Genomic DNA, 115,343 nt, shown 5'->3' on the forward strand with positions numbered 1-115,343 from the left:
TCACTTCATCAGACATTGAAAATCAAAAATTGTTTTTGATGCTCGATGCTGTGAGTGCCCACACAGATTGCTTGATTCAAATTGTTAAAGAGCTGCGCGACTTTCATCGCTGCGGGAGTGGCATTCTACTCAACCGCCTTCTCGAGTCAAGCCTTATTTTCACAGGCTTTTCGAGGTCATCAACCCGGCTGTCTGCGTTGCCGCTTGCCGTGTCGATGGAGGCGCATTATAGGGAGATTGATCACATTGGCAAGGGTGTTTTCGAACTAAATTCATCTTTTTGAATCGTTCGCTCACCAATCAACCAAATCGCTCATTAATTCCGCTACAGGCTCGGTGTTGGCTGCGAGATATCGTTCGAAAAGGGGGTAGATCAAGCTTGTAGCGATTTACGGTGACCTCCTCTATATCCATGGTGATCAGGCTCACGCCTTCGGGTAACATAGCGCCCCTTTGCGATTCACACACTCTTGGGCTTTGGAGAGTTTAATGCCTTTTGCACTTGGCCAGCGTTGGATTAGTGATACAGAGACGGATCTGGGTTTGGGGACTGTCGTTGCTGTTGAAGGACGCATGGTTACCCTGTTGTTTCCGGCTACCGGTGAAAACCGTATGTATGCCAAAGAAGAGGCGCCGGTTACCCGGGTCAGCTTCAATGTGGGCGATCAGATAACCAGTCACGAAGACTGGACCATGACGGTCGAAGAAGTGCAGGAGAAAGACGGCCTGCTTATATATGTAGGTGTTCGCACCGACAATGATGAGCCCGTTGCCCTCAAAGAGGTGTTTCTCAACAACTTTATCAAGTTCAACAAGCCGCAGGACCGCCTGTTCGCCGGGCAGATCGACCGCATGTCCCGCTTTACCCTGCGCTATGAAGCCCTGGTTAATCAGCACAAGCGCCGCCGCAATCCGACCCGTGGTCTGGCCGGTGGCCGGGTCAGCCTGATCCCGCACCAGCTTTATATTGCACACGAAGTGGGGCACCGCTACGCCCCGCGCGTGCTGCTTGCCGACGAAGTGGGCCTCGGCAAGACCATCGAAGCGGGCATGATCATCCATCAGCAGCTGCTTTCCGGCCGCGCCCATCGCGTGCTGATTCTGCTGCCCGAAACCCTGCAACACCAGTGGCTGGTCGAAATGCTGCGCCGCTTCAACCTGCACTTCTCCCTGTTTGACGAGGAGCGCTGCATCGAGGCTTTCGCTGATGCGGAGAATCCCTTCGAAACCGAACAGCTGGTGATCTGCAGCCTCGACTTCCTGCGCAAGAAGCGTCGTCGCTTCGAACAGATCCTGGAAGCGGAGTGGGATCTGCTGGTCGTCGATGAGGCGCATCACCTAGAGTGGAGCGAGGAAGCCCCGAGCCGCGTCTACCAGATGGTGGAAGCGCTGGCCGAGCAGGTGCCCGGCGTGCTGCTGCTGACCGCAACCCCGGATCAACTGGGTCACCAGAGCCACTTTGCCCGCCTGCGTCTGCTGGATCCCGAGCGCTTCTACGACTACGACACCTTCCTCGCCGAGGAGCAGGCCTACGGTCAAGTCGCGAGCGCCGCCCAGGAGCTGCTTGATGGCGAGAGCCTGAGCGATGAAGCCAAACAGACCTTGGCAGGCCAGCTTGATGGTCTGGATCTCACTGATGCGGCCGCCCGTCAGCAGGCAGTCGCCAAGCTGCTGGATCAGCACGGCACCGGCCGCGTGCTGTTTCGCAACAGTCGCGCCAACATTCAGGGCTTCCCGGAGCGTCATCTCAACGTCTACCCCATGCCGTTGCCGGAGCAGTACAAGACCGCCATCAAGGTGATGGGCATGATGGGTGGCAACGGCGGCGATCTGCAGACCCGCGCCCTGCGCTACCTCTATCCAGAGAAGATTTTCCAGCAGTTCGAGGGCGACAACGCCAGCTGGACCCAGTTTGATCCCCGTGTCGACTGGCTGCTTGAGCTGCTGCTCTCTGCCCGCCAGCAGAAGGTACTGGTGATCTGCTCCGAAGCCGCCACCGCCATAGCCCTGGAAGAGGCGTTGCGTACCCGCGAGGGGATCCGTGGTGCCGTGTTCCACGAGGGGATGTCCATCCTGGAGCGGGACAAGGCCTCCGCCTATTTCGCCCAGGCAGAGGGTGGTGCCCAGGTGCTGCTCTGTTCCGAGATCGGCTCTGAGGGTCGCAACTTCCAGTTTGCCAGCCATCTGGTGCTGTTCGATCTGCCGCTCAATCCGGATCTGCTGGAACAACGCATCGGTCGTCTCGATCGTATCGGCCAGCAGAACACGGTCGAGATCCACGTCCCCTATCTGGAAGGCACTTCCCAGCGCGCCCTGCAACTCTGGTATCACGACGGTCTGGATGCATTCGAGCAAACCTGTCCGACCGCCCGCCCCGTGTTCGAGGCGGTGCGCGATGAGCTGTTCGAACTGCTGGCCGCCAATACCGGCGATCAAGAGGCACTGGAAGCGCTTCTGACCAAGACTCGCGAGCTGCATGAGCCGCTCAAGGCCAGGCTGGAACAGGGCCGCGATCGCCTGCTGGAAATCCACTCCAGCGGTGGCGAAGCCGCCCAGCAGCTGGTCGACAAGTTGGCCGCCGAAGATGACGACACCGGCATGATCTCCTTCGCCCTGAAGATGTTCGACGAGATCGGCATCAATCAGGACGATCGTGGCGAGAATGCCCTGGTGCTAACTCCGGGCGATCACATGCTGGTCTCCAGCTTCCCGGGGCTACCCCAGGATGGCATGACCATCACCTTCGATCGCACCACTGCCCTGTCGCGGGACGACATGTCGTTCCTCTCCTGGGATCACCCCATGATGCGCGGCGGTATCGACCTGATCCTGGGCTCCGAAATCGGCGCCACCTCGGTTGCCCTGCTCAAGAACAAGGCGCTGCCGGTGGGTTCCATCCTGCTGGAGCTGATCTTCGTCGCCGAATCTGCGGCTCATCCCCAGCTCTATCGCTTCATGCCGCCCACCCCAATCCGCCTGCTGATGGACAAGAACGGCAACAATCTGGGCGACAAGGTGGCGTTTGATGCTTTCAATCGCCAGCTGACACCGGTCAACCGCCACCTGGGCAGCAAGCTGGTGACCGCCTCCCAGCCGGTGATCCACGGCCTCATCGGCCAGGGGCAGGCCATTGCCGAAGAGCTGAAGGCGGAGATCGTCGACAAGGCCCGTGCCCAGATGGCACAGACCCTGCAACAGGATCTCGATCGTCTGGAGGCGCTCAAGGCGGTCAATCCGAACGTGCGCGACAGCGAACTGGATTATCTGCGCAATCTGCAGGCAGAATTGCACCACCTGATCGACCAGACCCAGCTCAAGCTGGATGCCATCCGCTTTATCGTGGTCACTCATAACTGATGAAGCTGTGAAGGCATCATCTGGTTGATAACGACCAGACCCAACGCAAGTTGGATGCCATGCACTTTTTATCCTGGTCACCCATAACTGACAGGGCATAGAAGGCATCATCTGATCGATAACGACCAGAATGCCATTCCCTGTTTTCATGTGGTTACCCATAACTGATGGGGGCTTGCCCCCGCTTTGACCAAAGATGCGAGACGCTATGTTTGTATACTCACCGCCCCTGGAACCCTGGCTCGATATCCTGTTCAAGGACAAGGACATCATGGTGGTCAACAAGCCCACTGGCCTGCTGAGCGTACCCGGGCGCGGCCCCGAGAATGAAGACAGCGTGCTCCATCGGGTGAAGCAGCAGCACCCCAAGGCGGCGGCGGCCCATCGTCTCGACATGGCGACCACAGGCGTGCTGGTGATCCCCCTCAACCCCAACTCCCACCGGGAGCTAAGCCGGCAATTTCGCGAGCGGGAGACCGAGAAGCACTATCTCGCCTGGGTGTGGAGCGAGCCCGAGCAGGATGCGGGTGAAGTGGATCTGCCGCTCTGCGTCGACTGGCCCAACCGGCCGAAGCAGAAGGTGGATTTCGAGGAGGGCCGCCATGCCCTGACCCTTTGGCAGAAGCTGAAGGTGGAAAACGGCAACAGCCTGATCAAGCTGACCCCCATTACCGGTCGCTCCCATCAGCTGCGGGTTCACATGCTGGAGCTGGGTCACCCCATCCTCGGCGACAATCTCTACGCCCATCCGGAGGCGCTGGCGGCGGCACCGCACCTTTATCTGCATGCAGCCAGCCTGACCATCAGCCACCCCCGCAGCGGCGAGCGGATGACCTTCGAGGCACCCGCCCCCTTCGCGGTATAAGGCACAAATAAAAAAAGCCCCCATCAGATGATGGGGGCTTTTGTATCAGTGTCAGACACGAATATCGATTTTGCTTCCCAGTGAAGCGTTGGCCGATGTTGGTGCAGCCTGAGCCGGCTGTACCGCGGTCTGGATCAACTCCAGTGCGGCTTGCCCGTTCTGGGTTTGCTGCTTTTTGGCCAGGCTGGCCGCCAGCAAGGCATAACCTTCAGATGTAGATGCAGAACTAGATATATCCATTGAGTACCTCCTGCCTTCAATAGTATCGGCCAGCCCACCCGAAACATGAGCACTGAATATAAAACAATCTGAAAAGCGCGCAGCATCAATCAGATAGGATCATCGTCAACGCTTTACTCCATGACAGACCCGGTTTCTCCTGCCAGCTCCTCGGGCGTCATTGGTCGCAGTACCTTGCAGGGATTACCGGCCGCCACCACGCCCGCCGGCACATCCTTGGTCACCACGGAGCCCGCGCCGATCACGCTGTTGTCCCCTATGGTGACGCCGGGGCAGATGACGACGCTGCCGCCCACCCAGACGTTGTGGCCGATGCGCACCGGCTTGCCAAACTCCACCCCCTTGATGCGCGGCGCCACCGCCACCGGGTGAGCGGCTGTGTAGATCTGCACCCCGGGCGCCAGCAGCACGTTGTCGCCGATGTGCACCTCGCACACGTCGAGGATGGTGCAGCCCACGTTGGCGTAGAAGTTCTCGCCGACGAAGATGTTGGCGCCGTAGTCGCAAAAGAATGGCGGATTGATGGCGCACTCTTTGCCACGGCCGCCCAGCAGTTCATGGAGCAGGGCATCGCGCGCCGGTTTCTCCTGCCAGCTGGTGTTGACGGTGTGATAGAGCCTGCGGCAGCGCTCGCGCGCTGCTTTCAGCTCGGGGTCGCCCGCATCATAGGGCTCCCCCGCCACCATCCTCTGCCACTCGGGGCCGCGCACCGCCACATTCATCATCACCTCGCTCATCGCCTACTCCACCAGCCAGATCAGGGATTCATAAGGGCGCAGCATACAGGATTGCGGCATGGCCGGGCTATCGGGGTAGTTGCCAAGCAGCAGGCGCCCCTTGCCGGTGGCCAGTTCCTCCGGCAGGGTGAAGTCCACCGGCTCGCCGTAGAAGTTGCTCACCACCAGCAGGGTCTGACCGTTGGCGCGGCGGGCATAGGCCCAGATCTGCGGGTGCCCCGCCAGCAGCTCCTGATAATCCCCCTGGGTAAAGATGGGATGGCTCTTGCGCAGGCGGATCAGATCCCGGTAGTGCCAGAACACCGAGTCGGTGTCGGCCAGCGCCGTTTCGGCATTGATCTCGGGGTAGTTGGCGGCAGGTTTGAGCCAGGGCGTGCCGGCGGTGAAGCCCGCCTTGGGGGCAGCACTCCACTGCATGGGCGTGCGCGAGTTGTCACGGGACTTGGCGCCGAGAATGGCCAGGATCTCGGCCTCGCTCATGCCTTCGGCCTGCTTGATGGCGAAGATGTTGCGGCTCTCCACATCCTGATAGTCATCGATGCACTGATAACCGGGGTTGGTCATGCCGATCTCCTCCCCCTGATAGATGTAAGGGGTGCCTTGCAGACCGTGCAAGGTGCTGGCCAGCATCTTGGCGGCCACCACCCTGTGCTCGCCCTCGTCACCGAAGCGAGAGACGATGCGCGGCTGATCGTGGTTGCACCAGAACAGCGCCGACCAGGCCTTGCCGTGCATGCCGCTCTGCCAGTGGTTGAAGATGCGCTTGAGCTCGAGGAAATCGAACGGTGCCTTGGTCCACTTGTCGCCGCCCGGGTAGTCCACCTTGAGGTGGTGGAAGTTGAACACCATGGAGAGTTCCGAGCCATCCAGCGCGCCATAGCGCTGGCAGTGCTCCAGGCTGGTAGAGGACATCTCCCCCACCGTCATGGCGCCCACCGGGGCGAACACGTCACGACTCACGTCCTGCAAAAATTCGTGGATGCGCGGCCCATCGGTGTAGAAGCGGCGGCCATCGCCACTATCGTCGTTGGGGTACGCCTGCTCCTTGGAGATGAGGTTGATGACGTCGAGCCGGAAACCGTCCACCCCCTTCTTCGCCCAGAAGTGGATGATCTTCTTCACCTCGGCGCGCACGGCCGGGTTCTCCCAGTTCAGATCCGCCTGCTCGCGGGCAAACAGGTGCAGGTAGTACTGGCCGGTGGCGCTGTCCAGCTCCCAGGCGCTGCCGCCAAACTTGGACTGCCAGTTGTTGGGTACGCCACCCTCCACCGGGTCTTTCCAGATGTAGTAGTCGCGGTAGGGGCTGTTTTTGTCCCCCAGCGCCGACTTGAACCAGGCGTGCTCGGTGGAGGTGTGGTTCACGACGATGTCCATCACGATGCGAATGTCGCGCGTGTGGGCGGCGACCAAGAGCGCCTCGAAGTCGGCCATGGTGCCGTAGGCGGGATCAATATTCAGGTAGTCGGCGATGTCGTAGCCGTTATCCACCTGCGGGGAAACGTAGACCGGGGTCAGCCAGAGGGCGTCGACGCCAAGGGTCTTGAGGTAGTCGAGGCGGGCCATGATCCCCTTGAGATCACCGGTGCCACGGGCACCACTGTCCTGAAAGCTCTTGGGGTAGATCTGGTAAATCACGGCGCTCTGCCACCAGGGTGTTTGGCTCATGGGTCTTGCTCTTGTCTCGAATGAAAAGGGAGAGGGCGACCCGCGGGTCGCCCTGATGCGTTAGGTCAGGCGCTGGCCAGCTCCAGCTTGCCGGCCGCCTGCTGGCGCTTGTATACCAGCAGGGTCAACACCACAGGCACTATGATGGCCACCAGCATGGCCACGGCGTAAATGGCCCAGTATTGGGGCTGGATGGAGAGGATGCCCGGCAGGCCCCCTACCCCGATGCCGTTGGCCATCACCCCGGCGAAGCCGCAGATAAGGGCTGCCAAGCTCGAACCCACCATGGCGCACAGCATGGGGAACTTGTATTTGAGGTTGATGCCGTACATGGCCGGCTCGGTCACCCCCAGGTAGGCAGAGATGGCGGCGGGCACCGAGATCTCGCGCTCGTTCTCCTTGCGGCTGATCAGGATGATCCCCACCACGGCAGAAGCCTGAGCGATGTTGGAGAGGGCAATCAGCGGCCAGATCGGGGTGCCGCCCATGCTCTGCATCAGCTGCAGATCCACCGCATTGGTGGTGTGGTGGATACCGGTAATGACCAGGGGCGCATAGAGGAAGCCAAACAGGGCGGCACCGATGGGGGCAAACGAGCCGGTCATAGCCGCCTTGGCAGCAAAACCGACCCCGTCACCAATCCAGCGGCCGAACGGACCGATAAAGGCGTGGGCCACGATCACCGCCAGCAACAGGGAGATGAAGGGGACTATGACCAGGTAGAGGTAGGCCGGGATGATGCGCTTCAAGTTAGTCTCGACCCAGGCGAGGAAGACGCCCGCCAGCAGGGCCGGGATGACCTGCGCCTGATAACCCACCTTCTGGATCACGAACAGACCGAAGTCCCACACCTCGGGAGTCTGCTGGCCTATGCCGTAGGCGTTCATCAGCTGGGGCGACACTAGCGTGATACCCAGCACTATCCCCAAAATCTCGGAGCCGCCCATCTTCTTGACCGCCGACCAGCAGACGCCCACCGGCAGGAAGTGGAAGATGGCCTCACCCAGCAGCCAGAGGAAGGCGTGGACCTGGGCCCAGAACTGGCTGATCTCGGTGAGGGTGTGGGTCCCGTCGTCGAACATCTTGATGTCGCCGATAACGTTGCGAAAACCCAGGATCAGACCGCCGGTGATGATGGCCGGCAGCAGGGGCACGAAGATCTCCGCCAGGTGGGAGATGCCGCGCTCGAGCGGGTTCATGTTCTGGCGCGCCGCCTGCTTGGCTGCCTCCTTGCTGCCGCCGCTGACGCCGATCTCTTCGGTCAGCGCCTTGTACCACTGCTCCACCTCGTTGCCGATGACCACCTGGAACTGGCCACCCTGGGTGAAGCTCCCCTTCACCGCCGGGATGGTCTCGATGGCCTTGCTGTCGGCTTTGGCCGGATCGTTCAGGACGAAGCGCAGCCGGGTCAGGCAGTGGCTGACGGTGGCGATATTCTCCTTGCCGCCGATCTTGTCAATCAGCTGAGCCAGATGTTGTGTGTTGATCTTGGACATGAGCCTTCCCTCTGTGACTCCATTGATAGTGATCTGCCTCGCCCTTCTGAGCCAGTCTGCCGGCTCGAGCGTTATTGGTATCGTTCCCAATCAGCATGACGGCAATTTGGCCAGATCAAAATGGGAACGTTCCCATTTCGTGGTCAACGTCACAAAAAGCGCGTTTTTTGTGCAGTGCTAAGTGATGGGGTTCACAGGGTATGACAGGGAGCTATGGTCGCCAGCGGGCAGCACTCCTGCTCGATCTGACCGAGCAACTGACGGGCCGCCTGCTCCCCCGCCCCCTTGTAACCGAGATCCAGGCTGAGTGCGTTGGGGAAGAGGAAGGTAAGCATGGGGTTGTTGCCAAGACCGGTCACCAACACTTCGCTGCGTCCTTGTTCTTGCAGGTATTTTGCCGCACCAATGGCGAGGGTATCACTGGCGCAGACTAGCGCCTGGGTGGTGGGAGTCAGCAGCTCAACCGCCAGCCGGTAGCCACTTTGCAGGCTGAGGTCACCGAGGGCGCTGCGTGCCGCCAGGCCCTGTTCCCGGCAAAAAGCCAGATAGGCGTCGAGCCGGCGCTGACCCGTGGTGAGATCCGAGGCATCCACCCCGAGATAGGCGATATCGCGGATATTGCGCGCCACCAGCTGGCTCAGCATGGTGTGCACCGCTCCCGCATCATCGAAACAGACCGAAGAGAAGCCCGGATGCTCGCGCGCCACCAGCACCAGCTTCTCTTTCAGCGGTGCCATGGCGTCATAATCCAGATCGTTGAAGGCAAAGAGGATGATGCCATCCACCCCGCGCCGCTCCAGCACCGCCAGATGTTCCTGCACCTTGGCCGGGGAGAACTTGCTCTCCATCAGCACGGCGTCATAACCGCGCTGATAGAGAGTCTCCAGCATGCCGCGCACCGCCTGGTTTTCGGAACTTGAATCGAGCCGCGAGACGATGATGCCCACCACCTGCTGGCTCTGGCTGCGCATGGCCCGCGCCGACTTGCTCGGCACAAAGCCATGCTCGGCGATGATCTGCTCCACCCGCTCACGGGTCGCCTGCTTGACCTTGGGATCCTGATTGAGCACCCGGGAAACGGTCGACTTGCCAACACCGGCAAGGCGGGCGATATCGAGGATGGTCAGCTTCTTGTCCATGAGTCAGGCTCGGCAGTGGAAATTGCCCACATTGTTGTTATTAAGCCCTTTGAATACAAGCCCATGGCGTTAGAATGCCCTTTTGGCCCCGGCGAACGCCGTGCCACCCGCCATTGCACAGGACGCGCATCATGGATCTGTTGGCAAGTCTGCACTTCTCCCTCTCCATTACCGGCCCCATCTGCGTGGTGCTGCTGCTCGGCATCTGGCTCAAGCAGCTGGGCCTGCTGCCCGACAGCTTCGTCGAATCGGCCTCGCGTCTGGTGTTCCAGGTCACCCTGCCGGCGCTCCTGTTCCTCAGCATGGTGCGCACTGACTTTTCGACCATGCCGAGCCCCTGGCTCATCCTCTACGGCCTGCTCGGGACGCTCACCGGTTTTCTGGTGCTGGAGCTGCTGGCGGCCCGCTTCATTCCCGAGCGGCGTCAACGGGGCGTCTTCGTGCAGGGCAGCTTTCGCGGCAACATGGGGATCATGGGGCTGGCCTATGTGCAGAACGCCTACGGGCCGGAAGGGATCGGCGCCGCCGCCCTGCTGGTGGGGTCGGTCACCGTGCTCTACAACATCCTCGCCGTCGTCACCCTGACCCGCAGTCTGGGAGGCAACAAGGGGGTCAAACCCATCCTCAAGGGGATCGCCAAAAACCCCCTCATCATCGCCATCCTGTCAGCACTGCCGTTTGGCCTGCTCGGCATAGAGCTACCCCAGCTGGTCACCACCACCGGTAACTACTTTGCCAACATGACGCTGCCGCTGGCGCTCCTGTGCACCGGCGCCAGCCTCAACCTCAAGGCCCTGCGCGGCGGCGCCATGCTGACCGGCTGGGCCACCGCCAACCGGCTGCTGTGCATTCCCGTGCTGCTGGTCGCGGGTGCCTGGGCGCTTGGCTTCAGCCCGCAGGCACTCGGCATCCTGTTTCTCATCAGCTCCACCCCCACTGCCGCCGCCAGTTATGTGATGACCCGCGCCATGGGGGGTGACAGCTCACTGGCCGCGAACATCATCGCCACCACCACGCTGGGCTCCCTTCTCACCACCAGCCTGGGAGCAGCCCTGATGAACTATCTGGGCTTGATGGGCTAGCCCGGTACTCAGGGCAGACCCAACTCTCTGGTCTGCCCTGACCCGTCTCCGACGAACGCCCTTCTCAGTCATTTCCTCCTATTTTGGAAAACGCTTGCCGTCCAATGTGTCGGCAGGCTCCGAGTATTGCCTTCTGTAGCTCATCATCCCCCCTGCTGGCTGCTGGCTGACGTCCTTATCCTCCTGGGCCGTATCATGACACCACGCGTAGCCGTGGCTGCCTGAACGACGCCTGCCGTTGATACGCAGGCGCGCTGGGCAGAGGGTTTCCTCCCTTATGTCGACCTGTCGCCCCCCCCCCCCCTCTTATGGCGTCATTATCTGATGTGGATCACTCCAACAAAGGAAATCGGTTTCCGTTGTTGGAGTGTACTGATACATTCCGGACATCTCCCTTCTACCATCACCATGAGATGTCCATCATGCATTTATCAACAGCATTTCTGATGCGAAACCCGATCCAGGAATATGACTGGGGTAGTCCTGACGCCTTGACACGGCTATTCGGGATCACGAATCCGGAGCGCAAGCCACAGGCCGAGCTCTGGATGGGGGCTCATCCCAACGGCTGTTCACAGGTCGATGTAGCTGGCCTGCCGACGCCTCTGTCCGAGCTGATCGCCGGGCGTGGCGTGGCGATACTGGGCGAATCCACCTACACCCGCTTCGGGGGGCTGCCCTTCCTGTTCAAGGTGCTCTGTGCCGAGAAGGCGCTCTCCATTCAGGTTCACCCCAGCAAGGCCCAGGCCGAGGCCGGGTTTGCTCGCGAGGTGGCGGAGGGTATCGCCATCGATGCTCCCTACCGCAACTATCGCGATGACAACCACAAGCCCGAGTTGGTGTTCGCCCTGACCCCCTATCAGGCGATGAATGGTTTTCGTGACTTTGCCGCCATCCTGGCGCTGTTTGAGCGGGTGGCAGCGGCCAGTCTGGCGCCGCTGGTGGAGGCGTTCGCCGCCGACCAGAGCGAGGACGGACTGGCACGTTTCTTCCGGGTTCTGCTGACTCTGGAGGGGGAGAGTAAAGAGGCGGCACTCGCCGCCCTCAGGGTCTGTGCCGAGCGCGATCGTCAGGACAAGACTTTTGCCCTGGTGCTGGACCTGTTCACCCAGTATCCGGGGGACGTGGGTCTGTTTGCTCCCCTGTTGCTCAATGTGGTGACGCTGCAACCGGGCCAGGCCATGTATCTGGATGCCGGCACCCCCCACGCCTATGTCCATGGGACCGGACTCGAGATCATGGCCAACTCCGACAACGTGCTGCGGGCCGGGCTGACCGCCAAGCATCTGGACGTGGACGAACTGCTCGCCTGCACCAAATGCCAGCCCAAGCCGGTCGAGACGCTCCTGATCTCGCCCCGTGCGGAGGAAGGGGTACAACACTTCGATGTGCCTGTCCCCGACTTCACCTTCAGTGTCTACGGCGCGGGGGAACACAGGCTGGTCACGGCGAGCGCGGAGATCCTGTTTGCCATCAATGGCTCCCTCTCCCTGCACCGTGACGGCCAGTCCCCCCTGGTATTGGATAGGGGGCAGTCAGCCTTCCTGCCAGCCTGCCTCGGCCCTTATGAGGTGCAGGCCCAGGGCAGTTTTGCCCGCGCAGGCAACCGTTGAGTCAGGCCGCCTCGGGGCGGCCTGCTTGATCAGTGGGCCCTGCGCTCCGTCTCCTGGGCCAGCAGCATCCGCTCGTGAGCGATGAAGAAGGGGCGATAGAGCACGTAGCTGTTGAGGATGCAGACCAGCACCATGAGGGCGTTGGCCAGGCTGCCATTGGCGGCCCAGGCTGCCCCCAGGGGAGAGGGCATGGACCAGGGCAACATGGCGACGAAGCGATCCAGGTAGCCCCACTCGGTCAGCAGCCAGGCCAGGGTGGCATTGACCATGGGGACCCCTATGAAGGGCAGGAAGAAGAGCGGGTTCATGATGATGGGAAAACCGAACAGCAGGGGCTCGTTGATGTTGAACAGCGAGGGGATGAGGCCGAGCCGGCCGACCGAGTGCAGGGTTCGGCTGCGGCTGCGCATGGCCATGAAGACCAGGGGCAGGGTGGTGCCTATGCCTCCGATCAGCAGGTAGTAGTCCCAGAACCCCTGCAGGAAGATGTGGGGCAGGGGCTCCCCCGCCATCAGTGCGCCCTGGTTGGCACTCAGACCCGCCATCCAGAACGGGGAGAGCAGGCCGTTGACGATGAGGGCCCCGTGCACCCCCATGAACCAGAGCAGGTGTGCCACCAGCAGGGCGATGAGCAGTGCCGGCAAGGTATCTGCACCGGTGACCAGGGGCTGGAACAGGTACTCCATCAGCTCGGGCAGCGATATCCCGAAATGCTGTTGCAGCCAGAGCCGCAGCAAGCTGAGGGAGAGGGTGATAAACAGCAGGGGAATGATCAGCTGGAATCCCTGCCGGGTCATCAGGGGGACCTCCTCGGGAAACTGGATGATCCAGCCGGCCCGCTGGAACAGACGGATGACCTCCACCGTATAGAAGGCCGCCAGCAGGGCGGTGAAAATCCCGAGTCCTCCCAGGTAGCCGAAGACCCCTCCCTGCGCCGAGCGAAAGTCAATGAGCAGCAGGAAGGCGACGCAGCCGCACAGGCCGGAGAGGCGCTCCGGCATCTCATACGCCTTGGCCAGGCTGGCGGCGGCTCCGAAGGCGATGATGAGGGAGACCAGGCCGGCGGTATGGCTGTAGACAGGATACAGCCAGGGCATCAGCTGCTGGGAGAGGTCCCGCAGGGCGATGGCCAGCGGGTGGGCGTTGTCGCTGGCGACAGGGGGATAGAGGATGGGCACCAGCAGACTGCCGACGATGATGAAGGGCATGGCGAGCTGAAACCCGTCTCTGAGTGCCATCACGTGCCGACTGCGTGTCAGCCAGTTGGCAACCGGTATCATTCTTTGTTCAACAATGCTGGCCAGCATCCCCATCACTTGCATGTTCATTGCGGCATCTTTCCTCTTCTCGCCAGGCGCTATGGCGTGCCTCCATTCTGCTCTCTTTCGGACTCAGCGTCCGTATTCACCAACCGAGTTTCCCTGTTTTTCTAGCTGGCTCACAAAAAAGGCACGCTTCTCCGGGGAATGGTCGACCTGGATCACAAATGAAATGAATCAAAATGGAAACCGGTTTCCATTCATTTCCGAGATCGGCACAATCCCTCCCATACCACCCCAAGGAGATTATCTGATGAAGAAGATCATGTTGTGCTGCTCCTCCGGCATGTCCACCAGCCTGCTGGTCAAGAAGATGAAGGAAGAGGCGGCGAAACGCGGCCTGGAGGCCGAGATCAACGCCTTCGGTGCCAGCGAGTTCGACAACCAGATGCCCCACTACCAGGTCGTGCTGCTCGGCCCCCAGGTCAAGTACATGCAGGCGGAGCTGGCCGGGCGTGCGGCACCGCACGGCGTGCCGGTGGCCACCATCGACATGATCGATTACGGCATGCAGCGGGGCGACAAGGTGCTGGACCATGCGCTGTCGCTGATCGGCTAACCCGGCTCATTTCACAAGGAACAGTCCATGAACACGCTTTACGACCGCTTCGTCTCGGTGATCGAGCAGAAGATAAGCCCACTGGCCGGCCGTCTCGGTCAGCAGAAGTACATCCAGGCCATCCGCGATGGTTTCATCGCCGCGCTGCCTTTCATGATCGTCGGCAGCTTCATGCTGGTGTTCATCTTCCCCCCCTTCTCGCAAGAGACCCAGTGGGGCTTTGCCCGGGCCTGGCTTGACTTCGCCGGCACCTATCAGGCCCAGCTGCTGCTGCCGTTCCAGCTCAGCATGGGGCTGATGACCCTGTTCATCTCGGTGGGCATCGGTGCCAGCCTGGCCCGGCAAAACGGGCTGGATCCGGTCACTACGGGCCTGCTCTGCCTGATGGCCTTCATGCTGGTGGCCGCGCCCGTCAAGGATGGCCAGATCTCGATGCAGTACTTCTCGGGCCAGGGGATCTTCACGGCCCTGATCACCGCCATCTATGCCGCCGAAGTCTATGCCTTCCTCAAGAAGCACAACATCACCATCAAGCTGCCTCCCCAGGTGCCGACCGGGGTGGCGCGCTCGTTCGAGGTGCTGATCCCGGTGTTGCTCATCATCCTGACCCTGCATCCGCTCAATCTGATCCTTGAGAGCAGCACGGGGATGATCCTGCCCGAGGCCATCATGGCCCTGATCAAGCCCCTGGTCGCCGCCTCCGACACCCTGCCCGCCATGCTGCTGGCCGTGCTGCTGTGCCAGATCCTCTGGTTTGCCGGGATCCACGGCGCCCTGATCGTTACCGGCATCATGAACCCCTTCTGGATGGCCAATCTGGCCAACAACCAGGCGGCCATGGCGGCGGGCGAGGCACTGCCCCACATCTTCCTGCAGGGCTTCTGGGATCACTACCTGCTCATCGGCGGCGTCGGCTCCACCTTGCCGCTGGCCTTCCTGCTGCTGCGCAGCAAGGCGGCCCACCTGAGATCCATCGGCAAGATGGGCGTGGTGCCGGGTCTGTTCAACATCAACGAACCCATCCTGTTTGGCGCCCCTATCGTGATGAACCCGGTGTTCTTCCTGCCCTTCATCCTGGTGCCCATGATCAACGCCACCCTGGCCTGGTTCGCGCTGGATCTGGGGCTGGTGGCACGGGTGGCGTCCCTGACCCCCTGGACCACACCAGCCCCCATCGGTGCCTCCTGGGCCGCGAACTGGGCCATCAGCCCGGCGCTGATGTGCATCCTGTGCATGTGCTCGGCCGCCGTCATGTATTACCCCTTCCTGAAAGCCTACGAGCGCAGCCTGCTCAAGCAGGAAGAGGAGAGAGAAGAAGCTGAAAAAGCCTTCACCGGCGACGTCGCCATGGCGACCCGTCAGAACATCCGCTAATCGAACCACCGGCCGCCAGTCCATGGCGGCCTGACAGGAGACACACCATGCAGTTCCGTTTCCCCGACACCTTCTGGTGGGGCAGTGCCTCATCCGCCCCTCAGGCCGAGGGCGCGAGCCTCCTGGGCGGCAAGGCCCCGACCATCTGGGATCACTGGTTTGCCATCGAGCCGAACCGCTTCCACCAGCAGGTGGGACCGGCCGATACCTCCACCTTCTACCAGCATTTTCGGGATGACATCGCCCTGATGCAGGAGATAGGTCACAACAGTTTCCGCACCTCCATCTCCTGGGCGCGCCTCCTGCCCCAGGGGCGTGGCGAACCCAACCCTGAGGCGGTGCACTTCTACCACGCCATGCTCGACGAGCTGCTGGCACGTGGCATCACCCCCTTCATCAACCTGTTCCACTTCGACATGCCGATGTCCATGCAGGAGCAAGGGGGCTGGGAGAGTCGCAAGGTGGTCGACGCCTTCGCCGAGTTTGCCGCCACCTGCTTCCGGCTGTTCGGGGGCAAGGTCAAACACTGGTTCACCTTCAACGAGCCGATCGTGCCGGTCGAGGGGGGCTATCTCTATGACTTCCACTACCCGAACGTGGTGGACTTCCGCCGTGCCGCGACCGTGGCCTACCACACCATGCTGGCCCACGCCAAGGCGGTGCAGGCCTATCGCGCCCAGGGCCAGGATGGCCAGATCGGCATCATCCTGAACCTGACCCCTTCCTATCCGCGTTCCCAGCATCCGGCGGATCTGAAGGCGGCCAACATTGCCGACCTCTTCTTCAACCGCAGCTTCCTCGACCCGGCGGTCAAGGGTGAATACCCGACCGAGCTGGTGGCGCTGCTGCGGGAATATGACCAGTTGCCGGCCAGCGAGCCGGAAGATCGCGTGCTGCTGGCCGCCGGCAAGGTGGACCTGCTCGGTGTCAACTACTACCAGCCGCGCCGGGTCAAGGCCCGCAGCAACGCGGTCAATTCCGCCAGCCCCTTCATGCCGGAGTGGTTCTTCGACTACTACGAGATGCCGGGTCGCAAGATGAACCCGCACCGGGGCTGGGAGATCTACGAGAAAGGCATCTACGACATCCTGGTCAACCTGCGGGACCACTACGGCAACATCCCCTGCTTCATCTCTGAAAACGGCATGGGGGTCGAGGGGGAGGAGAAGTTCCTCGGCGAGCAGGGCCAGATCCAGGACGACTACCGCATCGCCTTCATCCGCGATCACCTGAGCTGGGTGCACAAGGGAATAGGTGAGGGGTGCCAGTGCCTCGGCTATCACCTCTGGACCTTTGTCGACAACTGGTCGTGGAGCAACGCCTACAAGAACCGTTACGGCTTCGTCCGCCTCGATCTGGCGACCGGCGAGCGCCGCATCAAGAAGAGTGGCGAGTGGTTCGCCGACGTATCCCGCAACGGCGGCTTCTGAGCCGGCATCACAGCAACACCAAGGAGTACAAGATGTTTGATCTCGAAGAAACCGTCATGGGCATCATCATTAACGCCGGTCAGTCCCGCAGCCTGTGCTACGAGGCGCTGCGCAGCGCCAAGCAGGGGCAGTTTGCCGAGGCGGACGACCTGCTGCGGCAGGCCACCGAGGCGGCCAACGCCGCCCACGCGGTGCAGACCAGGCTGATCGAGGCGGATCAGGGGGAGGGCAAGATCCCGGTCACCCTGGTGCTGGTGCACGCCCAGGATCACCTGATGACCTCCATGCTGGCCAAGGAGCTGGTGTGCGAGCTCATCGAACTCTACCGCCGTCAGGCCGCCTGAGAGAGGAGCGCGAGATGTTGCGACTGGGACTGGATATCGGTGGCACCAAGATGGAGGGGCTGCTGCTCGACGGCGAGGGCAACGAGCTGTGCCGGCGCCGCATCGCGACGCCGCAGCAGGGTTACCAGACCTTCATCGAGGTGGTGACCGGTTTTATCCGCGGCTTCGCCGAAGAGGCCGGTGCGCCGGTCAGCATCGGCATCGGCTTGCCGGGGGCGGTGCGTGCCGACAACGGCTGCATCAAGAACGCCAACTGCCTGTTCCTCAACGGCCATCCGCTCAAGGCGGATCTGGAGGCCGCCCTCGGCCAGCCGGTCTGGCTGGCCAACGATGCGGACTGCTTCACCCTGTCCGAGGCCGTTGACGGGGCGGGCAGCGGTGCCAACCTGGTGTTCGGGGTCATCCTGGGCACCGGCTGCGGCGGGGGCATAGTGGCGCATCAGCGCCTGCTGGTCGGTCCCAACGCCATCACTGGCGAGTGGGGACACAATCCGTTGCCCGGCTATGACCCGGTGCGCGATGGCCCGGCCCAGCCCTGCTACTGCGGTCGTCGCAACTGCATCGAGCGCTTCGTGTCGGGGACGGGGTTCGCAGGGCGCTTCGTCGAGCGCCATGGCCGCAGTCTGTCGCCGAAAGGGATCCTGACGGCGGCGGCCGAGGGGGACGAGGAGGCCCAGGCTCACTACGAGCACTTCCTCCATGCCCTGGGGCGCAGTCTGGCGAGCGTCATCAACCTGCTGGACCCGGATGTCATCGTCTTCGGTGGTGGCCTCTCCAACATAGCGCGCCTCTATGAGGACTTGCCGGCGGCCATCACCCCCTGGCTGTTCACCGACCGTTGTCTGACCCGGCTGCTGCCGGCGCGGCACGGGGACAGCAGCGGCGTACGCGGCGCGGCCTGGCTGCCCACCCCCTGATCTGACTCTCTCACCACAGTACCCATACACGGTGCCGGCTGCACCGTGGGGCCGCCCCTTGCCTGCGGCGCCCCTCAATGTCGTGGCCGGGGCCTTTTTTACCACGATAGGACGTTACAAAAAGGAAGAGCAAAGATGGAAAAAATGCACAAGGTCATGCCCCTTTCCCTGCTGACCCTGGCCATGTTCAGCGGCCCCGTGTTGGCCGACAAGTATGACTTCGCCATGCACGGCTATGTCCGCTCAGGCATCCTGGCCAATCAGGATGGCAACCGGGTGGACTCCGTCGGCCTGATGCCGGATGGCAAATGGCGCCTGGGCAACGAGGACAACACCAAACTCGAGCTGATCCCCCAGGTGACCCTGACCTCAGATGCCGGCCCGGTCGCCAAGATCCAGGCCAACCTGACCCATGAGACCGACTGCACGTCCGACTGGAACTGTGTGGATGACGACGGCCACGACATTCAGGTACGCGAGGCCTTTGCCCAGCTGACCAGGCTCGACTTCGCACCGGATGTGGTGTTCTGGGCCGGCAAGCGTTACAGCAGCTCGAACACCTCCAGCCACCAGTACGACTGGGAGTACATCCAGTACAACGGCACCGGGGGCGGGGCGGACAACATCGACATCGGTTTCGCCAAGTTTGACGTCGGCGTCTACGCCTTCACCCCGAGCGACGAGGCCAAGGCCTATCCCCACGACGCGAACGAGCAGGGTTATCCGGACGACTACTCCCTCAACCTCTGGTTCAAGAAGATTGGGGGCGGCCCCATCGATCTGCAACTGGTCGCCCACCACATGAACCAGAACGAGAACAACGCCTGGAAGGAGAGTGCCGAGAAGGGCTATGGCGTCACCGGCATCTACAACTTTGACGGCTTCTACGGTCTGACCGGCGGTTACTCCCGCTTCGTGGCCCAGTTCGGCAAGGGCTTGGCGGCGGGCGACTCCCTCGGCAAGAACGGCTGGGGCTGGTCCAACCTGGATGACACCCAGTCCTGGCGCCTGGTGCTCGACGGCCTGGCTTCTCTCGGCAACGGTTGGGATGTCTCCACCTTCGCCTTCTACCAGAAGGACAAGAGCTACCGCTGGTGGACCGGGGATCAGGATGGCTGGGGCCGCTCCATGTGGGTCGCCGGGGTGCGTCCCATGCAGCAGATCACCCGGAACTTCGCCATGCAGTATGAGGTCGGCTACGAGTACCTCGACGATGACAACTACAAGGGCGTGGCGGGTAGCAAGGGCAAGGGGGGCATGACCAAGGCGACCATAGCGCCGACCCTGACCTTCGACTCCGGCTTCTGGAGCCGTCCGCAGCTGCGCCTGTTCGCCACCTACGCCAAGTGGGATGAGGGCGTCTCCGATGCCATCGACGGCAACTACGACTGGGGGAGCGGCACCCTCTCAGCCGGGGCTTACTCCCGCAGTGGCAAGACGGATACCTGGAACTTCGGTGTCCAGGGCGAAGTGTGGTTCTAAGGAGCACGAGCATGAGATCTCTCTTACGCAATACCCTGAGTTTCTGTGTGCTGTCGGTCCTGGCCGGCAGCACACTGGCGGCGCCTTCCCACTTTGAGCACTTTATCACCCGCCAGGGGGCGGCCCTGATGGATGGCAAGCAGGGGTTCCGTTTTGCCGGCATCCACGCCCCCGAGCTGCACCGCATCGAAGACGATGCGCGCGGCGTGTGCAAGGCCGACCCGCGGGGCTGGGGCCAGTACTTCAAGTGGCCGACCGCCGAGGAGCAGGCCAACTGGATCCGCGCCATGGTGCAGACTGGCGCCAAGGCCCAGCGGGTCTATGTCCTCTCGGTGCAGCAGGAGAACGACCAGGCTTGTGAGCGCGAGACCCACATTCTGGCCCCTGCCACGGCAGACGGCATGCCCGTGCTCAATGAAAAGGCCATGGTGGTCTATGACAACATGATTGCCGAGGCCGACAAGCAGGGGCTGCGGCTCATCCTGCCCTTCATCGATCACTGGTGGTGGTGGGGCGGGCGCGAGCAGCTGGCAGCCTTCTACAAGGAGACGGCAGACGACTTCTACGACACCTCGAGCAAGACCTACAAGGCCTATCAGGACATCATCCGCCAGGTGATCACCCGCAAGAACACGATCACCGGCCGTCACTACTATGACGAGAAGGCGATCATGGCCTGGGAGACCGGCAACGAGCTGGAGAACACCAATGAGGCATTCCTGACCCGGACCGCGGCCTGGATCAAGCAGTTCGCTCCGCACCAGCTGGTCATCGACGGCACCTACAAGAAGATCAACGACTTCTCTCTCAAGGATCCGAACGTCGACATCATCAGCAACCACTACTACACCAACGCCGGCAACAACCACCCGGATCAGGTGAAGAAGGATCTGACCGCCATCGCCGGCAAGAAGGTCTATCTGGTGGGCGAGTTCGGCCTGCTCGATCACCGGGATCTGGACAACATCATGCAGTCCATCGTCCATACCGAGGTGGATGGCGCCAAGGCGGTGGGGGGCTTCATCTGGGGTTTCCGTGGCCACCGTCACGACGGGGGCTTCTACTGGCACAAGGAGTACACGGGGCACTACAGCTATCACCTGCCCGGATTCCCGATAGAGGGCAAGGCCAACCAGGAGATGGACGTCGTCGACCTGGTGCGCAAGGCGTCGGCCCAGATGGCGGGTCTGGCGCAGGCGCCTGCCCTGCCGGCACCGGACGCTCCGTTGCTGCGCCAGACCGATTCGCCGTTTGCCATCAACTGGATGGGGGCGCCGGTGGGACGTGCCTATGACATCGAGCGCGCCACTTCCGCCAAGGGTCCCTGGACCCGTGTCGGCAAGGATGTCTCGGATGGCGTCAACGAGTGGGACCCGAGCAGGATGAGCCTGTTCAGCGACGACTACGGCTCGCTCAAGCTGGGTCAGACCTACTACTACAGGGTCATCGCCAAGAATGAGTCGGGTGCCTCCCAACCCTCCAACGTCATTTCGGTCAAACACACCCAGCAGAATCTGCCGCCTGTGGTCGAAGTGGGTGGCGATCTGACCACCTCGGTGGATCAGGGTGTCCTGCTCAGCGCCGTCTGGCGCGACGACCAGCTGCCGACCCCGCAGGTCAAGGTGGGGTGGCGCAGCACCGGGCCCCTCGAGGCCAAGTTCTGCCACGGCGATCAGGCCTCGACCCGTGCCTGGTTCCCTCAGGCGGGCGAGTATGAGCTGACCTTCAGTGCCGATGACGGCCTTGCCCGGAGTGCGAGATCCATCAAGGTGAAGGTGGATCGGGCCAGGGGCGAGCTGCCGGTCAGCTACTGCGAGTTCAGCTCTGCCGAGCTGGTGGCCAAAGAGGGTGAGCTGAACGTGGTCAAGAGTGCCGAGAACCAGCTGGAGGTGGCGGCCGACGGTTTCGCCGGTCCGTTTGCCAGCGAGGGTGACAAGATCACCTGGCACGTCGAGGCCCCCTGGTCCGGCGCCTTCAACCTGCACCTGCACTTCAACGGCAAGTGGGGCGGCAAGAAGAACAGCGTCGTCATCAATGGCACCGATATTCACCCGATCGAATTCCCGCAGACCGACGAGGCCGGTCAGGTGCAGGTCGTCCCGGTGCAGCTCAAGCAGGGCAAGAACCTGGTGAGCTTCGGTAAATTCGCCGGTGACTGGGGGTATATGTTCGTGAAGTCCGTCAAGGTCGTGGCGGAATAACAGTACGGGCCGCATCCCATGGCGCGGCCCGTATTCACTCGTGTTTCATTCACATCGGAGAGCGAGTCGTCGGAGGCCTCTTTTGGCGAGTGTGAAATATAGCCTTGTGCGGTTTATCCCGATACAGGGTGTCTCTTTCACATATTCAAAAATAGTGCGGCACGACCGTCTCCATGAAGGAGATAAAGATGAAGAAACATATTTTTCTCGGTGCTCTCTGGCTGGTGCTACCCGCGTTGTCCCTGTCTGCGATGGCGGCCGACTATCTGGTCGAGCAGTCGGCCGGAGATGGTCAACTGAATGTGGTCACCAGCGCCAAGGACCAGCTGACCCTGGGGGATGACGGTTTTCTCGGTCCCTTTGCCAGCGAGGGGGACAAGGTGACCTGGACGGTTGCGGTGCCCAGTGCCGGTGAGTACCAGCTTCGCCTCTTCTTCAACGCCAAGTGGGGCGGCAAGAAGAACACCCTGGTGGTCAACGGCGGCGAGCCGGTGCAGATCGACTTCCCCCAGACCGGTGAGGCCGGTGAAGAGAAGGTGATCCCGGTGACCCTGCAGGAGGGCAGCAACAGCATCAGCTTCGGCAAGGCGCCCAATGACTGGGGTTATATGTTCGTGAAATGGATCAAGATCGCGGCCAAATAATCGAACACCTGGCTGCCTGTGCGAGCCGGCAGCCACCTTATTCGCCCATCAGAAATAAATAACAAGAAGGGTCCTGATGCTCTGTGGATGATTTTATTGTCCGCCACAGAGAATGCCTCGGTGGTGTATTTCCATCACGACGTGACAATGAATGATGCGGTATCGCTGTCCTGGTTATGGAATAACCGCTTATCCCCTGGATAAATAAAAGGATAGAAAAGTGAAGAGAAAGACGATCATCGCTACCCTGCTGCTCGGCTGCAGCACCGTGCCCGCTCTGCTGCTGAGCCCTTCGGCCCTGGCCGCGACCACCTACCCGACCTGTGCCTCGGCGACCAGCGATCCGGACGGTGACGGTTGGGGCTGGGAGAATGGCCAGAGCTGCCAGGTGGTGGCAGGGTCGGGCGGCGCGACCACTTACCCGACCTGTGCCTCGGCGGCCAGCGATCCGGACGGTGACGGCTGGGGCTGGGAGAATGGCCAGAGCTGCCAGGTGGCCAGCTCCACACCGACACCGGGCACGGGGGACATGTATGTGAAGGATGGCCAGCTTTACTCCGCCAGTGGTCAGCGCTTCATCGCCCGCGGCATCAACCTGCAGTATGGCGACAATCCGGGGGCGGCCTTCGCGGCCATCACGCCGATCGCCAATACCGGCGCCAACATAGTGCGGCTGCAACTGCGCAAGCACACCACGGCCCAGGAGCTGCGCGGTGCCCTCGATGCCATCGTCGCCCGCAACATGGTCGCCATGCCCATGTACTGGGAGAGCGACGTGACCTGCCAGAGCAACCCGCAGCCGCTGCAGACCGCCGTCGACTCGCTCTGGCTCGGCAGCTGGAAGGCCGTGATGCAGGATCCCAAGTACAAGGGCAAGATCCTGCTCAACATCGCCAATGAATGGGGTGAGGATACCAACAATTACGCCGACTTTATCACCACCTACAAGGGGCTCATCAAGGGACTGCGCGATGGCGGCTATACCATGCCGCTGGTGATCGATGCGGCCCACTGCGGCCAGTACGTGCAGAGCTTCCTCTCGGGTCGTGGCAGCGAGTTGCTCAATGCCGATGCCAGCAAGAACCTGCTGTTCTCCCTGCACGCCTACCACTGGCTCTGGGACACGCCTGCCGAGATCGATGCCGCCATTGCCCAGATGAAGGCGCAAAACCTGGCGTTCCTGTTTGGCGAGTTCGGAGACAAGCGCTTCCAGGCCCCCAACAACGTCGATCACTATCATCTGCTTGGCAAGGCGCAGAGCGAGTCGGTAGGGTGGATAGCCTGGTCCTGGAAGGGGAATGGTGCCGGGGAAGAGGAGGTGCTAGACATGTCCTACGACTACGGCAGCATGGATCTCTCCCCAAGGGGAAATGACATCGTGTTCGGTGAGGCCGGCATTCGCCAGACGGCGTCCGCACTGCAATAGCATCTGGCTCACAGGGCGGGAGTCTGGAGGTTCCCGCCCCGTTGGGGGCATGGTAGGATGAAACCAGTTGTAAACCGGTTACCGGAATTGAACCCATGGCCAATATTACCGATGTGTCGCGTCTTGCGAATGTGTCCAAAGCCACTGTTTCCCGCGTTCTGAGCGGCTCGCGCGGCGTGCGGGAAGAGAGTCGCCTGGCCGTGCTGCAGGCTGCCGAGCAGCTGAATTTTCGACCCAATGCCACGGCCCGCTCTCTGGCGACCCAGGCGACGGATTGCGTGGGGATCATCCTCTCTTCCCAGCTTGGCAACCGGCTGGCCAGCATGCTGCCACTGCTGGAAGGGGCACTGACCAAGGCGGGTAAGAGCATGCTGGTGCGCTTCGCCGACGAGGCGGAGCAACAGCAGCGGGCGGTCGATGAGCTGTTGGGGGGGCGTTGTGACGGCGTGCTGGTGCTGGGAGCCAAGCAATCCATGGCGCCGGACGAGCGCCTCATCCAGCTCGATGGGGTGAGCGATTCGGACAACCTCAATCTCTGCTACGACCTGACGTTTGCCACCGAGAGCGCCTGCCGCTTCCTGCTTGGCAAGGGGCATCGCCAGTTGGTGCTGATGCTGGACGACAAGCTGTCGCCGGCGGGCAAGAGTGCCATTACGGGCTATCAGCAGGCACTGCAGCAGCAATCCCTGCCCTACAACGGCCAATTGGTGATCGACGGTGCCGACAACCAGCAGGCGCTGCTCGGCCTGCTCAACCGCTATCTGCCCTTCACCGCCCTGGTGGTGCAGCAGGATGCCCAGGCGGCCGATGCCATGCGACTGCTGCGTGAGTTCAACCTCCACGTTCCCCAGGATGTGTCCGTCATCAGCCTAGAGGGGGCCACCCTGGCAAGCCAGCTGACTCCGCCATTGACCTGCATCGAATACCCGAGTGAACGGCTGGCCCAGGAGAGTGTGCGCGTGCTGCTGGCACAGCTGGCACAAGGCCTGCGTCCGGCCGACGAACCGCAGAAGTTCCAGGGGCGTCTGGTGGTGCGTGAGTCGGTACTGGCCCGCTAGGGCTTGACCTTGCTGCGGGCGTCAGCTTTAGGCTGGGGGGACATTCAGAGAGGAGATATCCCATGACCATCGAACTCACCGTTTCCGGCATGTCCTGTGGTGGCTGCGCCGCCAGCTTGCAAAAAGCGTTGCTGGCCCAGCCTGCCGTCAGCGCAGCCAGCGTCGATTTCGCCAGCAGCAAGGCGATCATCGAGAGCGAATTGAACAAGGCGGAGCTGATCGCCCTGATTGAAGCCAAGGGCTTCTCGGCAAGTTAATTTATCTCTATAGAGGTATAAAACAGGTTAAAAATCTGTACTCACCTGTCTTTTGGTGAGTTTTATCACAGACGTCGATTATTAAATGGGCAAACTTGCTGCGATTATTCCAACCAGAAGGATTTGCAGCATGACCCTACCGATCCGCAAGACCCTGCTCGCCGCCGTGCTCGGCCTGACCCTCTCCCCCATGGCCATGGCCCTGCCCAATGTGCATATTCTGGCCACCGGCGGCACCATCGCCGGCGCCGGCCAGTCTGCCACCCAGTCCAATTATGAAGCTGGCAAGGTAGCCATCGAGACCCTGATCGCCGCCGTACCCGAAATGAAGAACGTGGCCGACGTGCAGGGAGAGCAAGTAGTCAAGATTGGCTCCCAGGATATGAACGACGAGGTGTGGCTGAAGCTTGCCAAGCGGGTCAACGAACTGCTGGCCAAGGATGATGTTGATGGCATCGTCATCACCCACGGCACCGACACCATGGAAGAGACCGCCTACTTCCTGAACCTCACCGTCAAGAGCGACAAGCCGGTGGTACTGGTCGGCGCCATGCGCCCCTCCACTGCCATGAGCGCTGACGGCCCGATGAACCTCTACAACGCCGTGGTCACCGCCTCCGATCCCGCCTCCAAAGGCCGTGGCGTCATGGTCGCCATGAACGATACCGTGCTGGATGCCCGCGACGTCACCAAGACCAACACCACTGGCGTGCAGACCTTTGCCGCTCCCAACTTCGGTCCGCTCGGCTACATCCACAACGGCAAGATCGACTATCAGCGCAGCCCGGCTCGCCTGCACACCAGCAAGACCCCGTTCGATGTGAGCAAACTCGACAAGCTGCCCCAGGTCGGTATCGTCTATAGCTATGCCAACGCCACCGAACTGCCGGCCAAGGCCATGGTGGATGCCAAGTTTGATGGCATCGTCAGCGCCGGGGTAGGCAACGGCAACCTCTACCACAGCCTGTTCGACACCCTGGCTCAGGCGAGCAAGGACGGCATTCGCGTGGTGCGCTCCGCCCGCGTGCCGACCGGCGCCACCACCCTGGATGCCGAGATCGACGACGCCAAGTACGGCTTCGTAGCCGCCGGCACCCTGAACCCGCAGAAGGCGCGCATCCTGCTGATGCTCTCCCTGACCCAGAGCAAGGATCCGGCCCAGATCCAGCGCTGGTTCCAGCAGTTCTGATCGAATCAATTCAGGCAATAACAATCAAGGGCGGGATTTCCCGCCCTTTTTTGGCTCCCCTCCCCTGACAGGGGCCTCGCCTGCCCCGAGCCGGGTCGTGATAAATTAGCGAACCGGATCACCTGCTTTCACAAGCGCATCGCGGCCAAATTCATTACACTGCCTGCGATCTTTTCTACTTAGGAGTGCTGCCGCAGTATGGAAATATTGATCCTGTTGGGATTGATTTTGCTCAATGGCGTCTTCGCCATGTCGGAAATTGCCATCGTGACCGCACGCAAGGCTCGCCTTGCCAAGATGGCCAGTGAAGGAAGCCGCTCCGCCGCCATCGCCCTCAGACTCGCGGAAAACCCGACCCACTTTCTCTCCGCCGTCCAGATCGGCATCACCACTATCGGCCTGCTCAATGGTATCTACGGCGAATCCCTGCTGGCCCAACCTTTCTCACTCTGGCTGCAGGAGTGGGGACTATCCCCCAAGACCAGCGGTACGATCGCCACCGTCATCGTCGTCGTCACCGTGACCTATCTCTCCATCGTGGTGGGGGAGCTGGTGCCCAAGCGGCTCGGCCAGCTCAGCGCAGAACGCCTTGCCTGCCTGATTGCGCTCCCCATGCACTGGCTCGCCACCCTGACCCGTCCCTTCGTCTGGCTGCTGTCAGTCTCCACCAATGTCACCTTGCGCCTGTTGCGGGCCAAGCAAGATGGCGGCGCCAACGTCACCGAGGAGGAGATCCACGCCATGCTGGTGGAGGGCTCCGAAGCCGGGGTGATCGAGGATCATGAGCACACCATGCTGCGCAATGTGTTCCGTCTCGACGAGCGCAGCCTCTCCTCCCTGATGGTGCCGCGCAGCGATATCCGCTATCTGGATCTGTCGCTGCCGCTGGAAACCAACCTGCAGCGCCTGGTGGAGGAGCGTCACAGCTATTTCCCGGTCTGTGACGGCAACCTCTCCGAGCTGGTGGGGATCATCGACGTCAACAAGGTGTTGTATGCCTATATCAAGGGGGAACCCATCGACCTGGCCGCCCTGACCCAGGAGGGAAGCCTGCTGCCCGAGACCCTCAACGGGGTCGAGCTGCTCAACCACTTCCGCACCCACAGCGAACAGATCGCCCTGGTGGTGGATGAGTATGGCGAGTTGCAGGGGCTGGTCACCCAGCAGGATCTGATGGAGGCGCTGGCGGGGGATTTTCAGCAGGAAGACGGCGACGACAACTGGGCATTCCAGCGCGCCGATGGCAGCTGGCTGCTCGATGGCCTGATCCCTTTGCCAGAATTGAAGGACTGTCTGGAGCTGGTTCGCCTGCCCGAGGAAGAAAAACATCACTATCACACCCTCGGAGGGCTTATCATGCTGCTCCTTGGTCGTGTTCCACAGACCGGCGACCTGGTCACCCTGGAACAGTGGCAACTGGAAATTGTTGACATGGATGGTCTGCGCATCGACAAGGTGCTCGCCATGCCCTTGACCGATCAACCCAGCTAACCTGCGGAGTTTGCAAGAATGGAGCGGTTTTACCAACTGGCCCACGCCTTTATGCATCAGGATCTGGTGACCCTGTCTGATCCCCAAATGGCCTTCATGGTCTGTGCCGTCTTATTGACCTTTCTGGTGCTCGAGAATGGCTTTATCCCCACCGCTTTTCTGCCCGGCGACAGCCTGCTGATCCTGACCGGCGTGCTCATCTATCAGGATGTGCTGTCACTGGCAGTGATACCGCTGCTGATCATGGCCACCTTTGTCGGCACCTGGCTTGGCTACATGCAGGGCCGCTTTCTCGGCCACACCCAGATGTATCATCGCCTGATGTCTCACGTGGAGGATCGCCACAAGGAGAAGGTCTACTACCTGCTCGACAAGTACGGCATCCTGACCCTGATCACCGCCCGCTACATCGCTTTCGTGCGCACCGCCTATCCCTATATCGTTGGCGCCACCGAGCTGCCGCAGGGACGCTTTCTCGTCGTCAATTTCATCAGCTCCATCATGTGGATCTGCCCGCTGGTGGGATTCGGCTACTACCTGAGTCACACCAAGCTGGCAGCCGAATACCAGTCCCAATTTCTCAGCATCATCCTCTACCTGCCGATCGTGCTGCTGGTCAGCGGCATCATCGCCCTGCTCTGGCGCTGGCTCAGCAAACGCAAGGCTGCAAAATCCCGGGATTGACACCCACCTCAAAAAAGCCCTCGAAAGAGGGCTTTTTTGAGGCTCGCATTTGCGCAAATTGTAGAAATAGTCTGTAGAGCCCCTTGTCAATGCAGGGTAAAAATGCGTGAATCTACCGCCTTTTTTTCCATGTGAACGGAGTCGGTAGTATGCGGTGTCGGGTTCGCGCAGTTGCGCTGGTTTTCGGATTGATAGGGATGCTGGGATTGCCTGCGGTCAGCGCCGCCCCCAACCCCGCCAAATTGGACATTCGTTCGAGCAGTGCCCTGGTCGTCGACGTCAACACGGGCAAGACTCTCTACCAGAAGAATGCCACCAAGGTGCGTCCCATCGCCTCCATCACCAAACTGATGACAGCGCTGGTGGTACTGGATGCCAGACAGGATCTGGCTCAGACCCTGACCATCGACAAGGAAGATCTGGATCGGGTGAAGCACACACACTCCCGCATTCGCATGGGTACCAAGGTGACCCGTCGTGACGCACTGCACCTGACCCTGATGTCCTCCGAGAACCGGATGGCCTCGGCCCTGGCCCGTCACTACCCGGGCGGCCGCAGCGCCTTTATCCGCGCCATGAACAACAAGGCCCGACAGCTGGGCATGCACCAGACCCATTTCTACGACGCCACCGGTCTCTCCACTCGCAACGTCTCCACCGCCCAGGATCTGGGCAAGCTGGTCACCGCAGCCTATCGCCAGCCACTGATCCGCCAGTTTACCCAGGATGAGCACAGGGAGATGCGCTTCCAGGCCCCCTCCTACAGCCTGATGTTCAACAACACCAACCCGCTGGTAAAAAATCCGGACTGGGACGTACGTCTCTCCAAGACCGGCTTCACCGACGAGGCTGGCCGCTGCCTGGTGATGCGTGCCAAACCGGACAGCCGGGAGCTCGCCATCGTGTTGCTCAACTCGGTGGGCAAGCTCACCCCGGTCGGCGATGCCAACCGCATTCGCAAATGGCTGAGAAGCTAAAGACGAACGACGTGAAAAAGGATGCTGCGGCATCCTTTTTTATTGCCCGTGATCCCACAGCCCATGACAGGCCTCCAGCACCCGCCTGAGCAAAAAGGAGATAGATGACGGCCCGGGGCGAAGAAATACGTGTCAGAGTGTTGGCAGCGGCCATGCAGGGGATCTGGCAGAGGCGTCAGCAACGAGCCGGTCAGAGGAAAGAAGAAGCGAATGGAAAGAGGGCGGCAACCAGGTGTTGGGTATTTCCAAGACCGGATCCAGCCCATAAAAAAACAGCCCCGACCTGAGTCGAGGCTGTCTGTATGGTGCGCCCGAGAGGATTCGAACCTCTGACCACCTGGTTCGTAGCCAGGTACTCTATCCAGCTGAGCTACGGGCGCTCATAAACTTTGTACTGCTTGAAAATGGTGCGCCCGAGAGGATTCGAACCTCTGACCACCTGGTTCGTAGCCAGGTACTCTATCCAGCTGAGCTACGGGCGCTCATAAATTTTTGTACTGCTTGAAAATGGTGCGCCCGAGAGGATTCGAACCTCTGACCACCTGGTTCGTAGCCAGGTACTCTATCCAGCTGAGCTACGGGCGCTCATAAATCTTTGTATTGCTTTAAAATGGTGCGCCCGAGAGGATTCGAACCTCTGACCACCTGGTTCGTAGCCAGGTACTCTATCCAGCTGAGCTACGGGCGCCCTGTTTTAAAACGATAAAAAAAGCTTACTCAACAGTAAGCCTTCTTCTAGTGCCGACTTGCTGATGGTCAACACATGACTCCGAGAGTCTAATATGGTGCGCCCGAGAGGATTCGAACCTCTGACCACCTGGTTCGTAGCCAGGTACTCTATCCAGCTGAGCTACGGGCGCAAATGGCGGAGAAGGGGGGATTCGAACCCCCGATGCGGGTATAAGCCGCATACTCCCTTAGCAGGGGAGCGCCTTCAGCCTCTCGGCCACCTCTCCGTTTGCGGGGCTGATAATACTTCACAGGGATTTTTAGTCAAACACTTTTTTGGAGAAAAAAGAGCGTTCGCTCAGCATTTGGTCAAAGCGTGGAATATTCAAGCAATATCGACACTTATCCCGTTGTTTTACGCCGTGCAGCCGATTTCACGGGCCATAAAAAACAAAAGGCGACACATGAGGTGTCGCCTTGTCACTGCCTGGAATCCAGCTTAGAAGTTCGGCTGGCCCGGAACCTTCTCAGCCTGGATACGCTGATAAATCTCTTCGCGGTGCACGGAAACTTCTTTCGGTGCGTTCACGCCGATACGAACCTGGTTGCCTTTAACGCCCAGTACGGTGACAGTCACTTCGTCACCAATCATCAGGGTTTCCCCTACACGACGAGTCAAAATAAGCATTCGCTTGCTCCTGTATCCTGTTTTGTTTTTATATCGATATGCGACATTATCTAACAAAGATACCGATATGGTAAATGGTTGAAACTAAATCAATCAGAGATTGTTAGCCCAGGGGCTGCTCTTGGGGCGCTTGATCCAACCCGAAAGCTGCGTGCAGGGCTCGCACCGCCAGCTCCAGATACTTCTCGTCAATCACCACAGAGATTTTGATTTCAGAGGTGGAAATCAGCTGCATGTTGATCCCCTCCTCGCCCAATACCTTGAACATGGTGCGGGCAACACCGGGGTGGTTCCACATGCCGACACCGACAATGGAAACCTTGGCGATCTCGCCATTTCCCTGCACACAGGAGGCGCCCAGCTCGCTGGCCGTTTCCTCAAGCAGTGCGCGGGCACGGCGGTAATCGTCCCGATTCACCGTAAAGGTGAAGTCGGCGGTGCCGTCACCCAGGGTGTTTTGCACAATCATGTCGACATCAATGTTGGCATCGCTGATCGGATTCAGGATCTGCGCGGCCACGGTCGGTTTGTCAGGCACACCCAGAATGGTCAGGCTGGCCTCGTTGCGGTTAAAAGCGATCCCGGATACCAGGGGAGCTTCCATCCTCTCACCTCCATATGTGATTAAGGTTCCCTCTCCATCGATAAAGCTCGACAGTACCCGCAGCGGGACGCGGTATTTGCCCGCAAACTCCACCGAACGGATCTGCAGCACCTTGGCCCCCAGGCTGGCCATCTCCAGCATCTCCTCGAAGGTGATGGTATCGAGACGACGAGCCTTGGGCTCGATGCGCGGATCCGTGGTGTATACCCCATCAACATCGGTAAAGATCTGGCACTCATCGGCCTCGATGGCCGCCGCCACGGCAACCGCCGTGGTGTCCGAGCCGCCCCGGCCCAGGGTAGTGATGGCGTTGTGCTCATCACGGCCCTGAAAACCGGCGATCACCACTACCTTGCCCGCCGCCAGTTCTGCCTGAACCAGCTCGGTATCGATATGGGTGATGCGCGCCTTGCCATAGGCGGAATCGGTGTGAATGCGTACCTGATCACCGGTCATTGAGACCGCAGGACAACCGCGTTTGTTCAACGCGATCGCCAACAGCGCTATGGTGACCTGCTCACCGGTGGAGACAAGCACGTCCATCTCGCGCCGGTTGGCATCAGGATCCAGCTGCTGGGCCATGCCCAGCAACCGGTTGGTTTCGCCCGACATGGCGGAGACCACCACCACCACATCGTGTCCCTGGGCGCGGGTCTGCTGAACCCGCTCAGCGACCGCCTCGATCCGCTCCAGCGTGCCGACCGAGGTGCCGCCGTACTTCTGTACATAGAGTGCCACAGATCACCTCGCCCTATTACAGGCGCTCTTCCAGCCAGGAGTGAACGGATTGCAGCGCTGCCGGTACGGCCTCTGGCTGGGTACCACCCGCCTGAGCCATGTCCGGACGACCACCGCCCTTGCCGCCCACCTGCTGGGCTACCAGATTGACCAGTTCACCGGCCTTGACCTTGCCGGTCAGGTCGTTGGTGACACCGGCGATCAGGTTGACCTTGTCATCGCTGCTGGTTGCCAGCAGTACGACACCGGATTTCATCTGGTTCTTCAGCTCGTCCAGCATGCCGCGCAGGGACTTGGGATCAGCCCCTTCCAGCGCTGCAACCAGCACCTTCTGCCCCTTGATCTCGATGACCTGGCTCAGCAAATCGTTACCGGCCTGGGCAGCCAGCTTGGCCTTGAGCTGCTCCAGCTCGCGCTCCATCATCTTGGCCTTGTCCAGCACCTGACGCACCTTGTCCGCCAGGGAGAACTGGTCACCCTTGATGAGGGCCGCAGTCTCTTCGATCTGCTCACCCAGCTGGTGCATGTAGTCGATGGCGGCCTTGCCGGTCACCGCTTCGATACGACGCACACCGGCGGCGATACCGCTCTCGGCGATGATCTTGAAGAAACCGATGTCACCGGTGCGCTTGGCGTGGGTACCACCACACAGCTCGGTGGAGTAGTCGCCCATGCGCACCACGCGCACGTCGTCCTCATACTTCTCGCCGAACAGCGCCATGGCACCGGCCGCCTTGGCGGCTTCCAGACCCATGACCTGGGTGCTGACTTCATGGTTGGCGCGGATCTGGGCGTTGACCAGCTCCTCGACCCGACGAATGGTCGCCATGGTCAGGCCTTCGAAGTGGGAGAAGTCGAAACGCATGCGCTCGGCGCCCACCAGAGAGCCCTTCTGGGTCACGTGATCACCGAGCGCCTGACGCAAGGCAGCGTGCAGCAGGTGAGTCACGGAGTGGTTCAGGGCCACAGCCTGACGACGGTCGGCGTCCACCACGGCTTCGACCTCGGCGCCCTTCTCCAGGGTGCCCAGCTCCATGTAACCCTTGTGGATGATGGCCTTGCCCGCCTTCATGGTGTCGGTCACGGCGAAGATGCCGTCGTCCACCTTGAGGGTACCGGTGTCGCCGATCTGGCCACCGGACTCGGCGTAGAAGGGAGTCTGCTCCAGCACGATGACGGCTTCGTCACCGGCGATCAGCGCATTCACCTCTTCGGTGCCCTTGTAGATGCCGATCACGCGAGTCTGCTCGCTCAGGGTCTTGTAACCGGTGAACGGAGTCTCGAAGTCGAGCTTGAGCATCTCGTTGTAGTTCACACCGAAGCTGGAGGCCTCTTTGGCACGGGCACGCTGCTTCTCCATCTCGGCGTTGAAGCCTTCCTCGTCGATGCCGATCTCGCGCTCGCGCACCACGTCGGCAGTCAGGTCAGCCGGGAAGCCGTAGGTGTCGTACAGCTTGAACACCACCTCGCCCGGAATGACCTTGGCGTCACCCAGGTTGGCCAGGGCATCTTCCAGCAGCAGCAGACCGCGGTCCAGGGTGCGGACGAACTGTTCTTCTTCGATGCGCAGCACGCGCTCGACCAGCGGCAGCTGGGCGATCAGCTCTTCGGCCACATCTTTCATCTGCACCGCCAGCTCGGCAGCCAGCTTGTAGAAGAAGACATCGGTGGCGCCCAGCTTGCGACCGTGGCGCACAGCGCGACGGATGATGCGACGCAGCACATAACCACGACCCTCGTTGGAGGGCATGACGCCGTCGGCGACCAGGAAGGCGCAGGAGCGGATGTGGTCGGCGATGACGCGCAGGGACTGGTTGCTGAGATCGGTGGTGCCGACGATCTCGGCCGCCTTCTTGATCAGCGCCTGGAAGATGTCGATCTCGTAGTTGGAGTGCACACCCTGCATGATGGCGGAGATACGCTCCAGACCCATGCCGGTATCCACGGACGGACGGGGCAGCGGTTCCATGGTGCCGTCGGCCTGACGGTTGAACTGCATGAACACCACGTTCCAGATCTCGATGAAGCGGTCGCCATCCTCTTCTGGAGAACCGGGACGGCCACCCCAGATGTGATCGCCGTGGTCATAGAAGATCTCGGTGCAGGGACCGCACGGGCCGGTATCGCCCATGGCCCAGAAGTTGTCGGAAGCGTACGGCGCTCCCTTGTTGTCACCGATGCGCACGATGCGATCGGCCGGCACGCCAACTTCCTTTTCCCAGATGTCGAAGGCTTCATCGTCAGTCGCGTAGACGGTCACCAGCAGGCGCTCTTTCGGCAGTTGCAGCACCTCGGTCAGGAAACCCCAGGCGAACTTGATGGCATCCTGCTTGAAGTAGTCGCCAAAACTGAAGTTGCCCAGCATCTCGAAGAAGGTGTGGTGACGAGCGGTATAGCCGACGTTTTCCAGATCGTTGTGCTTACCACCGGCACGCACGCAACGCTGGGAGGTGGTTGCGCGGTTGTAGGCACGCTTGTCTGCGCCAAGGAACACATCCTTGAACTGGTTCATACCCGCGTTGGTAAACAACAGGGTCGGGTCGTTATGCGGTACCAGCGAGCTGGAGGAGACAACCTGGTGCCCCTGGGAACGGAAATACTCGAGAAACGCGGTGCGTATCTCAGACGTGGACATATACATGGAAAATCCTGCTTGATTCGAATACGGACTTTTAACCGCATTAATGTAAGTTTTCTGCGGGGTAAAGTAAAACGTACCGGCCCGTCACGGGCGAAAAAGCACGCATAAACGGGTGGGTGAAGAAAAGGGAGGCAAATGCACGCTTTTCCGGCCACGGATCGCGCCAAAAGCAGCGGAAAATAACCGCAGGATGCGACAAAACCGGACCCGTTTCATCATCCGTAGCCAAGCCACTGAACAAACAGGAAAAAGCTGCTGAGCCGCGATCAAGGAGCGAGTCCCGGTGAGTCGTCAGACGAAGGGAAGCTGGCGAGAAGGAGCCGGTTAAAGGGAATTGACAGGCTCAGGGGCCACGCGGCCCTATGGTCAGCGCAGGAGACGAACTGGCAGTTATCGTCACCGACATCTTGTTATCTCGCCAGCCTGCACCGCGTCCCTATTCCTCCCGCTCCTGCAAGGCAGAGAGGGCATAGCGTGCCTGATCCTGAGTAAAGCCTCGCCCCAGCAGATACTTGAGCCACTTCATGCGCAGCTTGAAATCGGCCAGGTCGGCGACTCTGGCGCGCCGCTCCAGCAGATCAAAAGCCAGTTCGAACCAGTCCAGTTCGGGTTGCTCGAAGGCGGCGTCGATCTGGCTGTCGTCCAGCCCCTTGCGTCGCAGGTCGAAGCGGATCTTGATGGGCCCGTGCCCCTTGGCGGCACCGGCTCGCACCGCCATGGCGCCATAACGCTCGTCATTGACCCAGTTGTAGCCACGGCAGTAGTCGACGACCGCTTCGATCACCTCCTGGCTGAACCCCTGCTGGCGCAGCCGGTTGGCCAGTTCGGATTCGGCACTCTCGCGGCGGGCGAGACTGCGCATGGCGAAGTTGCGGGCGGCCGCCAGCTGCTCTTCGAAGCTGGGCTGTGCGGGTTCGGTAGTGGATTCATCAACCATAAATGACAAGGCCGGGTATCGACCCGGCCTTCCTGTTACTCGTTATTCGAACTCTTGTTCGCTTTCGACGTCGAACTCGTCTTCTTCCGCAACGACCGCCTTGTCATCGGCAGGAACTACGCCGGAGAGCAGCAGCTCGCGCAGCTTGGCCTCTACCTCTGCAGCCATGGCCTTGTTCTCGGCAAACAGCTTCATCACGTTGGCCTTGCCCTGACCGATCTTCTCGCCGTTGTAGCTGTACCAGGCACCGGCCTTGTCGATCAGCTTGTGCTTGACGCCCAGATCCACCAGCTCGCCCTCTTTGGAGATGCCGGCGCCGTAGAAAATCTGGAATTCAGCCTGCTTAAAGGGCGGGGCCACCTTGTTCTTGACCACCTTGACGCGGGTCTCGTTGCCGACCACTTCATCCCCTTCCTTGATGGCGCCGGTACGACGAATATCCAGACGCACGGAGGCGTAGAACTTCAGTGCGTTACCACCGGTCGTGGTCTCCGGGCTACCAAACATGACGCCGATCTTCATCCGGATCTGGTTGATGAAGATGCACAGGCAGTTGGCGTTCTTGATGTTGGCGGTCAATTTACGCAGCGCCTGGGACATCAGACGGGCTTGCAGGCCGACGTGGGAGTCACCCATCTCGCCCTCGATTTCCGCTTTCGGAGTCAGGGCGGCCACGGAGTCGACGATGATGACGTCGACGGCGTTGGAGCGCACCAGCATGTCGCAGATCTCGAGCGCCTGTTCGCCGGTATCCGGCTGGGAGATCAACAGATCATCGACGTTGACGCCCAGTTTGGCGGCATAGATGGGGTCGAGTGCGTGCTCCGCATCGACGAAGGCACAGGTCTTGCCCTTCTTCTGGGCTTCCGCGATCACCTGCAGGGTGAGGGTGGTTTTACCGGAAGATTCCGGGCCGTAGATCTCGACGATACGACCGCACGGCAGACCACCGATCCCCAGCGCCACGTCCAGGGAGAGAGAACCGGTAGAAATGGCTTCGATGTCCATGGTCTTGCTGTCGCCCAGACGCATGATGGAGCCTTTGCCAAACTGCTTTTCGATCTGACCCAGCGCAGCCGCCAGTGCCTTCTGTTTGTTCTGATCCATGCCAATCTCCGCTGGAAATCGTGAGTAAGAAGTGAAGTTGGGCTAAGTATACTGTCTATTCATACAGTATCAAGCCCAATTTATCTGAGCAGGGCCAACAGACCCGACAAGGCCTGTCTCACCGCCTGCTGGCGCACCTGCCGGCGGTCGCCGTCGAAGCGGGCAAGCAGGGAGTGATGACGTCCCGAGCTATCCGCCCAGGCAAACCAGACGGTACCGACCGGCTTGCCTTCGGTAGCGCCGCCGGGGCCGGCGATGCCGCTGATGGCCACACTGATGGAGGCAGACGAGTGGGCCAAGGCGCCGCGGGCCATCTCCAGCACCACTGCCTCGCTCACGGCGCCATGCCGCTCAAGGCTCTCGTCGCTCACCCCCAGCATCTGCTGCTTGGCCTCGTTGGTGTAGGTGACAAAGCCGCGATCAAACCAGCCGGAGCTGCCCGCGATGTCGGTGATGGCGCTCGCCACCCCGCCGCCGGTGCAGGACTCGGCGGTCGCCGCCAGCCAGTCGCGCTGGCCAAGGGCATGTCCCAACTCGATGGCCAGGTGCTCAATCTCTGCATCCAGTGTCATGGCGGATCTCCTGCTCATTGAAGAAGCACATTATGCGATCCCGATCCTGTCGCCCGCAACCGGAGGCAATCCAAGCCGGCCTCCCCCGTCGCGACGCTTATGTGTAGAATGGCGCCATCAAGCTCAAGGCTCATCACCGCAGACACAGGCCCGCAGAGGCCCCTTCTGGAATAGCACATGACCGCACAACACCAATCCACTGGCGCCGCGCCAGGCGCCAATCTCAGCGCCCATACGCCCATGATGCAGCAGTATCTGACCCTCAAGGCCGAGAACCCGGAGATCCTGCTGTTCTACCGGATGGGCGACTTCTACGAACTGTTCTACGACGATGCCCGCAAGGCTTCCCAGTTGCTCGACATCTCCCTGACCAAGCGCGGTCAGTCGGCGGGCAGTCCCATCCCCATGGCGGGCGTGCCTTATCACGCCATCGAGGGGTATCTGGCCAAGCTGGTACAACTGGGCGAATCCGCGGCCATCTGCGAGCAGGTGGGGGATCCCGCCACCAGCAAGGGGCCGGTGGAGCGCAAGGTCATTCGCATCATCACCCCGGGCACCGTCTCCGACGAGGCGCTGCTCAGCGAGCGTCAGGACAACCTGATCGCCGCCGTCTATCACGATGGCCGCCGCTTCGGCTACGGCACCATGGACATAGGCTCGGGCCGTTTCTTCATCAACCAGTTCGAGAAGGAAGAGACACTGCTGGCCGAGCTGCAGCGCACCAATCCGGCCGAGCTGCTCTACCCCGAATCGTTCGAATTCCTGCACCATGTCGAAGGGCGCCGCGGCCTGCGCCGCCGCCCGGAGTGGGAATTCGAGCTCGGCACTGCCCGCAAGCTGTTATGCCAGCAGTTCGGTACCCAGGATCTGGTAGGCTTCGGGGTCGAGCAGAGCGAGACCGCCCTGTGCGCCGCCGGTTGCCTGATGCAGTACGTCAAGGACACCCAGCGTACCGCCCTGCCCCACATTCGCAGCGTGCGCCTCGAGCAGCCCGATCACGCCGTCATCATGGATGCCGCTACCCGCCGCAATCTGGAACTGACCCAGAATCTGGCCGGTGGCCACGACAACACCCTCTCCGCCGTGCTCGATTGCACCGCAACTCCGATGGGCAGTCGCTTGCTCAAGCGCTGGATCCACCAGCCGATCCGCGACAGGGTGATCCTCAAAGGTCGCCAGAGCACCATCAAGGAGCTTATCGAGCAGAACCTCTATGACGAGCTCGGCGGCCTGCTGCGCCAGGTGGGTGACGTGGAGCGGGTGCTGGCGCGCCTGGCCCTGCGCTCTGCCCGTCCGCGTGACCTCACCCGGCTGCGCCAGGCCTTCGCCCAACTGCCCGAACTGCAGCGGCTGCTGGCGGAGAGCGAACACGAGGCGGTACAACAACTGCGCGAGCGTGCCAGCACCTTCCCCGAGTTGCATGACCTGCTGGAACACGCCGTGATGGAGGTGCCGCCCGTACTCATTCGCGATGGCGGCGTCATCCGCGAAGGGTTCAACCAGGAGCTGGACGAGCTGCGGGATCTGGCCAACGGCGCCACCGCGAGCCTGGCCCGCATCGAGGAGCGCGAACGGCTGCTGACCGGCATCAACACCCTCAAGGTGGGCTACAACAAGGTGCACGGCTTCTATATCGAGGTGAGCCGCGCCAATAGCCATCTGGTGCCGGCTCACTACATCCGCCGCCAGACCCTCAAGAACAACGAGCGCTACATCATCGACGAGCTCAAGAAGTACGAAGACAAGGTGCTCACCGCCCAGGCCCAGGCGCTGGCGCTGGAAAAACGCCTCTACGAGGAGCTGCTCGATGATCTGCTGCCGCACCTGGGCGAGCTGCAGGAATCGGCCGCCGCCCTGGCTGAGCTGGACGTGCTGGCCAACCTGGCGGAGCGGGCCGAGACCCTCGACTACCGTTGCCCGACCCTCATCGACGAGGATCAGATCCTGATCGAGGCGGGCCGCCACCCCGTGGTGGAGCAGGTGATGACAGACCCCTTTATCGCCAACCCGATCCGGCTCGAGCGGGAACGGCGGATGCTGATCATCACAGGCCCCAACATGGGGGGTAAGTCCACCTATATGCGCCAGACCGCGCTGATCGTGCTGCTGGCCCATATCGGCGCCTTCGTGCCTGCCGACAGCGCCCGCATCGGCCCCATCGACCGTATCTTCACCCGCATCGGGGCATCCGATGACCTGGCATCGGGCCGCTCCACCTTTATGGTGGAGATGACCGAGACCGCCAACATCCTCAACAACGCCACTGCCCGCAGCCTGGTGTTGATGGACGAGATCGGCCGCGGCACCAGCACCTATGACGGCCTGTCGCTGGCGTGGGCCTGTGCCGAGCAGTTGGCAAGCAAGATCGGCGCCTACACCCTGTTCGCCACCCACTACTTCGAGCTGACCCGTTTGCCGGAGCTGATGGAAGGGCTTGCCAACGTTCATCTCGATGCGGTGGAGCACGGCGACACCATCGCCTTTATGCACGCGGTGCAGGAGGGGGCGGCCAGTCGCTCCTACGGTCTGCAGGTAGCGGCGCTGGCGGGGGTGCCGAAATCGGTGATCCAGCAGGCCCGTCACAAGCTGCACGAGCTGGAAAGCGCCACCCCGGTGGCCGCCGGCGAAGTGCGCCTGGCCCCGGTCGCCCTGCCGCCCCAGAGCCATCCGGTGGTGGAGGAGCTGGAAGCGGTGCGCCCGGACGAGCTCACCCCGCGCCAGGCGCTGGATCTGCTCTATCGCCTCAAGCAGATGCTGTAACCGACAACGAATGCAAACAGGGGAACCGCGAGGTTCCCCTTTTTCATGGCTGGCGGCCAACCCCTGTCAGGGCAAGCCGGGACCGAACTGCCCTTTGAACGGATCGTAGTAGTAGGCGCGATAGTCGAAATCCATCTCCTTGAGCAAGGTATTGGACAGTTCGAGGTGCAGCCTTCCATCCAGCTTCGCCTGGTCGAGGGAAGGTTTGAAGTGATGCAGCCAGAGCCGCTGCAACGAGCCATCCTGCCAGGCCAGCCGGATCCCCTCCGAGATGCGCTGGATCGCCGCCTGATTGGCCTTGTTGGTGTAAAAGAGATGGAGAAAGGGATAGTGCAGCACCAGGCGTCGATCCACGGTGAGCGCCGGCAGATCCCCGTGCTGCTCCTGCTCGATGAACACCTCATTCACCCCGCGGCAAAACAGATCGACCCGACCGCGGGCGACCAGCCGGAACAGCCGCTCATAGCTGTCGACCTCCTGAACCCGCAAGCCGGCATTGCGCAGAATGGCCACATCCTGCCAGCCGCGCCCCTGACCGTGCACAAACTGCCGCAACTGGGCCAGGGTACTCACGTTCGCCACCGCCTGTTCCTGCTGCGGGCTGACAAAGCAGATGCGGTAACCGAGCAGACCCAGCTCCACCGGGAATCGCACGTAATCGAGGAGGTCACTGATCGCCGCCGGTTGCGGGGTATCGGCCGCGAACAGGTTGGGATAGAGGTTGGCTTTCATAGCTTGGCGCATCCGCACCCGGTTCATCGGTGGTGCCAGCCGCAGCTCGTAATCACCGTGGCTGTCGCGGGTCTTCTCCAGCGCCAGTTGCAGCAGGTCGTGAGTATAGAGAGCCCGCATATCCCGTTCACTCTCCGGGCTGATATGGGTAAAGACATCGCCAGCCCGGGTTGGGCTGGCGAAAAACAGGCTGCAGAAGAGCAGACAACAGAGAGCAAGGCGATGGTTGGTCATATGGCTCGTCCCGGGCGCACTGCTTTGAGTGTAGCGCTGAGTACTGCCCGAGGAGGCACGCCTCTCCTTACCAGAAGATCTTGCCCAGCAGGGGCGCCAGCAGCACGGTGACCATGCCAGCGATCATCATCACCATGCTGGAGACCACCCCTTCCTCATTGCCCATCTGGTAAGCCCTGGCGGTGCCGGCGCCATGGGCCGAGGCACCAAACCCGGCCCCCTTGCCGAGCCGGCTGCGAATGGCCAGCACGGTGAGCACGCTCTCGCCGACCGCCATGCCGATCACCCCGGTCAGCACCACGAACAGGGCGGTGAGATCGCTCTCGCCACCGATGGCGCGGGTCGCCTCCACCGCAAACGGAGTGGTGATGGAGCGCATCGCCAGGCTGCGCTGCAGCATGTCGGAGAGATCCAGCCAGCGGGCCAGCAAGACGGTGCTGCCCACCGCCATGATGACGGAGGCCACCACCCCCACCGAAAGAGAGAGCCAGTGCCGACGAATGAGCCGGCGATTCTCGTAGACGGGCACCGCAAAGGCCACGGTCGCCGGCCCCAGCAACCAGAGCAGCCAGTGGGATTCGGCCATGTAGTCCCGGTAGGGAATGTGGAACAGCAAGACCACCGCCACCAGCAGGGTGGGTGCCAGCAACAGCGGCATCAGGGGCAGGATGCGCTTTTTGCCATAGAGCCACTTGCTGGCGTAGTAGAAGATCAGGGTCAGGGCGAAACAGACGAAACCGAGCAGGGTATCAGACATGGCGGCGACTCCGGCGAGCCAGTTTAAGCTCGAGGCGATAGACCCGGTCCACCACCAGGGCCGTGGTGCCAAGCACCAGCGTGGTGCTGACCAGCAGCACCACCATGATGCGCCACCCCTCCTGCAGCAACAGCTCCTGATAGTTGACTACCGCCACCACGGCGGGCACGAAGAACAGCAGCATCTCCGCCAGCAACCAGCGGGCGCCAGCCTCAAACCACTGTGCCTTGACCACCCCGAGCAGGATGCAGGCCAGCAGCAACAGCATGCCGGTGAGGTTGGCGGGGAGCGGAATGTGCAGGGTACGCACGGCGGTATCGGCCAGCAGCCAGACAAGGGCCAGCAGGGCGATTTGGAAGGGAGTCTGGAACCAACGAATGCAGAGGGCTTTCATTATCGTCGTCTTTCTGTGAACTGGGTCACAGTATAAAGAGACGGTAAACCTGCAAGAAATGAATTTAAATTATCAAAATCATGCCAAATTGGCATGTTAGGATAACCCGGTCAGACACACGCCAACCAGAGGGAAATCCATGGATATCCGGGCCCTGCGCTACTTCGTCGAACTGGTGCGGGAGCAGAGTTTCACCCGCGCCTCGGAAAAGCTGTTCGTCACCCAGCCCACCATCAGCAAGATGATCCGCAACATGGAGGAGGAGCTGGGCCAGCCCCTGCTCAACCGGGAGGGGCGCCGCTTCACCCTGACCGACAGCGGCCGGGTGCTGTTCAACCGCGCCCAGACCATACTCGCCGAGATGCAGCAGCTGGAAGACGAGCTGGCCGACCTGCAAAGCCTGAAGCACGGCCGCCTCACCCTCGGCATTCCCCCCATGGTGGGCCATGTCTATGCGGATCTGATCCGCGCCTATCGTACCCGTTATCCCGGCGTGGAGCTGAGCCTGGTGGAGTATGGTGGACGCCGCATCGAACAGGCGGTGCTGGAGGGAGAGCTGGATCTGGCCATCACCATGCTGCCGACCAGGGAGGAAGCTGCCCTCAGTACCCTGGATCTGGACTGCTACCCGATCCGGGTGGTGTTGCCGGACTTGCCCCGCTGGCACGGCGATGCTCCGCTTCGGCTCGATGCCCTGCAAGATGAGCCCTTTTTGCTCTACACCCGGGCCTTCACCCTGAGCGAGCGGCTGGAGCAGGCCTGTCAGCAGGCCGGCTTCGAGCCCCAGGTAGCGGCCCGCAGCAGCCAGTGGGACTTTCTCATCGCCATGGTGCGCAGCGGCATGGGGGTGGCCTTCCTGCCCGAGCCAGTCTGCCGCAGGCTGACCCCGGACGGGCTGGTACTGCGTCCGCTGGCGCCGGAACTGAGCTGGCGGCTCGGGGTGATCTGGCCGAAGGAGCGTTACCTCTCCCGCACCGCAGAGGCCTGGCTGGCGCTCTGCCGTGAGCGCGATCTGCCTCACTGATCGCCGAAACGATCCGTCATCGGGTTGTAGAAGTAGGGGCGGTAATCGAAGCCAATCCCCTTGAGGAAAGGATTATCCAGCCGGATCAGGTGGCGCTGCGGCAACTTGGCAAAATCGATGGCCGGGCCGAAGCTGCCGCGCCACAGCGCCTGCAGCGAGCCATCCTGCCAAGCCAGTTTCAGCCCCAGCTCGACCCGCTTGATGGCCTCACTGTTTTTCCCGTTGGTATAAAAGACCCGTGGCAGGGGGTAGTAGAGTAACAGGCTGCTATCGACGGCAAGATCGGTCACCCCCTGATGGGTCAGCAACTCGTTGCGAAGCTCGCTCACCCCGCGGCAAAACAGATCGAAACGACCGCGGGACACCATCTTGAACAGCTTCTCGTAACCATCCACCTCCAGCACCTGCAAGCCCGAGCGGCGCAGGATCTCGATATCCAGCCACCCCTTGCCCTGACCGAAAGTAAATGACTGCAGCTCCTTGAGACTGGTCACCCGGGTGACGGCCACCTGTTGTTGCGGGCTGACGAAGCAGATCCGGTAGCTGACGATACCGAGGTGAATGGGGAAACGGACATAGGCCAGCCCCTCTCCCTCGCGGGCACTGCTGTAGCTATCCATCACCATCAGGTTGGGCAGCAGATTGAGATCCATGCTCAGACGTGCTCGCGCCTTGGTCATAGTGGGCGCAGGAATCAGTTCGTAGTCGCCGAAGGTGTCGCGGGTCTTGTCGAGGGCGAGGCGCAGCAGCTCCCTGTCATAGGTGGTGCGGGGATCCTGCTCGCTCTCCGGGCCTATATAGGTGAAAAGGGTGGCAGCCTGTGCCATCACCGGCAGCAGGCAGAGCAGGGATGCAAACATCAAACGCGGCAACACCATAAACTGGACCTTGGCAAGAGAGACACCCACAAGTGTAGCCACTGGTGTCCCTCGATCGCAGCTCTGCCCTACTCGTCATGGCAACCCGGACCTCTGTTGGCCTGAGCACACGGCAGACTACCACCCGGCCCGGGTCGCCCCTTCTGGGTGAGGTACTTTGTTTACTGTTCTTCCCCGATGGGGGCAGCAATCCACTTCAGAAGCTGCAGCATGTCCTGGGGCGCCACGCCGACCGAGAGGCCGCGCTTGCCGCCGCTCACCAGGATCTCGTCAAACTGCATGGCCGACTCGTCGAGCACGGTGGGCAGCAGCTTCTTCTGGGCCAGCGGGCTGATGCCACCCACCTTGTAGCCGGTCAGCTTCTCCGCCTCCGCCGGCTTCATCATCTCCACCTTCTTGAGGCCGGTGGCCTTGGCCAACTGCTTGAGGCTGCACATGCCGGACGAGGGGACGATGGCCACCACCGCCTGCTTGTCGTGGTGGGCGATCAGGGTCTTGAACACCTGGGCCTCCGGCAGGCCGAGCTGGGTCGCGGCATGCTTGCCGAAATCGTCGTGGGCTTCGCACTCGTAAGGGTAGAGCTTGTGGGGGATCTTGAGCTTCTTCAAGAGGTTGATGGCAGGAGTCATGATAAATGCCTTGAGTCAAAACAAGACCAGAGAGTCTGCGCCTGCATGGCAGGGGATGCAAGCCGGGGCAAGTGATTGCGCATGACCAGCCCCATCATGGGGCTGCAGCACGGCTTCCCCCCTCGCTCATCCAGCCTCCCGCTCCCGGATCGGCACATGCGGTTACTCTTGACTCAAAATCCCGCTTTTGCCATCGCGCCGTGCCTGGGGTAGTTTTTTCGTCCCCAAGAAAACTGCCGGAGGAGTGAATGGCGAGAAGAATCATGGTGCTGAGACACGGCGAGACCCTGTTCAATGCACAGCAGAAGCTGCAAGGGCATTGCAACTCGGCATTGACCGGGCGCGGTGAAGCGCAGGCCAGAGGCGTCGGGCAACGTCTGGCACAGCATCTGGCTGGTCGCCCCTACCGGGTCTATGCCAGCGATCTGGGGCGGGCCATGCAGACCGCCGCCATCGTCTGTGGCGAACTGGACCATCCGGCCGATCAGATAGTGCCTGAGCCCAGGGTGCGGGAGTTCTCCCTCGGGGAGTGGGAGCAGCGCACCATCCCTGACTTGCTGGCCACCCGGCCCAATCTGCTTGATCGCCGTGACTGGTACTTGCAAGCCCCCGGCTGCGAGCCAAGTGATGCAGTGCGGGCCCGCCTGGCCGACTGGCTGGCCGGCTTGCCAGAGGATGAGGACGTGGTGGTGGTGAGCCACGGCCTGACCGGCGTAGTGCTGCGCGGCATGCTGCTCGGGCTCGATGAGGAGGCCACTTGGCAGCAGGATCTGCCCCAGGATGCCTTCTTTATCATCGAATCAGGCCTCATGACCCGGGTTGACTGCACGCCCGTGCTTGAACCGGCGTAACTGAATGCCGCTATCGGCATCTGCAAATGGAAAAGGGCGCCTTGTCGGCGCCCTTTGGCATTATGGGAACTGGCTGAACGCGACTCGCGTCGCCAGCGTCATCAACCCGTATTGCGCATACCTGCGGCGATACCGGCGATGGTGACCATCAGCGCCTTGTCCAGCTCGGGGTGCAGGGTCTCCGGGTGGTTGCGGGAACGGTTGAGCAGCTCGGCCTGCAGCACGTTGAGCGGGTCAGTGTAGGGGTTGCGCAGCTTGATGGACTCCTTGATCCAGGGCTGATCCTCTAGCAGATCCCCGCGCGGGCTCAGTTTCAGCACCACCTCGATGGATTCGGCGAGCTCCTGACGAAGCTGCTGGCCGAGGCCCCACAGCTCCTTGGGCACCAGACGGGTGTCATAATACTCGGCGAGCCAGGCATCCGCTTTCAGGAACACCATCTCCAGCATTTCGAGACGGGTGCGGAAGAAGGGCCACTGGGCACTCATCTCCGCCAGCACTTCGAGCTTGCCGCCATCGATGGCCTGTTGCAGCCCCTTGTGGGCACCGAGCCAGGCCGGCAGCATCAGGCGGTTCTGGGTCCAGGCGAAGATCCACGGAATGGCGCGCAGGCTCTCGACACCGCCGTTGGGCTTGCGCTTGGCCGGGCGGGAACCGAGCGGCAGCTTGCCGAGCTCCATCTCCGGCGTCGCTGCGCGGAAGTAAGGGACGAAGTCCGCATGACCACGCACGATACTGCGGTAGTGTTCGCAGGAGTCGGCGGCCAGCTGCTCCATCACCTCGCGCCAGCACTCCTTGGGCTTGGGCGGCGGCAGCAGGTTCCCCTCCAGCACGGCGCTGGTGTAGAGCTCCAGGCTCTTGATGGCCACCTTGGGCAGGCCGAACTTGAAGCGGATCATCTCCCCCTGCTCTGTGGTACGCAGCCCCCCGCGCAGGGATCCCGGCGGCTGGGAGAGGATCGCCTGGTGAGCCGGCGCACCGCCACGACCGACGGTACCGCCGCGGCCATGGAACAGGGTGAGGCGAATGTTGTTGGCCTCAGCCAGCCCCACCAGAGACTCCATGGCGGCATACTGGGCCCAGCCCGCGGCCATCATGCCCGCATCCTTGGCAGAGTCGGAGTAGCCGATCATCACGTACTGGCGACCCTGGATATAGCCGCGATACCAGTCCACCGACAGCAGGCGCGCCATCACGGCAGTGCCCGCCATCAGGTCATCCTGGGTCTCGAACAACGGGGCGACCGGCATACGGAACTTGCAGCCGGCCTCTTTGAGCAGCAGCTGCACCGCCAGCACGTCGGAGGGGGCGCCCGCCATGGAGATGATGTAGATGCCGAACGCATCCGGGTCGTGGCCGGCGATCACCTGGCAGGTATCCAGGGTTTCGCGGGTCTCGGCACTTGGCTCCCAGTCGTGGGGAATGAGCGGGCGGCGGGAGTTCAGTTCGTTGAGCAGGAAGGCCTGCTTGTCATCCTCGCTCCACTCGGCGTAGTCACCCATGCCCAGATAGCGGGTCAGTTCGGAGAAGACCTGGCCGTGGCGCTCGCCATCCTGACGGATGTCCAGCTTGACCAGATGGATGCCGAAACAGGCGACCTTGCGCAGCACGTCCAGCAGCATGCCGTCGGCGATGTTGCCCATGCCGCAGGCGTGCAGGGAGTGGTAGCAGAGCTCCAGCGGCTCGCGCAGCTGAGCGGTAGTTTTGATGAGATCGCGGCTCTCGCTCACCTGACCCTGCACCTTGGCAGTCAGGTGCTCCTTGGTTTCGCGCAGCGCCTCGCGCAGCTCGCGCACCAGGGCGCGGTAGGGCTCGGGATGATCCCCTACCCGCTCGCGCACGGCGTCGGTGCAGTCGGACATGGAGAGCTCGGAGGTGAGCTCCTTGATGTCCTTGTAGAACAGGCTCACCGCCATCCAGCGGCCCAGCTCCAGCACTTCGGCGGTCACCTTGGCGGTGACGAAGGGGTTGCCGTCGCGGTCACCGCCCATCCAGGAGGTGAACTTGACCGGCGCGGCATCCAGCGGCAGCCGCACACCCAGGTGGTGTTGCAGGCGCTCGTCCAGATTGCGCATGAATTCGGGAATGGCCGGCCACAGGCTGTTCTCCACCACGGCAAAGCCCCACTTGGCTTCGTCCACCGGGGTCGGGCGCTGCTCGCGGATCTCGTTGGTGTGCCAGGCCTGATTGATCAGCTGCTCGATGCGATTGAGGATCTTGTCCCGCTCGCGGGGCAGCAGGTCGGAGAGTTCCAGCGCCTCGAGACAGTCATTGAGCTGCACATGCTTGTGGATCAGGGTGCGGCGGGTCACCTCGGTGGGGTGAGCGGTCAGCACCAGATCGATATCCAGCTCGCGCACCGCCTGGATGATGGCCTCCTGCGACAGATTGGAGGCTTTCAGCTTGTCGAACATCAGCTCCAGCGGATCCGGGGTGCAGGTCTGCTCTTCGCAGCGACGGGAGATGGTGTGGAACTGTTCTGCCACGTTGGCCAGATTGAGGAACTGGCTGAAGGCGCGGGCCACCGGCAGCAGCTCGTCGTCGGAGAGGGTGCGCAGGGTATCGAGCAGACGTTCCCGATCGGCCTCATTGCCCTTGCGGGAGGACTTGGCCAGCTGGCGAATGGTTTCGATCTTGTCGAGGAAGGCCTGACCCTGATGATCCTTGATGGACTTGCCCAGCAGTTGACCCAGCATGCCTACGTTGGCGCGTAGTGCGGCGTACTTTTCGTTCATTCCACATCCTTATCTTGTTGGTGCCTGACACCCGTCCCGGGGTGTATGACAGCCTCACTTATTGTTGTGCGATTACAACATATGCTCCGTCATCTTAGGGTGACAATCTACCCAGATTGTCTGCGCAAGGTCAAATAACAGGCCGATTCAGAAGATGTATTTCCATCACCTCTCCAGGAGCGGCTTGTTATGTAACTTACTTACAAATGTTCTACTCTCTGCGCCGTGCCCGTCACAGGCAAAAACGGCGGATCAGGTGCTGCAGCACCGCCGTGGTCGGCTTGACGAAGGAGAGGTCCAGATACTCGTCCGGCTGGTGCGCCTGGGCGATATGACCGGGGCCCAGAACGATGGTTTCACACCCCAGTTGCTGGATGAAGGGGGCCTCGGTGCAGTAGTTCACGGATTCGGCGGCCCGGCCGCTCGCCTTCTCGGCTTCGCGCACCAGCTCCGAGTCATCTGCGCAAGCATAGGCGGGGATGGGCTCGTGCAGGTGCTGCAGGTGCAGGCAGCCCGGCTGATGGATCTCGATGGGGGAGAGCGCCTCTTTCAGCATCCCCATCAACTCATCGGGACCGACCTGCGGAGTGGGTCGCATGTCGATATGCAGCTCGCAGCAGCCGCAGATACGGTTCGGGCTATCGCCCCCCTGAATGTAGCCGAGATTCAGGGTCGGCTGGGGCACCGCAAAGCGATGGTCGGCGTATTTCTCCTTCAGGCTGTGTTGCAGCTTGAGCACCTGGCCCATGGCCTGATGCATGATCTCCAGCGCATTGACGCCATTGGCGGGATCCGAGCTGTGGCCGCTCTTGCCCGTGATGCGGATCGCCTCCGACATATGCCCCTTGTGGGCCACCACGGGCACCAGACCAGTGGGCTCACCGATCACCGCGTAGTCCGGCTTGAGCTCGGCCGCCGCCGCGATGGCGCGCGCCCCCGCCATGGTGGTCTCCTCATCGGCAGTCGCCAGAATGCGCAGTGGCTTGTCGAGAGTCTTGAGGTCTATCTCTTTCAGCGCTTCCACGATAAAGGCAAAGAAGCCCTTCATATCGATGGTACCGAGGCCATAGAGGCGGTTGCCCTCTTCGGTCACCTTGAAGGGATCCTTGCGCCAGCCTCCCTCATCGAATGGCACAGTGTCCGTGTGGCCCGCCAGCAGCAGTCCTCCTTCCCCCTGACCATAAGTCGCCACCAGGTTGAACTTGCCCGGCAGCTCAGGCAGGGCGGTCACCTCGCAGCGAAAACCGAGCTGGGTGAACCAGTCCGCCAGCAGCCGGATCACCGCCTCGTTGCTCTGATCCCACTTGGGATCCGTGCTACTGATGGAGGGAATCGCAATAATGTTCTTGTAGAGAGAAAAAAAATCCAGATTGGCCACCCGCTCCTCCTTGCGTCCCCGAAACGTTTCTGATAGAAAATACAAATGCAATGTGAATGCATGAATATGCTGCAAGCTTAACAGGATACGCAGCCCACCGACAAAGGCTACTAGTTGTAAGGGAAAGTTAATGTTCTGTCACCTGATCTATAACCGACGACACAACCCCGCCTGAATTGCCCCTCCGCACCAGTTGCACCAAAGGGGCGATTGACCACCCCTTGCCTCGCAGCACCACGCTGTGAAATTCGAACTCTGACTTGGAATACTCAACAATGCTTAACACCGTTATCGTCGGTGCCAGTGGCTACGCGGGAGCCGAACTGGCCGCACTGGTCCAGAACCATCCACAACTCAAGCTGTTCGGACTCTATGTCTCGGCTGGCAGCCAGGACGCCCACAAGCGTTTTTCCTCCCTGCATCCCCAGTGGGTCGGCAAGCTGGATCAGCCGCTGCTGCCGCTGGACGAGGATGGCATGACCCGGATCCTGACCCAGGCCGACCTGGTGCTGCTGGCCACCGCCCACGAAGTAAGCGCAGATCTCGCGCCCAGGTTCCTGGTCAAGGGGCTGCCGGTGTTCGATCTCTCCGGCGCCTTCCGGGTCAAGGATCAGGGTTTCTACGCCTCCTTCTACGGCTTCACCCACGACAGCGAACAGTGGCTGGAGCAGGCCGCCTACGGTCTGGCGGAGTGGAATGCACAGGCCATCCAGGCCGCCCAGCTTGTCGCCGTACCCGGCTGCTATCCGACCGCCTCCCTGTGCGCCCTCAAGCCGCTGCAGCAGGCCGGCCTCATCGCCAAGGGGTGGCAGCCCATCATCAATGCGGTCTCCGGGGTCTCCGGGGCCGGTCGCAAGGCGGCCATCAACACCAGCTTCTGCGAGGTGAGCCTCAATCCCTACGGCACCTTCTCGCACCGCCACCAGCCGGAGATCAGCCATCACCTCGGCAAGGAGGTGCTGTTCCAGCCCCACCTTGGCAACTATGTGCGCGGCATCCTGGCCACCATCTATGTGCAGCTGGCGGACGGCGTGACTCCGGCCCAGGTGGATCAGGCCTACCTCAAGGCCTACGAAGGCAAGCCGCTGGTGCGCCTCACCGGCCAGATGCCCTCCATCCGCGGGGTGGCGGGTACCCCTTACTGCGACATCGCCTGGCAACAACAGGGCAACATGCTGGTGGTGGTCTCTGCCATCGACAACCTGCTCAAGGGTGCCGCCTCCCAGGCGATGCAGTGCATAAATATCAAATTCGGTTTCGACGCAGGCCAGGGCCTGGTTTAAAGACTCAAGGAAGGATCACAACGATGGACAAACAGACTCTGGTCATCAAGCTGGGCGGCGCCCTGATCGAGAACGACGAGGCACTGACCGCCCTGTTCGCCACCCTCAAGACATTTCTGGATGAGCAGCACAGACCCCTGGTGCTGGTGCACGGCGGCGGCTGCCTGGTGGACGACCTGCTCAAGGGGCTGGGGCTCACCTCCAGCAAGAAGAACGGCCTGCGGGTGACCCCGTTCGATCAGATCCCCTTTATCGCCGGCGCGCTGGCGGGCACCGCCAACAAGATGATGATGGCCAAGGCCATCGCCACCGGCATCCCGGCGGTGGGGCTCTGCCTCGCCGATGGTGGTCTGTGCCAGGTAACCCAGCTCGACCCGGAACTCGGCGCGGTCGGTGACTGCCAGCCGGGCAACCCGGCGCTGGTGGCCGGCATCCTGGGCCAGGGCTTCCTGCCGGTGGTGAGCTCCATCGGCATCACCGCCGACGGTCAGCTGATGAACGTCAACGCGGATCAGGCGGCCACCGCCATTGCCGAGGCGCTTGGCGCCGATCTGGTGATGCTCTCCGACGTGAGCGGCATCCTGGATGGCAAGGGCAAACTGGTGCCCCAGCTGAACAAGGCCACCGCCCTCGATCTGATGGAGAAGGGCGTCATCGCCGACGGCATGGCGGTCAAGGTGAAGGCGGCCCTGCACGCCGCCGAGACCCTGGGCAAGCCGGTCTGTGTCGCCAGCTGGCGCTACCCGGATCAGCTGCTCAAGCTGCTGGCAGGCGGTGCGGTCGGCACCCAGGTTGCGATTTGAGATCAATGAAAAAGGACACTGCCATGAAACACCTTCTGAAAGACAGCGACCTGAACAAATCGCAAATCGAGGCGCTGATCGCGCTGGGCAAATCGGTCAAGGCCGATCCGAAAAAGTACGGCCAGGCACTGGCGGGCAAGAGCGTGGTTACCCTGTTCGAGAAACCCTCCCTGCGCACCCGGGTCACCTTCGACATCGGTATCGCCAAGCTGGGCGGTCACAGCGTCTATCTGGATCAGCAGAACGGTGCGCTCGGCAAGCGCGAATCGGTGAAGGACTTCGCCAGCAACCTGTCGCGCTGGTGTGACGCCATCGTCGCCCGGGTGTTCGATCACCAGACCCTGGTCGAACTGGCCGAGCATGGCTCGGTACCGGTAGTAAACAGCCTGTGCAACCTCTACCACCCCTGCCAGGGGCTGGCGGACTTCATGACCATCGCCGAGCACTACGACGATCTGTCCAAGGTGAAGCTGGCTTATCTCGGCGATGGCAACAACGTCAGCCACTCCCTGCTGCTGCTGGGGGCGACGCTCGGTACCGACGTCACCCTGATCTGCCCCAAGGGCCACGGCCCGGACACCCAGATCTTCCTGCAGGCCCAGGCACTGGCGGCCCAGTCAGGCGCGACCATCCACATCAGCGATGACGTGGCGGATATCGAAGGGTTCGACGTGGCCTACACCGATACCTGGGTGTCGATGGGCGACAGCACCCCGATGGAACAGGTCACCGACCTCTTCATGCCCTACCAGATCAACCAGGCCCTGCTCGATCGCACCGGCATCCAGCACGTGCTGCACTGCCAGCCGGCGCACCGGGAGCTGGAGATCACCTCGCAAGTCATGGATGGCCCGGCATCCCTCATCATGGATGAGGCGGAAAACCGGATGCATATCCAGAACGCCGTACTGCTGACCCTGCTGGGCAGCCAGGCGTGCGGCAAATAACGGTCCTCAACCCGAATCACAACCCTTTATCGAATCATCACGGAGAGAAGTAAAATGAGCGGAATCAACAAGATAGTACTGGCTTACTCGGGCGGACTGGATACCTCGGCCATCATTCCCTGGCTCAAGGAGCATTATGACGCCGAGATCATCGCCTTCGTCGCCGACGTGGGTCAGGAGCGCGACGATCTGGAAGGGATCGAGCAGAAGGCCATCGCCTCCGGCGCCACCAAGTGCATCATCAAGGATCTGCGCGAAGAGTTCGTCAAAGAGTACGTCTACCCGACCCTGAAGACCGGCGCCGTCTACGAGGGTACCTACCTGCTGGGCACCTCCATGGCCCGTCCGGTGATCGCCAAGGCCATGGTCGAGGCCGCGCTGGCCGAGGGTGCCGACGCCATCTCCCACGGTTGCACCGGCAAGGGCAACGACCAGGTGCGTTTCGAAGGGGCCGTGGCCGCCCTGGCGCCCCAGCTGAAAGTGATCGCCCCCTGGCGTCTGTGGGACATGCGCTCCCGGGAAGATCTGCTGGCCTATCTGGAAGCCCGTCAGATCCCCTGCAAAGCGACCCTGAAGAAGATCTACAGCCGTGACGCCAACGCCTGGCACATCTCCACCGAGGGTGGCGAGCTGGAGAGCACCTGGAACGAGCCGTCCGAAGCCGTGTGGCAGTGGACCGTCTCTGCCGAGCAGGCCCCGGATCAGCCGGAATACGTCAAGCTGACCGTCGCCAAGGGCGAAGTGGTGGCCGTTGATGACCAGAAGCTGACCCCGCACCAGATCCTGATGACCCTGAACGAGCGTGCCGGCAAGCACGGCGTGGGCCGCATCGACATCACCGAGAACCGGATGGTGGGCATGAAGTCCCGTGGCTGCTACGAGACCCCGGGTGGTACCGTCATGGTCGCCGCACTGCGCGCCGTGGAAGAGCTGGTGCTGGACAGACCGACCCGTGCCTGGCGGGAAAAACTCGGTGCCGAGTTCTCCCATCTGGTCTATGACGGCCGCTGGTTCACCCCCCTGTGCAAGGCGATCCTCGCCTCCGCTAACGCCATCGCCGAGGATCTCGACGGGGAAGTGGTACTGAAGATGTACAAGGGCCAGGTTACCGCAACCCAGAAGAAGTCGCCCAACAGCCTCTACTCCGAAGACTTCGCCACCTTCGGCGCCGACGAGGTGTACGACCAGAGCCATGCCGACGGCTTTATCCGTCTCTACACCCTGGCCAGCCGGATCCGCGCCATGAAGGAGCAGCATCTGGCCATCGGTGGCGACCACACCCACGGTTGATCACCCGGTGTGACCCGCTGATACCGGTGAGGGGGCATGGCCCCCTCACCCATAAGTGGCGGGATGTGACCAACGCGGCAGCGCCCTGGCCGCGTCTGTGAGATAACCCTCTGTCAGAGCAGAGAACAGACAAACAAGGCACGATTTCACGCTCGGGGGCCAGGCGCCGCCGACAACGCATTCAAGGAGAGCAGTATGGCACTTTGGGGTGGACGCTTCAGTCAGGGAGCCGATAGCCGGTTCAAGCAGTTCAACGATTCGCTGCGGTTCGATTACCGCCTGGCGGAGCAGGATATCCAGGGCTCCATGGCCTGGGCTCGCGCCCTGGTAAAAGTGGGCGTGTTGACCGAGGGTGAACAGGCAAAACTGCAACAGGCGATGGAAGTGCTGCTCGCCTCGGTGCAGCAGGATCCCCAGCAGATCCTCAGCTCGGATGCCGAAGACATCCACTCCTGGGTCGAGGGCAAGCTCATCGCCGCGGTCGGCGATCTCGGCAAGAAGCTGCACACCGGCCGCTCGCGCAACGATCAGGTCGCCACCGACCTCAAACTCTGGTGCAAGGCGCAGGGTGAGCTGCTGGCCGCCTCCATCACCACCCTGCAACAGGGGCTGGTCGCCTCCGCCCGGGCCAATCAGGCCGCCGTGCTGCCCGGTTACACCCATTTGCAGCGCGCCCAGCCGGTCACCTACGCCCACTGGGCGCTGGCCTATGTGGAGATGCTGGAGCGGGATCACTCCCGTCTGCAGGATGCCCTCAAGCGCCTCGACACCAGCCCGCTGGGCTGCGGCGCCCTGGCGGGTACCGCCTATGCCATCGACCGCGAGGCGCTGGCGCTGGATATGGGCTTTGCCGGTGCCACCCGCAACAGCCTGGATTCGGTCTCAGACCGGGATCACGTGGTGGAGCTGATGCACGTGGCGTCGCTCTCCATGACCCACCTGTCGCGCTTTGCCGAAGATCTGATCTTCTACAACACCGGCGAGGCGGGCTTTGTCGAGCTATCCGACGCGGTCACCTCCGGCTCCTCCCTGATGCCGCAGAAGAAGAACCCGGATGCGCTGGAGCTTATTCGTGGCAAGACGGGTCGGGTGGTGGGTGCCCAGCTGGGCATGCTGATGAGCCTCAAGGCGTTGCCGCTGGCCTACAACAAGGACATGCAGGAAGACAAGGAGGGGCTGTTCGATGCCCTCGATACCTGGCACGACTGCCTCGACATGGCGGCCCTGGTACTGATCGACCTGAAAGTGAATGGCGAGCGCACCATGGCGGCGGCCCAGGGCGGCTACGCCAACGCCACCGAGCTGGCGGACTACCTGGTGGCCAAGGGGATCCCGTTTCGGGAGGCACACCATATCGTCGGTGAGACCGTGGTCTACGCCATCGGCGTGCACAAGCCGCTGGAGGAGCTCTCCATCGGCGAGTTCCAGCGCTTCAGCCCGGTGATCGACTTCGACGTCTACCCCAATCTGGAGCTGGAAGCGACCCTGGCCAAACGGGTTGCCAAGGGCGGTGTCGCCCGTGAGCAGGTAGAAGCGGCCCTTACCGCCGCCGAAGCCTGGCTGGCCAAACGCGGTTAATCGCACCGGGATATCAGGAGAGGGCGCCAGCCCTCTTTTTTATGTCGGGTTATCCGCTCGTTCCGCTTGCCCCGAAGGCGGCAAAGCGGGCATATCTCCCTGACCAGGCTGAATGGATCTCAGCGCCAACCAGAAGGAACCTGCATGTATCTGCCACCCCATTTCTCGGCCACCGACCCCAAGGCCTTGCATCAATTGATCCTGGCCCATCCGCTGGGCGCCCTGATCACCCATGGCGAACAGGGGCTCGATGCCAACCACCTCCCCTTCGAATTTGACGGTGAAGAGGGGGAGCACGGCGTCCTGCGCGCCCATGTGGCCCGCAACAACCCGCTCTGGCAGGAGGTCAAGGATGGCGGCGAGGTGCTGGTGATCTTCAAGGCCGCCGACGGCTATATCTCCCCCAACTGGTATCCGGGCAAGCAGGCGCACCATAAACAAGTGCCGACCTGGAACTACAGCGTGGTGCATGCCCACGGCCGCATCCGGGTGCGCGACGATGCCCGTTTCGTACGCCGTCTGCTGGCAAACCTGACCCGCCGCCACGAGGCCGGGGAGCCAGCGCCATGGAAGATGGCGGATGCGCCGCGAGACTATCTCGAGGCCATGGTGCAAGCCGTGGTTGGCATCGAGATCGAGGTAGTGCGGCTGGTCGGCAAGTTCAAGCTGAGCCAGAACAAGGATGAGGGGGATCGCCATGGGGCGATCCAAGCCCTCCAGGCAAAGGGACTGACTGAGCTGGCCGGCGACATGGCAAGCCCGCCATCGCCTCGCGCATAATCCTTTGAGCAAAAAAACAAAACGGCAACCATCAGGTTGCCGTTTCCTTTTATTCAGCCGGGTTCACGCGCTGGCATTCAGCAGCCTGCCTACCCCCTCCCCCTTGCCGTTAGGCAGGGTCTGTTTAAAGGCGGCGAGCAGCTGATCGAGGTTGAGGCTGTTTGCACCCAGGGAGCCCTTGAGGGTGTCGAGTTCGCTGCGCAGCGCATCGAGGCGGGTGCCCTGGGTGCCATTGGCGAGCTGGCTGCGGGCTGCGTCGATGGCATCCGGCAGGGACTGGCCACCGAACTCCTGCCCCAGGCTCTGCACCAGATCGCTCATAAAGTGGTTGATGGCGGGGCGGTTTTGCTCGCTGTTGGCATCCTTGATGCCGAGGCGCTGGAACAGGCTCTGGACTGTGGGGGCCAGACGCTCCGGCTGTGCGGCCTGCGGCGCCGCTTGCGTCTTGCCACTGCTGCTCAGCAACTGACTGCCGAGCTTGAGGGCAATGGAGGCGATGGGAAGCAGGGTACTGATCATCATGATATCTCTCCGCGGCGATGGCCCTGGGTGGTGTTGCCAAGAGGAGTGCATAAGCGGGGCCAACATGGCGAAAAAAACGCCTGCCATGGCTAACGCCTTGAGCCGCCATCTGATTTACCGAGCCGTATCGACTCGCAAGAGGGGAAACCTCCCCTCCCCGCAAGCCACCGGCGGCCAGAGGCTGCCGCCTGCGCGCCAAGCGGCAAGTGACTGCGGCAAGTGGCAGCGGCAAGGCCGTTTGCCTCCTGTTCTCTGGCCCCTTGCGACCATAAGAGGCAGCAGGCAGTCCCCTTTTATCGGCGCATTCATTAGGGAATCTTATTGGCATTAAGATGATGTCGATTTTCTTATCATCCCGCTTCCCGCAAGATGGCTCGCAGATCGGGTCCGCCCATCTTGGTATCTTGTGTCCCTTGTTCTCGGTGGCCCTGCCTCTCTTAAGTCAAACACCTGTCCTGGAGTCCTTATGTCGTTGATAACACCCCTGATTGCCCCCGAAGTCACTCCCATCGCTCCCGGATTCAGAGCCCTCAGCATCACGGTACAGGCGGCGGCCATCAGCGATCCCGACGTGGGCGCTCGTGCGCTGGACAGCGCCTTTGCCGCCATGGCGCGGGGGGATGTCCCATGGGCCGAGGCGCACCTCAGCGCCTGGGCGGACGTGTTCAGAAAATTTGGTGCCAAGCCGCAGCGCACCCCTTGCTCCGCCGAGGCGCTGAGAAAGCGGGTGGCCCGCGATGGCAGCCTGCCGAGCATCGACCCCATCGTCGATCTCTACAACGCCATCAGCATCGAGTATGCCATCCCGGTCGGCGGGGAGAACCTGGTCGCCTATCAGGGCATCCCCCGTCTGGTGGTGGCCGATGGCAGCGAGCTGTTCGACACCGTCAAGGGGGGTGAGACCGCCCACGAATCCCCCGAGCCGGGCGAGGTGGTCTGGCGGGATGACAAGGGCGTCACCTGCCGGCGTTGGAACTGGCGGCAGGGGGTGCGCACCCGCCTCAGCGTGGAGTCCAGCAAGATGTGGTTCATTCTGGAGAGCCTGCCCGAAATGCCGCTGGCGGCCCTCCATGAGGCGGGTGAGAAACTGGTGGCCGGCATTCGCCAGATGATGCCGGGAGCCCTGATCGAACAGGTCCTGATTGGCGAGCAGGGCTAGCCCCTTTCCCCCCCTGATGACACAGGCAGGGGCAGAAATGCAAAGAGGCTCCGAAGAGCCTCTTTTTTTATGCCTTGCCCACTTAGCCGAGCAGCAGATAGAGCTGGTGCGCCGCCACCCCGGCGCACAGGCCGCCGACGGTGTGGGCCACGATGGCGCGAGAGGTGAGATGACGATAGCCGAGGGCATCCAGCATCGCAGTGTGGGTGCTCAAAAAGCCGCTCCAGCACATCCCCATGGCGGTGAACACGGCCACCTCGTTGCCGGTGATCCACCCCTTGGCGATAAAGGGGGGCACCAGCGACATGGCCGCGCCGACCGCACCGAGGGAGGTGGCCGGGAAGGCGACCAGCTCCGGCTGCTGGAAGCCGAACAGCAGATCAAACAGCCAGCCCGCCTTGGCCGCCAGCACAGGCAGCAGCGCCACCCCCTGGAAGGCCTCGCCGGTATAACCCTTCTCCCCCGGGCCGAAAGTCAGCAGCATCACGAAGGTGCTGATGATCAGCACCCCGGGGATCACCGCCATCCCGAGTTCGACGCCGGATTTGCCGCCATCGAGCAGGGAGTTGAGCACCCGCAGCCAGCCCGGCGCCGCCTCTTTGCGAAGGCCCGGCTTGGGACCATGGGTTCCCTCCAGACTCTCGGGCAGCACCTCGCCAACCAGCGGGCGGATCATCCGCTGCATCAATCGGGTGGAGACCACTGAGCCCACCAGGGCCCCGAGCAGGCCGATCAGCGCCGCCGTGGCAGTAGATTCGCCGCTCGGCAGCTGCAGGGTGGCCATAAAGGTCACCACGATCAGCCCCATGCCGAAGGCGGTGCCGAAGTTGGTCAGCGATACCAGCTGCCAGGGGGTGAAGCCCTTGCGAAAGCGGCTGTCCCTGGCGAGGCTGATCACCGCCGGATTGTCGGAGAAGAAGGTCATCAAGGCCGCCAGGGCGGTGCGACCCGGCAGGCGAAACACCGGCTTCATCAGGGGCGCCAGCAGCACCTCCAGCAGGCGGATCACCCCGAATTCGCTCAACAGCTGGCTCAGGGCACCGGAGAGCACGGTGATCCCCATGATAAAGAGCACGGTATTGAGCAGCAGCTGGTGCGCTGTGTTGAACAGGGTGTTCACCATGGCGGAAAGGCCCATCTCGCTACCCAGATAGCCAAACAGTCCCCCCAGGATCAGCAGAACCAGCACGGGTTCCAGCCAGCCACGAAGGGCGGCCAGCCGCCCCTTGGATTCGATAACTACATGATTTTCCATATCTATCCTGCGTTGTGTCTGTGCGTGTGTTGTTATGATGGCGTCAGGGCCCACGCCAAATGACAAGCCCCCGTCTTGCGACAAGGGCTCGCTGAACAGGCTCCTCCCGCCGGCCTTGCGCCTGCGGCCTATGCGAGGCGACCGTCACACCCGACGGCGCGACTGGCTCGGCACAATTGGCTGAACGGCTGAGCTGGGGAGGAAAAATACGTTGAGTAATGGGCAAGCCAGAACGGCCAGCCCGCCATCGCACCGGGCGGTGCTCCCCCCCCGGCCGGCCAGCATTGAGGGGCGGGAGTATAACAACTGGGGTCAGTCAGTAAAAGAATCGGCGGCCGCGGGGGTATACACCTGCGTTGTAGTGTCATTAAGAACCATCCGTCACCATGACCTGTGCTTCATCATGGGATTACAAAGAACATCAAGTGATACAGTGAAGAGATGATCAATCCCAATAAACCAATCCAATGAATATTTTTTCCCTTGTTAAAGGGAGACACTGCGTCACCAAATAATATGAGTCCATATGACAAGAGAGGCAGATATTGGCTCAATCGCCCTAAATAGATAGAGCCGCCATCAATATCTGAAGGGAAAATATAATAGAGAACAAGATACAGGAGCATCAATGATGTTCCTGATACAAACCTCCGCTCATCAAACCTCCCCAAACCGGAGAAGAGGTAGATACCGGCGATAAGCACAGCCGCAAATAACATCATGATAAATATCTACCTCCGATTTGACCATCACATGGATAAATGATATCCATCTGGCTTCATTTATGTCCAATGTCGACAGGAGAGTATCATGGGCATAGCCACTTGTCCGATCAAAGAACTGACACTAAGTTCTCGTTCAATCGATGCGCTGGAGCAGATCGATCAACTGGTGGATAGCGCCAATCAACTGGCCTTCGCTGTTTCAGCAACACCGCTATATACAATTTTCAGCGATCCAAGAAGCGCCAAAGATGTGGTCTACAACATCAATGATTACGACTGGGAGTTATATGGCCAAGCGATGGAGGGGATCCCCAATATCCTGCGCCACAAGTTGAATCAAGTCGTTGAGCCCATGGCGTGGTCTTCAACGGGTAAAGAATCTCAATTTTGGAAATGCGTCCATGCCTCATACAACAAGTAAATTTGCCCTCCTGCTGCTCTTTGTCTGCCAAAGCAGCATGGCCTTGTCACTGCACGATCTGGATCCGGCGTTTGAACGCTGTGAGGTGATCAAGTCACAACACCGCTCCACACTACCCGAAAAAGGCGATCCATTCTGGTCATTGAAGAGAGAACAACAGGCCACCGTGCTTATTTATCTGCATGAAAAGAGCATGGAGCGCTGCACCGCAGCAGAGGTCGATGCGCTGGCGCTCAAGGCATTTCATCAAGCAGTAGAGGGAGACCGCACCTTTCTCGACACCTTGATCAAGGCGAGGACTACCACCCTAACGACAGCCCAGCAAAACCAGTTGCAGCAAGTCGGCCAAGCAGAGCTGGACAGGCTGGCAGGCATGAAGGAATTTGCTCAGCCCTTCTCGTTAAGCGATTACCTCAAGCTACTTGGCAGCCCCGCGCCATGACAAGAGAAGTGGCACCGTAGCTCACTATGCCCGCATGGGTTATAAGACGCGGATCATCTCTAGCATGGACATCGGTAACGGCGTCGCACGGCAAGCGGTCGCTCTGCTGCGTGACTTTGGTTTTCAACAGTTGGGTCTATTTCGGCTGGAGATCGTGATGGGAGTTGGCAACACCGCCAGCGAAGCCGTCGCCATCGCCGCTGGCGCTACCTTCGAGTATCGGGCCAGAAATCGTATTTTCCTTCATGGTAAACCTATGGATGCGCATATCTATGCCCTTTTTCCACGGATTGAAGCCTGCCACCGAGCTTATCTGGCGTAAGCGATTGATGCTCATCTCCGCCCCATCACTACCGCCTTCTAGGCTCCCGTATCTCCCCCTTAATCAGCTAAGCCGCAGACTCGTCACATTTCAAAACATCTAGGCTTCATATGAAATCCTGACCGCTGTAAACTAACAAATATATTTATATGCTTGATTTAATTAACATTACTTGGATATAAAAATGATCAAAGAAATCACACTTCAAAATATTACATCGTATCATCCTACAATCCCCACTAAAATTAATTTAAGTAAACCTAGAACAATCTTTTTTGGGCAAAATGGTAGTGGAAAAAGTACCATAGGTCGCCTAATAAGCGCCCCTGCAAAAGGAGAGCAGCTTAGCCAACAATCCAATGTCCAAAGCGATGAAAAGACAAGATATTATGTCTATAACAGCGACTTCATTAGAGAATCATTTTATGAATCAGCCTCCCAACCGGGTGTATTTACAGTTGGAAAGGATGATTCAAATGCTCAAGCAACTATAGAGGAGCTAGAAAAACAGAGGGAACTAAAATTCGCTCAAATCAGTAAAGCTGAAATCCAAAGCAATGAAATTAGGCAGTCAAGAGATGAAATTCTAAAAAAATATCAAGATTCCGTTTATTCACATAAAAAGCATTACCAACATGATGCCTTATCATACTGTCTAAGAGGAAGAGCTCAAAAAGCCTCGTTCTTTAGTGCAGCCGAATCAGGCCGTAAAATTAATGAACTCACACTAGATGAGTTAATAAAAGAAAAAGAAAAAATCGATGCTTTCTCGGTTGAAGTTCCAATTAAACCTGAGTTTATAACTATTCATAAAACAGATGTCAATATCAATACTCTACTTGGTTCTCCTCTCGTAAATACATCAACCTCTTATTTATCATCACTTATAGAAAAATTGAATAGCCAACTTTGGGTTCGAGATGGGCGTAAGTATATTGAACATACGAATGTCTGCCCATTCTGTCAAAAGACACCTACAAGTGAATTTAAAGAGCAACTTGAGCAAGTTTTCGACACCCACTATGAAGATGCAATATCTAGCCTTGAAGAATATAAAGAAGAATATGAAGTATATATTAACTCTGTCAAGGAGTACTTAAATAGTGACAAATTAGCTTACATTGAAAGCAACCAAGAATACCAGAGTGCTCGGAAAGCATTCATTGACGCCATAGAGAAAAACAATGAAATAGTTGCGCATAAAATAAAACACCCCATAGAAGTCATAACTCTAATTGACCAAGAGCAATTGGCTGGAAAAATAAATGCCATTATTGAGATGGCCAGGCAAGAGATTGATGTATTTAGTTCACAGTTAGCACAGAAAAAAGTCATTGAGTCCAATATAGAAAAACAATTTTGGGGATTGATAAATGAAGCTCTGAGCAGTGTCTTTTCTAATTATAAAAAAGAGTTAAAAATAAATGACTCTGAAATAGAAAAGAATCATAACATTGTTGTAAAACTAAAAAGTGAACTTGCAGCAATAGATAAGGATATTAGAGATCTTGCTGGGAGTATTGTTGGCATCGATTCTGCCTTAGACGCGATCAATAATAGACTTAAATCTATAGGTTTAGATAGCTTTGAATTAGTTAAACATCATGATGGAACATATTGCATTCATAGGGGCGGTGAAACAGACGCGGTATATCATACTCTTAGTGAAGGTGAAAAAACATTAATCACACTTGTCTATTTCATTGAGTTAGTTAAAGGTGACATAAACAAGAACGATTGCACTACTCCAAAAAATGAAAAAACTATTGTTATTGATGACCCCATATCCAGCCTATCATCAAACTATATATATGATGTTGCCACAATGATTCACAAGGATATATTTGAAGAAAACTATGGTCAATCTATTGTCTTGACTCATAATTTATTTTTTTACCATGAGCTACTAAAGCTGTCGGAATCTAATAAATTCGAAAAATTGTATGACCTCTATCGGGTTAAGAAAGATGAATACAGTAACATACATTCTCTAGGAAAGGATGAAATAAAAAATGACTATGAACTCTATTGGCTTGCCATTAGAGACTTCAAAGAAACCGGGAATTGGTCTCCACTTATTCCAAATGCAATGAGAAACATACTGGAACATTATTTTGCATTTGTACACAAGAATGACAAATTACATAAGGTAATTACAGCATTAGAGCAAACAGATCATCAATTCAAAGTTCTTTATAGATACTTAAATCGTTCTTCTCACTCTGATGCGATCAATATAACAGATATCAGTGTCGGTGATTATCAACGCTTCCTAGACATTTTCAAAAACATATTTGAAAAAACAGGAGATGGAGAGCACTACCAGAAAATGATCAGTGCATAACAGCACGGAGAGAAATAATGAAGATGTTGCCGCCTTGGTATACCTCACTTACCGATTGGGCAGGGAGCGATAGTGTTTGCACACATCTTCCCAGCGACCAAAACGAAAGCGTTGGTAGCGCCGTACAGGAACACATTTGTGTTTCATGGCAGCCTCCTCGTCCGAAAACGACAGTGTTGGACACTGACATCCCTCACAGGGCCTCTGCGAGCTTGCATGCGGCTAAGCAAGAGAAGTGGAAGGCGGCAACGGCTGATAGGAGACAACAAACAGTGTTATTTGTCAATTAATACAGAAACATACATCTCATTTCCACAGTAAGGATTGAATCGCTAGCATCTCGTATGTTGGGCTTCACTACGCTCAGCGCCAACCTACCACAGATGTAGGTTGCGGCTGAGCTTGCGAAGCCCAACGTTTACCGCGAATAGCTATTGTGTTCCGGCATCACTCTTTCCGCTCTGCGTATAGCAAGGGGGAATACCCCTCTATCTCCCTAAAAAGGGCTCCCAATCTTTAAACACCGGCTGCAACCCCGCCTGGCGCACGGCGGCGGCCACTTCCCCCACCGGGCGATCGTCGTGGATGGCGAACTGCTCCAACTCCTCCTCACCGCCGTCCGCATAGCCCCCCGGCTGGGTGCGCGACTCGGCTGACATCTGGGTGATGCCAAGGCGCACGGCGCCGTTGCGAAACGCCGGAGATTCCCGGGTGGAGAGGGACAAGTCCAGGGTCGGCGAGAAGAGGCGCCAGGCGCAGACAAGCTGGGCCAGCTGGCGGTCCGACATCACAACCTCCGGCTCCAGCCCCCCGGTGCAGGGGCGCAGGCGCGGGAAGGAGAGTGAATAGCGGCTCTGCCAGTGGTGGCGCTCAAGCCAGGCGAGGTGCTCGGCGACAAAGTAGCTGTCGGCGCGCCAATCCGCAGAGAGACCGATCAGCGCTCCCAAGCCTATCTTGTCGATGCCGGCGCGGCCCAGCCGATCCGGTGTGGCGAGGCGCCATCCGATGTCCTGCTTGTTGCCGCGTAGGTGGTGGCGGGCGTAGGTGGGGGCGTGGTAGGTCTCCTGATAGACCATGACCGAATCGAGGCCGAGGGTCTTGAGCTCGGCGTATTCGTCTTGCGAGAGGGGTTGCACCTCCATCGCCACCGTGCTGAAGTGGCGGCGGATGATGGGTATCACCTCGCGAAAATAGGCGAGCCCCACCTTGTGCTCATGCTCGCCGGTCACCAGCAGCACGCTGTCAAAGCCCCGCGCCTTGATGGCCAGACACTCGCGCTCTATCTCCTCCAGGCTCAAAGTCTTGCGTTTCAGGCGGTTGCTCATGGAGAAGCCGCAGTAGGTGCAGTCGTTGGCACACAGGTTCGACAGATAGAGCGGCACATAGAAGCCGATGGTGTTGCCGAAGCGCTGGCGGGTGAGGCGCTCGGCCTCGGCCGCCATCTGCGGCAAATACGCCTCGGCGGCCGGCGAGATCAGCGCCATAAAATCGGCCAGGGTGCGGCGAGGGGTGCTCAGGGAGCGCTCCACGTCTGCGGCGGTCTTGGCACGCACCTGCATCCCCACGTCGTCCCAATCAAGCGCCTGCCATCTATCGAGAAAACTCACGCCCTCGATGGGGTCGAAGTGCACGCTCATAGGGCCCCCAGAAAATCGGTGAGCGGGCTGGAGGCCTGGGCCTGCACGCCGCGCGCCCCCAGGCCCGCCTTATAGGCGCTGCGCCCGGCGGAGCAGGCGAGGGCGAAGGCGCGGCCCATGGCGACCGGGTCGCCGCTCACCGCGATGGCGGTGTTGACCAGCACGGCGTCGGCGCCGAGCTCAAAGGCGGCCGCCGCGTGGCTTGGCGCACCGATCCCCGCATCCACCACCACTGGCACATTGGCCTGCTCGACGATGATGGACAAAAACTCCCGGGTCACCAGCCCCTGATTGGAGCCAATCGGCGCACCGAGCGGCATCACGGCAGCGCAGCCCACCTCTTCCAGCCGCTTGCAGAGCACAGGGTCAGCGCCGCAGTAGGGCAACACCACGAAGCCCTCTTTGACCAGCTGCTCGGCGGCTTTCAGCGTCTCGACGGGATCGGGCAGCAGATAGCGGGGATCGGGGTGGATCTCGAGCTTGAGCCAGTTCGTCCCCAGCGCCTCACGGGCCAGGTGGGCAGCAAACACCGCCTCGGCGGCGGTCTTGGCCCCGGAGGTGTTGGGCAAGAGCTTGACCCCGAGTTTGCGCAAGGGGCTCAGGATATCGTCGTGGGCCTTGCCCGGTTCGAGGCGCTTGATGGCCATGGTGACGAGCTGGGAGCCGCTCGCCTCGATGGCGGCGGCCATCAAATCCGGGCGGGCAAACTTGCCGGTGCCGGTGAAGAGGCGCGAGGAGAAGGTGTGATCGGCAATCTTGAGCATGTCAGCCTCCCGCAATGGCAGTAAAGAGGTGAAGTTCGTCCCCATCATTGAGCGGGGTCTCGGCCCAGCGGCCACGGGGCAGCACGGCGCCGTTAAGGGCCACCGCCACCCCCTGGGGATGGACGCCCTGGGCGGCCAGCAGGTCGGCCACGCTCTGCCCTGCCGCCAGCGGCTGGTCTTTATCGTTGAGTCGAATGGTCAAGGTCATGGGGTGATTTCCTTGTGCTGCCCGCAAACCGGGCAATCGGGATCGGGGGCCAGAGTGAGGGTCTGCCACTGATGGGTCAGCGCATCGAAACGGCGCAATGTGCCGGCGACCGGGCTCGGCAGGCCGAGCAGCAGTTTCAATGCCTCCAGCGCCTGCAAGGTGCCCATCACCCCGACCAGCGGGCCGGTGACGCCGCTGGTCTCGCAGCTCTGACTGACTTTCGTATCCTGCGGATAGAGGCAGGCGTAGCAGGCCTGATCAAAGCTTGTGCGTACCATCAGCTGCCCCTGCCAGCCCACAGCGGCGGCGGAGATCCAGGGTTTGCCCTGGGCCACGCAGGCGGCGTTGATGGCCTGGCGGGTGGCGAGGTTGTCGCAGCAGTCGATCACCACATCTACCTCGTCCACAAACTCCGGCAGGCTGGCGGCATCGAGGCGCTGGTTGATGGCGATCAGCTCCACCAGCGGGTTGTGGGCCGCCAACCGCTCGCGGGCCAGCTCCGCCTTGGAGTGGTTGACCGCCTCACTATCGAACAGGATCTGGCGCGGCAAGTTGCTGGAATCGACCGTATCGCCATCGGCCAGCCACAAGGTGCCCACACCGGCCCCGGCCAGATAGAGGGCCAGCGGCGAGCCAAGCCCGCCCAAGCCCACGATCAGCACGGATTTATCCTTGAGCCGCACCTGCCCCGTCTCACCCACTTCCCCCAGCATCAGCTGGCGACCGTAGCGCAAATACTCTTCGTCACTGAGAGACGCGGCATCAGAGCGCATGTTCTGCCTCCCGTACAACACAGGCCGAGCGTGGCTCGTCCCCCGCCCCCACGGCGACTAGCAGCCGCTCGGTCGCCCCCTGCCAGTCGTCGCTCGCCGTGATGGCCGAGACCAGCGCAATGCTGCCGACCCCGCTCCCCTTGACCGCCGCGACCCGCTCCTCGCTGATGCCACCGATGGCCACCGTGGGCCACTGCGCCATCAGGGCGCGGTAGTGGTGCAGCCGCGCCAGCCCCTGGGGGCGCGAAGGCATCGCCTTGGTGTTGGTCGGGAAGATATGGCCCAGCGCGATATAGGAGGGGGCAAGCTCGCGGGCACGCATCAGCTCGAAGTAGCCGTGGGTGGAGATGCCAAGGCGCAGCCCGGCGGCCTGAATGGCGGCGAGATCGGCGGTCTCCATGTCCTCCTGCCCCAGGTGCACGCCCCAGGCGCCCGCCTCGATGGCTTGCTGCCAGTAGTCGTTGATAAAGAGACGCGCCCCATGGCGGCGACCGAGCGCGACCGCATCACGAATGGCCGGTGCCACCTGAGCGGCGGGCAGGTCCTTGATGCGCAGCTGGATGGTTTTGACCCCGGCCCCCAGCAGGCGTTTGAGCCACTTGACCGAATCCACCACCGGATAGAGGCCGAGGTTGTGCTCGGTCGGAGCAAAAGGGCCATCCGGCAGGCGGGCGCTGCTTTGCCCATAAAGTCCGAAGCGACGCTCCAGGGTTGAGCCCGCCAGCACGGCACGGGGGAAGTGGGCAAGATCTGAAGGCCAGCCGAGATGGGCGATGGGGCCGGGGCCCGCCCCCACCCCCTGCGCCGCCGCCAAGCCTTGCTGCAGGTAGGCACGCGCCAGGGTGATGGCGTCCTCCACCGGGTAATCCTGCGCCACCACGGCGGCGATGGCGCTGGCGTAGCAGCAGCCGGTGCCGTGGCCGTGGCGGGTATCGAGGCGCGGCGCGGCCAGCCAGAATTCGCGGGTCTCGTCCTGGTAGTAGTCGAGGCAGAGATCCCCGCCCCACTCAAGGTGGCCCCCCTTGACCAGCACGGCGCGGGCGCCGAGTTCGCGCAGCCGCCGTGCGGCGAGGCGCACCAGCTCGGGGCTGGTGGCGGGCAGGCCGGTCAGGGCTTCCAGCTCGGGGCCGTTGGGGGTAATCAAGGAGAGCCGCGGCAGCAGGTGCTCACGCACCGCCGCCAGCATGCCGGGCTCGGCCATGGGGGTGCCGGTGCTGGCGATGGCCACCGGGTCGTAGACCACGAAGGGAGCCTCGATGGTGCCCAGCCGGCGGGCCAGCACCTCCACGTGCAGCCGGGTCGGCAGCAGGCCTACCTTGATGGCGGCGGGTGGCAGATCCAGCCCCAGGGCGTCGATCTGGGCGGTGAAGGTCTGCATCAGCACGGGGTCGACCATCTTCACCGCCACCGAGTTCTGGGCCGTGATGGCGGAGATGACCGAGCAGCCGTGCACGCCAAGATCGTGCATCGTGTGCAGGTCGGCCTGAATGCCGGCCCCGCCGCCGGAGTCGGATCCCGCTATGGTCCAGACCACGGGACGTGCCTGCGTCACCGCTGTCAGGTCGGCGGGGCTGACAGCCCCGCGCTCGCTGCTCACGCCTCCTCCCCTGCGGCCTGCTTCAGGGTCGCCGCCTGGTGGTAGATCTCGCCGCCGGTCTCCTTGAAGGTCTCGGCCATCCGGGCCATGCCGCTCTCCACCTCGGCCACGACCCGCTCCTGCTGGCCATCCATGCCCACCATCTTGATTTCGACAGCCTCCAATTTCGCAGCGTAGTCGCGCACGTCCTGGGTGATCTTCATGGAACAGAACTTGGGCCCGCACATAGAGCAGAAGTGGGCTACCTTGCCGGACTCCTGGGGCAGGGTCTCGTCGTGGTAGGCGCGGGCGGTGTCGGGATCCAGCGCCAGATTGAACTGATCCTCCCAGCGGAACTCGAAACGCGCCTTGGACATGGCGTTGTCGCGGATCTGAGCGCCCGGGTGCCCCTTGGCCAGATCGGCGGCGTGGGCGGCGATCTTGTAGGTGATGAGCCCCTGCTTCACGTCTTCCTTGTTGGGCAGGCCCAGGTGCTCCTTGGGGGTCACGTAGCAGAGCATGGCGCAGCCGTACCAGCCGATGAGCGCGGCACCGATGCCGGAGGTGAAGTGATCGTAACCCGGTGCGATGTCGGTGGTGAGCGGGCCCAGGGTATAGAAGGGGGCCTCGTGGCAGTGCTCCAGCTGCTCGGTCATGTTGCGCTCGATCATGTGCATGGGCACGTGACCGGGGCCCTCGATCATCACCTGCACGTCGTACTCCCAGGCAATTTTAGTGAGCTCGCCCAAGGTGCGCAGCTCGGCGAATTGCGCCTCGTCGTTGGCGTCATAGACGGAGCCCGGACGCAGGCCATCACCCAGCGACAGACTGACGTCGTAGGCGGCGCAGATCTCGCAGATCTCGCGGAAATGCTCGTAGAGGAAGTTCTCCTTGTGGTGGGAGAGGCACCACTTGGCCATGATGCTGCCGCCGCGGGAGACGATGCCGGTGAGGCGCTTGGCGGTCATGGGCACGAAGCGCAGCAAGACGCCTGCGTGGATGGTGAAGTAGTCCACCCCCTGCTCTGCCTGTTCGAGCAGGGTGTCACGGAACAGCTCCCAGGTGAGATCCTCGGCGATGCCGCCCGTCTTCTCCAGCGCCTGGTAGATGGGCACGGTACCAATGGGCACCGGGCTGTTGCGCAGGATCCACTCGCGGGTCTCGTGGATATAGCGGCCGGTGGAGAGATCCATCACGGTGTCGGCGCCCCAGCGGGTGGACCACACCAGCTTCTCCACTTCCTCTTCGATGCTGGAGGTGACCGCCGAGTTGCCGATGTTGGCGTTGATCTTCACCAGGAAGTTGCGGCCGATGATCATGGGCTCGGCTTCCGGGTGGTTGATGTTGCAGGGGATGATGGCACGGCCGGCGGCCACTTCATCGCGCACGAACTCGGGGGTGATGTTCTCGGGCAGTCTGGCGCCGAAACCCTGACCCGGATGCTGGGTGCGCAGCAGCTCGGAGCGCACCCGCTCACGGCCCATGTTCTCGCGCAGGGCGATAAATTCCATCTCGGGGGTGACGATGCCGGCGCGGGCATAGTGCAGCTGGGTGACCCGGCGACCCGGCTTGGCGCGCCGAGCGCTCGGCAGATACTCGAAGCGCAGGTGATCCAGCCCCTCGTCGGCCAGGCGCTCCTGGGTGAAGACGGAGCTCAGGCCCTCCAGCGCCTCGGTGTCAGTGCGCTCAAGCACCCAGTTTTCACGCAGGCGCGGCAGGCCACTGCGCACGTCGATGGGGGCAGCCTCTTCCCCATAGAGGCCCGAGGTGTCGTAAACCGGCACCGGCTCGTTGGGCTCGAACCGGGGATCCTCCTTGGTGCCGCCGACAAAGGTGTCGGCAAGCTGGATCTCCCGCAGGGGCACCCGGATGTCGGGGCGGGAACCTTCAATAAAGATGCGGCGGGAGTTGGGGTGGGCCATCCCCTTCAAGTTATCGATAAAGGTCTGGGCGCTGGAGCGCTGCTCGCGGCGGCTGGATTTGGTGGTATCAGATACATGGGTAGACATAGCAAAACTCACATTAACTGGTTGAAGTTATGGGTGTTTGCTTGTCTGGAGTTCGAGGAGAAGATGAACTTGCGGCGGGGTGCTCTAGCGGGGGAGTGGGCGATGGGGTTTCTCTTCCCAGTCCAGCCCTGTCGTCCCTCTGCCCTGTGCGGCAGATCCACGGCCCTGACGGCCCGGCGGGACAAACTCCCCCTGTGCGCCTGTGCCAGCCAGAGGCGGTCTGCCTCTGGCTGGCGGGAAGGTCCTCCTTCCCCGGCGCGGTAACCCGCAAGTTACCCTTGTTTCCCTTCGCAGGTCTTAACCTGATCAGGTTCCACGGATCCCGAATTAACGGTCTCAGCTTAGCGTCGTTCGACGGTCAGCACTCCGACAAGATGGCGCCAGTATAAGTGGGGTTTTGCAAAGTACAACCCATTAACACGCCCGACCAGTGCAAAAGAAAGACCGGGCACTGGGCCCGGTCTGGTCGTTACGTTGCGTGTGCTTGTTTAATTGCGAGCCGGAGTCACCGAGAGCGTGACATTCTCGAAGCCCAGCTCGGCAAGCTCCTGGGCATCCAGCGGGATGTCCAGCTTGAGCCCGGTATTGGCACCGTCCACGCTGCGGGTACGGCGTACCTTGCTGTCGCTGCCAAGCGGCACCGGGGTGCCGATCTCGATATTGCCGGCGAACTGGCTCTCGGCACGGAAGTCACCCGTGATGCTGGCGCGAACCGGGCGCAGTACTCTGGCCAGGCTGTCCTGCATGGTGGCGAGGCCGTTCTGCTGGATGGCCCAGTTCCAGTCCCACCACTTCATCTCGCCAGGGAGGTAGCGCTTGTCCCACTGGTAACGGATGCTGCTCGCCTTGTCTTTGAACGGACCGATGGCGAAGGTGTGACTCAGGGTCGGACGATCCTCGGGATGGGTATGCCAGGCATTGCCACCCCAGCGCAGAAAGCCGTTGAAGGTCAGGTCATAGCTCATATCCGCTTTGAACTCATAGGGATAGGAGATGTTCGCCTTGTAGAGCTCGATCTTCACCGGTACCCGGGAGCGGGCGGGCACGACCGGACGTACCGACTGGGACAACGCCGTGGTGACGGCCCCTCCGTTCTGGGAGGCCCAGGACTGGTTCGCGGCAATCTCGATGGAGACCTCGGTTTCCCCCACAAGCGGCCACTTGAACTTGTTCTTGGTCGAGACCTTCTCGCTCAGGCCATAGGTGTTGGTCTTGGACCAGTTGCTCATGGTGGTGTAGTTCAGAGTCACGTCGTAACCGGACTGGGGCGTGTCGCTGATGTTGGTCGCCCAACCCACCACGGTGTGGACCAAGGTACGCTCTGACTGGGTCACGTCGCCGTGGCTGAAGCTGCCCGGATCCAGGGTATAGGCGAAGTTGCTGACCCGGATGCTGCTCTTCTCGTTGCAGCGATAGCCGTCGCATTTCCCGCCGTCGTTGCCACGCAGCACCCAGTCGTCCCCCTCCTGGATCACGTCCATGTCATCCCCGACAAACTGGCTGTGATCGCCTCCGACCCAGGCATAGCCCAGATAGTGGGCCAGATAACTCACCGGCTTGATGAAATTGGCGCTGTCGTGAACCATACGCCATTGCACATCCACCGCATCGCCGTCAGGAATATTGAAGGCGGGCAATACAGGTATTTCTGCCGTGGCGGGACGAGTGGGATAACACCAGGTTGTCGATGCTTTACCCGGTTTTATTTCACCGTTATAACCTGGCCCAAGAATAACCCAGTTATTGGCCAACCCACTGATTTGCCACTGCCCCATCATGGCCACAATATTATTCCGGACACTCTGTGCTTCTTCCCGGTTAATTGGACGATAATCAGTACCGCAGACATCTTCCCCAAGAGAGAACAGCCGCAGCTGGTCAGGATAGATGGGCTCTGCAGCATTGGTCTGGGCGGCCAGCGTGGCGGAAATGATTAATGACAAGCCTGTTATTTTGAGTGCTTTCATAGCAACCCCTTATTTTTGGAGAACGACACGAATGAGAGGGTTATTTTTATTAACAAGCAGCACGCCAGACCACCATATCAGCCGAGGTTATTTAGACTCAAGCAGGAATATTTAATTTCATGATCTCAATATGACGAAAACGTTTGAATTAGAGCTATCACTTTAATGACTAAATACTTATAAGCGGTCCTCTTTAAATGAAATAAAATCTAACAATTTTATATATTCTTAAATATCCTGACTTATTGGATAAGACAGAGAATAGATATTTCCCGGTTTTATTCCGTGATTTCATCTTCCGGATTGACGACCAGGATCTCCTGCAGGCTCCCTGCTTCATCCCGGGTCAGCACCAGCTCGCGTCCGGGTTGCATGTCACCGGGCCCCCCGTTGAGCCAGCGGGTATGATGATCAAACGCCACCTCCCCCAGCCCCGCCATCGAGAGCGTCCCGGCGCCTTGTGCGATCAGGGGTGCCTGCGCCCGCCGCCAGCCATCCGACGGCCGTGCCTGGGGGGCAAGACCAATTTGCTCGGCCACGCCATCACGGCTCCAGATGGCCAGACGCATACCGGGCCTCAAATCAGATAACTGCCGAATGCCCTCCAGCCGGGCGCTGCCCAGTTCGAGTTCGGCTCCCTGAAACTGCAGGCGCAGGCCGTCGTTGTGTTCCAGTTCCACCAGCCAGAGTTCGCGCTCGGCAGCCTGGATACAAAAGGGCAGAGAGAGGAGAAGAAGGATGGCGGGTTTCATGTGGCGGCCCATGGTCAAGTGCAGGAGGAGCCTTAACTATGGGCCGGGATGGGGGGATTTTCCGCTGGCGGGTCAGTCGTCCTGGCGGCAGCGGCTCAGGCGCATGCCGTCGAATTTGCACTCCAGCTCGAGCCAGCGCCCTTCGAACGGAGCCAGGCTGTTGTCCGAGGTGGTGTAACCCCAGATTCGCCCCCGCTCGACCGGCCCTTCCAGCTCCATCTCGTCCGCTTCGTCAATCGCTTCCACTTCCCGCACGTAGCGCACGCCGTCCAGCACCACCCCTTCCAGATCGACCCAGGTGCCTCCCAGATCGTCTTCGTTGAGCCAATCCTTGAAGCGGGTCTGATCGTCGATCACAAACGGCAGACCATTGACCATCAGCTGCCCCAGCTGCCAGGTGGTGCGGCCGGTCAGCTTGAATTCGGCGGCATGTGCCATGCCAAATGGCAGCATGAGCAACAACAGCAGGGCACAGATAGGTTTCTTCATCGGGGATCCTCGGGGTTACACTGGCACACAGGATGCCGTATCCGGTGTGAAAAGACCGTGAAAGGTCGCTGACCAGGAGAGCAAAGCATGAAGATTTTGGTTGTGGAAGACAATCCTCAGGTAGCGGAAACCATCATGGATTATCTGGAACTGGCGGGCCACCGGCTGGACTGCGCCTATCACGGCCAGGCCGCCCTGCAGTTGCTGGCGGAGCAGCGCTTCGACGTCATCATCATGGACGTCATGATGCCGCGCCTGGACGGCCTGAGCGCGGTGGCTCGCCTGCGCGAGCAGGGCATTGCCACCCCGGTGCTGTTTCTCACCGCCCGCGACAGCCTGGAGGACAAGCTGGCCGGCTTCAAGGCGGGGGGTGATGACTATCTGGTCAAGCCGTTCGCCATGGAGGAGCTGGAGGTGCGCCTGCAGGCCCTCAGCCTGCGGGGGCCACGCGGAGACGTGGGTGCCATCAGCGTGGGCGAGCTGACCGTCGATGCCGCCAGCGGCCGCGCCACCCGGGCCGGGGTCGAACTCAAGCTCGGCAAAATCCCGTTCCGGATCCTTACCCTGCTGGCTCGCCGTGCCCCCGCCATCGTCAGCCGCCAGGAGGTGCTGGATACCGTCTGGGGGGATGAGGAGCCGGACTCCGACGCCCTGCGCAGCCACATCTATGCCCTGCGCAACGCCCTCGACAAACCCTTTCCCACCCCCATGCTGGAGACCCTGCACGGCCAGGGCTACCGGCTGGTGACCCCATGAGCCTGCCGAGCCTGCGCCGTCGCCTGGTGGTGGCCCTTGGTGGCGCTGGCCTGGTGCTGCTGATGCTGATCTCCGGCCTGATGCTGGTGGCCGAGGACAAGATGGAGGAGCTGAGCCTGCGCCACTGGCTGGAGGCTGAGGTGACCCGCTACGGCGATGACTGGCTGCGCCTCGGCATGGCGGCGCCGGCGCCGAGCCCGCGCCAGTTCTCCAGCTACTGGACCGAGGCGGGCCGCCTGCCGGTCTGGCTCAGGCCCTACCAGACCCCCGGCTTTTTCGAGCATCAGCTGGGCGAGGAGGACAAGCACTTTCTGGTGGCGCGCCACCCCTCTGGCAAGGGGCTGCTCTATCTGGTGTTCAACGACGACGCCGACGACTATCTGGATCCTTACGAAGACAAACTGCATCTCGCCACCCGGCTGATCGGGCTGGCGCTTCTGCTCGCCTTCATCGGGTTTGGCATCTGGCTGGTACGCCACATTACTGGACCGTTGCAGCGGTTGCAGCAGCGGGTCGCCCACCTCACCCCGGATCAGGCGGACTTCGTGCCCGATGCACCCTGGCAGGAGCTGCGGGACATAGAACAGGCCCTGCTGACCGGCAAGCAGGAGGTCAGCGCCGTGTTTGCCCGCGAGCAGGAGTTCAGCCGCTTCGCCAGCCACGAGCTGCGCACCCCCAACATGGTGATCCAGGGTTCCGCCGCCCTGCTCGGCAAGGTGACCGATCTGCCAGCCCCGGCGGCCCGCGCCACCGTCCGCATTCGCGCCGCCGCCGACGAGATGGCCCTGCTCACCGAGACCTTCCTGCTGCTGGGACGCAAGGAGGAGGTGGAGCGGCCGCCACAGCAGGTGGCACCCTTGATCCGCCGGGAGCTGGCCCGCCTTGCCCCCTTGCTGCAGCGGGAGTCCCTCGATATCCGGCTTGAACTGGACGAGGCAAGCGAAGTAAACGCTCCCCTCTCCCTGCTCGCCATTGCGCTCGGTAACTTATTGAAAAACGCCCTCAGCTACGCCGAAGGCCATATCGAGATCGAGCTGCGCGGGCAGGAGCTCACCATCAGCAATCCGACAGCGGCGGCGCCGGATCAGATCCTCGGCTACGGCTGCGGCCTCACCATCATCCAGCGCATCTGCGAGAAGCTGGGCTGGCAGATAGAGACCCGGCTGGCGGAGGGCATCTTCAGCGCCCGGCTGGCGATGAGCCCCTGAAACAAGAAGGCGCCCGAGGGCGCCTTCTCTTTATGCTGCTTGATGCAACTTGTCACTCACAGCTCCTTACTCGGCAGGCTTGTGCTTGCGGCTACCCTTGAGCTCGAGAAACTCGATGATCTTGCCCGCCACATCCTTGCCTGAGGCGGCCTCCACCCCCTGTAGGCCAGGAGAGGAGTTCACCTCCAGCACCAGCGGCCCGCGGGCAGAGCGCAGTATGTCTACGCCAGCCACATCCAGCCCCATGATCTTGGCGGCCTGCACCGCGGTAGCCCGCTCCTCCGGGGTGATCTTGATCGCCTCTGCGGTGCCGCCCCGGTGCAGGTTGGAGCGAAACTCCCCAGGCTGGGCCTGACGGCGCATGGCCGCCACCACCTTGCCGTTGACCACCAGGCAGCGGATGTCGGCGCCGTTGGCCTCGCGGATATACTCCTGCACCAGTATGTTGTTGTTGGTCTGGATAAAGGCCTCGATCACGCTCTCGGCGGCCTTCTGGGTCTCGCACAACACCACGCCGATCCCCTGGGTGCCCTCCAGTAGCTTCACCACCAGCGGCGCACCGCCCACCATGGTGATGAGGTCCGGCACGTCATGGGTGCTGTGGGCATAGCCGGTCACCGGCAGGCCGACCCCGTGGCGCGACAGTAGTTGCATGGCCCGCAGCTTGTCGCGGGAGCGGCTGATGGCCACCGAACTGTTGAGGGCCAGGGTGTTCATCATCTCGAACTGGCGCAGCACGGCGGTGCCATAGGCGGTGATGCTGGCCCCAATGCGCGGGATCACGGCGTCATAACTCTCCAGCTCCCCCCCCTCGTAGTGAATGGAGGGGTTGTGGGAGGCGATGTTCATGTAACAACGCAGGGTGTCGAGCACCTCGACCTGGTGACCACGGGCCTGTGCCACCTCGACCAGACGGCGAGTGGAGTAGTTTTTCGGCTCACGGGATAAAATGGCGATCTTCATGACAATTCCGCTAGAAGGCAGTGCCTGGGCAGGATGGGGCGGGAGAGTATAAGGTGCCACAGCGCCAAGACAACGCCAATTGTTTCTCCTGACAACAAGACAAACCGCACACAGAGCCCACCGCTCAGCTCCTCGCCGCGACCATGGAAAACGACGGCTTCGGGCTGGCTGGTCCACCAGCCCGAGCATGCCGCCGTTTTTTGCCTGACGATCAGCCGGATTTCATCCGGCCTTTCACTCTTAGCCGATATTGGGGGCCAGCCAGCGCTGGGCCTCCTCCAGTGTCATCCCCTTGCGCACGGCGTAGTCCTCCACCTGATCGGGCTGGATCTGGGCCACCGCGAAGTATTTGCTGTCGGGGTGGGAGAAGTACCAGCCCGACACCGCCGCGCCCGGCCACATGGCGTAGGACTCGGTGAGCTTCATGCCGATGGCCTGCTCCACGTCCAGCAGCTCCCAGATGCTCCCCTTCTCGGTGTGCTCCGGGCAGGCCGGGTAACCGGGCGCCGGGCGGATGCCGCGGTAGTTCTCGCGGATCAGCTCCTCGTTGGAAAGCGCCTCGTCCGGGGCATAGCCCCAGTGCCGCTTTCGCACCTGCTCGTGCAGGTACTCGGCAAAGGCCTCCGCCAGACGGTCGCACACCGCCTGGATGAGAATGGCGTTGTAGTCGTCGTGCTCCGCCTTGTAGGCCTTGGCGATGGCCTCCTCGCCGATGCCGCCGGTCACCGCAAAGGCACCGATCCAGTCCGGCTTGCCGCTCTCTTTGGGGGCCACATAGTCCGCCAGACAGTAGTTGGGGAAGCCTTGCTTCTCGCTCTGCTGGCGCAGGTGGTGCAGCACTTTTTTCACTTCAGTGCGCGACTCGTCGGTGTAGACCTCGATGCTGTCCCCCACGGCGTTGGCCGGGAACAGGCCGACGATGCCGGCACAGCGCACGCTCTGCTCCTTCTCCAGCTGATCCAGCATGGCGTTGGCGTCGGCAAAGAGGCGCGTTGCCTCCTCCCCCACTACCTCGTCTTCCAGGATGCGGGGGAACTTGCCCGCCAGCTCCCAGCTCAGGAAGAACGGCGTCCAGTCGATGTAGGGGCGCAGCACCGAAATGGGCACGTTTTCGAACTTCTGCACGCCAGGCTCCCGGGGCGCCGGCGGCTCATACCCCACCCAGTCCAGCTGATGGCGGTTGGCGCGAGCCTCCGCCAGCGTGATGGGGCGCGAGCGCGGCTGCTTGCGGGCGTGCTGCTCGCGGGCGATCTCGTACTCCTTGTCGATGCGGGCGACAAAGGCAGGTTTGAGATCCTCGCTCAGCAAGCTCTGGGCTACCCCCACCGCACGGGAGGCGTTGGAGACATAGACCACGGGCTCGGAGTAGTTCTGCTCTATCTTCACCGCGGTGTGGGCCTTGGAGGTGGTGGCACCGCCGATGAGCAGCGGCAGCTTGAACCCCTGGCGCTCCATCTCTTTCGCCACGTGCACCATCTCGTCGAGAGATGGGGTGATGAGGCCCGACAGACCTATGATGTCGGCATTCACCTCCCGCGCCGTCTTGAGGATGGTCTCGCAAGGCACCATGACCCCGAGGTCGATGATCTCGAAGTTGTTGCACTGCAGCACCACGCCGACGATGTTCTTGCCGATGTCGTGTACGTCCCCCTTGACGGTGGCCAGCACGATTTTGCCGTTGCTGGAGCCGCCCGATTTCTCCGCCTCGATATAGGGCTGCAAATAGGCCACCGCCCGCTTCATGACCCGGGCCGACTTCACCACCTGGGGCAGGAACATCTTGCCGGCGCCGAACAGATCGCCCACCACGTTCATGCCGTCCATCAGCGGCCCCTCGATGACGTGCAGCGGCCGCTCGGCCTGGGCGCGCGCCTCTTCGGTGTCCTCCTCGATAAAGTCGGTGATGCCCTTGACCAGGGCGTGTTCCAGCCGCTTGCCCACCGGCCAGCTGCGCCACTCCTGCTCCCGCGGATCCTCGGTCTGGGCGCCGGCACCGCGGTACTTCTCGGCGATGGCCAGCAGCTCCTCGGTGGCGTTGTCATTGAGGTTGAGCACCACCGCCTCGACCTTCTCCTTGAGCTCGGCCGGGATGTCTTCATAGATGGCGAGCTGGCCAGCGTTGACTATTCCTAAGTCCATGCCGTTCTTGATGGCGTGGTAGAGGAAGACGGCGTGGATGGCCTCGCGCACCGGCTCGTTGCCCCTAAAGGAGAAGGAGACGTTGGAGACGCCGCCGGAGATCATGGCGTGGGGCAGGTTCTCCTTGATGTCCTTCACCGCCTCGATGAAGTCCACCGCGTAGTTGTTGTGCTCGTCGATCCCGGTCGCCACCGCGAAGATGTTGGGGTCGAAGATGATGTCTTCCGGCGGGAAGCCCACCTGATCCACCAGGATGCGGTAGGCGCGCTGGCAGATTTCGAACTTGCGGGCGCGGGTATCGGCCTGCCCCACCTCGTCAAACGCCATCACGATGACGGCGGCGCCGTAGCGGCGCAGCAGTTTCGCCTGCTCGATGAACTTGTCCACCCCCTCCTTCATGGAGATGGAGTTGACCACCGGCTTGCCCTGCACGCACTTGAGGCCGGCTTCCAGCACCTCCCACTTGGAGGAGTCGATCATCACGGGCACCCGGGCGATGTCCGGCTCGCCGGCGATGAGGTTCAAGAAGCGCACCATGGCCGCCTCGGCGTCCAGCATCCCCTCGTCCATGTTGATGTCGATGATCTGGGCGCCGTTCTCCACCTGCTGCTTGGCGACATCCAGGGCCTCGTCGTAGAGCCCCTCCTTGATGAGCCGCTTGAACTTGGCCGAGCCGGTGACGTTGGTGCGCTCCCCCACGTTCACGAACATGGACTCCGCCGTGATGATGAGGGGCTCCAGGCCCGACAACCGGCAGGCCACCGGCAGATCCGGCAGGGCGCGGGGCTTGATGCCCGCCACCGCATCGCTCATGGCGCGAATATGGGCCGGGGTGGTGCCGCAGCAGCCGCCCACCAGGTTGAGAAAGCCGCTTTGAGCCCACTCGCGGATATGGCCCGCCATCTCGGCGGCGTCGAGGTCGTACTCGCCGAAGGCGTTCGGCAGACCGGCGTTGGGGTGGGCGCTCACGAAGGTTTCGCTGATGCGGGAGAGCTCCTCCACGTACTGGCGCAGCTCATCTGGCCCAAGCGCGCAGTTGAGACCGAAGGAGACGGGTTTGACGTGGCGCAGCGAGTGGTAGAAGGCTTCGGTAGTCTGGCCGGAGAGAGTACGGCCGGAGGCGTCCGTGATGGTGCCGGAGATCATCACCGGCAGGCTGTAGCCCAGCGCCTCGAACACCAGGTCCACCGCGAAGGCGGCCGCCTTGGCGTTGAGGGTATCGAAGATGGTCTCGATCAGGATGATGTCGGCGCCGCCCTCAATGAGGGCATGGGTCGATTCGGTATAGGCGGCCACCAGCTGGTCATAGGTGACATTGCGCTTGCCGGGGTCGTTCACGTCCGGCGAGATGGAGGCGGTGCGGTTGGTGGGCCCCAGGACGCCTGCCACGAAGCGCGGCTTGTGGGGCTCTTTGGCGGTCCACTCGTCCGCCACGGTGCGGGCCAGGCGGGCCGCCTCCCGGTTGATCTCGGCAGAGAGATCCTCCATCTCGTAGTCGGCCATAGCGATACGGGTGGCGTTGAAGGTATTGGTCTCGAGGATATCGGCGCCGGCGGCGCAATACTGGTCGTGTATCTCGCGGATCACGGCGGGACGGGTCAGCACCAGCAGGTCGTTGTTGCCCTTGATGTCGGTGTGCCAGTCGGCGAAACGCTCGCCTCTATAGTCCGCCTCGCCGAGCTTGTAGCCCTGGATCATGGTGCCCATGGCCCCGTCGATGATCAGGATCCGCTCCTTGAGGCAGGTTTCCAGTTTCTTTGTTATGTCCGACTTCTGGTTCGGATCCCTACTTTGCCCACTCTTCGCCACGGCGCTTTCCTCTTACATCCATGCAACTGCGTAAGCAGCATCCTAACAGTAAACCTGGAAAATGGAAATCTAGCCGTCTATCAGTCCAAAATGGCCTTCATATACTCACTTGTGGGTAATGAGTAACATATGACCCGGGAGTACCCTATGGGCGTCCCGACAGGGATACGTGCTTGCTGTTTACAAATGAGAAAAAATAACTATGAGCGTCTACTACACACTCTGCTTTCTGGCAGCGTTGGCGATATTTATCGCCTTTGCCAACCAGTATGTCGTGAAGATCCAGACCACCATCGCCATCACCGCCGGCTCCATGCTGATCTCCGCGCTGATGGTGCTGTTCGGTAAACTGGGTTGGTTCAACCTGGAACCCCTTGCCGTCGAGACCATGAAGAGCATCGACTTCCAGAATTTCCTGCTCAAGGGGATCCTGGGCTTCCTGCTGTTCGCCGGAGGTCTTGGCATCAACCTCAAGGCGCTGCGCAGCCAGAAGTGGGAGATCACCATTCTGGCCATAGTCGCGACCCTGCTCTCCACCTTCCTCATCGGCTACGGCTTCTGGTTCATCGCCAAGCTGCTGGGCTGGGATGTGCCACTGGTCTACTGCATGCTGTTCGGTGCCCTGATCTCCCCCACCGACCCCATCGCCGTGCTGGCCATCGTCAAGAAGATGAAGGCGCCGCCCCAGATCTCCATCCAGATCGAGGGGGAGTCCCTGTTCAATGACGGTGTCGGCCTCGTCATCTTCGCCACCGTGTTTGCCGTGGCATTTGGCGGCGTCGAGCCCACCTTCGGCAGCGTAGCGGGTCTGTTCCTGCATGAAGCCCTGGGCGGCATCCTGTTCGGTGCCGTGCTGGGGGTCATCGCCCACGTGATGATCAGCGCCACCGATGACGGCTCTCTGGAGCTGCTGCTGACCCTCTGCATCCCGACCGCCGGCTTCGCCTTTGCCAACATGATCGGCGTCTCCGGCGCTCTGGCCATGGTGGTCACCGGCATCATGATCGGCAACTGGACCCGCCACTCCGGCTTCTCCGAGCAGAGCCGCCATCACCTGGATCACTTCTGGGAGTTGATGGACCAGTTCCTCAACGCCCTGCTGTTCCTGCTGATCGGTCTGGCGCTGGTGCTGCTGGATCTCGCCTGGCGTGACTGGATCCTGCTGGTCATCGCGGTGCCGCTCTGCCTGGCTGCCCGCTTCATCAGCGTCTCCCTGCCCTATGTGGCCTTCCGCCGTTTCCGTACCTATAACACCTTCTCGGTGCGGATCCTCACCTGGGGCGGCCTGCGCGGCGGTCTGGCCATGGCGATGGCCCTGGCACTGCCGTCCGGCGTCATGATGCTCCCGGAGCACGGCGTCGACCTGCGCCAGGTCATCCTGGTGATGACCTACTCTGTGGTGATGTTCTCCATCGTGGTGCAGGGCATGACCATCACCCCGATGATCACCGCTGCCAAGCGGGCAAGCGGCGACTACTGATTGCCGCCTGCCGCCGGGTTTTGCGACCCACTGGCACGCTGATAAAAAAATCCGGCCCCTTTACGGGGCCGGATTTTTATTTGGGCGCGGATTGCCGATGCCCTCAACAAGCGACGGCCGGTACCGACCGGGGATTAGCGGCGTTCTGGTTCAGCTCCGCCCTGAACTGTCCAAGGGGGATCGGCCGGCCAAACAGGTATCCCTGCTGATAGGTCACCCCTTTGGTCTTGAGATATTGCGCCTGTGCCGGGTGTTCTACCCCCTCGGCCACCAGGGAGAGACCGAGGCGGGAACCCAGGTCGATCACGTTGTCGACTATGTGCTCGGAGAGGGACTCGGTCCCGATCCGGCTGATAAAGGACTTGTCGATCTTGAGGTAGTCCACCTGGAACTGCTGCAGATAACGCAGGCTGGAGTGACCGGTGCCGAAGTCATCGATGGCCAGCCTGACCCCCAGCTCGTTGAGCTGCCTGAACAGCGACAGGGTCTGGGGATCGGCCACCAGCAGCTCCCGCTCGGTCAGCTCCAGCACCAGCACCACCTGGCCCGGCGCGAAATGAGCGAGGAAGCGGCGACACTCGGCGAGCAACCCGGCCTCGCGGCAATGGGCCGCACTGATGTTGAAGCTGATGTGAAATCCGTGGGGCACCTGCTGGCGCTCCATGCCCAGCTCCCGGGCCACCTCTTCCATGATCAGGGTTGTCATCGGCACTATGAGGCCACTCGCCTCCGCCTGGGGAATGAAGAGATCGGGGCGGATCAGCCCGGCCGTCGGATGTTGCCAGCGCATCAGTACCTCGGCCCCCATCACCCGCTCGCCATCCGACGCCACCAGGGGTTGCAGGTAGGGCACGAACTCCTTGTTGCGCAGGGCGCGTTCCAGCTCGCTGACGGGTGAGCGGGGCCGTCCCAGCAACCACCAGATCAGCAGAGCAAAAGTCAGGGAGATGCCCGCCAGCAGCAGGGCTCCCCACCGCTTCTCCTGCCACAGGGAGAGCCAGAGCGAGGAGATTTCGTGTCCCGCATAGATGGAGAGCGGATAGCGGGCGGAAGGGGTCTCGTGACTGGCCAGAGTGGGCAGAGCTACCTCCTTGTCGCTCAGCACTCCCTCGTCATCCAGCCACTGGCTCCCCACGTGAAGGAGCAACTTGCAGGGGCGGCCGCTGATCACCAGCATGAAGCGCAGGTAGTCGCCATCTATAGTGCTGACCGCCGCCCCCTGCTCCTTGTTGTCCCGCAGGATCAGCAAGGGGTGATCGGCACGCACCTGGCTCCCCGACACCAGGCGCAGGCGCCCGTCGATGTAATTTTCCTGCCGATCGGGCCAGCGGATGGGACCAAACAGGGAGTTGCAGTAGGCCTCCTCCTCCCCCGCCAGATTGATGGTGCGCACGAATGGCACCAGCGCTACCTGTTGGCGCAGGGCAAACAGGGCCCGTTCGCACGACTTGCCGAGGAAGGGCAGGATCGCCTGATTGGCTTCTTCCGCATGGGACAACATGGTTTCCATCAGGGAGACCGCCTGTTTGGCGGACTCCTCGGACTGGCGTTCCAGGGTCTGTATATGGCTGTTGTACAACATCCAGAGACCCAGGGAGAAAGGCAGTCCGAACAGCAGCAGGGTACAACCAAGGCGTAGCCAGGGACGAGAGAAATCCAGGTTGGGCAACGTCATCGACATAAGGGCACCATACAGCGAACATGGCGACCCAACATAACAGGCGATGCTGAACTCAGGCCTAACGCGAACAAAGTTTGACCAGAATGGAGCCGAAACAGCCAGCCCGCTCACCACCCTGGCCAGAGCCCTTTAACTGGCGTTCACGCTGCGCTTTTCCCGTGCAGGAACAGGCGAGCTGGCGGGGATATCCCCTGACTGCAGCTCTTCGCAAAATTGCGGCAACGGCATGGGGTGGGAGTAGAGAAATCCCTGCAGAAACTGGACCCCCTTGCTCCTGAGATAGGCGGCCTGCGGCTCTGTCTCGACCCCTTCCGCCACCAGGGCGAGACCAAGACGGCTCGCCAGATCGATCACGTTGTCGACTATGTGCTGGGAGAGGGATTCTGTGCCGATCCTGCGGATAAATGACTGATCTATCTTGAGATAATCCACATGGAACTGCTGTAGGTAACGCAGGCTGGAGTGGCCTGTGCCAAAATCGTCGATCGCCAGCCTGACCCCCATCTGATCCAGCTGCTGGAACAGGGAGAGCGTCTGGTTATCCGCCACCAGCAGCTCCCGCTCGGTCAGCTCCAGCACCATCACCACCTTGCCGGGGGCAAAGTGATCGAGAAAAGTGCGGCATTCGCTGAGCAGGGAAAAGTCGTGGCAGTGGGCCGCACTGATATTGAAACTGATATGAAAACCATCCGGCAGCTGCGCCTGTATCCGCCCCAACTGGTTCGCCACGCTTCTCATCATCTGGCTGGTCATGGGCACGATAAGGCCGGATTCCTCCGCCTGGGGAATGAAGAGATCGGGCCTGATCACTCCCTCGGTGGCATGATGCCAGCGCATCAGCACCTCCCCTCCCATCATGCTGCCGTCGTCACTGGCCACCTGCAGTTGCAGATAGGGGACGAATTCCCTGGCACGCAGGGCCCGTTTCAGCTCGTCATTGGGGGAACCCGGGCGGCCCAGCACCCACCACACCAGCCAGGCAAGCAACAAGGCGCTGGCAGCCAGTGACAACAACGCCAGCTGACGCGCCTCCCAGAGTGACTGCCAGTAGTGGGGAATGCTGTAGCCTGCGTAGATGGCAAAGGGGTAGCGGTCGGAGGAGAGCCTGAGGCTGGTACTGCGCTCCAGCCTGGGGGCATGGTCCAGATAGCGGCCAGACTCGTCGATGCTGGCCGAGCCCACCTGCAGAAACAGGACGTCGGGCTTGTCTCCAAGGGAGAGCATGAAACTGAGCAATGAGCTGTCGACGGCGCTGAGCGCGGCATCCCTGCCCTGTTCGGTGCGCACCACCAGTAGGGGGTGGTTCTGCCTTACCTTGTTGCCGCGCATCAGCAGCAACTTGCGATCGAGATAACGGGAGCCATCATCGACTTCGCTGACAGCCCCGAACAACGAGGTACAGCTGATCACTCCATCATTGACCAGGTTGACCGAGCGCAGGAAGGGCTCCACAGCTACTTTCTTGCGCAAGATCAGCAAATTACGTTCACAGGGGGTCGCTACAAACGGCAGCACTTCCCGGTTGACCTGTTCCGCACGATCCAGCACCTCTTCCATCAAGGTAATGGCCTTGTGTGCCGAAGCTCGGGAATCGGCTTTAAGATCATACAGATAGTTGCTGTGAACGATCCAGCCACCGACCAGCAGAGGGAGGGAGAACGCCAGCAGTGTGCTGCCGATGCGCAATCTGGTACGGGAGAGATCCAACCGGAAAAGAAACATAAAAAACCACGCCACAAGCTGTCAGGCCTGCCCAGGCAGACGCTGCACTAGACCAAGAGTCGGGTTACACAGGTAACGATGACACATCGCTACCGCTCATAACCGAATAACATAACGCAAAGCGTTTATAAAACGAACCGATGAAACTGTGACCAGATCACACTTGTACCAGCCGCTCCCGCAGCAAGAGGCCCCCATAGAAACGAATAATGCCGCGTCGGGACGCGGCATTATGGTTTATTTCCGATACGGACTCCGGCGAAGAGCGGTTATACCGCCTGCTGCAGGATCACCGCATCGGCCTTCTTGGTGTAGGAGGCGATCTCGTTGAAGTTGAGGTAGCGATAGGTATCGGCCGCGGTAGCGTCCAGCGCCTTGGCATACTGCAGGTACTCTTCTACGGTCGGGATCTTGCCGAGGATGGCGGCAACCGCAGCCAGTTCGGCAGAAGCCAGATAGACGTTGGCCCCCTTGCCCAGACGGTTCGGGAAGTTACGGGTGGAGGTGGAGACCACGGAGGCTCCTTCCGCTACCCGCGCCTGGTTGCCCATGCAGAGGGAACAGCCGGGGATCTCGATGCGGGCACCGACCCGACCGAAGATGCCGTAGTAGCCCTCTTCGGTCAGCTGATCCTTGTCCATCTTGGTCGGCGGGGCGATCCACATGCGGGTCGGCAGCTCGCCCTGGTACTTCTCGAGCAGTTTGCCGGCGGCACGGAAGTGGCCGATGTTGGTCATGCAGGAGCCGATGAACACCTCGTCGATCTGGTCGCCAGCCACGCTGCTCAGCAGGCGGGCGTCGTCCGGATCGTTCGGTGCGCACAGGATGGGCTCCTTGATGGTGGCCAGATCGATCTCGATGATTTCGGCGTACTCGGCATCCTTGTCCGCTTCCATCAGGGTCGGGTTGGCCAGCCACTCTTCCATCCCCTTGATACGGCGGGTGATGGTGCGCACGTCGCCGTAGCCTTCGGAGAGCATCCACTTCAGCATCACGATGTTGGACTTCAGATACTCGATGATCGGCTCTTTATCCAGCTTGATGGTGCAACCGGCGGCGGAGCGCTCGGCGCTGGCGTCCGCCAGCTCGAACGCCTGCTCCACCTTGAGGGTCGGCAGACCTTCGATCTCGAGGATGCGGCCGGAGAAGATGTTCTTCTTGCCCGCTTTCTCGACCGTCAGCAGCCCCTTCTGGATGGCGGCATAAGGAATGGCGTGGACCAGGTCACGCAAGGTGATGCCCGGCTGCAGCTCGCCCTTGAAGCGCACCAGCACGGATTCCGGCATGTCCAGCGGCATCACGCCGGTGGCGGCGGCGAAGGCTACCAGACCGGAGCCCGCCGGGAAGGAGATCCCGATGGGGAAACGGGTGTGGGAGTCACCACCGGTACCCACGGTATCCGGCAGCAGCATACGGTTCAGCCAGGAGTGGATGACGCCGTCACCCGGACGCAGAGAGACACCGCCGCGGTTCATGATGAAGTCCGGCAGGGTGTGGTGGGTCTGCACGTCGATGGGCTTGGGATAAGCAGCGGTATGGCAGAAGGACTGCATGGTCAGGTCGGCGGAGAAGCCGAGGCAGGCCAGATCCTTCAACTCGTCGCGGGTCATCGGGCCCGTGGTGTCCTGGGAGCCGACGGTAGTCATCTTGGGTTCGCAGTAGGTACCCGGACGAATGCCCTGCACGCCGCACGCCTTGCCCACCATCTTCTGGGCCAAGGTGAAGCCCTTGCCGGTGTCGGCGACAGGTTGCGGACGACGGAACACGGTGGAGAACGGCAGACCCAGCGCTTCGCGGGCCTTGTCGGTCAGGCCGCGACCGATGATCAGCGGAATTCGGCCACCGGCGCGCACTTCGTCGATCAGCACGTCGGTTTTCAGTTCAAACTGGGCCAGCACTTCTTCGGTGCCGTGCTTGCAGATCTTGCCCTGGTACGGGTAGATGTCGATGACATCGCCCATCGCAAGCGCAGAGACGTCTACCTCGATGGGCAGGGCGCCGGCATCTTCCATGGTGTTGAAGAAGATGGGGGCAATCTTGCCGCCGAGGCAAACACCGCCGGCACGCTTGTTCGGCACGAACGAGATATCGTCGCCCATGAACCAGAGCACAGAGTTGGTGGCGGATTTGCGTGAAGAGCCGGTACCGACCACGTCACCCACATAGGCGAGCGGGAAACCTTTCTCTTTCAGCGCATCAATGGTCTTGACGGGGCCGACCACACCGTCTTTGTCCGGGGTAATGCCGGGACGGGCGTTTTTCAGCATGGCCAGGGCATGCAACGGAATGTCCGGGCGGGACCAGGCGTCCGGCGCCGGCGACAGGTCGTCGGTGTTGGTCTCGCCGGTCACCTTGAAGACGGTGACGGTGATCTTACCGGCCAGCTCGGGACGGGAGAGGAACCACTCGGCATCGGCCCAGGATTGCATCACCTGCTTGGCGTGGGCGTTGCCCGCCTTGGCCTTCTCTTCCACGTCGTGGAAGGAGTCGAACATCAGCAGGGTGTGGGAGAGGCCCTTGGCAGCAAGAGGGGCCAGCGTCGCGTCATCCAGCAGGTCGATCAGCGGCTGGATGTTGTAACCCCCCTGCATGGTACCGAGCAGATCGACGGCTTGCGCGGCAGTCAGGATGGGGGAATGGGCCTCGCCCTTGGCGACGGCGGTGAGGAAACCGGCCTTCACGTAAGCCGCTTCATCAACGCCAGGGGGAATTCGGGAGGACAACAGCTCTTTCAGAAAGTCTTCTTCGCCGGCGGGCGGATTCTTGAGCAACTCGACCAGGGCGGCGACTTGCTCAGCATCCAGAGGTTTGGCAACTATGCCCTCGGCAGCACGTTCTGCGACGTGTTTACGGTAAGTTTCAAGCACGACTAATTCCTCTTTGGTCTTTTTTTGGGGTTCGCCCACGCTCGCGGCGATCGTCCTTGCGGGACACCCTGTAGGGTGCTCCCCACTATATAAGTTTTAACGACTAATTAAAATCCAAACGCTGTTTACTTATTCACCGCAAACTCATAACCAATTAATCAGTCTCTGTTTTTTTGGAAATTTAAAAATCCGCCACAACCAGACTTAACAAATCAGCATCATTTTCGCATTATTCGAACGTACTGCCCAATTGCAGATAGAAGACATCATTGCCCCCCTCCGCCATGCCATAGCCGAGGAAGACGGGGCCGAGGAAGCTCTCCACCCCCACATAGACGGAGCCCGCGGTGAAGGAGCTCCCCATACCGATGTCCTTGCCCTTGTTCCAGACCCCGCCCTGCTCCAGGGAGCCCCCCAGGTAGAGCGGCATCCTGAATGCGCCGAAGTCGTTGTCGGCCACCCGATAGATGTAGCGCAGCCCGCCAAACAGGCTGTAGCGGCCGCTCAGCTGGTAACGCTGGAAGCCGGAGAGGCGGAATAGGCCACCCAGATCCTGGATGTGCAGGGGGACCGCCTCCTCGCTGCCGGAGCCCCCCCCTTCCAGTATCAGGTTGAGGCTGTGGCGATCCCAGGACCAGGGTTTGATCATGGAAAGGTGGTAGTTCCACCCCTCGCTGCGATCATTCAGATCCTCCGGCCCCTCGAAGTTGACGTGAGAGTGGCCCAGCTTGATGTCCCATTTGACCCCTTCATAGGGGAAATAGAGGCTGTCGAGGTTATCGTGCTCGAAACGCACATAAGGGCCCCAAGCCGTCGCATCCACGCTGTAATTCCTGAAGTTTTGCAGATCCACCTTGCCGGTCTGTCCCTCCAGGCCCATGGAGAGGCGGCTCCAGGGTTGGCGGTTCCAGCCGATGGCCAGATCCGCGCTGAAGAAGGAGTAGTCGGTATCGAGGTAGTTCAGGTCGATCTCGTCCGGCACCGGATTGAACAGGCGTCGGTCGGTCTGGTCATAGGCCAGGCTGGCCTCACCATAGAAGGTCTGGGAGGGCTCCAGCGGCGTATAAAAATCGGTCTTGATGTGCTTGGCCGTGCCGAGCGACGCCTCGGTCAGCCACTCGGCCCCCCAGTCGTTGACGTTGGTCAGGGTGTAGGACATGCCGACGTTGTAGTTGGAGGTATTCTCGAAGTCATCGGTGAAGCCGAACTGGAAGTTGAGGTAACCCGGGCCCCAGTTCTTCTCGCTGGCATTCACCACCAGCACGTTCTCCCCGTCCCGCTCCTCCACCTCGTAGGTGATGCGATCGAACGACTCCAGGGCATAGAGGCGGCGGACCCCCGCTTCCAGGCTCTCGTTGGTCTGGATCTTGTCGGGCCGCACCTTCAGCATGGCCCGCACCGTCTCGTCGGAGAGGCGCGACTTGTTGAGGATCTCCACCTTGTCGATGAAGTAGGCGGGCTGGCCGCTGCGCTCGGCGCGCCGGCTCAGCTTGAGATTGCGGTAGTCGTTATACTCGGCCTTGCTCAGGGAAAGGCGTTCAAGCTGCGCCGATGCCTTGCCGGCCGTCGCCTCCCCTATCTTGATCCCCTCCGGCATGCGGCTGAAATCGGCGATCCCCATGTCGCCGAACTCGGGCACGAGCAGTATGTCCCCGGGCCCCAGCAACGCCTTCTGCTTCTCCGTGCCCACCTGGGTCATGTAGGTGGTGAGCTGATCGATCATGGCAAGCCCTGACTTGAGGGATTCCTTGGTGCGCAGCTTGGCGCCGATATCCACCGCGATCACCACGTCGGCCCCCATCGCCTTGGCCACATCCACCGGCATGTTGTTGACGCTTCCCCCGTCCGCCAGGATATGCCCCTCCCACTCCACCGGCTTGAGCGCGCCGGGAATCGACATGGAGGCCTGCATCGCCTTGGCAAGGCTGCCATGATCCAGCACGAAGGGCGTCACCGTCTCCATGTCGGTCGCCATGGCGCGATAAGGGATGGGCAGATCGTCGAAGCTTTTTTGCACCGGCAGGTTGAAGGTGGCATGGCGTAGCAGGCTGGCCATGGACTGCCCCTGGAAGAAACCGTCCGGCAGCTGAGTGGTATCGCCGTTGACCCCGATATCGGTGCGCAGCTGGTACTGCTCGCTCTGCTGCTTCTTGCGCAGGGAGAGCTCGTTGCGGCCGACCTTGTCCTGATAGCCCTTGTTCCAGTCGATGGCGAGGGTGGTGCGCTCCACCTCCTCGGCGCTGAGCCCCATGGCGTACATCCCCGCCACATAGGAGCCCATGCTGGTACCCACTATGATGTCGACCGGGATCCGCTTCTCCTCCAGCACCTTGAGGATGCCGATATGGGCTGAGCCCTTAGCCCCGCCCCCACTCAGTACCAAAGCGACCTTGGGGCGGCTCCCTTCGCTTGCCTGCACCAGCAGGGGACAGAGAGCCAGGATCAGCAGAAACAAACGGGTCCATCCCGCACGGAAGCAGCGCATCATATTTTCCATATCATTCAAGGGGGATTACTCACCAGGATTGGCCCCTACTATAAGGGCCGCTCCGATGATCGCAAACTGCATCCGCGTGGCAGGTGGTCACCAGCACGCATCCTTGGTGCCATACGGGATTCGCCTCCTGTGAGCGCAAACGTAATCTGCGAATAAAGGTGTCCCTTGACTCAAGGGCATGGCCCCCTGGCCGCTAATATCAACTCATCCCGTGTTCCTCCACCCGAGTCACTCTTATGCTTGCAAGCCTGACACTCAAACAGAAAATCCTGGCCACCATCACTCTGGCCGTCGTGCTCTCCTGCCTGCTGGTGGGTTACTTCAGCCAGCGTTCGGCCCAGCAGCTGATCGAGAAGCGGATGTTCGAGCAGGAGCTACCCAACCTGACCCAGCGGATCAGCAAGGAGATCGAACAGGATCTCAAGGGGATCGCCCAGGCGGCACGGCAGCTGGCCACCGATCGCTTCATCCTCGACTGGGTGGACAGGGGGATGCCCAAAGAGCAGGAACCCATCCTGATCAACCAGCTCAAGGACGTGGCCAGCCAGTATGGTCTGGTGACCGCCTCCTTCGCCGATCGCCAGAGCGCGGCCTACTACAACCAGGACGGCTTCCTGCGCAACCTGACACCAACCCAGGATGCCTGGTTCTACGACTACACCAAGAGCCAGAAGGAGATGACTCTCAGCATCTTTCGCGAAAGCAACGGCGAGATGAAGCTGTTCGTCAACTTCCAGCAACTCGATGGCCGCGGCCTGGCCGGATTTGCCAAATCCCTTGATGCCATGGTCGCCATGGTCTCCAGCTTCCGGCTTGAGCAAAGCGGCATCGTCTTCATGGTCGATGGCAGCGGCAAGGTGAAGCTGCACCCCAACGCCAGTCATATCGATCGCGATACCCTGGGCGCGCTGGTCAGCGGTGACAGTGCCAGCCTGCTCGCCAAGCGTCCCTTCGCCGTCATCAACGCCGAGGTGGACGGCCAACCCATGGTGCTGGCCAGCAGCTATATCCCCATGCTGGACTGGTATCTGGTCACCCAGGTGCCCCAGGCCGAGATCTATGCCGGACTGGCCCATACCCGCAACGAGATCCTGATGATCTCTCTCGTCATCGCGCTGGCCATGGGCGCCATGGGCATGCTGCTGGCGGGCTCGGTGAGCCGACCGCTCAACGACCTGGCCGGGTTGTTCAAGGAGCTTGGCAGCGGCGATGGCGATCTGACCCGCCGCCTCAAGGTGGAAGGGCGTGACGAGCTGGCCCAGGTGGCCAGCGGTTTCAACAACTTCGTGGCCAAGATCCACGCCTCCATCGAGCAGGTGGCCGACAACTCCCGCCAACTGGCCGCTACCGCCAACGAGGTAGCCGGCAAGGCGCAACTGACCCAGCACAACTGCACCGCCCAGCGCGACCGCACCGTGCAGGTGGCCACCGCCATCCACGAGATGGGGGCAACGGTGAGCGAGATCGCCGGCAATGCGTCGCAGGCGGCAGACGTGGCGAAACAGGCCAACGATCAGGCGGATGCGGGGGCCCAGGTGGTCGCCCAGGCCCGCCACGGCATCGTCGATCTCTCCGGCGAGATCGAGCAGGTGGCTGGCGTCATTGAATCCCTGGCCAGCCAGACCGACTCCATCGGCAGCATCCTCGACACCATCCGCAGCATCTCGGAGCAGACCAACCTGCTGGCCCTCAACGCCGCCATCGAGGCGGCCCGGGCCGGGGAACAGGGCCGTGGCTTCGCCGTGGTGGCCGACGAGGTGCGCAACCTCGCCAGCCGCTCCGCCGCCTCCACCGCGGAGATCCAGGAGATGATCAACCGGCTGCAGGAGCAGAGTGCCCGTGCGGTCAGCGCCATGGCCCGGGGCCGCAACCAGAGTCTGGAAGTGGTGAACCAGGCAGATGAGGCCAACGGGGCGCTCGGCCAGATCACCGCCCACATCACCCAGATCAGCGACATGAACATTCAGGTGGCCACCGCCACCGAGGAGCAGTCCAGCGTGGTCGGCGAGATCAACCGCAACGTGGAAGATATCAACCAGCTCACCATGGAGACCGCCGACATCGCTCATCAGCTGACCGAATCGAGTCGCAGCCTGCAGCAGCTATCCGGCCAGCTCGATAAACTGGTCGGCAGCTTCCGCCTGTGATGAGCATTGCGAGATTATTCGGGGGCGCCCTGGCGCCCTTTTTCATGGTCGCGCCATACCATGACGCAGCCCCCTCGCCCTCTCTGCTCCAAAGGCCGGAAATGCCTCATAATCAGGGAAAAACAGGAGGCAGTATGAGCAAGCTGGTTGTCGTGATGTTGCTGGGGGGACTGCTCAGTGCCTGCAGCAGTGGACCGGTACGGGTACACAGTGCCGATGTGAGCGTCGATGACGCCCGCATCCGCATCAGTGATGGCAGCAGGGACGGTTACGGCACCTTCTGCCCTCCGGGCCAGGCGAAGAAGGGACGCTGCTAAAGGCAGTGACTTCCGACCAGGCCGCATGAGCTGCAACGGGAAGTGCAGCAACAGGCATCAATAAAAAGTGCAGCAACAAAAAAAGCCGCTCGATTGAGCGGCTTTCTTGTGCAACCAATTGAAGAAAATTACTTTTTCTTCTTGGCCTTGGCGTTCGGCAGGTCAGTGATGGAGCCTTCGAACACTTCGGCAGCCAGACCCACGGACTCGTGCAGAGTCGGGTGAGCGTGGATGGTCAGGGCGATATCTTCGGCGTCGGCCCCCATTTCGATGGCCAGACCGATTTCACCCAGCAGTTCACCACCATTGGTACCCACGATGGCACCACCGATGACGCGGCCGCTCTCCTTGTCGAAGATCAGCTTGGTCATGCCGTCGGAGCAGTCGGACGCGATGGCGCGACCGGAAGCAGCCCACGGGAAGGTGGCGACTTCGAAGTTCAGGCCCTGTTGCTTGGCTTCCTTCTCGGTCAGACCAACCCAAGCCATCTCCGGCTCGGTGTAGGCGATGGACGGGATCACTTTCGGGTCGAAGTAGTGCTTCTTGCCGGCGATGACTTCAGCGGCAACGTGACCTTCGTGAACACCCTTGTGGGCCAGCATCGGCTGACCGACGATGTCACCGATGGCGTGGATGTGAGCCACGTTGGTACGCAGCTGCTTGTCCACCTCGATGAAACCGCGCTCGTTGACGGCAACACCCGCCTTCTCGGCGTCCAGCATCTTGCCGTTCGGCACACGACCAACGGCAACCAGCACGTTGTCGTAGCGAACCGGCTCGGCCGGAGCGTGCTTGCCTTCGTAGGAGACGTACAGGCCGTCTTCGCGGGCTTCAACTGCAGTGACCTTGGTCTCCAGCATGATGTTGAATTTCTTGGCAACGCGCTTGGTGTAGATCTTGACGATGTCTTTGTCGGCTGCCGGTACCAGCTGATCGGCAAATTCCACCACATCGATCTCGGAGCCCAGGGAGGAGTACACGGTACCCATCTCCAGACCGATGATGCCGCCACCGATGACCAGCAGTTTGCCGGGAACGGTTTTCAGCTCCAGCGCGTCGGTAGAGTCCCATACACGGGGATCGTCATGGGGGATGAACGGCAGTTTCACCGGACGGGAACCGGCCGCGATGATGGCGTTGTCGAAGGTGATGGTGGTCTTGCCATCGGCGCCTTCCACCTCGAGGGTGTTCGGACCGGTGAACTTGCCAAAGCCATTCACAACCTGGACTTTACGCATCTTGGCCATGCCGGCCAGACCGCCGGTCAGCTGGGTGATGACCTTCTCTTTCCACAGACGCACCTTGTCGATGTCGGTCTGCGGGGCACCGAAGACGATGCCGTGCTCGGCCAGCGCCTTCGCTTCTTCAATGACTTTGGCGACGTGCAGCAGGGCCTTGGAGGGAATGCAACCCACGTTCAGGCAGACGCCACCCAGGGTGGAGTAACGCTCGACGATAATGGTATCCAGGCCCAGATCGGCGGCGCGGAAAGCAGCGGAATAACCGGCAGGGCCAGCACCCAGTACTACGACCTGGGTTTTGATTTCTTTACTCATCATGACCTCTTTGTCGTTCTTATATCCCCAGGACTGCGCACTCTTAAACCTTCTTTTTGTTGCAAAACAAGGCGGCTGCAGCCGTGAAAAAAACGGGGCAAGTTTACAATCCTGTTAACGAAATGAGAAGTAAAAAGGGCAGGCTCTGGGCCCGCCCTCTCACTTACAGGACCAGTCGACGAATGTCGGACAGTACGCCATTCATTGTGGTGATGAAGCGAGCTCCATCGGCACCATCGATGACGCGGTGGTCGTAGCTCAGAGCCAGCGGCAGCATCAGACGCGGCACGAACTCCTTGCCGTTCCACTTCGGCTTCATCTCGGACTTGGAGACGCCCAGGATGGCCACTTCCGGCGCGTTGACGATCGGGGTAAAGCTGGTACCACCGATGCCACCCAGGCTGGAGATGGTGAAGCAGCCGCCCTGCATGTCGGACGCGGTCAGCTTGCCGGCGCGAGCCTTCTTGGAGATCTCGGCCAGATCGCGGGACAGCTCGATGATGCCCTTCTTGTTGACGTCGCGCACAACCGGCACAACCAGACCGTTGGGGGTATCCACCGCCACACCGATGTGGATGTACTTCTTCATGATCAGCTTGCTGCCGTCTTCGGACAGGGAGCTGCAGAAGCGCGGATGGGCTTCCAGGGCCTTGGCGGCGGCTTTCAGGATGAACACCAGCGGGGTGATCTTCACGTCCAGCTTCTGCTTCTCGGCCAGCACGTTCTGCTCTTTGCGGAACGCTTCCAGCTCGGTGGTATCGGCTTCGTCGAACTGGGTGACATGAGGGATCATGGCCCAGTTGCGGTGCAGGTTCGGACCGGAGATCTTCTGGATGCGGGTCAGTTCGACCTCTTCCACGTCACCGAACTTGCTGAAGTCGACCTTCGGCCACGGCAGTACGCTCATGCCGTTGCCAGAGCCTTGACCTGCAGCCGGTGCGGACTCGGCGCGCTTGACCGCATCCTTCACATAAGCCTGCACGTCTTCTTTGACGATGCGGCCCTTGCGACCGGAGGCCTTCACCTTGGCCAGGTTGACGCCGAACTCGCGAGCCAGACGGCGTACCGCCGGAGAGGCGTGGACATAGGCATCGTTGGCGACGAAGTCAGAGGCAGCAGCCTGGGCGACCGGCGCAGGGGCAGCAACCGGAGCAGCAGCGACCGGAGCCGGGGCTGCGGCAGGGGCCGGGGCAGCAACGGCAGCCGGCGCGGCGCCAGCCACTTCGAATACCATGATGAGCGATCCGGTGGAGACCTTGTCACCCGCCTTCACCTTGATCTCCTTGACCACACCGGCGAACGGAGCCGGGACTTCCATGGAGGCCTTGTCACCTTCCACGGCGATCAGGGACTGGTCGGCTTCAACCTTGTCACCCACGGCCACCATGATCTCGGTGACTTCCACTTCGTCACCGCCGATGTCCGGTACGTTGACGTCCTTGGCGGCGGCAACAGCAGGGGCAGCAGCCACGGGGGCGGCAGCCTGAGCCGGTGCAGCGGCAGCAACCGGCGCGGCGCCAGCCACTTCGAATACCATCACCAGGGAACCGGTGGAAACCTTGGCGCCGGCGGCAACCTTGATCTCGACCACGCGGCCGGCGAACGGTGCCGGCACTTCCATGGAGGCCTTGTCACCTTCCACGGCGATGATGGACTGGTCGGCCTCGACCACGTCGCCCACGGCAACCATGATCTCGGTGACTTCGACTTCGTCACCACCGATGTCCGGTACGTGCACGTCCTGACGGGCGGCAGCAGCCGGAGCGGCGGCAGGGGCAGCAGCAACCGGTGCAGCAACTTCTGCAGGTGCGGCGGCAGCGCCTTCGGCTTCGAAGATCATAATCTGGGAACCGGTGGCGACCTTGTCGCCTACCTTGATCAGGATCTCTTTAACGATGCCGGCGGCCGGCGCCGGGACTTCCATGGAGGCCTTGTCGCCTTCTACCGCGATGATGGACTGGTCGAGCTCGACCTTGTCACCTACGGCTACCATGATCTCGGTAACTTCAACCTCATCGGCGCCGATATCCGGCACCATAATCTGTTTGGACATTGTGCTTTATCCTCTTGCGTACATCCGCGTTGCTGGCTGACAGCCTCACGCGCATCTCGCGTTAACCTTTGCAAGACCGTGCCGGGCAGCTTATCCCGGCACGGCACTTGATCCTCTTACGCGTACAGCGGGTTCACCTTGTCGGCGTCGATGCCGTACTTGGTGATGGCCTCGGCCACAACCTGCTTGTCGATCTCGCCGCGCTGGGCCAGCTCGGTCAGGGCAGCAACCACCACGTAGAACTCGTTCACTTCAAAGTGACGACGCAGGTTGGCACGGCTGTCGGAGCGGCCGTAACCGTCGGTACCCAGCACACGGTAGTTCTCGGTCGGAACGAAGGCACGGACCTGATCGGCGAAGGACTTCATGTAGTCGGTCGCGGCGATGGTGGCCTCGGTGCCCAGCACCTGAGCGATGTACGGCACGCGAGCTTCGCTGGTCGGGTGCAGCATGTTCCAGCGATCCGCGTCCTGACCGTCACGAGCCAGCTCGTTGAAGGAGGTGACGCTGAACACGTCGGAGCCGACACCGTATTCGGTGGCCAGGATCTGGGCGGCCTTGCGCACGTGACCCAGGATGGAGCCACAGCCCAGCAGCTGAACCTTGGCCTTGTCGCCGGCCACGGATTCCAGCTTGTAGATACCCTTGCGGATGCCTTCCTCGGCGCCTTCCGGCATGGCCGGCATCGCATAGTTTTCATTGAGAGTGGTGATGTAGTAGAACACGTTCTCCGGGTTCTCGCCGTACATGCGGCGCAGGCCGTCCTGTACGATCACCGCCACTTCATAGGCGTAGGACGGGTCGTAGGAGACGCAGTTCGGGATGGTGTTGGCCAGGATGTGGCTGTGACCATCTTCGTGCTGCAGACCTTCGCCGTTCAGGGTAGTACGACCGGAGGTCGCGCCCAGCAGGAAGCCACGGGCTTGCTGGTCACCGGCTGCCCACGCCATGTCGCCGATCCGCTGGAAGCCGAACATGGAGTAGTAGATGTAGAACGGGATCATCGGGCAGTCGTTGGTGCTGTAAGAGGTCGCAGCAGCCAGCCAGGAGGACATGGCGCCCAGTTCGTTGATACCGTCTTGCAGAACCTGACCCTGCTTGTCTTCCTTGTAGTAGGAGACGATGTCACGGTCTTGCGGAGTGTACTGCTGACCGTGCGGGCTGTAGATACCGATCTGGCGGAACAGACCTTCCATACCGAAGGTACGGGCTTCGTCAGCCAGGATCGGGACGATGCGCTTGCCGATAGACTTGTCTTTCAGCATCACGTTCAGGGAACGCACGAACGCCATGGTGGTGGAGATTTCGCGCGCCTGTTCGCCCAGCAGCGGGCCGAAAGCGTCCAGTGCCGGGATTTCCAGCTTGGTGGTGCTCTCGCGCAGACGGGTCGGTACATAGCCCTTCAGTGCAGCACGGCGGGCGTGCAGGTACTTGTGCTCTTCGGTACCTTCTTCGATCTTCAGGTACGGCAGGTCGGCCAGCTGCTCGTCGGATACCGGCAGGCTGAAGCGGTCACGCAGGTGACGCACGGAGTCCAGCTCCATCTTCTTGACCTGGTGAGCGATGTTCTTGCCTTCGGCCGCTTCGCCCATGCCATAGCCCTTGATGGTCTTGGCCAGGATAACGGTCGGCTTGCCCTTGGTTGCTGCGGCTTTGGAGAAGGCAGCAAACAGTTTGCGAGGATCGTGACCACCGCGGTTCAGGGCGAAGATCTCCTCGTCGGTCATGTCTTTGACCAGGGCGGCGGTTTCCGGATAACGGTTGAAGAAGTGCTCGCGAACATAGGCGCCGTCGCGGGACTTCATGGTCTGGTAGTCACCGTCCACGGTTTCGTTCATCAGCTGGATCAGCTTGCCGGAGGTATCCTTGCGCAGCAGCTCATCCCACTTGCGGCCCCAGATCACCTTGGTGACATCCCAGCCGGCACCGGCGAACAGGCCTTCCAGCTCGTTGATGACCTTGCCGTTGCCGACAACCGGGCCATCCAGACGCTGCAGGTTGCAGTTGACCACGAACACCAGGTTGTCGAGCTTTTCACGCACGGCAACGGTCAGGGCGCCCTTGGCTTCCGGCTCGTCCATCTCGCCGTCACCCAGGAAGGCGTAAACGGTCTGCTCGGAGCAATCCTTGATGCCACGGTCAGTCAGGTACTTCAGGAAACGCGCCTGATAGATGGCGGCGATGGGGCCCAGGCCCATGGAGACGGTCGGGAACTGCCAGAAGTCCGGCATCAGTTTCGGGTGCGGGTAGGAGGGGATACCCTTGCCATCTACTTCCTGACGGAAGTTGTCCAGCTGCTCTTCGGTCAGACGACCTTCAGCGAACGCACGGGCGTAGATGCCCGGGGAGATGTGACCCTGGAAGTAAACCAGGTCGCCACCATCCTTCTCGTTGCGGGCACGGAAGAAGTGGTTGAAGCAGACTTCGTAGATGGTCGCGGAAGAAGCGAAGGAAGACATGTGACCACCCAGGTCCAGGTCTTTCTTGGAGGCGCGCAGCACGATCATCATGGCGTTCCAGCGGATGATGGCGCGAATACGGCGCTCCATCTCCAGGTCGCCCGGGTAGTCAGGCTCTTCGCTGGACGGAATGGTGTTGATGTAATCGCGGTTTGCCTTGGCAGCCACGTCCACACCGCTTGCGCGGGCTTTCTCGGCCAACTGTTCAAGGATGAACTGAGCGCGTTGGGGACCCTCTTCACGCAGCAGGGATTCCAGAGAGGCAAGCCACTCCAGCGTTTCTATCGGGTCCACATCGTTCTTCAGGATATCAGACATGGCTGGTTCCTATTTTGTTGTGATTGCACGGCATTGCACGGCGAAGGGCGCAAGCATTCGACAATAAAAGAAAGCCTTGTGGGATTAGTTTTCCTGCTGACGGATCCGACGCATGGATCGCTGGATCCGGCTGTCTTCCCTCTGCATATCCAACAAGGTGTCCTCGATAAAGGCCAGGTGCTCATGACAAGCAGCTCTGGCCCGCTCCGGAGCCCCCGAAAGAATAGCCTCGATCAGACTCGCACGATGGCGACGGATCTTGGCTACCACTCCCGGGCGGCGATTCAAAATCTCGTTATTTTGCAGAATGTTCTGCTCCAGCATGGGGCTCATGGCCCGCAACAGGTGCAGCAGCACCACGTTGTGGGAGGCCTCGGCCACCGCCAGATAAAACTGGGTCACGGCAGCGGATTCCGCCACCAGCGACCCCAGCTGCCCAGCTTCCTCGATGGAGATCTGCACCTTGCGGATCCGCTCGAAATCTGACTCTGTGCCCCGCAATGCGGCGTAGTAGGCACAGATGCCTTCCAGCGCATGACGGAACTCCAGCAGATCGTAGCGGGCCTCGGGGTGGGTGCTGAGCAGCTCGAACAGGGGATCGGCGATCCCCTTGCTCAGGGCATTCTGCACATAAGTGCCACCGCCCTGACGGCGATAGAGCAACCCGCGCGCCTCCAGCCGCTGGATGGCTTCGCGCAGGGAGGGGCGCGAAACCTGAAACTGGATGGCCAGCTCGCGCTCGGGAGGCAGTTTCTGTCCCGGCTGCAGGCTGCCTTCCAGAATCATCTGTTCCAGTTCGGCGACGATGGCGTCAGCTAACTTGGGTTGCGTGATCTTGCGATAGGGCATGAGGCTACTTTGTTAAATTGGTATTACCAATTTTATGGATGGGGCGAAAATTAGCAGAGGGGCATTGAAAAGTCCACCCAAAAGATGATCTGAATCAAGAATGAAAGGCACCACTTAAGGGGTAAATTGGTGCAAACATGATTTAGCTCATAGAAAATGGTCTTACCAATATTCTTGAGATAGCTCACAAATAACATTTGGATAACCAACAACAAAAATGGCCCGCCACATTGGCAAGCCATTGATTTAAAAAGGCAAAATGAATTTTAATTTTTACAGAAAACGTTGAGTTTCTTGCGAAAATCCTGCCATTGGAAGCTGTCCCCCGGATCCGTCTTGCGCCCCGGTGCGATATCGCAATGACCCACAATTTTTTCCGGAGTGATGGCCGGATAATGGTCACAAATGGCCCGAGCGAGCCCAATCAGCACTGCATATTGCGCCTCCGTGTAGGGAAGCTCATCCGTCCCTTCCAGCTCGATACCGATGGAGAAGTCATTGCATGCCTCCCGCCCCTGCCAACTGGATACTCCCGCATGCCAGGCGCGGGCAGTAAACGGCACATACTGCACCAGTTCGCCATCGCGGCGGATCAGGCAGTGGGCCGAGACCCGCAGCTGATGGATGTCGGCAAAATAGGGATGCGCCCCGGGATCCAGCCTGCCCATAAAGAGATCGTCGATAGAGGGGCCGCCAAACTCGCCGGGAGGCAGACTGATGCCGTGCACCACCAGCAGGGAGATATCGTCCGGTACGGGGCGCTCGTTGTGATGGGGGGACGGAACCCGGCGTGCCTCCCGGCACCAGCCGGCGGCGTCGATGGAAAAATGTGTGTTAGGCTGGGTCATCTTTGGCTCGATATGGATGAGGTATGCAGCAAACGGCGCGCTGGTTCTGGTTACTGGCCTGGCTCTCTCTGATGGGTCTGCTGACCCTCTACTTCCACTCCCGCTCCCAGCCGAGCGTCACCGCCAGCGGCGAACTGCTGCTAAGGGCCGACCAGAGCGGCCACTATCGTCTGGAGGGTGCCATCAACGGTCAGCCGGTGCAACTGCTGCTCGACACCGGCGCCACCCGCATAACCGTGCCGCTGCCGGTCGCCGAACGGCTGGGGCTGCCCGCCCATGGCAGCAGCCAGGTGAATACGGCGGCCGGGATGATCCGGGTCAGCAACGGCACCATCGAAACGCTGGCGATGGGCCCTTTGACCTTGTACGATCTGGCCATCTTCATCAATCCGGCGGCAGAGGGAGACGAGGTGCTGGTAGGCATGAATGCCCTCGGTCGGCTGGAGCTGGTTCAAAAGGAGCGGCAATTGCTGCTCAGACCCTTGCAGGAATAAGGCATGTTTCAACAGGATGTCAGCCGCGCCGTGCGCGCCGCACTACTCGAAGATCTGGGCGATGCCCTCACCACGCTGGACCAGCCGGATGCCAGCGCCGATATCACGGCCCAGCTGATCCCCGCCGATCGCCTCTCCAGCGCCCGGGTCATCACCCGCGAGGCCGGCGTCTTCTGCGGCCAGCCCTGGGTGGATGAAGTCTTTACCCAGCTCGGCGGCGAGGTGAAGGTGGAGTGGCTGGTGCAAGATGGCGAGCGCCTCTCCCCCAATCAGGAGCTGTTCCGCCTCCATGGTCCGGCCCGCCTGCTGCTGACCGGCGAGCGCAATGCCCTCAACTTTGTGCAGACCCTCTCCGGCGTCGCCACCCTCACCGCCCGTTATGTGGCCGAGCTGGAAGAGACCGGCTGCCGACTGCTCGACACCCGCAAGACAATTCCCGGCTTGCGCAGTGCCCAGAAGTACGCCGTCACTTGCGGCGGCGGCAAGAACCACCGCATCGGCCTCTTCGACGCCTACCTCATCAAGGAGAACCATATCCTTGCCTGTGGCGGCATCGCCGGCGCCATCCAGGAGGCCCGCCGCCTCAATCCGGACAAACCGGTGGAGGTCGAGGTCGAATCCCTGACTGAACTGGAGCAGGCGCTGGCCGCCGGCGCCGATATCGTGATGCTGGACAACTTCGGCCTGCCCATGATGCGCGAAGCGGTCGCCATCAATCAGGGGCGTGCCAAGCTGGAGGTCTCCGGCAACGTTACCCTGGAGACTCTGGCCGAGTTTGCCGCGACCGGAGTGGACTATATCTCGGTGGGCGCGCTGACCAAGCATGTTCGGGCGCTGGATCTCTCCATGCGCTTTATCTGAACGGATTGTGACCGTTCCGGCTACGCCAGCCGAATATCCGGCAGATACCATCACCTCTATAGGTAATGGCTTGATAAGGCAGCTAAAACAGACTCATTGAGAGGCCCGTCAACATAACCGGGCCCTCGACTTGCAAAAGGCGCCCTCGGCGCCTTTTCTTTATATGTCGTACCAGCAACAAAAGAAGGGGGAGGCAATTAAGCAGAAACAGGTCAATTTTCGCTCTTTTTTCACCCAAATAGAGGATTGGATCAAAAACTTTAATGACGGGCCTGCGCACTTGTTGCCAACGCCATCCGCTCAGATAAGATATTGACGTGTGGTTAGTTTTCCACCGCCACTTCCCAGGAACAATGGATAAAAGGATATTTAAAATGAAGAAACAGTCAGGCTTTACCCTTATCGAATTGATGATCGTAGTCGCGATCGTTGCCATCTTGGCTGCTATTGCACTGCCGGCGTATCAAAGCTATACAAAACGCGCAAAATTCACTGAAGTGATTTCGGCAACTGGGCCAGCTAAAACCGCTGTTGAAGTATGTGTACAAGGTCACACAGGAGGAGCAAGCACTCTTGCTGCAGACTGTGCAGCATCTGGTTTAGCAGCTGTCTCAGGAGCTTCCGATCTCACTGGAAACTTGGCAAGCGTAGCCGTAACTGATTCTGGTAACGTTGTTACTATCCTTGCCACAGCAAGCAATAATTTGGATGACTCAACCTACTCTTTGGTAACAAATGATCTGACAACTGAAGGTCAGCAAGTATTGTGGACTATTTCAGGTTCTTGCAAGACTGACGGCAAATGCTAACGCATGACCTCTAGCCCCCATAGCGGCCTGGCGATAAGCCTGGCCGCCTCTTCGTTGATCAGCGAAGAGGATTCCCAGCGCTACCTGAGTCAGGCCAAGGCCCAGCGCAAACCCTTCGTGGCATTTCTGGTGGAGAACCAGATCCTCGACAGTAAGGCGTTGGCCGATTTTTGCGAGCTGGAGTATGGGGTACCTCTGCTGGATCTTGCCGCCTTCGATCTGGCCGAGATCCCGCAGAAGTACCTCAATCAGAAGCTGATTGAGAAACACCATGTGCTGCCCATCTACACCCAGGGCCACACCCTCTATATCGCCATGTCGGATCCGACCAATGTGTCGGCACTGGAAGATTTCGGCTTCAGCTTCGGGCTTCATACCGAGGCGCTGCTGGTGGAAGAGAACAAGCTCACCACCGCCATCGGCAAGCTACTGGAAAACGAGACTGACGTACTCGGCATGGAGGAGATCGACGAGTCCGAAATCTCGGATCTTGAGGTCTCCGACGAGGGCAGTCGCCTCGACGAGAGTGTCAACACCACGGACGATGACGCCCCCATCGTCAAATACATCAACAAGATCCTGATGGATGCCATCAAGCGCGGCGCCTCCGACCTGCACTTCGAACCCTATGAGCAGAAGTACCGCATCCGCTTTCGCATTGACGGCATCCTGCACGAGATCGCCACACCGCCAGTCAATCTGGCCAACCGCTTCTCGGCCCGTCTCAAGGTGATGGCGCGGCTCGATATCGCCGAGCGGCGCCTACCCCAGGATGGGCGCATCAAGCTGAAGCTGTCGCGCAACAAGTCGATGGACATGCGGGTCAACACCCTGCCCACCATGTGGGGGGAGAAGATCGTTATCCGTCTGCTGGACTCCTCGGCGGCGCGGCTCAATATCGAACAGCTCGGCTTTGACGATCGGCAGAAAGCGCAATACCTGCGCGCCCTCTCCAAACCCCAGGGGATGATCCTGGTGACCGGCCCAACCGGCTCAGGCAAAACGGTCTCGCTTTATACCGGTCTCAACATTCTCAACACCACAGAGGTGAATATCTCCACCGCCGAGGATCCGGTGGAGATCAACCTGCCCGGCGTCAACCAGGTGCAGGTCAATCCCAAGGCAGGCCTCACCTTCGCCAGCGCCCTGCGCTCCTTCCTGCGCCAGGATCCGGATGTGGTGATGGTGGGGGAAATACGGGATCTGGAAACCGCAGAGATCGCCATCAAGGCGGCGCAAACCGGCCACCTGGTGCTCTCCACCCTGCACACCAACTCGGCGGCCGAGACCCTGACCCGGATGATGAACATGGGGGTGCCCGCCTTCAACATCGCCTCCTCGGTGACCCTGATCATGGCCCAGCGGCTGGCTCGCAAGCTGTGCGATCACTGCAAAGCGCCCGAAGTGGTGCCGGAAGCCGAGTTGCTGGAGCTGGGCTTTACCCCGCAGCAACTGGCGGCGGGGCTGCGGTTGTTCAAGCCGGTGGGTTGCAAGGAGTGCTCGGGCGGCTACAAGGGACGGGTCGGCATCTACGAAATCATGCTGATGTCGGAAAATATCGCAAAATTGATCATGCAGGGAGCCAACTCGCTGCAGATCGCCGCCATCGCCCAGAAGGAAGGGATGCGAACACTGCGCACCTCCGGGTTGGAAAAGGCCCGCCTGGGTGTCACCAGTCTGGCGGAAGTGAACCGGGTCACCACCAACTGACTAAGGGGTGCCCCTCTACGGACAATGCCGGATCCTGCCGTAACGCCTTCTGGAAGCTGGCGACATAAATACGGGATGCCAGAGAGCAAATCGGGCAGGCGCCAAGATGGCCCCCCATCGAATCAGTATCCCGCTGGCAAGTGCCAACCGGGGACCTTGACCAGGTCAATGGCGAAGAGGTGTGAGACACCCTGCGCCCGACCCAATTGCAGGATGCAGTGATGGCAACGCTAACCAACAAGAATAATGCCCCCAAAAAAGTCTTCGCGTTTCGCTGGAGCGGGGTCAACCGCAAGGGCCAGAAAGTTTCTGGCGAACTCCAGGCCGACAGCATCAATACCGTCAAGGCCGAGCTGCGCAAGCAGGGGGTCAATGTCACCAAGGTGGCCAAGAAATCCCAGGGGCTGTTCTCCAAGGGCGGCGCCAAGATCAAACCGATGGATATCGCCATCGTCTCGCGCCAGATCACCACCATGCTCTCCGCTGGCGTACCACTGGTGCAGAGCCTGCAGATCATCGCTCGCAGCCATGAAAAAGCCTCGATGCGCGAGCTGATGGGGATCGTCGCCGCCGACGTGGAGACCGGCACCCCCATGTCGGAGGCGCTGCGCCGCCATCCCCGCTACTTCGACGCCCTCTACTGCGATCTGGTGGAGGCGGGCGAGCAGTCCGGCGCACTGGAGACCATCTACGATCGTATCGCCACCTATCGGGAAAAGTCGGAAGCGCTCAAGTCCAAGATCAAGAAGGCGATGTTCTACCCCACCATGGTCATCCTGGTGGCCATCGTCGTCACCTCCATTCTGCTGTTGTTCGTCATCCCCCAGTTCGAAGACATCTTCAAGAGCTTCGGCGCCGAGCTGCCCATCTTCACCCAGTTCGTCATCGGCATCTCCCGCTTCATGCAGAACTGGTGGTATGTCTTCTTCGGCGGGGCGGCGCTCGCCATCTTCCTCTATGTCCGCGCCTGGCGCGCTTCTCAAAAGGTAAGAGACAACACCGACAAGTTTGTGCTGACCATCCCGGTGGTCGGCATGATATTGCACAAAGCCGCCATGGCCCGCTTTGCCCGCACCCTCTCCACTACCTTCTCGGCCGGTATCCCATTGGTGGATGCACTCATCTCGGCGGCGGGGGCCTCCGGCAACTATGTCTATCGCACCGCCGTCATGGCCATTCGCAACGAGGTGGTGGCGGGCATGCAGATCAATGTGGCGATGCGCACCGTGGATCTCTTCCCCGACATGGTGATCCAGATGGTGATGATCGGCGAGGAGTCCGGCGCCATTGATGATATGCTCTCCAAAGTCGCTACCATCTTCGAACAGGAGGTGGATGATCTGGTGGATGGCCTCACCAGCCTGCTGGAACCCCTCATCATGGTAGTGCTCGGGGTGCTGGTCGGCGGCATGGTGATCGCCATGTACCTGCCCATCTTCAAGCTTGGCGATGTTGTGGGTTGATTCATGAGGGCATGCAGGCCAAGGCCGCCCATGCCCTTTCCTTCATTTGATGACTGACGGTTGGTTATGACACTTCTTATCGAGCTGGCGCACGGCTTGCCCTGGCTCTATCTCTCCCTGGTCTTTCTCTTCTCCCTGATGATCGGCAGCTTCCTCAACGTGGTGATCCATCGCCTACCCATCATGCTGGAGCGGGAGTGGCAGGCCGAGTATCACGGCTACTTCGAGACACAAGCGCCAAACAGCGAGTCGGTTGAGCGTTACAACCTGATGGTGCCGCGCTCCGCCTGCCCCCACTGCGGCCATGCCATCACGGCCTTCGAGAACATCCCGCTCCTGAGCTGGCTCTGGCTCAGGGGTCGTTGCCGGGAGTGTCAGGCCCCCATCTCGACCCGTTATCCCTTGGTGGAATTGCTGACAGCCCTGCTCTCGGTGGCGGTAGCCACGACTCTGCACCCGGGTTGGGGGGTGTTGGCAGCCCTGCTGCTGACCTGGGTGCTGGTGGCGCTCACCTTTATCGATCTGGACAAGATGCTGCTGCCCGACCAGCTTACCCTGCCATTGCTGTGGGGCGGATTGCTGTTCAATCTGCTGGGTGGCTTTGTACCGCTGGCCGACGCGGTGATCGGGGCCATGGTCGGCTATCTGGTGCTGTGGAGCCTCTACTGGGCCTTCAAGCTGCTGACCGGCAAGGAGGGGATGGGTTATGGCGACTTCAAGCTGCTGGCGGCGCTCGGGGCCTGGCTGGGCTGGCAGTCCCTGCCCATCATACTGCTGCTCTCCTCCCTGGTTGGGGCCATCATTGGCATCACGCTGATCGCGCTGCGCAAGCACCATCAGGGCAAGCCCATTCCTTTTGGCCCCTATCTGGCCATCGCGGGCTGGATCGCCCTGCTGTGGGGCGATACCATCACCCGCTGGTATCTCGAAATGGTGCTCTGACCCATGTATGTAGTCGCAATCACCGGCGGAATTGGCAGCGGCAAGACTACGGTGGCCAACCAGTTTGCCGAGCTCGGCATCGACGTGATCGATGCTGACGTCATCGCCCGCGAGGTGGTGGAACCGGGCACCCCGGCCCTGGCCGCCATCGCCGCCCACTTTGGCCCGGATGTCATCGCCTCCGATGGCCGGCTCGATCGCCGCCAGCTGCGCGAGCGGGTGTTCAGCGAACCCGATGCCAAGGCCTGGCTCAATGCCCTGCTTCACCCCCTCATCCGCACCGAGATGCAGCGCCAGTGCGCCGCCGCCCGCACCCCCTATTGCCTGCTGGTGGTTCCCCTGCTGGTGGAGAACAGGCTCGCCGGGCTCGCAGATCGGGTGCTGGTGATCGACGTGGACGAAGCGACCCAGATTGAGCGCACTTGTCGCCGGGATGGCGTGAGCCGGGAGCAGGCCCGAGCCATTCTGGCCGCTCAGGCCAGCCGGGATGAGCGTCTCGCGGTCGCCGACGACATCCTCGACAACCGGGCAGAGGACAAAATGGCAATCAGAACGCAAATTTTGGCCCTGCACCAAACATATCTGGCGTTTGCCTCTCAACAAGCCCAGCAACAGTGAGTACACTAGGCCGGTTTATGGCTGGCCAGGATTAGGCATGATTTACGATTTCCCCCTCAATGAAAAAAGCCGGACTTATCTGCGTCTGGAATCCCTGTTTTCCCAGATCCACGACAATCTGGAGAGTGACCAGTCCTGGGCACATATCGCCTTTTTCAAGGGGCTGTTCGATCTGCAGGAGTTGCTTGAGCGCGGCGATCTGCGGGCCGATCTTATCAAGGATCTGGAACGCCTCAGCCAGCGTCTGAGCCACTGGGCCAACCTGCCCGACGTGGATCTGGAGCAGGTCAAGCTGATGCAGCAAGAGTGCAGCCAGCTCTCCCGCAGCCTGCTGAACGCCCCCCGCCCCGGTGCCCGCCTGAAAGAAGATCGCCTGCTCGGCTCCATCCGCCAGCGTTTCTCCATTCCGGGCGGCCTGTGCGCCTTCGACGTGCCGCAGCTGCACCACTGGCTCGCCACCCCGGCCATCACCCGCCATCAACAGATGCAGGGCTGGCTCAGCGACATCACCCTGATGATGAATGCCATCTCCCTGCTGCTGCGCCTGTGGCGCGAGTCAGGCTGCTTCAGCGATCAGGTGGCCACCAACGGCTTCTTCCAGGACACCGCCGAGAGCGCCGAGCTGATCCGCATCAGACTGGCGGACAACCTGCTGTGCTACCCGACCCTGAGCGGTCACAAGAATCGCTTCGCCCTGCGCTTTCTGCCCACCGCAGAGCAGCAGATTGGCGATGTGCCGTTCCAGCTCGCCTGCTGCTAAGGAGTTCTCATGGTCACCAAGGTCAAGTGCCCTACCTGCAACAGTGAAGTGGAATGGGGCCCGCAGAGCCCGTTTCGCCCCTTCTGCAGCAAGCGCTGCCAGCTGATCGATCTCGGCGAATGGGCCGATGAAGAGAAGCGCATCCCGGGGGAGACAAACCCCGACCTGTTGCCGGATCCGGAAGAGGGCGACCGCTGGCTGTAAGCCGCATCCACCAAGATACAAAAAAGGGCCTGAAGGCCCTTTTTCATTTCCGGATCAGAGGATCAGCCCTGCAGGCGCGCCACTATGGGGCCATTGGCATCGGGGAAGTGATAGTTGTGCAGCTCGGCCACTGGCACCCAGAGACACTCCTGCCCCTCCTTGCCATAGGGCTCGCCGCTAAAACGCGTCACCTTCCAGATATCCAGCAACACCTGCTTCTCGGGATAGTCGTGGTGCAGCTCCATGAAGGGGGAGCAATCCTGTACCCGGATGCCGATCTCCTCCCACAGCTCCCTGTCCAGGGCGGTAAGCAAGTCTTCACCCGACTCAACCTTGCCACCGGGAAATTCCCAGCGATCCCCCTGATGGCGGTCGGAAGATCGCTTTGCGATGAAGATCTCGCCCCGCTCGTTCTCGATGACGCCCACCGCCACCCAGATCCGTTTTTTCTGTTCCATCTCGGTTACCTCGTCAGATACGGCCACTGCGCGTTCCTCATCAATAACAAGGCGGGCACTGGGCCCGCCTCGTGATGGCATCGCGCGTTATCAGGTCAACTGACCGTGACAGTGCTTGTATTTCTTGCCGGAGCCACAGGGGCAGGGATCGTTGCGACCTACTTTCTGCTCGTCCCGCACGAAGGTGGTGTGACCCTCGTCGGAGGCCACCTCTTCACCCGCCAGCTGGTTCTCGGCACTGGCATGGGTGTAGGTGCGGGGAGCAGCTTCCGCCTGCTGGCGCTGCTGGGCCTCCATCGCCTCCACGTCGCGCTCCTGCACCTGAACCCGGCTCAGGATGCTGACCACGTCGCGCTTGAGGGTTTCCAGCATCTGGGTGAACAGATCGAAGGATTCACGCTTGTACTCCTGCTTGGGGTTCTTCTGGGCGTAGCCGCGCAGATGGATGCCCTGACGCAGGTGATCCATGGCCGCCAGGTGCTCCTTCCACAGGCCATCCAGGGTCTGCAGCATCACGGCCTTCTCGAAGTTGCGCAGCACCGCGGTGCCGACCAGCTCTTCCTTGTGGGCGTAGAGCTTGCGAGCCTCATCCAGAATGCGCTCGCGCAGCTTCTCTTCGTAGAGCTTGTCATCCTCTTCCAGCCACTTGACCAGCGGCAGGTCGAGGGAGAAGTCACCCTTGAGGCGAGCTTCCAGACCCGCTACGTCCCACATCTCTTCCAGAGACTGGGGCGGGATGTACTCGTCGATCACGTTGTTGTAGACGTCATCGCGGATCACGTGGATGGTCTCGGAGATGTCATCGGTATCCAGCAGCTCATTGCGCTGCTCGTAGACCACCTTGCGCTGGTCGTTGGCCACGTCGTCAAACTCGAGCAGGCTCTTGCGGATGTCAAAGTTGCGACCTTCCACCTTGCGCTGGGCGTTCTCGATGGCCTTGGTCACCCAAGGGTGCTCGATGGCTTCGCCCTGCTCCATACCCAGCTTCTTCATCATGCCGGTCACGCGATCGGAGGCGAAGATCCGCATCAGGGTATCTTCCATGGAGAGATAGAAGCGGGAGGAGCCCGGGTCACCCTGACGACCGGAACGGCCGCGCAGCTGGTTATCGATACGGCGGGACTCGTGGCGCTCGGTACCGATGATGTGCAGACCGCCAGCGGCCAGTACCGCGTCGTGACGCGCCTGCCAGGCTGCCTTGATCTCACGGATCTGTTCGTCGGTCGGGTTCTCCAGCGCGGCGATCTCCGCCTGCCAGTTGCCACCCAGCACGATGTCGGTACCACGACCGGCCATGTTGGTGGCGATGGTCACGGCGCCGGACTGGCCAGCCTGGGCAACGATCTCCGCTTCCATGGCGTGGAACTTGGCGTTCAGCACCTTGTGCGGGATCTTCTCCTTGGTCAGGATGCCGGAGAGCAGCTCGGAGTTCTCGATGGAGACGGTACCAACCAGCACAGGCTGGCCCCGTTCGACGCAACCACGAATGTCATCGATGATGGCTGCGTATTTCTCATTGGCGGTCAGGTAGACCAGATCGCCCATGTCTTTGCGCACCATCGGCTTGTTGGTCGGGATAACCACGGTATCCAGGCCATAAATCTGCTGGAATTCAAAGGCTTCGGTATCGGCGGTACCCGTCATGCCCGCCAGCTTGTTGTAGAGGCGGAAGTAGTTCTGGAAGGTGATGGAGGCCAGGGTCTGGTTCTCGTTCTGGATCTTGACCCCTTCCTTCGCCTCGACGGCCTGGTGCAGGCCATCGGACCAGCGACGACCCGGCATGGTACGGCCGGTATGCTCGTCGACGATGACGATCTCGTCCTTCTGGACGATGTAATCCACGTTGCGCTCAAACAGGGTATGGGCACGCAGACCGGCATTGACGTGGTGCAGCAGGCTGATGTTGGAGGCGGAGAACAGGGAGTCGTTTTCGTCGAGCAGCCCCTCTTTCTTGAGCAGCTCTTCCACGAAGATCTGGCCGTTCTCGGTCAGCAGCGCCTGGCGGTTCTTCTCGTCCACCGTATAGTGGCCGTCGCCTGTGTACTCTTCGGTGTCTTCCTTGTCCTGCTTGACCAGCAGCGGGATCAGCTTGTTGACACGGATGTAGAGTTCGGAGCTGTCTTCGGCCGGGCCTGAGATGATCAGCGGGGTACGGGCTTCATCGATGAGCACGGAGTCCACTTCGTCCACCAGGGCGTAGTTGAGTGGACGCTGCACGCGCTGTTCCGGCGAGAAGGCCATGTTGTCGCGCAGGTAGTCGAAACCGAATTCGTTGTTGGTACCGTAGGTGATGTCGGCGGCGTAGGCATCGCGCTTCTGGGATGCATCCATGCCCGGTACGTTGCAATCCACCGTCATGCCGAGGAAGGTGAACAGCGGGCGGTTCGCCTCGGCGTCACGCTTGGCCAGATAGTCGTTCACTGTCACCACGTGTACGCCGCGACCGGAGAGCGCGTTCAGATAAGCCGGCAGGGTGGCAGTCAGGGTTTTACCTTCACCCGTCTTCATTTCGGCGATGCGGTTGGAGTTCAGCACCATGCCGCCGATCAGCTGTACGTCGAAGTGGCGCATGCCAAATACTCGCTTGGAGGCTTCGCGCACGGTGGCGAACGCTTCCGGCAACAGCTGCTCCAGGGTCTCGCCCTGCTCCAGACGCTGACGGTACTCGGCGGTCTTTGCCTGCAGTTCGGCGTCGGACAGCGCCTCGAACTGCGGCTCCATCGCATTGATCTGTTTTACAATTTTGCGCAAAGCCTTGAGCGTTCTGTCGTTCCGGCTGCCGATAATCTTGGTAAGCAGTGTGCTAATCATGGGTACCAACTATTTCTGGTTATAAAAGCGTTCCGTCACTGGAACCTGAAGAAAAAAACCTAACCCCGGCTGGCACTCAGAAAGCGTGCGGGGTTGACCTGACGACCGTCTTTCAACACTTCGTAATGCAGATGGACGCCGGTCGCGCGACCGGTACGCCCCATCAAGGCAATCTTCTGACCCTGATCGACCAGGGTACCAACTTCGACCAGCAACTTGGAGTTGTGGGCATAGCGGGTCACCAGGCCATTGCCGTGGTTGATCTCCACCATATTGCCAAACTCCGGATGACGACCGGCCCATCTCACCACACCCGGGCCCGTGGCCAGGATGGGGGTGCCCACCTTGCCACGATAATCCACCCCTTTGTGCATCTTGGCCCGACCGTTGAACGGGTCGACCCGCCCCCCGAAGCCGGACGACACCCAGACCCGCTCCTGCTGGACCGGCGTGCCGGAGATGAAACCGGCATCGGTTATATGGTGATTCATGATGAAAGATTCAAGTACCGACAGCTGCTCTTCACGACTGCTGAGCTGCTGGCTGAGGTGTTTCATGGAGTCCTGCAGCTCGTTGAGGCTGACTTCCAGATCTTCATCGTAGGAAGGACCGCCCATGGGGGGCAGTTCCTTGAAATTGAACTCCTCGGGATCGAGGTCTGCCTGCTCGGTCAGACGTTCACCGAGGGCATTGAGACGCCCCAGCTGCCCCTGCATGGTGCCCACCTGGGCCGCCAGCATGGCAAGTTGTTCACGGGCTTCGTCGCCACTCTGTTTGGCGGATTGCTGCTCGGCCATGGCCAGCGCCAGTTCCAGCGCGTCCATTTTCTGCTGCCAGCTCTGCCAGAGCCAGCCGCCCCCCAGGGCCAACAGGGAGAAAATGATACCGCCGACCCAGGCCAGACGCTGTTTGGGTACGTGCAACTTGCGTCGCTGCTTGCCGTGGAGGATCAGGGTAATGCTCATAGAAATCTGTCTGCTCGGTCAGGTACGGTCCAAGGACTGCACGGGAAATAAAACCGGGAGATAATCGGTATTGAAGGATGGAATAAACAAATGACGGAACGTCGGTGCGGAGAGAGGACCGACGTTCCGTTGCACAGCTATCAGGCCAGAACCAGACCGTTGTCGTAGTAAGCGATAGGCGCTTTGTCGCCCTCGCCTTCAAAGGTCACCAGTTCCCAGGCTTCCTGCTCGGCCAGCAAGGCACGCAGCAGCTTGTTGTTCAGGGCATGGCCGGTCTTGTAGGCACGGAATTCGCCGATGATGCTGCGGTTGCACATGTAGAGGTCACCGATCGCATCCAGCATTTTGTGCTTGACGAATTCGTCCTCGTAGCGCAGACCATCTTCGTTCAGCACTCGGTAGTCATCCAGTACCACGGCGTTTTCCAGGCTTCCGCCCAGCGCCAGATTCTGGGAGCGCAGGTACTCGATATCACGCATGAACCCGAAGGTACGGGCACGGCTGATCTCTTTCACGAAGGAGGCACCGGAGAAGTCCAGTACGCAACGCTGGTTGCGCCCTTCAAACACCGGGTGCTGGAAATCGATCTCGAGATCCATTTTGAAGCCGTTGCGATAGGGGTGGAATTCCGCCCACTTGTCGCCGTCTTCAACCCGGATGCTCTTCTTGATCCGCACAAACTGCTTGGCCGCATTCTGTTCACGGACCCCGACTTCCTGCAACAGGTAGATAAAGGGGTGTGCACTGCCGTCCATCACCGGGATCTCGGGCGCGTCAACCTCGACGTAGAGGTTGTCGATCCCCATCCCGGCAAGGGCTGCGGAGAGGTGCTCAATAGTAGAGACACGGACACCGGCTTCGTTGACCAGTGCGGTACAGAGCACGGTATCGCGCACCTGATCGGCATTGGCTGGCAGCTCCACCACAGGATTCAGGTCGGTACGCAAGTAAACGATCCCTGTGTTCACAGGAGCCGGACGGAATGTCATGGTGACTTTCCGGCCCGAATGCAGGCCGACGCCAGTCGCCTGTACACTCGTTTTCAAGGTTCTTTGTCTAATCATGGGTGTACCCTAAACAGCTTAAAATCCGGACCAGATGGTCGTTGGCAGGCCATCTTAGCACATTCCTTAAGCAACAAACAAACCAGCCCCATAAGAGGCTTAGTCAGCCTGCTTGCGCAGGAACGCCGGAATATCCAGATAATCCGGTTCGCGACGAGCCTGTGGCTCGGCGTTGACCACCTTGGCCGGAGCCTCTTCCATCACGCGGCCCTGCATCATGTCGCTGACCAGCGGCTGGCGCACCGGGCGCTCTTGCACCTGGCTGCTCTTGACCAGGGTGATGTCCGGCTTGCGCTCGGCACCGATACCGGTCGCAACCACGGTCACACGCAGCTCGTCGTGCATTTCCGGATCGATTACGGTACCTACCACCACGGTGGCGTTCTCGGAGGCGAAGGCCTTGACCGCATTACCCACGGTTTCGAACTCTTCGATGGTCATGTCCATGCCGGCGGTGATGTTGACCAGGATGCCACGGGCACCGGCCAGATCCACGTCTTCCAGCAGCGGGCTGGAGATGGCTTTCTCTGCCGCTTCTTCGGCACGATCGTCACCGGAGGCGGAACCGGTACCCATCATGGCGGTACCCATTTCG

Annotated in this window: 93 protein-coding genes, 6 tRNA genes, 1 pseudogene and 1 riboswitch (1 of these 101 only partly in view); of the genes and pseudogenes, 47 read left to right on the top strand and 53 right to left on the bottom strand. The window is 60.9% G+C overall.

Translation table 11 applies throughout. The annotated features are described in order from the left end of the window. The first annotated feature begins 489 nt into the window (after positions 1 to 489). Positions 490 to 3,357 carry an RNA polymerase-associated protein RapA gene (rapA, locus tag LA321_RS03915; protein WP_042070685.1) on the top strand — a complete coding sequence of 956 codons (2,868 nt, stop codon included), beginning with the start codon at positions 490 to 492 and terminating at the stop codon, positions 3,355 to 3,357. Between the two features lie 208 nt (positions 3,358 to 3,565). Continuing rightward, entirely contained in the window at positions 3,566 to 4,222 is a 657-nt protein-coding gene (gene rluA / locus LA321_RS03920; RefSeq protein WP_042070687.1) for a bifunctional tRNA pseudouridine(32) synthase/23S rRNA pseudouridine(746) synthase RluA, read from the top strand. 51 nt (positions 4,223 to 4,273) lie between these two features. Here rluA and LA321_RS03925 read toward each other — a convergent pair whose 3' ends face one another. From LA321_RS03925 to treR, 5 genes are all read right to left on the bottom strand, one after another. Beyond that, on the bottom strand, positions 4,274 to 4,462 hold the full coding sequence (locus tag LA321_RS03925; protein ID WP_026458732.1) for a hypothetical protein: 189 nt from the start codon (positions 4,460 to 4,462) through the stop codon (positions 4,274 to 4,276). Between the two features lie 113 nt (positions 4,463 to 4,575). Continuing rightward, positions 4,576 to 5,199 carry a sugar O-acetyltransferase gene (locus tag LA321_RS03930; RefSeq protein ID WP_042070689.1) on the bottom strand — a complete coding sequence of 208 codons (624 nt, stop codon included), beginning with the start codon at positions 5,197 to 5,199 and terminating at the stop codon, positions 4,576 to 4,578. 3 nt (positions 5,200 to 5,202) lie between these two features. Continuing rightward, positions 5,203 to 6,864 (bottom strand): alpha,alpha-phosphotrehalase, encoded by a 1,662-nt coding sequence (gene treC / locus LA321_RS03935; protein WP_042070690.1) that lies wholly within the window; start codon positions 6,862 to 6,864, stop codon positions 5,203 to 5,205. A 65-nt stretch (positions 6,865 to 6,929) separates the two neighbouring features. Beyond that, entirely contained in the window at positions 6,930 to 8,360 is a 1,431-nt protein-coding gene (gene treB, locus LA321_RS03940; RefSeq protein WP_042070692.1) for a PTS trehalose transporter subunit IIBC, read from the bottom strand. A 191-nt stretch (positions 8,361 to 8,551) separates the two neighbouring features. Next, entirely contained in the window at positions 8,552 to 9,499 is a 948-nt protein-coding gene (gene treR / locus LA321_RS03945) for a trehalose operon repressor TreR (RefSeq protein ID WP_042070693.1), read from the bottom strand. A gap of 131 nt (positions 9,500 to 9,630) precedes the next feature. On the opposite strand from treR, the gene LA321_RS03950 reads away from it, so the two are divergent. Both LA321_RS03950 and manA read left to right on the top strand, forming a co-directional pair. After that, complete coding sequence (locus tag LA321_RS03950; protein WP_042025158.1) at positions 9,631 to 10,581, top strand: AEC family transporter; 951 nt, start codon at positions 9,631 to 9,633, stop codon at positions 10,579 to 10,581. A gap of 413 nt (positions 10,582 to 10,994) precedes the next feature. Then, positions 10,995 to 12,194, top strand: a complete 1,200-nt coding sequence (manA, locus tag LA321_RS03955) for a mannose-6-phosphate isomerase, class I (RefSeq protein ID WP_042070695.1) — start codon at positions 10,995 to 10,997, stop codon at positions 12,192 to 12,194. Between the two features lie 29 nt (positions 12,195 to 12,223). Here the strand turns inward: manA and LA321_RS03960 are convergent, their stop codons facing one another. Further along, complete coding sequence (locus tag LA321_RS03960; protein WP_041211762.1) at positions 12,224 to 13,522, bottom strand: PTS sugar transporter subunit IIC; 1,299 nt, start codon at positions 13,520 to 13,522, stop codon at positions 12,224 to 12,226. 244 nt (positions 13,523 to 13,766) lie between these two features. Between LA321_RS03960 and LA321_RS03965 the strand changes: the two genes are divergently transcribed. The 15 genes from LA321_RS03965 (at position 13,767) to pbpG (ending at position 29,546) form a co-directional block, all read left to right on the top strand. Continuing rightward, the gene (locus LA321_RS03965) at positions 13,767 to 14,072 is read left to right on the top strand and encodes a PTS sugar transporter subunit IIB (protein ID WP_041211761.1); all 306 of its coding nucleotides are present in this window, start codon (positions 13,767 to 13,769) and stop codon (positions 14,070 to 14,072) included. A gap of 27 nt (positions 14,073 to 14,099) precedes the next feature. Continuing rightward, positions 14,100 to 15,446, top strand: a complete 1,347-nt coding sequence (locus LA321_RS03970; RefSeq protein WP_042070697.1) for a PTS sugar transporter subunit IIC — start codon at positions 14,100 to 14,102, stop codon at positions 15,444 to 15,446. Positions 15,447 to 15,493: 47 nt separating this feature from the next. Next, positions 15,494 to 16,876: a glycoside hydrolase family 1 protein gene (locus tag LA321_RS03975; RefSeq protein ID WP_042070699.1), complete on the top strand. Its 1,383-nt coding sequence runs from the start codon at positions 15,494 to 15,496 to the stop codon at positions 16,874 to 16,876. Positions 16,877 to 16,908: 32 nt separating this feature from the next. Then, on the top strand, positions 16,909 to 17,220 hold the full coding sequence (gene chbA / locus LA321_RS03980) for a PTS N,N'-diacetylchitobiose transporter subunit IIA (protein ID WP_042070700.1): 312 nt from the start codon (positions 16,909 to 16,911) through the stop codon (positions 17,218 to 17,220). A 14-nt stretch (positions 17,221 to 17,234) separates the two neighbouring features. After that, positions 17,235 to 18,137, top strand: coding sequence for an ROK family protein (locus tag LA321_RS03985; RefSeq protein WP_042070701.1), 903 nt, complete (start codon positions 17,235 to 17,237; stop codon positions 18,135 to 18,137). Positions 18,138 to 18,272: 135 nt separating this feature from the next. After that, a complete protein-coding gene (locus LA321_RS03990) occupies positions 18,273 to 19,619 on the top strand; it encodes a maltoporin (protein ID WP_042070704.1) in 1,347 nt (448 codons plus the stop codon). 11 nt (positions 19,620 to 19,630) lie between these two features. Next, positions 19,631 to 21,820 carry a CBM35 domain-containing protein gene (locus tag LA321_RS03995; RefSeq protein ID WP_042070706.1) on the top strand — a complete coding sequence of 730 codons (2,190 nt, stop codon included), beginning with the start codon at positions 19,631 to 19,633 and terminating at the stop codon, positions 21,818 to 21,820. Positions 21,821 to 22,008: 188 nt separating this feature from the next. After that, positions 22,009 to 22,464, top strand: coding sequence for a CBM35 domain-containing protein (locus LA321_RS04000; protein ID WP_042070708.1), 456 nt, complete (start codon positions 22,009 to 22,011; stop codon positions 22,462 to 22,464). Between the two features lie 220 nt (positions 22,465 to 22,684). Beyond that, the gene (locus LA321_RS04005; protein ID WP_042070710.1) at positions 22,685 to 23,890 is read left to right on the top strand and encodes a carbohydrate-binding domain-containing protein; all 1,206 of its coding nucleotides are present in this window, start codon (positions 22,685 to 22,687) and stop codon (positions 23,888 to 23,890) included. Between the two features lie 95 nt (positions 23,891 to 23,985). Beyond that, on the top strand, positions 23,986 to 24,948 hold the full coding sequence (locus LA321_RS04010; RefSeq protein ID WP_042070712.1) for a LacI family DNA-binding transcriptional regulator: 963 nt from the start codon (positions 23,986 to 23,988) through the stop codon (positions 24,946 to 24,948). 62 nt (positions 24,949 to 25,010) lie between these two features. Beyond that, positions 25,011 to 25,205 (top strand): heavy-metal-associated domain-containing protein, encoded by a 195-nt coding sequence (locus LA321_RS04015; RefSeq protein ID WP_042070713.1) that lies wholly within the window; start codon positions 25,011 to 25,013, stop codon positions 25,203 to 25,205. Positions 25,206 to 25,335: 130 nt separating this feature from the next. After that, positions 25,336 to 26,394, top strand: coding sequence for an L-asparaginase 2 (gene ansB / locus LA321_RS04020; RefSeq protein WP_042025156.1), 1,059 nt, complete (start codon positions 25,336 to 25,338; stop codon positions 26,392 to 26,394). Positions 26,395 to 26,592: 198 nt separating this feature from the next. Further along, positions 26,593 to 27,885 carry a hemolysin family protein gene (locus LA321_RS04025; RefSeq protein ID WP_042070715.1) on the top strand — a complete coding sequence of 431 codons (1,293 nt, stop codon included), beginning with the start codon at positions 26,593 to 26,595 and terminating at the stop codon, positions 27,883 to 27,885. Between the two features lie 18 nt (positions 27,886 to 27,903). After that, positions 27,904 to 28,569 (top strand): DedA family protein, encoded by a 666-nt coding sequence (locus LA321_RS04030; protein ID WP_042025154.1) that lies wholly within the window; start codon positions 27,904 to 27,906, stop codon positions 28,567 to 28,569. Between the two features lie 149 nt (positions 28,570 to 28,718). Beyond that, positions 28,719 to 29,546 carry a D-alanyl-D-alanine endopeptidase gene (gene pbpG, locus LA321_RS04035; protein WP_042070717.1) on the top strand — a complete coding sequence of 276 codons (828 nt, stop codon included), beginning with the start codon at positions 28,719 to 28,721 and terminating at the stop codon, positions 29,544 to 29,546. 303 nt (positions 29,547 to 29,849) lie between these two features. On the opposite strand, the gene LA321_RS04040 is transcribed toward pbpG, so the two are convergent. From LA321_RS04040 to pncC, 12 genes are all read right to left on the bottom strand, one after another. Beyond that, positions 29,850 to 29,926, bottom strand: a tRNA-Arg gene (locus LA321_RS04040). Between the two features lie 25 nt (positions 29,927 to 29,951). Continuing rightward, positions 29,952 to 30,028, bottom strand: a tRNA-Arg gene (locus LA321_RS04045). A gap of 26 nt (positions 30,029 to 30,054) precedes the next feature. Then, positions 30,055 to 30,131 (bottom strand) — tRNA-Arg (locus tag LA321_RS04050). 26 nt (positions 30,132 to 30,157) lie between these two features. Next, positions 30,158 to 30,234: transfer RNA gene (locus tag LA321_RS04055), tRNA-Arg, on the bottom strand. 95 nt (positions 30,235 to 30,329) lie between these two features. After that, positions 30,330 to 30,406, bottom strand: a tRNA-Arg gene (locus LA321_RS04060). 3 nt (positions 30,407 to 30,409) lie between these two features. Then, positions 30,410 to 30,502, bottom strand: a tRNA-Ser gene (locus tag LA321_RS04065). A 212-nt stretch (positions 30,503 to 30,714) separates the two neighbouring features. Beyond that, entirely contained in the window at positions 30,715 to 30,903 is a 189-nt protein-coding gene (gene csrA, locus LA321_RS04070; protein WP_026456466.1) for a carbon storage regulator CsrA, read from the bottom strand. Between the two features lie 103 nt (positions 30,904 to 31,006). Continuing rightward, entirely contained in the window at positions 31,007 to 32,245 is a 1,239-nt protein-coding gene (locus LA321_RS04075) for an aspartate kinase (protein WP_026456467.1), read from the bottom strand. A 16-nt stretch (positions 32,246 to 32,261) separates the two neighbouring features. Then, on the bottom strand, positions 32,262 to 34,886 hold the full coding sequence (gene alaS, locus LA321_RS04080; RefSeq protein ID WP_042070719.1) for an alanine--tRNA ligase: 2,625 nt from the start codon (positions 34,884 to 34,886) through the stop codon (positions 32,262 to 32,264). Between the two features lie 436 nt (positions 34,887 to 35,322). Further along, positions 35,323 to 35,823 carry a regulatory protein RecX gene (locus LA321_RS04085; protein ID WP_026456469.1) on the bottom strand — a complete coding sequence of 167 codons (501 nt, stop codon included), beginning with the start codon at positions 35,821 to 35,823 and terminating at the stop codon, positions 35,323 to 35,325. A gap of 42 nt (positions 35,824 to 35,865) precedes the next feature. Then, positions 35,866 to 36,930, bottom strand: a complete 1,065-nt coding sequence (gene recA, locus LA321_RS04090) for a recombinase RecA (RefSeq protein WP_042070721.1) — start codon at positions 36,928 to 36,930, stop codon at positions 35,866 to 35,868. An 80-nt stretch (positions 36,931 to 37,010) separates the two neighbouring features. Beyond that, positions 37,011 to 37,502: a nicotinamide-nucleotide amidase gene (pncC, locus tag LA321_RS04095; protein WP_042070723.1), complete on the bottom strand. Its 492-nt coding sequence runs from the start codon at positions 37,500 to 37,502 to the stop codon at positions 37,011 to 37,013. A 177-nt stretch (positions 37,503 to 37,679) separates the two neighbouring features. Between pncC and mutS the strand changes: the two genes are divergently transcribed. Then, positions 37,680 to 40,262, top strand: a complete 2,583-nt coding sequence (gene mutS / locus LA321_RS04100) for a DNA mismatch repair protein MutS (RefSeq protein ID WP_042070725.1) — start codon at positions 37,680 to 37,682, stop codon at positions 40,260 to 40,262. Between the two features lie 66 nt (positions 40,263 to 40,328). Here the strand turns inward: mutS and LA321_RS04105 are convergent, their stop codons facing one another. The 3 genes from LA321_RS04105 to LA321_RS04115 all read right to left on the bottom strand — a co-directional run bounded on the left by LA321_RS04105 (position 40,329) and on the right by LA321_RS04115 (position 42,379). Beyond that, entirely contained in the window at positions 40,329 to 41,228 is a 900-nt protein-coding gene (locus tag LA321_RS04105) for a type 2 periplasmic-binding domain-containing protein (protein WP_042070727.1), read from the bottom strand. A 67-nt stretch (positions 41,229 to 41,295) separates the two neighbouring features. Continuing rightward, a complete protein-coding gene (locus LA321_RS04110) occupies positions 41,296 to 41,985 on the bottom strand; it encodes an LrgB family protein (protein ID WP_042070729.1) in 690 nt (229 codons plus the stop codon). Continuing rightward, positions 41,978 to 42,379, bottom strand: coding sequence for a CidA/LrgA family protein (locus tag LA321_RS04115; RefSeq protein WP_042070731.1), 402 nt, complete (start codon positions 42,377 to 42,379; stop codon positions 41,978 to 41,980). The genes LA321_RS04110 and LA321_RS04115 overlap by 8 nt, the downstream gene beginning before the upstream one ends. Positions 42,380 to 42,518: 139 nt before the next feature. Here LA321_RS04115 and LA321_RS04120 point away from each other — a divergent pair, with 139 nt between their 5' ends. Beyond that, the gene (locus LA321_RS04120; protein WP_042070733.1) at positions 42,519 to 43,403 is read left to right on the top strand and encodes a LysR family transcriptional regulator; all 885 of its coding nucleotides are present in this window, start codon (positions 42,519 to 42,521) and stop codon (positions 43,401 to 43,403) included. On the opposite strand, the gene LA321_RS04125 is transcribed toward LA321_RS04120, so the two are convergent. Next, positions 43,397 to 44,263, bottom strand: coding sequence for a hypothetical protein (locus LA321_RS04125; protein WP_329602617.1), 867 nt, complete (start codon positions 44,261 to 44,263; stop codon positions 43,397 to 43,399). The genes LA321_RS04120 and LA321_RS04125 overlap by 7 nt on opposite strands. A gap of 179 nt (positions 44,264 to 44,442) precedes the next feature. Next, positions 44,443 to 44,910 (bottom strand): Cys-tRNA(Pro) deacylase, encoded by a 468-nt coding sequence (gene ybaK / locus LA321_RS04130; protein WP_042070737.1) that lies wholly within the window; start codon positions 44,908 to 44,910, stop codon positions 44,443 to 44,445. A gap of 248 nt (positions 44,911 to 45,158) precedes the next feature. Here ybaK and LA321_RS04135 point away from each other — a divergent pair, with 248 nt between their 5' ends. Then, entirely contained in the window at positions 45,159 to 45,761 is a 603-nt protein-coding gene (locus LA321_RS04135) for a histidine phosphatase family protein (RefSeq protein ID WP_042070739.1), read from the top strand. Between the two features lie 101 nt (positions 45,762 to 45,862). Here LA321_RS04135 and ppc read toward each other — a convergent pair whose 3' ends face one another. Both ppc and argE read right to left on the bottom strand, forming a co-directional pair. Further along, positions 45,863 to 48,496, bottom strand: a complete 2,634-nt coding sequence (gene ppc / locus LA321_RS04140; protein WP_042070742.1) for a phosphoenolpyruvate carboxylase — start codon at positions 48,494 to 48,496, stop codon at positions 45,863 to 45,865. Positions 48,497 to 48,728: 232 nt separating this feature from the next. Beyond that, positions 48,729 to 49,874 (bottom strand): acetylornithine deacetylase, encoded by a 1,146-nt coding sequence (argE, locus tag LA321_RS04145; protein ID WP_042070744.1) that lies wholly within the window; start codon positions 49,872 to 49,874, stop codon positions 48,729 to 48,731. 275 nt (positions 49,875 to 50,149) lie between these two features. On the opposite strand from argE, the gene argC reads away from it, so the two are divergent. From argC to LA321_RS04175, 6 genes are all read left to right on the top strand, one after another. Then, positions 50,150 to 51,157 carry an N-acetyl-gamma-glutamyl-phosphate reductase gene (gene argC, locus LA321_RS04150; RefSeq protein WP_042070746.1) on the top strand — a complete coding sequence of 336 codons (1,008 nt, stop codon included), beginning with the start codon at positions 50,150 to 50,152 and terminating at the stop codon, positions 51,155 to 51,157. Between the two features lie 23 nt (positions 51,158 to 51,180). Continuing rightward, the gene (argB, locus tag LA321_RS04155) at positions 51,181 to 51,960 is read left to right on the top strand and encodes an acetylglutamate kinase (protein ID WP_042070748.1); all 780 of its coding nucleotides are present in this window, start codon (positions 51,181 to 51,183) and stop codon (positions 51,958 to 51,960) included. Between the two features lie 23 nt (positions 51,961 to 51,983). Continuing rightward, complete coding sequence (locus LA321_RS04160) at positions 51,984 to 52,907, top strand: ornithine carbamoyltransferase (RefSeq protein WP_042070750.1); 924 nt, start codon at positions 51,984 to 51,986, stop codon at positions 52,905 to 52,907. Positions 52,908 to 52,961: 54 nt separating this feature from the next. After that, complete coding sequence (locus LA321_RS04165; RefSeq protein WP_042070752.1) at positions 52,962 to 54,197, top strand: argininosuccinate synthase; 1,236 nt, start codon at positions 52,962 to 52,964, stop codon at positions 54,195 to 54,197. Positions 54,198 to 54,392: 195 nt separating this feature from the next. After that, positions 54,393 to 55,775, top strand: coding sequence for an argininosuccinate lyase (argH, locus tag LA321_RS04170; protein ID WP_042070754.1), 1,383 nt, complete (start codon positions 54,393 to 54,395; stop codon positions 55,773 to 55,775). Positions 55,776 to 55,919: 144 nt separating this feature from the next. Beyond that, positions 55,920 to 56,555: an FMN-binding negative transcriptional regulator gene (locus LA321_RS04175; RefSeq protein ID WP_042070756.1), complete on the top strand. Its 636-nt coding sequence runs from the start codon at positions 55,920 to 55,922 to the stop codon at positions 56,553 to 56,555. 63 nt (positions 56,556 to 56,618) lie between these two features. Here the strand turns inward: LA321_RS04175 and LA321_RS04180 are convergent, their stop codons facing one another. Beyond that, on the bottom strand, positions 56,619 to 57,074 hold the full coding sequence (locus LA321_RS04180; protein ID WP_042070995.1) for a hypothetical protein: 456 nt from the start codon (positions 57,072 to 57,074) through the stop codon (positions 56,619 to 56,621). A 469-nt stretch (positions 57,075 to 57,543) separates the two neighbouring features. Here LA321_RS04180 and LA321_RS04185 point away from each other — a divergent pair, with 469 nt between their 5' ends. Continuing rightward, complete coding sequence (locus LA321_RS04185; protein WP_042070759.1) at positions 57,544 to 58,236, top strand: B3/B4 domain-containing protein; 693 nt, start codon at positions 57,544 to 57,546, stop codon at positions 58,234 to 58,236. A gap of 82 nt (positions 58,237 to 58,318) precedes the next feature. On the opposite strand, the gene LA321_RS04190 is transcribed toward LA321_RS04185, so the two are convergent. Next, positions 58,319 to 59,491 carry a CD0519/CD1768 family membrane protein gene (locus LA321_RS04190; protein WP_042025126.1) on the bottom strand — a complete coding sequence of 391 codons (1,173 nt, stop codon included), beginning with the start codon at positions 59,489 to 59,491 and terminating at the stop codon, positions 58,319 to 58,321. Between the two features lie 401 nt (positions 59,492 to 59,892). Then, positions 59,893 to 60,213 (bottom strand): hypothetical protein, encoded by a 321-nt coding sequence (locus LA321_RS04195; RefSeq protein ID WP_042070761.1) that lies wholly within the window; start codon positions 60,211 to 60,213, stop codon positions 59,893 to 59,895. Between the two features lie 88 nt (positions 60,214 to 60,301). Between LA321_RS04195 and LA321_RS04200 the strand changes: the two genes are divergently transcribed. The 4 genes and pseudogenes from LA321_RS04200 (at position 60,302) to LA321_RS04215 (ending at position 63,745) form a co-directional block, all read left to right on the top strand. After that, the gene (locus tag LA321_RS04200) at positions 60,302 to 60,637 is read left to right on the top strand and encodes a hypothetical protein (protein ID WP_042070764.1); all 336 of its coding nucleotides are present in this window, start codon (positions 60,302 to 60,304) and stop codon (positions 60,635 to 60,637) included. Beyond that, positions 60,618 to 61,079: a hypothetical protein gene (locus LA321_RS04205; protein WP_042070766.1), complete on the top strand. Its 462-nt coding sequence runs from the start codon at positions 60,618 to 60,620 to the stop codon at positions 61,077 to 61,079. Before LA321_RS04200 ends, LA321_RS04205 begins: the two co-directional genes overlap by 20 nt. 73 nt (positions 61,080 to 61,152) lie before the next feature. Then, positions 61,153 to 61,401: pseudogene (locus LA321_RS04210) on the top strand (GNAT family N-acetyltransferase); the annotation flags it as partial. Between the two features lie 184 nt (positions 61,402 to 61,585). Next, the gene (locus LA321_RS04215; protein ID WP_082043390.1) at positions 61,586 to 63,745 is read left to right on the top strand and encodes an AAA family ATPase; all 2,160 of its coding nucleotides are present in this window, start codon (positions 61,586 to 61,588) and stop codon (positions 63,743 to 63,745) included. 488 nt (positions 63,746 to 64,233) lie between these two features. Here the strand turns inward: LA321_RS04215 and thiH are convergent, their stop codons facing one another. The 9 genes from thiH to LA321_RS04260 form a co-directional block, all read right to left on the bottom strand. Then, positions 64,234 to 65,382 (bottom strand): 2-iminoacetate synthase ThiH, encoded by a 1,149-nt coding sequence (gene thiH / locus LA321_RS04220; protein ID WP_042070770.1) that lies wholly within the window; start codon positions 65,380 to 65,382, stop codon positions 64,234 to 64,236. Next, positions 65,379 to 66,146 carry a thiazole synthase gene (locus LA321_RS04225; RefSeq protein WP_042070772.1) on the bottom strand — a complete coding sequence of 256 codons (768 nt, stop codon included), beginning with the start codon at positions 66,144 to 66,146 and terminating at the stop codon, positions 65,379 to 65,381. The genes thiH and LA321_RS04225 overlap by 4 nt, the downstream gene beginning before the upstream one ends. A gap of 1 nt (position 66,147) precedes the next feature. Further along, positions 66,148 to 66,354, bottom strand: a complete 207-nt coding sequence (gene thiS / locus LA321_RS04230; RefSeq protein ID WP_042070774.1) for a sulfur carrier protein ThiS — start codon at positions 66,352 to 66,354, stop codon at positions 66,148 to 66,150. After that, positions 66,351 to 67,127, bottom strand: a complete 777-nt coding sequence (locus LA321_RS04235; protein ID WP_042070776.1) for a HesA/MoeB/ThiF family protein — start codon at positions 67,125 to 67,127, stop codon at positions 66,351 to 66,353. Before LA321_RS04235 ends, thiS begins: the two co-directional genes overlap by 4 nt. Beyond that, positions 67,117 to 68,724 (bottom strand): thiamine phosphate synthase, encoded by a 1,608-nt coding sequence (gene thiE, locus LA321_RS04240; protein ID WP_042070778.1) that lies wholly within the window; start codon positions 68,722 to 68,724, stop codon positions 67,117 to 67,119. The genes LA321_RS04235 and thiE overlap by 11 nt, the downstream gene beginning before the upstream one ends. Next, on the bottom strand, positions 68,721 to 70,712 hold the full coding sequence (gene thiC, locus LA321_RS04245; protein ID WP_042070780.1) for a phosphomethylpyrimidine synthase ThiC: 1,992 nt from the start codon (positions 70,710 to 70,712) through the stop codon (positions 68,721 to 68,723). Before thiC ends, thiE begins: the two co-directional genes overlap by 4 nt. A 265-nt stretch (positions 70,713 to 70,977) precedes the next feature. Further along, positions 70,978 to 71,091: riboswitch (TPP riboswitch) on the bottom strand. Between the two features lie 109 nt (positions 71,092 to 71,200). After that, on the bottom strand, positions 71,201 to 72,679 hold the full coding sequence (locus LA321_RS04250; protein WP_042070784.1) for an aerolysin family beta-barrel pore-forming toxin: 1,479 nt from the start codon (positions 72,677 to 72,679) through the stop codon (positions 71,201 to 71,203). A 278-nt stretch (positions 72,680 to 72,957) separates the two neighbouring features. Further along, positions 72,958 to 73,431 (bottom strand): hypothetical protein, encoded by a 474-nt coding sequence (locus tag LA321_RS04255; RefSeq protein ID WP_042070999.1) that lies wholly within the window; start codon positions 73,429 to 73,431, stop codon positions 72,958 to 72,960. A gap of 72 nt (positions 73,432 to 73,503) precedes the next feature. Beyond that, positions 73,504 to 73,920: a hypothetical protein gene (locus LA321_RS04260; RefSeq protein WP_042025109.1), complete on the bottom strand. Its 417-nt coding sequence runs from the start codon at positions 73,918 to 73,920 to the stop codon at positions 73,504 to 73,506. A gap of 87 nt (positions 73,921 to 74,007) precedes the next feature. Here LA321_RS04260 and LA321_RS04265 point away from each other — a divergent pair, with 87 nt between their 5' ends. Both LA321_RS04265 and LA321_RS04270 read left to right on the top strand, forming a co-directional pair. Then, positions 74,008 to 74,676 carry a response regulator transcription factor gene (locus LA321_RS04265; protein ID WP_026458199.1) on the top strand — a complete coding sequence of 223 codons (669 nt, stop codon included), beginning with the start codon at positions 74,008 to 74,010 and terminating at the stop codon, positions 74,674 to 74,676. Continuing rightward, positions 74,673 to 75,884: a sensor histidine kinase gene (locus LA321_RS04270; protein WP_042070786.1), complete on the top strand. Its 1,212-nt coding sequence runs from the start codon at positions 74,673 to 74,675 to the stop codon at positions 75,882 to 75,884. The genes LA321_RS04265 and LA321_RS04270 overlap by 4 nt, the downstream gene beginning before the upstream one ends. Positions 75,885 to 75,950: 66 nt before the next feature. Here LA321_RS04270 and rimK read toward each other — a convergent pair whose 3' ends face one another. Beyond that, complete coding sequence (gene rimK / locus LA321_RS04275) at positions 75,951 to 76,847, bottom strand: 30S ribosomal protein S6--L-glutamate ligase (RefSeq protein WP_042025107.1); 897 nt, start codon at positions 76,845 to 76,847, stop codon at positions 75,951 to 75,953. 240 nt (positions 76,848 to 77,087) lie between these two features. After that, positions 77,088 to 80,795 carry a methionine synthase gene (gene metH / locus LA321_RS04280; protein ID WP_042070788.1) on the bottom strand — a complete coding sequence of 1,236 codons (3,708 nt, stop codon included), beginning with the start codon at positions 80,793 to 80,795 and terminating at the stop codon, positions 77,088 to 77,090. Between the two features lie 202 nt (positions 80,796 to 80,997). Here metH and LA321_RS04285 point away from each other — a divergent pair, with 202 nt between their 5' ends. Next, the gene (locus LA321_RS04285) at positions 80,998 to 82,275 is read left to right on the top strand and encodes a cation:proton antiporter (protein WP_026456942.1); all 1,278 of its coding nucleotides are present in this window, start codon (positions 80,998 to 81,000) and stop codon (positions 82,273 to 82,275) included. A 103-nt stretch (positions 82,276 to 82,378) separates the two neighbouring features. On the opposite strand, the gene LA321_RS04290 is transcribed toward LA321_RS04285, so the two are convergent. From LA321_RS04290 to LA321_RS04305, 4 genes are all read right to left on the bottom strand, one after another. Beyond that, a complete protein-coding gene (locus LA321_RS04290; protein ID WP_082043391.1) occupies positions 82,379 to 83,956 on the bottom strand; it encodes an EAL domain-containing protein in 1,578 nt (525 codons plus the stop codon). A gap of 129 nt (positions 83,957 to 84,085) precedes the next feature. Then, a complete protein-coding gene (locus LA321_RS04295) occupies positions 84,086 to 85,678 on the bottom strand; it encodes an EAL domain-containing protein (protein WP_042070790.1) in 1,593 nt (530 codons plus the stop codon). A 269-nt stretch (positions 85,679 to 85,947) separates the two neighbouring features. Further along, positions 85,948 to 88,545 (bottom strand): bifunctional aconitate hydratase 2/2-methylisocitrate dehydratase, encoded by a 2,598-nt coding sequence (acnB, locus tag LA321_RS04300; protein WP_042071003.1) that lies wholly within the window; start codon positions 88,543 to 88,545, stop codon positions 85,948 to 85,950. A gap of 229 nt (positions 88,546 to 88,774) precedes the next feature. Continuing rightward, positions 88,775 to 91,030, bottom strand: coding sequence for a patatin-like phospholipase family protein (locus tag LA321_RS04305; RefSeq protein WP_042070792.1), 2,256 nt, complete (start codon positions 91,028 to 91,030; stop codon positions 88,775 to 88,777). 248 nt (positions 91,031 to 91,278) lie between these two features. Here LA321_RS04305 and LA321_RS04310 point away from each other — a divergent pair, with 248 nt between their 5' ends. Beyond that, positions 91,279 to 93,189 (top strand): methyl-accepting chemotaxis protein, encoded by a 1,911-nt coding sequence (locus LA321_RS04310; protein WP_042070794.1) that lies wholly within the window; start codon positions 91,279 to 91,281, stop codon positions 93,187 to 93,189. Positions 93,190 to 93,323: 134 nt separating this feature from the next. After that, entirely contained in the window at positions 93,324 to 93,506 is a 183-nt protein-coding gene (locus LA321_RS04315) for a hypothetical protein (RefSeq protein ID WP_026456693.1), read from the top strand. A gap of 128 nt (positions 93,507 to 93,634) precedes the next feature. On the opposite strand, the gene lpdA is transcribed toward LA321_RS04315, so the two are convergent. The 5 genes from lpdA to ampD form a co-directional block, all read right to left on the bottom strand. Beyond that, the gene (lpdA, locus tag LA321_RS04320) at positions 93,635 to 95,062 is read right to left on the bottom strand and encodes a dihydrolipoyl dehydrogenase (protein WP_042025101.1); all 1,428 of its coding nucleotides are present in this window, start codon (positions 95,060 to 95,062) and stop codon (positions 93,635 to 93,637) included. A 163-nt stretch (positions 95,063 to 95,225) separates the two neighbouring features. After that, positions 95,226 to 97,115 (bottom strand): pyruvate dehydrogenase complex dihydrolipoyllysine-residue acetyltransferase, encoded by a 1,890-nt coding sequence (gene aceF / locus LA321_RS04325; RefSeq protein ID WP_042070796.1) that lies wholly within the window; start codon positions 97,113 to 97,115, stop codon positions 95,226 to 95,228. Between the two features lie 116 nt (positions 97,116 to 97,231). Continuing rightward, positions 97,232 to 99,892 (bottom strand): pyruvate dehydrogenase (acetyl-transferring), homodimeric type, encoded by a 2,661-nt coding sequence (gene aceE, locus LA321_RS04330; RefSeq protein WP_042070798.1) that lies wholly within the window; start codon positions 99,890 to 99,892, stop codon positions 97,232 to 97,234. Between the two features lie 84 nt (positions 99,893 to 99,976). Further along, positions 99,977 to 100,741: a pyruvate dehydrogenase complex transcriptional repressor PdhR gene (gene pdhR, locus LA321_RS04335; RefSeq protein ID WP_026456603.1), complete on the bottom strand. Its 765-nt coding sequence runs from the start codon at positions 100,739 to 100,741 to the stop codon at positions 99,977 to 99,979. A gap of 266 nt (positions 100,742 to 101,007) precedes the next feature. Further along, positions 101,008 to 101,589: a 1,6-anhydro-N-acetylmuramyl-L-alanine amidase AmpD gene (gene ampD / locus LA321_RS04340; protein WP_042070800.1), complete on the bottom strand. Its 582-nt coding sequence runs from the start codon at positions 101,587 to 101,589 to the stop codon at positions 101,008 to 101,010. 23 nt (positions 101,590 to 101,612) lie between these two features. Here ampD and LA321_RS04345 point away from each other — a divergent pair, with 23 nt between their 5' ends. The 9 genes from LA321_RS04345 to yacG all read left to right on the top strand — a co-directional run bounded on the left by LA321_RS04345 (position 101,613) and on the right by yacG (position 109,450). Then, on the top strand, positions 101,613 to 102,083 hold the full coding sequence (locus tag LA321_RS04345; protein WP_042070802.1) for a retropepsin-like aspartic protease family protein: 471 nt from the start codon (positions 101,613 to 101,615) through the stop codon (positions 102,081 to 102,083). Positions 102,084 to 102,086: 3 nt separating this feature from the next. Continuing rightward, complete coding sequence (gene nadC / locus LA321_RS04350; protein ID WP_042070804.1) at positions 102,087 to 102,944, top strand: carboxylating nicotinate-nucleotide diphosphorylase; 858 nt, start codon at positions 102,087 to 102,089, stop codon at positions 102,942 to 102,944. A 374-nt stretch (positions 102,945 to 103,318) separates the two neighbouring features. Further along, positions 103,319 to 103,753 (top strand): pilin, encoded by a 435-nt coding sequence (locus tag LA321_RS04355; protein ID WP_042070808.1) that lies wholly within the window; start codon positions 103,319 to 103,321, stop codon positions 103,751 to 103,753. 3 nt (positions 103,754 to 103,756) lie between these two features. Beyond that, entirely contained in the window at positions 103,757 to 105,463 is a 1,707-nt protein-coding gene (gene tapB / locus LA321_RS04360) for a PilB family type IVa pilus assembly ATPase TapB (protein WP_042070810.1), read from the top strand. Positions 105,464 to 105,684: 221 nt separating this feature from the next. Continuing rightward, the gene (locus LA321_RS04365) at positions 105,685 to 106,926 is read left to right on the top strand and encodes a type II secretion system F family protein (RefSeq protein WP_026456598.1); all 1,242 of its coding nucleotides are present in this window, start codon (positions 105,685 to 105,687) and stop codon (positions 106,924 to 106,926) included. Between the two features lie 66 nt (positions 106,927 to 106,992). Then, on the top strand, positions 106,993 to 107,868 hold the full coding sequence (locus LA321_RS04370) for a prepilin peptidase (protein WP_042070812.1): 876 nt from the start codon (positions 106,993 to 106,995) through the stop codon (positions 107,866 to 107,868). A gap of 3 nt (positions 107,869 to 107,871) precedes the next feature. Then, a complete protein-coding gene (gene coaE / locus LA321_RS04375) occupies positions 107,872 to 108,486 on the top strand; it encodes a dephospho-CoA kinase (protein ID WP_042070814.1) in 615 nt (204 codons plus the stop codon). A 37-nt stretch (positions 108,487 to 108,523) separates the two neighbouring features. Beyond that, positions 108,524 to 109,246 (top strand): cell division protein ZapD, encoded by a 723-nt coding sequence (zapD, locus tag LA321_RS04380; RefSeq protein WP_042070816.1) that lies wholly within the window; start codon positions 108,524 to 108,526, stop codon positions 109,244 to 109,246. Positions 109,247 to 109,255: 9 nt separating this feature from the next. Continuing rightward, the gene (gene yacG, locus LA321_RS04385) at positions 109,256 to 109,450 is read left to right on the top strand and encodes a DNA gyrase inhibitor YacG (protein WP_026457308.1); all 195 of its coding nucleotides are present in this window, start codon (positions 109,256 to 109,258) and stop codon (positions 109,448 to 109,450) included. 62 nt (positions 109,451 to 109,512) lie between these two features. On the opposite strand, the gene mutT is transcribed toward yacG, so the two are convergent. From mutT to ftsZ, 5 genes are all read right to left on the bottom strand, one after another. Next, positions 109,513 to 109,908 carry an 8-oxo-dGTP diphosphatase MutT gene (mutT, locus tag LA321_RS04390; protein WP_042071005.1) on the bottom strand — a complete coding sequence of 132 codons (396 nt, stop codon included), beginning with the start codon at positions 109,906 to 109,908 and terminating at the stop codon, positions 109,513 to 109,515. Between the two features lie 90 nt (positions 109,909 to 109,998). After that, complete coding sequence (gene secA / locus LA321_RS04395) at positions 109,999 to 112,719, bottom strand: preprotein translocase subunit SecA (protein ID WP_042070818.1); 2,721 nt, start codon at positions 112,717 to 112,719, stop codon at positions 109,999 to 110,001. 59 nt (positions 112,720 to 112,778) lie between these two features. After that, positions 112,779 to 113,684: a M23 family metallopeptidase gene (locus LA321_RS04400; RefSeq protein ID WP_042025086.1), complete on the bottom strand. Its 906-nt coding sequence runs from the start codon at positions 113,682 to 113,684 to the stop codon at positions 112,779 to 112,781. 140 nt (positions 113,685 to 113,824) lie between these two features. Next, positions 113,825 to 114,748: a UDP-3-O-acyl-N-acetylglucosamine deacetylase gene (gene lpxC, locus LA321_RS04405; protein WP_026456701.1), complete on the bottom strand. Its 924-nt coding sequence runs from the start codon at positions 114,746 to 114,748 to the stop codon at positions 113,825 to 113,827. Positions 114,749 to 114,847: 99 nt separating this feature from the next. Beyond that, positions 114,848 to 115,343 carry the end of a cell division protein FtsZ gene (ftsZ, locus tag LA321_RS04410; protein WP_026456700.1) on the bottom strand. Its footprint extends 656 nt past the window's final position, so only the last 496 of its 1,152 coding nucleotides appear in the window; the start codon falls outside the window, past its right edge; the stop codon is at positions 114,848 to 114,850.

Origin of the sequence: Aeromonas enteropelogenes, from assembly GCF_020097295.1 — a bacterium.
In the GTDB taxonomy this organism is placed as follows: domain Bacteria; phylum Pseudomonadota; class Gammaproteobacteria; order Enterobacterales; family Aeromonadaceae; genus Aeromonas; species Aeromonas enteropelogenes.

Excerpts from the sequence above, each read along its gene's own strand:
- LA321_RS04190 (WP_042025126.1), bottom strand. The coding sequence starts at position 59,491 with ATGGAAAATCATGTAGTTATCGAATCCAAGGGGCGGCTGGCCGCCCTT.
- zapD (WP_042070816.1), top strand. The coding sequence starts at position 108,524 with ATGATTTACGATTTCCCCCTCAATGAAAAAAGCCGGACTTATCTGCGT.
- alaS (WP_042070719.1), bottom strand. The coding sequence starts at position 34,886 with ATGTATATGTCCACGTCTGAGATACGCACCGCGTTTCTCGAGTATTTC.
- thiH (WP_042070770.1), bottom strand. The coding sequence starts at position 65,382 with ATGAGCGTGCACTTCGACCCCATCGAGGGCGTGAGTTTTCTCGATAGA.
- LA321_RS04310 (WP_042070794.1), top strand. The coding sequence starts at position 91,279 with ATGCTTGCAAGCCTGACACTCAAACAGAAAATCCTGGCCACCATCACT.
- LA321_RS04200 (WP_042070764.1), top strand. The coding sequence starts at position 60,302 with ATGGGCATAGCCACTTGTCCGATCAAAGAACTGACACTAAGTTCTCGT.
- ppc (WP_042070742.1), bottom strand. The coding sequence starts at position 48,496 with ATGAACGAAAAGTACGCCGCACTACGCGCCAACGTAGGCATGCTGGGT.
- LA321_RS04285 (WP_026456942.1), top strand. The coding sequence starts at position 80,998 with ATGAGCGTCTACTACACACTCTGCTTTCTGGCAGCGTTGGCGATATTT.
- LA321_RS03975 (WP_042070699.1), top strand. The coding sequence starts at position 15,494 with ATGCAGTTCCGTTTCCCCGACACCTTCTGGTGGGGCAGTGCCTCATCC.
- LA321_RS04345 (WP_042070802.1), top strand. The coding sequence starts at position 101,613 with ATGCAGCAAACGGCGCGCTGGTTCTGGTTACTGGCCTGGCTCTCTCTG.
- LA321_RS04260 (WP_042025109.1), bottom strand. The coding sequence starts at position 73,920 with ATGAAGAAACCTATCTGTGCCCTGCTGTTGTTGCTCATGCTGCCATTT.
- thiC (WP_042070780.1), bottom strand. The coding sequence starts at position 70,712 with ATGTCTACCCATGTATCTGATACCACCAAATCCAGCCGCCGCGAGCAG.
- LA321_RS03995 (WP_042070706.1), top strand. The coding sequence starts at position 19,631 with ATGAGATCTCTCTTACGCAATACCCTGAGTTTCTGTGTGCTGTCGGTC.
- manA (WP_042070695.1), top strand. The coding sequence starts at position 10,995 with ATGTCCATCATGCATTTATCAACAGCATTTCTGATGCGAAACCCGATC.
- mutS (WP_042070725.1), top strand. The coding sequence starts at position 37,680 with ATGACCGCACAACACCAATCCACTGGCGCCGCGCCAGGCGCCAATCTC.
- tapB (WP_042070810.1), top strand. The coding sequence starts at position 103,757 with ATGACCTCTAGCCCCCATAGCGGCCTGGCGATAAGCCTGGCCGCCTCT.
- nadC (WP_042070804.1), top strand. The coding sequence starts at position 102,087 with ATGTTTCAACAGGATGTCAGCCGCGCCGTGCGCGCCGCACTACTCGAA.
- LA321_RS04135 (WP_042070739.1), top strand. The coding sequence starts at position 45,159 with ATGGCGAGAAGAATCATGGTGCTGAGACACGGCGAGACCCTGTTCAAT.
- LA321_RS03990 (WP_042070704.1), top strand. The coding sequence starts at position 18,273 with ATGGAAAAAATGCACAAGGTCATGCCCCTTTCCCTGCTGACCCTGGCC.
- LA321_RS03925 (WP_026458732.1), bottom strand. The coding sequence starts at position 4,462 with ATGGATATATCTAGTTCTGCATCTACATCTGAAGGTTATGCCTTGCTG.
- lpdA (WP_042025101.1), bottom strand. The coding sequence starts at position 95,062 with ATGAGTAAAGAAATCAAAACCCAGGTCGTAGTACTGGGTGCTGGCCCT.
- csrA (WP_026456466.1), bottom strand. The coding sequence starts at position 30,903 with ATGCTTATTTTGACTCGTCGTGTAGGGGAAACCCTGATGATTGGTGAC.
- LA321_RS03950 (WP_042025158.1), top strand. The coding sequence starts at position 9,631 with ATGGATCTGTTGGCAAGTCTGCACTTCTCCCTCTCCATTACCGGCCCC.
- LA321_RS03930 (WP_042070689.1), bottom strand. The coding sequence starts at position 5,199 with ATGAGCGAGGTGATGATGAATGTGGCGGTGCGCGGCCCCGAGTGGCAG.
- LA321_RS04185 (WP_042070759.1), top strand. The coding sequence starts at position 57,544 with ATGTCGTTGATAACACCCCTGATTGCCCCCGAAGTCACTCCCATCGCT.
- treC (WP_042070690.1), bottom strand. The coding sequence starts at position 6,864 with ATGAGCCAAACACCCTGGTGGCAGAGCGCCGTGATTTACCAGATCTAC.
- pbpG (WP_042070717.1), top strand. The coding sequence starts at position 28,719 with ATGCGGTGTCGGGTTCGCGCAGTTGCGCTGGTTTTCGGATTGATAGGG.
- LA321_RS04165 (WP_042070752.1), top strand. The coding sequence starts at position 52,962 with ATGAGCGGAATCAACAAGATAGTACTGGCTTACTCGGGCGGACTGGAT.
- LA321_RS04295 (WP_042070790.1), bottom strand. The coding sequence starts at position 85,678 with ATGTTTCTTTTCCGGTTGGATCTCTCCCGTACCAGATTGCGCATCGGC.
- LA321_RS04250 (WP_042070784.1), bottom strand. The coding sequence starts at position 72,679 with ATGAAAGCACTCAAAATAACAGGCTTGTCATTAATCATTTCCGCCACG.
- lpxC (WP_026456701.1), bottom strand. The coding sequence starts at position 114,748 with ATGATTAGACAAAGAACCTTGAAAACGAGTGTACAGGCGACTGGCGTC.
- LA321_RS04115 (WP_042070731.1), bottom strand. The coding sequence starts at position 42,379 with ATGAAAGCCCTCTGCATTCGTTGGTTCCAGACTCCCTTCCAAATCGCC.
- LA321_RS04175 (WP_042070756.1), top strand. The coding sequence starts at position 55,920 with ATGTATCTGCCACCCCATTTCTCGGCCACCGACCCCAAGGCCTTGCAT.
- LA321_RS04105 (WP_042070727.1), bottom strand. The coding sequence starts at position 41,228 with ATGACCAACCATCGCCTTGCTCTCTGTTGTCTGCTCTTCTGCAGCCTG.
- LA321_RS04120 (WP_042070733.1), top strand. The coding sequence starts at position 42,519 with ATGGATATCCGGGCCCTGCGCTACTTCGTCGAACTGGTGCGGGAGCAG.
- recA (WP_042070721.1), bottom strand. The coding sequence starts at position 36,930 with ATGGATCAGAACAAACAGAAGGCACTGGCGGCTGCGCTGGGTCAGATC.
- LA321_RS04025 (WP_042070715.1), top strand. The coding sequence starts at position 26,593 with ATGGAAATATTGATCCTGTTGGGATTGATTTTGCTCAATGGCGTCTTC.
- LA321_RS04000 (WP_042070708.1), top strand. The coding sequence starts at position 22,009 with ATGAAGAAACATATTTTTCTCGGTGCTCTCTGGCTGGTGCTACCCGCG.
- LA321_RS04290 (WP_082043391.1), bottom strand. The coding sequence starts at position 83,956 with ATGTCGATGACGTTGCCCAACCTGGATTTCTCTCGTCCCTGGCTACGC.
- LA321_RS04270 (WP_042070786.1), top strand. The coding sequence starts at position 74,673 with ATGAGCCTGCCGAGCCTGCGCCGTCGCCTGGTGGTGGCCCTTGGTGGC.
- mutT (WP_042071005.1), bottom strand. The coding sequence starts at position 109,908 with ATGGAACAGAAAAAACGGATCTGGGTGGCGGTGGGCGTCATCGAGAAC.
- argH (WP_042070754.1), top strand. The coding sequence starts at position 54,393 with ATGGCACTTTGGGGTGGACGCTTCAGTCAGGGAGCCGATAGCCGGTTC.
- LA321_RS04110 (WP_042070729.1), bottom strand. The coding sequence starts at position 41,985 with ATGTCTGATACCCTGCTCGGTTTCGTCTGTTTCGCCCTGACCCTGATC.
- treR (WP_042070693.1), bottom strand. The coding sequence starts at position 9,499 with ATGGACAAGAAGCTGACCATCCTCGATATCGCCCGCCTTGCCGGTGTT.
- pdhR (WP_026456603.1), bottom strand. The coding sequence starts at position 100,741 with ATGCCCTATCGCAAGATCACGCAACCCAAGTTAGCTGACGCCATCGTC.
- LA321_RS04030 (WP_042025154.1), top strand. The coding sequence starts at position 27,904 with ATGGAGCGGTTTTACCAACTGGCCCACGCCTTTATGCATCAGGATCTG.
- LA321_RS04400 (WP_042025086.1), bottom strand. The coding sequence starts at position 113,684 with ATGAGCATTACCCTGATCCTCCACGGCAAGCAGCGACGCAAGTTGCAC.
- LA321_RS04085 (WP_026456469.1), bottom strand. The coding sequence starts at position 35,823 with ATGGTTGATGAATCCACTACCGAACCCGCACAGCCCAGCTTCGAAGAG.
- LA321_RS04205 (WP_042070766.1), top strand. The coding sequence starts at position 60,618 with ATGCCTCATACAACAAGTAAATTTGCCCTCCTGCTGCTCTTTGTCTGC.
- LA321_RS04125 (WP_329602617.1), bottom strand. The coding sequence starts at position 44,263 with ATGTTTGCATCCCTGCTCTGCCTGCTGCCGGTGATGGCACAGGCTGCC.
- LA321_RS04235 (WP_042070776.1), bottom strand. The coding sequence starts at position 67,127 with ATGCGCTCTGATGCCGCGTCTCTCAGTGACGAAGAGTATTTGCGCTAC.
- aceE (WP_042070798.1), bottom strand. The coding sequence starts at position 99,892 with ATGTCTGATATCCTGAAGAACGATGTGGACCCGATAGAAACGCTGGAG.
- rimK (WP_042025107.1), bottom strand. The coding sequence starts at position 76,847 with ATGAAGATCGCCATTTTATCCCGTGAGCCGAAAAACTACTCCACTCGC.
- coaE (WP_042070814.1), top strand. The coding sequence starts at position 107,872 with ATGTATGTAGTCGCAATCACCGGCGGAATTGGCAGCGGCAAGACTACG.
- LA321_RS04225 (WP_042070772.1), bottom strand. The coding sequence starts at position 66,146 with ATGCTCAAGATTGCCGATCACACCTTCTCCTCGCGCCTCTTCACCGGC.
- LA321_RS03960 (WP_041211762.1), bottom strand. The coding sequence starts at position 13,522 with ATGAACATGCAAGTGATGGGGATGCTGGCCAGCATTGTTGAACAAAGA.
- LA321_RS04010 (WP_042070712.1), top strand. The coding sequence starts at position 23,986 with ATGGCCAATATTACCGATGTGTCGCGTCTTGCGAATGTGTCCAAAGCC.
- pncC (WP_042070723.1), bottom strand. The coding sequence starts at position 37,502 with ATGACACTGGATGCAGAGATTGAGCACCTGGCCATCGAGTTGGGACAT.
- thiS (WP_042070774.1), bottom strand. The coding sequence starts at position 66,354 with ATGACCTTGACCATTCGACTCAACGATAAAGACCAGCCGCTGGCGGCA.
- rluA (WP_042070687.1), top strand. The coding sequence starts at position 3,566 with ATGTTTGTATACTCACCGCCCCTGGAACCCTGGCTCGATATCCTGTTC.
- ybaK (WP_042070737.1), bottom strand. The coding sequence starts at position 44,910 with ATGACTCCTGCCATCAACCTCTTGAAGAAGCTCAAGATCCCCCACAAG.
- LA321_RS03970 (WP_042070697.1), top strand. The coding sequence starts at position 14,100 with ATGAACACGCTTTACGACCGCTTCGTCTCGGTGATCGAGCAGAAGATA.
- LA321_RS04195 (WP_042070761.1), bottom strand. The coding sequence starts at position 60,213 with ATGATGTTATTTGCGGCTGTGCTTATCGCCGGTATCTACCTCTTCTCC.
- aceF (WP_042070796.1), bottom strand. The coding sequence starts at position 97,115 with ATGTCCAAACAGATTATGGTGCCGGATATCGGCGCCGATGAGGTTGAA.
- LA321_RS04315 (WP_026456693.1), top strand. The coding sequence starts at position 93,324 with ATGAGCAAGCTGGTTGTCGTGATGTTGCTGGGGGGACTGCTCAGTGCC.
- LA321_RS04255 (WP_042070999.1), bottom strand. The coding sequence starts at position 73,431 with ATGAAACCCGCCATCCTTCTTCTCCTCTCTCTGCCCTTTTGTATCCAG.
- LA321_RS04180 (WP_042070995.1), bottom strand. The coding sequence starts at position 57,074 with ATGATCAGTACCCTGCTTCCCATCGCCTCCATTGCCCTCAAGCTCGGC.
- yacG (WP_026457308.1), top strand. The coding sequence starts at position 109,256 with ATGGTCACCAAGGTCAAGTGCCCTACCTGCAACAGTGAAGTGGAATGG.
- ansB (WP_042025156.1), top strand. The coding sequence starts at position 25,336 with ATGACCCTACCGATCCGCAAGACCCTGCTCGCCGCCGTGCTCGGCCTG.
- secA (WP_042070818.1), bottom strand. The coding sequence starts at position 112,719 with ATGATTAGCACACTGCTTACCAAGATTATCGGCAGCCGGAACGACAGA.
- treB (WP_042070692.1), bottom strand. The coding sequence starts at position 8,360 with ATGTCCAAGATCAACACACAACATCTGGCTCAGCTGATTGACAAGATC.
- LA321_RS04215 (WP_082043390.1), top strand. The coding sequence starts at position 61,586 with ATGATCAAAGAAATCACACTTCAAAATATTACATCGTATCATCCTACA.
- LA321_RS04160 (WP_042070750.1), top strand. The coding sequence starts at position 51,984 with ATGAAACACCTTCTGAAAGACAGCGACCTGAACAAATCGCAAATCGAG.
- LA321_RS04305 (WP_042070792.1), bottom strand. The coding sequence starts at position 91,030 with ATGCGCTGCTTCCGTGCGGGATGGACCCGTTTGTTTCTGCTGATCCTG.
- chbA (WP_042070700.1), top strand. The coding sequence starts at position 16,909 with ATGTTTGATCTCGAAGAAACCGTCATGGGCATCATCATTAACGCCGGT.
- argC (WP_042070746.1), top strand. The coding sequence starts at position 50,150 with ATGCTTAACACCGTTATCGTCGGTGCCAGTGGCTACGCGGGAGCCGAA.
- LA321_RS04355 (WP_042070808.1), top strand. The coding sequence starts at position 103,319 with ATGAAGAAACAGTCAGGCTTTACCCTTATCGAATTGATGATCGTAGTC.
- LA321_RS04370 (WP_042070812.1), top strand. The coding sequence starts at position 106,993 with ATGACACTTCTTATCGAGCTGGCGCACGGCTTGCCCTGGCTCTATCTC.
- LA321_RS03985 (WP_042070701.1), top strand. The coding sequence starts at position 17,235 with ATGTTGCGACTGGGACTGGATATCGGTGGCACCAAGATGGAGGGGCTG.
- LA321_RS04265 (WP_026458199.1), top strand. The coding sequence starts at position 74,008 with ATGAAGATTTTGGTTGTGGAAGACAATCCTCAGGTAGCGGAAACCATC.
- argB (WP_042070748.1), top strand. The coding sequence starts at position 51,181 with ATGGACAAACAGACTCTGGTCATCAAGCTGGGCGGCGCCCTGATCGAG.
- ampD (WP_042070800.1), bottom strand. The coding sequence starts at position 101,589 with ATGACCCAGCCTAACACACATTTTTCCATCGACGCCGCCGGCTGGTGC.
- LA321_RS04365 (WP_026456598.1), top strand. The coding sequence starts at position 105,685 with ATGGCAACGCTAACCAACAAGAATAATGCCCCCAAAAAAGTCTTCGCG.
- LA321_RS03965 (WP_041211761.1), top strand. The coding sequence starts at position 13,767 with ATGAAGAAGATCATGTTGTGCTGCTCCTCCGGCATGTCCACCAGCCTG.
- LA321_RS04015 (WP_042070713.1), top strand. The coding sequence starts at position 25,011 with ATGACCATCGAACTCACCGTTTCCGGCATGTCCTGTGGTGGCTGCGCC.
- rapA (WP_042070685.1), top strand. The coding sequence starts at position 490 with ATGCCTTTTGCACTTGGCCAGCGTTGGATTAGTGATACAGAGACGGAT.